The 95893-nt window shown below is 43.1% G+C and carries 80 protein-coding genes and 1 pseudogene; 39 read left to right on the top strand and 42 right to left on the bottom strand.

Annotation, left to right across the window (positions count from 1 at the left end; genetic code table 11):
• Nucleotides 1–162: 162 nt before the first annotated feature.
• On the bottom strand, nt 163–984 hold the full coding sequence (locus A6D97_RS19525) for a formate dehydrogenase accessory sulfurtransferase FdhD (RefSeq protein ID WP_017068189.1): 822 nt from the start codon (nt 982–984) through the stop codon (nt 163–165).
• Nucleotides 985–1381: 397 nt separating this feature from the next.
• Here A6D97_RS19525 and A6D97_RS19520 point away from each other — a divergent pair, with 397 nt between their 5' ends.
• From A6D97_RS19520 to cobB, 11 genes are all read left to right on the top strand, one after another.
• On the top strand, nt 1382–1843 hold the full coding sequence (locus A6D97_RS19520) for a DUF3305 domain-containing protein (RefSeq protein WP_065585069.1): 462 nt from the start codon (nt 1382–1384) through the stop codon (nt 1841–1843).
• Entirely contained in the window at nt 1833–2516 is a 684-nt protein-coding gene (locus A6D97_RS19515) for a DUF3306 domain-containing protein (protein WP_065585068.1), read from the top strand. The genes A6D97_RS19520 and A6D97_RS19515 overlap by 11 nt, the downstream gene beginning before the upstream one ends.
• A gap of 299 nt (nt 2517–2815) precedes the next feature.
• Nucleotides 2816–4477, top strand: coding sequence for a 4Fe-4S dicluster domain-containing protein (locus A6D97_RS19510; RefSeq protein ID WP_017059620.1), 1662 nt, complete (start codon nt 2816–2818; stop codon nt 4475–4477).
• A gap of 9 nt (nt 4478–4486) precedes the next feature.
• Nucleotides 4487–5125, top strand: coding sequence for a molecular chaperone TorD family protein (locus A6D97_RS19505; protein WP_017059621.1), 639 nt, complete (start codon nt 4487–4489; stop codon nt 5123–5125).
• Between the two features lie 78 nt (nt 5126–5203).
• The gene (locus A6D97_RS19500; RefSeq protein WP_008217926.1) at nt 5204–5404 is read left to right on the top strand and encodes a twin-arginine translocation signal domain-containing protein; all 201 of its coding nucleotides are present in this window, start codon (nt 5204–5206) and stop codon (nt 5402–5404) included.
• A gap of 10 nt (nt 5405–5414) precedes the next feature.
• On the top strand, nt 5415–8270 hold the full coding sequence (locus tag A6D97_RS19495; protein ID WP_017063869.1) for a formate dehydrogenase subunit alpha: 2856 nt from the start codon (nt 5415–5417) through the stop codon (nt 8268–8270).
• A gap of 11 nt (nt 8271–8281) precedes the next feature.
• Complete coding sequence (gene fdh3B / locus A6D97_RS19490; protein WP_004733723.1) at nt 8282–8890, top strand: formate dehydrogenase FDH3 subunit beta; 609 nt, start codon at nt 8282–8284, stop codon at nt 8888–8890.
• A 13-nt stretch (nt 8891–8903) separates the two neighbouring features.
• Nucleotides 8904–9977 (top strand): formate dehydrogenase subunit gamma, encoded by a 1074-nt coding sequence (locus tag A6D97_RS19485; protein WP_065585067.1) that lies wholly within the window; start codon nt 8904–8906, stop codon nt 9975–9977.
• The gene (locus A6D97_RS19480; protein ID WP_065585066.1) at nt 9961–10377 is read left to right on the top strand and encodes a hypothetical protein; all 417 of its coding nucleotides are present in this window, start codon (nt 9961–9963) and stop codon (nt 10375–10377) included. Before A6D97_RS19485 ends, A6D97_RS19480 begins: the two co-directional genes overlap by 17 nt.
• Before the next feature lie 376 nt (nt 10378–10753).
• Complete coding sequence (locus A6D97_RS19475; RefSeq protein WP_065585065.1) at nt 10754–11974, top strand: ammonium transporter; 1221 nt, start codon at nt 10754–10756, stop codon at nt 11972–11974.
• A 256-nt stretch (nt 11975–12230) separates the two neighbouring features.
• Complete coding sequence (cobB, locus tag A6D97_RS19470) at nt 12231–12965, top strand: Sir2 family NAD+-dependent deacetylase (RefSeq protein WP_017063867.1); 735 nt, start codon at nt 12231–12233, stop codon at nt 12963–12965.
• Nucleotides 12966–13059: 94 nt separating this feature from the next.
• Here the strand turns inward: cobB and A6D97_RS19465 are convergent, their stop codons facing one another.
• From A6D97_RS19465 to potA, 5 genes are all read right to left on the bottom strand, one after another.
• Complete coding sequence (locus tag A6D97_RS19465) at nt 13060–14097, bottom strand: extracellular solute-binding protein (RefSeq protein WP_017059627.1); 1038 nt, start codon at nt 14095–14097, stop codon at nt 13060–13062.
• A gap of 210 nt (nt 14098–14307) precedes the next feature.
• On the bottom strand, nt 14308–15342 hold the full coding sequence (locus A6D97_RS19460; RefSeq protein ID WP_017059628.1) for an extracellular solute-binding protein: 1035 nt from the start codon (nt 15340–15342) through the stop codon (nt 14308–14310).
• A 149-nt stretch (nt 15343–15491) separates the two neighbouring features.
• Nucleotides 15492–16262, bottom strand: a complete 771-nt coding sequence (potC, locus tag A6D97_RS19455) for a spermidine/putrescine ABC transporter permease PotC (RefSeq protein WP_017059629.1) — start codon at nt 16260–16262, stop codon at nt 15492–15494.
• Complete coding sequence (potB, locus tag A6D97_RS19450) at nt 16262–17119, bottom strand: spermidine/putrescine ABC transporter permease PotB (protein WP_017059630.1); 858 nt, start codon at nt 17117–17119, stop codon at nt 16262–16264. Before potB ends, potC begins: the two co-directional genes overlap by 1 nt.
• Nucleotides 17103–18218: a spermidine/putrescine ABC transporter ATP-binding protein PotA gene (gene potA / locus A6D97_RS19445; RefSeq protein ID WP_065585064.1), complete on the bottom strand. Its 1116-nt coding sequence runs from the start codon at nt 18216–18218 to the stop codon at nt 17103–17105. Before potA ends, potB begins: the two co-directional genes overlap by 17 nt.
• Before the next feature lie 329 nt (nt 18219–18547).
• Between potA and A6D97_RS19440 the strand changes: the two genes are divergently transcribed.
• The 4 genes from A6D97_RS19440 to ttcA all read left to right on the top strand — a co-directional run bounded on the left by A6D97_RS19440 (nt 18548) and on the right by ttcA (nt 22186).
• The gene (locus A6D97_RS19440) at nt 18548–19375 is read left to right on the top strand and encodes a hypothetical protein (protein WP_017059632.1); all 828 of its coding nucleotides are present in this window, start codon (nt 18548–18550) and stop codon (nt 19373–19375) included.
• Nucleotides 19368–20216, top strand: coding sequence for a glucosaminidase domain-containing protein (locus A6D97_RS19435; RefSeq protein ID WP_065585063.1), 849 nt, complete (start codon nt 19368–19370; stop codon nt 20214–20216). The genes A6D97_RS19440 and A6D97_RS19435 overlap by 8 nt, the downstream gene beginning before the upstream one ends.
• 123 nt (nt 20217–20339) lie before the next feature.
• On the top strand, nt 20340–20990 hold the full coding sequence (locus tag A6D97_RS19430; RefSeq protein WP_017059634.1) for a DUF2987 domain-containing protein: 651 nt from the start codon (nt 20340–20342) through the stop codon (nt 20988–20990).
• A 302-nt stretch (nt 20991–21292) separates the two neighbouring features.
• Nucleotides 21293–22186: a tRNA 2-thiocytidine(32) synthetase TtcA gene (gene ttcA, locus A6D97_RS19425; RefSeq protein ID WP_065585062.1), complete on the top strand. Its 894-nt coding sequence runs from the start codon at nt 21293–21295 to the stop codon at nt 22184–22186.
• Nucleotides 22187–22289: 103 nt separating this feature from the next.
• On the opposite strand, the gene uspE is transcribed toward ttcA, so the two are convergent.
• From uspE to ccoN, 10 genes are all read right to left on the bottom strand, one after another.
• Nucleotides 22290–23240 (bottom strand): universal stress protein UspE, encoded by a 951-nt coding sequence (gene uspE / locus A6D97_RS19420; protein WP_017070547.1) that lies wholly within the window; start codon nt 23238–23240, stop codon nt 22290–22292.
• Nucleotides 23241–23372: 132 nt separating this feature from the next.
• Complete coding sequence (locus A6D97_RS19415; protein ID WP_017059637.1) at nt 23373–24119, bottom strand: FNR family transcription factor; 747 nt, start codon at nt 24117–24119, stop codon at nt 23373–23375.
• 86 nt (nt 24120–24205) lie between these two features.
• The gene (locus A6D97_RS19410) at nt 24206–24880 is read right to left on the bottom strand and encodes a sulfite exporter TauE/SafE family protein (protein WP_065585061.1); all 675 of its coding nucleotides are present in this window, start codon (nt 24878–24880) and stop codon (nt 24206–24208) included.
• The gene (ccoS, locus tag A6D97_RS19405; RefSeq protein WP_048615953.1) at nt 24870–25106 is read right to left on the bottom strand and encodes a cbb3-type cytochrome oxidase assembly protein CcoS; all 237 of its coding nucleotides are present in this window, start codon (nt 25104–25106) and stop codon (nt 24870–24872) included. Before ccoS ends, A6D97_RS19410 begins: the two co-directional genes overlap by 11 nt.
• Nucleotides 25106–27478, bottom strand: coding sequence for a heavy metal translocating P-type ATPase metal-binding domain-containing protein (locus tag A6D97_RS19400; protein ID WP_065585060.1), 2373 nt, complete (start codon nt 27476–27478; stop codon nt 25106–25108). The genes ccoS and A6D97_RS19400 overlap by 1 nt, the downstream gene beginning before the upstream one ends.
• Before the next feature lie 5 nt (nt 27479–27483).
• Nucleotides 27484–27963 (bottom strand): FixH family protein, encoded by a 480-nt coding sequence (locus tag A6D97_RS19395; RefSeq protein ID WP_017059641.1) that lies wholly within the window; start codon nt 27961–27963, stop codon nt 27484–27486.
• A gap of 108 nt (nt 27964–28071) precedes the next feature.
• A complete protein-coding gene (ccoP, locus tag A6D97_RS19390; protein ID WP_017063857.1) occupies nt 28072–29046 on the bottom strand; it encodes a cytochrome-c oxidase, cbb3-type subunit III in 975 nt (324 codons plus the stop codon).
• Nucleotides 29046–29219, bottom strand: a complete 174-nt coding sequence (locus tag A6D97_RS19385; protein ID WP_004733679.1) for a CcoQ/FixQ family Cbb3-type cytochrome c oxidase assembly chaperone — start codon at nt 29217–29219, stop codon at nt 29046–29048. The genes ccoP and A6D97_RS19385 overlap by 1 nt, the downstream gene beginning before the upstream one ends.
• Before the next feature lie 9 nt (nt 29220–29228).
• Nucleotides 29229–29849, bottom strand: coding sequence for a cytochrome-c oxidase, cbb3-type subunit II (gene ccoO, locus A6D97_RS19380; RefSeq protein ID WP_017059643.1), 621 nt, complete (start codon nt 29847–29849; stop codon nt 29229–29231).
• Between the two features lie 11 nt (nt 29850–29860).
• Nucleotides 29861–31294 (bottom strand): cytochrome-c oxidase, cbb3-type subunit I, encoded by a 1434-nt coding sequence (gene ccoN, locus A6D97_RS19375; protein WP_009846707.1) that lies wholly within the window; start codon nt 31292–31294, stop codon nt 29861–29863.
• Between the two features lie 252 nt (nt 31295–31546).
• On the opposite strand from ccoN, the gene A6D97_RS19370 reads away from it, so the two are divergent.
• The 3 genes from A6D97_RS19370 (at nt 31547) to A6D97_RS19360 (ending at nt 34932) form a co-directional block, all read left to right on the top strand.
• Complete coding sequence (locus A6D97_RS19370; RefSeq protein WP_065585059.1) at nt 31547–31912, top strand: hypothetical protein; 366 nt, start codon at nt 31547–31549, stop codon at nt 31910–31912.
• A 114-nt stretch (nt 31913–32026) separates the two neighbouring features.
• Nucleotides 32027–33211 carry an FIST N-terminal domain-containing protein gene (locus tag A6D97_RS19365; RefSeq protein ID WP_017063855.1) on the top strand — a complete coding sequence of 395 codons (1185 nt, stop codon included), beginning with the start codon at nt 32027–32029 and terminating at the stop codon, nt 33209–33211.
• The gene (locus A6D97_RS19360; RefSeq protein ID WP_065585058.1) at nt 33211–34932 is read left to right on the top strand and encodes an ATP-binding protein; all 1722 of its coding nucleotides are present in this window, start codon (nt 33211–33213) and stop codon (nt 34930–34932) included. The genes A6D97_RS19365 and A6D97_RS19360 overlap by 1 nt, the downstream gene beginning before the upstream one ends.
• A 246-nt stretch (nt 34933–35178) precedes the next feature.
• Here A6D97_RS19360 and A6D97_RS19355 read toward each other — a convergent pair whose 3' ends face one another.
• A complete protein-coding gene (locus A6D97_RS19355; RefSeq protein ID WP_065585057.1) occupies nt 35179–35460 on the bottom strand; it encodes a single-stranded DNA-binding protein in 282 nt (93 codons plus the stop codon).
• An 8-nt stretch (nt 35461–35468) separates the two neighbouring features.
• Nucleotides 35469–36611 (bottom strand): phage/plasmid replication protein, II/X family, encoded by a 1143-nt coding sequence (locus tag A6D97_RS19350; protein WP_065585056.1) that lies wholly within the window; start codon nt 36609–36611, stop codon nt 35469–35471.
• A 120-nt stretch (nt 36612–36731) separates the two neighbouring features.
• On the opposite strand from A6D97_RS19350, the gene A6D97_RS19345 reads away from it, so the two are divergent.
• From A6D97_RS19345 to A6D97_RS19330, 4 genes are all read left to right on the top strand, one after another.
• Entirely contained in the window at nt 36732–37121 is a 390-nt protein-coding gene (locus A6D97_RS19345) for a helix-turn-helix transcriptional regulator (RefSeq protein ID WP_065585055.1), read from the top strand.
• 349 nt (nt 37122–37470) lie between these two features.
• Nucleotides 37471–37707 (top strand): hypothetical protein, encoded by a 237-nt coding sequence (locus A6D97_RS19340; RefSeq protein ID WP_017066878.1) that lies wholly within the window; start codon nt 37471–37473, stop codon nt 37705–37707.
• Between the two features lie 945 nt (nt 37708–38652).
• On the top strand, nt 38653–39255 hold the full coding sequence (locus A6D97_RS19335; protein ID WP_065585054.1) for a porin family protein: 603 nt from the start codon (nt 38653–38655) through the stop codon (nt 39253–39255).
• 338 nt (nt 39256–39593) lie between these two features.
• Nucleotides 39594–40196 (top strand): DUF2971 domain-containing protein, encoded by a 603-nt coding sequence (locus tag A6D97_RS19330; RefSeq protein ID WP_017059669.1) that lies wholly within the window; start codon nt 39594–39596, stop codon nt 40194–40196.
• Between the two features lie 100 nt (nt 40197–40296).
• On the opposite strand, the gene A6D97_RS19325 is transcribed toward A6D97_RS19330, so the two are convergent.
• From A6D97_RS19325 to matP, 4 genes are all read right to left on the bottom strand, one after another.
• Nucleotides 40297–41517 (bottom strand): hypothetical protein, encoded by a 1221-nt coding sequence (locus A6D97_RS19325; protein WP_065585053.1) that lies wholly within the window; start codon nt 41515–41517, stop codon nt 40297–40299.
• Between the two features lie 144 nt (nt 41518–41661).
• A complete protein-coding gene (locus A6D97_RS22255) occupies nt 41662–41973 on the bottom strand; it encodes a hypothetical protein (protein WP_017059671.1) in 312 nt (103 codons plus the stop codon).
• Nucleotides 41974–42078: 105 nt separating this feature from the next.
• Entirely contained in the window at nt 42079–42387 is a 309-nt protein-coding gene (locus A6D97_RS19315; RefSeq protein ID WP_017059672.1) for a DUF3634 family protein, read from the bottom strand.
• A gap of 23 nt (nt 42388–42410) precedes the next feature.
• Complete coding sequence (gene matP / locus A6D97_RS19310) at nt 42411–42866, bottom strand: macrodomain Ter protein MatP (RefSeq protein ID WP_065585052.1); 456 nt, start codon at nt 42864–42866, stop codon at nt 42411–42413.
• Between the two features lie 189 nt (nt 42867–43055).
• Here matP and A6D97_RS19305 point away from each other — a divergent pair, with 189 nt between their 5' ends.
• Both A6D97_RS19305 and fabA read left to right on the top strand, forming a co-directional pair.
• Entirely contained in the window at nt 43056–44708 is a 1653-nt protein-coding gene (locus A6D97_RS19305) for a Lon protease family protein (RefSeq protein ID WP_065585051.1), read from the top strand.
• A gap of 70 nt (nt 44709–44778) precedes the next feature.
• Nucleotides 44779–45294 carry a bifunctional 3-hydroxydecanoyl-ACP dehydratase/trans-2-decenoyl-ACP isomerase gene (fabA, locus tag A6D97_RS19300; RefSeq protein WP_017059675.1) on the top strand — a complete coding sequence of 172 codons (516 nt, stop codon included), beginning with the start codon at nt 44779–44781 and terminating at the stop codon, nt 45292–45294.
• A 252-nt stretch (nt 45295–45546) separates the two neighbouring features.
• On the opposite strand, the gene rmf is transcribed toward fabA, so the two are convergent.
• The 14 genes from rmf to A6D97_RS19235 all read right to left on the bottom strand — a co-directional run bounded on the left by rmf (nt 45547) and on the right by A6D97_RS19235 (nt 67056).
• Complete coding sequence (gene rmf, locus A6D97_RS21705) at nt 45547–45720, bottom strand: ribosome modulation factor (RefSeq protein WP_017059676.1); 174 nt, start codon at nt 45718–45720, stop codon at nt 45547–45549.
• Between the two features lie 161 nt (nt 45721–45881).
• On the bottom strand, nt 45882–47609 hold the full coding sequence (locus A6D97_RS19295; RefSeq protein ID WP_065585050.1) for a DUF3466 family protein: 1728 nt from the start codon (nt 47607–47609) through the stop codon (nt 45882–45884).
• Nucleotides 47610–47618: 9 nt separating this feature from the next.
• Nucleotides 47619–49535, bottom strand: a complete 1917-nt coding sequence (locus A6D97_RS19290) for an ABC transporter ATP-binding protein (RefSeq protein ID WP_017068914.1) — start codon at nt 49533–49535, stop codon at nt 47619–47621.
• On the bottom strand, nt 49513–49773 hold the full coding sequence (locus tag A6D97_RS19285; RefSeq protein ID WP_019823251.1) for a glutaredoxin family protein: 261 nt from the start codon (nt 49771–49773) through the stop codon (nt 49513–49515). The genes A6D97_RS19290 and A6D97_RS19285 overlap by 23 nt, the downstream gene beginning before the upstream one ends.
• Nucleotides 49774–49798: 25 nt before the next feature.
• Complete coding sequence (gene rlmKL / locus A6D97_RS19280) at nt 49799–51919, bottom strand: bifunctional 23S rRNA (guanine(2069)-N(7))-methyltransferase RlmK/23S rRNA (guanine(2445)-N(2))-methyltransferase RlmL (RefSeq protein ID WP_017059679.1); 2121 nt, start codon at nt 51917–51919, stop codon at nt 49799–49801.
• A gap of 507 nt (nt 51920–52426) precedes the next feature.
• Entirely contained in the window at nt 52427–52975 is a 549-nt protein-coding gene (locus tag A6D97_RS19275; RefSeq protein WP_017063848.1) for a cell division protein ZapC, read from the bottom strand.
• 206 nt (nt 52976–53181) lie between these two features.
• On the bottom strand, nt 53182–54192 hold the full coding sequence (gene pyrD / locus A6D97_RS19270) for a quinone-dependent dihydroorotate dehydrogenase (RefSeq protein WP_017063847.1): 1011 nt from the start codon (nt 54190–54192) through the stop codon (nt 53182–53184).
• 330 nt (nt 54193–54522) lie between these two features.
• Entirely contained in the window at nt 54523–59364 is a 4842-nt protein-coding gene (locus A6D97_RS19265) for an NAD-glutamate dehydrogenase (RefSeq protein WP_017063846.1), read from the bottom strand.
• A gap of 228 nt (nt 59365–59592) precedes the next feature.
• Entirely contained in the window at nt 59593–59811 is a 219-nt protein-coding gene (locus A6D97_RS19260; RefSeq protein ID WP_004733645.1) for a DUF2835 domain-containing protein, read from the bottom strand.
• 189 nt (nt 59812–60000) lie between these two features.
• Nucleotides 60001–62607, bottom strand: coding sequence for an aminopeptidase N (gene pepN, locus A6D97_RS19255; RefSeq protein ID WP_065585049.1), 2607 nt, complete (start codon nt 62605–62607; stop codon nt 60001–60003).
• A gap of 218 nt (nt 62608–62825) precedes the next feature.
• Nucleotides 62826–63509: a hypothetical protein gene (locus A6D97_RS19250; protein WP_017059686.1), complete on the bottom strand. Its 684-nt coding sequence runs from the start codon at nt 63507–63509 to the stop codon at nt 62826–62828.
• A gap of 322 nt (nt 63510–63831) precedes the next feature.
• On the bottom strand, nt 63832–65826 hold the full coding sequence (gene prc, locus A6D97_RS19245; protein WP_017063843.1) for a carboxy terminal-processing peptidase: 1995 nt from the start codon (nt 65824–65826) through the stop codon (nt 63832–63834).
• Nucleotides 65827–65843: 17 nt separating this feature from the next.
• Nucleotides 65844–66467 (bottom strand): RNA chaperone ProQ, encoded by a 624-nt coding sequence (proQ, locus tag A6D97_RS19240; RefSeq protein ID WP_017057223.1) that lies wholly within the window; start codon nt 66465–66467, stop codon nt 65844–65846.
• Between the two features lie 97 nt (nt 66468–66564).
• Complete coding sequence (locus tag A6D97_RS19235) at nt 66565–67056, bottom strand: GAF domain-containing protein (protein WP_017059689.1); 492 nt, start codon at nt 67054–67056, stop codon at nt 66565–66567.
• Between the two features lie 89 nt (nt 67057–67145).
• On the opposite strand from A6D97_RS19235, the gene A6D97_RS19230 reads away from it, so the two are divergent.
• From A6D97_RS19230 to rsmF, 4 genes are all read left to right on the top strand, one after another.
• Nucleotides 67146–68942, top strand: a complete 1797-nt coding sequence (locus A6D97_RS19230) for an ABC transporter ATP-binding protein (protein WP_017059690.1) — start codon at nt 67146–67148, stop codon at nt 68940–68942.
• A gap of 54 nt (nt 68943–68996) precedes the next feature.
• On the top strand, nt 68997–70280 hold the full coding sequence (locus tag A6D97_RS19225; protein ID WP_065585048.1) for a paraquat-inducible protein A: 1284 nt from the start codon (nt 68997–68999) through the stop codon (nt 70278–70280).
• Nucleotides 70267–72924 carry an MlaD family protein gene (locus tag A6D97_RS19220; RefSeq protein ID WP_065585047.1) on the top strand — a complete coding sequence of 886 codons (2658 nt, stop codon included), beginning with the start codon at nt 70267–70269 and terminating at the stop codon, nt 72922–72924. Before A6D97_RS19225 ends, A6D97_RS19220 begins: the two co-directional genes overlap by 14 nt.
• A gap of 149 nt (nt 72925–73073) precedes the next feature.
• The gene (rsmF, locus tag A6D97_RS19215) at nt 73074–74495 is read left to right on the top strand and encodes a 16S rRNA (cytosine(1407)-C(5))-methyltransferase RsmF (protein ID WP_065585046.1); all 1422 of its coding nucleotides are present in this window, start codon (nt 73074–73076) and stop codon (nt 74493–74495) included.
• A 299-nt stretch (nt 74496–74794) separates the two neighbouring features.
• Here rsmF and A6D97_RS19210 read toward each other — a convergent pair whose 3' ends face one another.
• Nucleotides 74795–75703: a S1-like domain-containing RNA-binding protein gene (locus A6D97_RS19210; RefSeq protein WP_017059694.1), complete on the bottom strand. Its 909-nt coding sequence runs from the start codon at nt 75701–75703 to the stop codon at nt 74795–74797.
• 28 nt (nt 75704–75731) lie between these two features.
• Here A6D97_RS19210 and A6D97_RS19205 point away from each other — a divergent pair, with 28 nt between their 5' ends.
• Nucleotides 75732–77087, top strand: coding sequence for a hypothetical protein (locus A6D97_RS19205; RefSeq protein ID WP_017063834.1), 1356 nt, complete (start codon nt 75732–75734; stop codon nt 77085–77087).
• A gap of 108 nt (nt 77088–77195) precedes the next feature.
• Here the strand turns inward: A6D97_RS19205 and A6D97_RS19200 are convergent, their stop codons facing one another.
• Nucleotides 77196–77681 carry a DUF4442 domain-containing protein gene (locus A6D97_RS19200; protein ID WP_017059696.1) on the bottom strand — a complete coding sequence of 162 codons (486 nt, stop codon included), beginning with the start codon at nt 77679–77681 and terminating at the stop codon, nt 77196–77198.
• A 176-nt stretch (nt 77682–77857) separates the two neighbouring features.
• Nucleotides 77858–78745: a putative PEP-binding protein gene (locus A6D97_RS19195; RefSeq protein WP_017059697.1), complete on the bottom strand. Its 888-nt coding sequence runs from the start codon at nt 78743–78745 to the stop codon at nt 77858–77860.
• A gap of 207 nt (nt 78746–78952) precedes the next feature.
• Between A6D97_RS19195 and A6D97_RS19190 the strand changes: the two genes are divergently transcribed.
• Together A6D97_RS19190 and A6D97_RS19185 are read left to right on the top strand one after the other, a co-directional pair.
• Entirely contained in the window at nt 78953–80011 is a 1059-nt protein-coding gene (locus A6D97_RS19190; RefSeq protein ID WP_017059698.1) for a 3-deoxy-7-phosphoheptulonate synthase, read from the top strand.
• A gap of 12 nt (nt 80012–80023) precedes the next feature.
• The gene (locus A6D97_RS19185) at nt 80024–80506 is read left to right on the top strand and encodes a YajQ family cyclic di-GMP-binding protein (protein WP_065585045.1); all 483 of its coding nucleotides are present in this window, start codon (nt 80024–80026) and stop codon (nt 80504–80506) included.
• A 187-nt stretch (nt 80507–80693) separates the two neighbouring features.
• Here the strand turns inward: A6D97_RS19185 and A6D97_RS19180 are convergent, their stop codons facing one another.
• Nucleotides 80694–81635 carry a bifunctional precorrin-2 dehydrogenase/sirohydrochlorin ferrochelatase gene (locus tag A6D97_RS19180; RefSeq protein WP_017059700.1) on the bottom strand — a complete coding sequence of 314 codons (942 nt, stop codon included), beginning with the start codon at nt 81633–81635 and terminating at the stop codon, nt 80694–80696.
• Between the two features lie 480 nt (nt 81636–82115).
• On the opposite strand from A6D97_RS19180, the gene A6D97_RS19175 reads away from it, so the two are divergent.
• The 6 genes from A6D97_RS19175 (at nt 82116) to A6D97_RS19150 (ending at nt 87745) form a co-directional block, all read left to right on the top strand.
• Nucleotides 82116–83144, top strand: coding sequence for an amino acid ABC transporter substrate-binding protein (locus A6D97_RS19175; protein ID WP_017059701.1), 1029 nt, complete (start codon nt 82116–82118; stop codon nt 83142–83144).
• A gap of 71 nt (nt 83145–83215) precedes the next feature.
• Nucleotides 83216–84421: an amino acid ABC transporter permease gene (locus A6D97_RS19170; protein WP_017066316.1), complete on the top strand. Its 1206-nt coding sequence runs from the start codon at nt 83216–83218 to the stop codon at nt 84419–84421.
• A 1-nt stretch (nt 84422) separates the two neighbouring features.
• Nucleotides 84423–85520, top strand: a complete 1098-nt coding sequence (locus A6D97_RS19165; protein ID WP_017059703.1) for an amino acid ABC transporter permease — start codon at nt 84423–84425, stop codon at nt 85518–85520.
• 22 nt (nt 85521–85542) lie between these two features.
• Nucleotides 85543–86307: an amino acid ABC transporter ATP-binding protein gene (locus A6D97_RS19160; RefSeq protein WP_017059704.1), complete on the top strand. Its 765-nt coding sequence runs from the start codon at nt 85543–85545 to the stop codon at nt 86305–86307.
• Nucleotides 86308–86589: 282 nt separating this feature from the next.
• On the top strand, nt 86590–87255 hold the full coding sequence (locus A6D97_RS19155; RefSeq protein ID WP_017057206.1) for a Bax inhibitor-1/YccA family protein: 666 nt from the start codon (nt 86590–86592) through the stop codon (nt 87253–87255).
• A 160-nt stretch (nt 87256–87415) separates the two neighbouring features.
• Entirely contained in the window at nt 87416–87745 is a 330-nt protein-coding gene (locus tag A6D97_RS19150; protein ID WP_017057205.1) for a TusE/DsrC/DsvC family sulfur relay protein, read from the top strand.
• 59 nt (nt 87746–87804) lie between these two features.
• Here the strand turns inward: A6D97_RS19150 and yccX are convergent, their stop codons facing one another.
• Nucleotides 87805–88092 carry an acylphosphatase gene (gene yccX, locus A6D97_RS19145; RefSeq protein WP_017059706.1) on the bottom strand — a complete coding sequence of 96 codons (288 nt, stop codon included), beginning with the start codon at nt 88090–88092 and terminating at the stop codon, nt 87805–87807.
• Nucleotides 88093–88180: 88 nt separating this feature from the next.
• Here yccX and A6D97_RS19140 point away from each other — a divergent pair.
• Both A6D97_RS19140 and A6D97_RS19135 read left to right on the top strand, forming a co-directional pair.
• A pseudogene (locus A6D97_RS19140) lies at nt 88181–89583 on the top strand (methyl-accepting chemotaxis protein).
• 128 nt (nt 89584–89711) lie between these two features.
• Nucleotides 89712–90905: a class I SAM-dependent methyltransferase gene (locus tag A6D97_RS19135; RefSeq protein ID WP_017059708.1), complete on the top strand. Its 1194-nt coding sequence runs from the start codon at nt 89712–89714 to the stop codon at nt 90903–90905.
• An 85-nt stretch (nt 90906–90990) separates the two neighbouring features.
• On the opposite strand, the gene A6D97_RS19130 is transcribed toward A6D97_RS19135, so the two are convergent.
• Nucleotides 90991–95892: an Ig-like domain-containing protein gene (locus A6D97_RS19130; RefSeq protein WP_276202730.1), complete on the bottom strand. Its 4902-nt coding sequence runs from the start codon at nt 95890–95892 to the stop codon at nt 90991–90993.
• Nucleotide 95893 lies beyond the last annotated feature (1 nt).

The following is a 95893-nucleotide window of genomic DNA, read 5'->3' as shown; positions in this document are numbered from 1 at the left end:
TTAAAAACGCCGTCATACTAAAAAGCATGACGGCGTTTTTGTATCTAGTTAAGTTTCTATGTATTTATCCTTGATGGGTCACTAACTATTTACATCAGAACTTTACAATTAGAAGCGGTTAGTGAATCACCAATCAAACCTACGCTTTTTTCCGACTGCTGATTATTCACCTTTCACATCAAAATCAATCTTGTCTGCACCCGTGAACACTTGGAAGCGTAAACCTTTAGCGCGAGCAATCGTAGTGATGCCGAACTTCTGCGCTAAATCTAAGCCCATTTGTGTAACGCCAGAGCGTGACAGTAGAACAGGGATTCCCATCTGCGCAACCTTAATCACCATCTCAGACGTTAAACGGCCTGTGGTGTAGAAGATCTTATCTTCACCTGTCTCTTTGTTAAGCCACATCTCACCAGCCAATGTATCAACGGCATTGTGTCGGCCAACATCTTCAACAAACGATAGAACCTTGTCGTCTTTGCAAACAGCACAACCATGAACCGCACCCGCTTTCTTGTAGGTGTCGTTATAATGAGTCAGCGCTTCTAGAGCCGTATAGATTTCAGATTGCTTAATCTTGGTTTGAGGCACTTGGTAATCTTCCAATTGCTTCATCACGTTGCCATACATGGTACCTTGGCCACAGCCAGAGGTAACTGTCTTCTTCTTAAGCGCTTGCTCAAGTTGGCTCGTATCTTCTTTGGTGATAACCGCTGCTGAGCTGGTTTCCCAGTCGATGATGATTGATTCAACGGCTTCTGGATCAGAAAGGAAGCTTTGGTTTTTCAAATAACCCAAGACTAATGCTTCCGGGCGTGAACCCAATGTCATTAGAGTTACGATCTCTTTCCAGTTCAACATAACGGTAAGAGGGCGCTCGCACGCAATTTGTTTCGTTAGCTTTTCGCCATATTCATCAAACACTTCAACTTCGATGGTCTGAAGTGGGTTTTCACTGGTTTTTATTATGTTTGGTTTTACCACAGTCACGTCCTACTTAATGAGATAGCGATTATAAGGGATAAGAAGTTAGGCAAGAGTCATCATACGACTCTTTAGAATACATGCGTTCTCTGTCACTTAGTCAGTCTTAGCTTTAACTCAAGCATTTAGCAATTCTCATTCCAAAATAGCGGCTATTCGAGAAAACATGAAGCATTCGATTAAAATAGCGCAAAATATGAGAGTTCACCGAGACTAACTGTCTCAAACCAGCGCGATCGACTAACGTTATAGGGGTAACTTTACGACAAACGCACTAAAGACAGAGCAGGACTTAAAATGTATTGGCGTGTTTATTGCTTTGTAGAGGGTATATGATTATGCGAAGTACAAAATGTCCTACGTACGATCAGAATAAAGAAAATCAATTGGGTGCAGTATGTCTGAGATAAAAGAATTCCAAGAACACTACGAAAAAACAGAATCAGCTTGGCCAATAGGTGTCCGAAGAATAGAGAAAGAGATCAAAACAGGTATTTGGGTAACGACGCAATGGGAATTGACGGGGTTTGAACTGTCGCCAGAAGACGATGCCCAAGACGTATGTTTGCTTCAGTTGCACAAAGACGAACGTACCGACTACCGCTTCAATCTAAGCTCTCAGCAACCTAAGCTATTCTTAGTTATGGATAATGTTGACTCCGGTAAACCTATTATTCAATTACTGACAGCATCACAAACAGTCGCAGGCCAATACATGGACGGAGATAACCAAGTATTGTCTTACGACATGCCATTGCCTGTACAAGCTTGGATGGAAGCATTCATCGGTCGTCATGGCGAGTTATTAGAAGCAAGACGTAAGAAACGTAAAGGCGCGGGTCGATCAAATGGCAACTAACTTTTTTAGCCGTTGGTATCAACGAAAGCTTGATGAATCAACCGACCAACCTTTAGAAGCGCAACAAACGCTTGAGGAAACTGAGCTTACTTCCACTGAGGCTTCGTCTGCTGCTTCATCTATAGACGCAGAAACATCGGAGTCACTAGAACGTGGAACTTTGGAAAAAGAGTCTCCAGAACACGCTGTCGATTCTCAAACTATTGACTCTCAGGAGATAGCATCAGAAACGACTGAAGACTTGTCTGTTGCTCAATTATTGGTGTCAGAAGCTTCAGAAAGCGTAAAAAAAGCGGCATTGCGTAAATTATTCCTCTCAGAAGAATTCAACGTTCGTGATGGTTTAGATGATTACGACGACGATTACAGTAATTTGAAGTCTCTTTCTGAAGGGGTTGCGGAAACCTTGCGTGATTGGGTTAAAGACAAAACGGAAGAAGAAACTGCGCCAGAAGAAGAGCAAATCATTGATAATAAAGACGAAGGTGAAGTTTTAGAAAATTCTGAAAGCGATCTTGAGGTATCTGATAATAAACTTGAAACGTCAGAAAGTGCCGAAATAACCGAACAAGAAAAAGAACTGTATAAAAACACAGTATCGGATAATAACGCTACAATGTCAGACGAAGCAGACCTGAAAGAGGTGGGACAAAATATACCACACAAAGAATAGGTACATTTTGACTAAACACTCAATGAACCGCTTGCGACAAAATGTCCCAAGCGGTTTTTTTATACGCACAATAAACGTTATATAGGATTAAATCACTGAAATATAAGGCATATTAAATTGGCATGGCATTTGCAAAATAACGTTCATTATCAACTTTTTTGTAGATAGATGAGTTCACGGTCTGACGATCGACACACTGGCTAAAGGGTTAGTTGTTAACGGATTACTCAGCAAGTTCTCTCTCGCTTACTACAATAAAGGTTGAACAGATTATCCATGTCCAAAGATGGAACTGAGCAATGCTTAAACAATTATTAGAACAAGCAAATTCAAATAACGCTAAAGCAAGACTGTATGCATTTGAAAATACAGTTGAGTTAACAAATCTGATTCCACCTACTGTTAGCTACGAAAGCGGCGGTAATACACTTGTTATTGGTCCAACTGCGATCATTGAAAGTGCTGCGGCTCAATTACCTCAATTGACGAGCCTAACCTTATTGTCAACAGATGGCGAAAAGGGCACAAACCCAGAACTGTACTTTGCGAATTCGGTTCAAGTATCCGGTTTCCTTGGCACGTTTGAAGTTGTGATCGAAAACAAAGGCACATCAAGCAATCTAGCGAAAGTCGCGATTAATCACGATTGTTTCGATGTTGTTTTAGACCTATGTCTGAATAGCTGCATGACAGAAGAAGTACCTGTACCGGGTTATTACCCAGTAGGTCGTGGCTATCCAAAACTTGCTGAAGCACTGGAAGAGATTCCAACGCTTATGGGCACATTTGATAAGCCTAAGTTCTTCCGTCTCGACACTGACCTTTGCGCGCACAGTTCTCGTGGCGTAAAAGGCTGTGAGCGTTGTGTAGATGCTTGTCCTGCTGGCGCACTATCAAGTGAAGGCTCTGATAAGACGGGTCACAAGATTGAGATTAACCCTTACCTATGTCAAGGCGTTGGTACTTGTGCAACTAGTTGTCCTACAGAAGCGATTACCTATGCGCTGCCAAACCCTGATGACACTCAAAAGTTTATTGAACGTACGCTAGCTAATTATGAGCAAGCGGGCGGTCTGGATCCAATCGTACTTATCTGTAGCTCTCGTCATGAGACTTACAATGTAATGGCGCTAAAAGCACTGCCAGATAACGTGATTCCAATTGTCGTAGAAGAACTGCCATCTATTGGTATCGATACTTGGTTTGCAGCTTTAGTTAATGGCGCAACTCAGGTTCTGTTTGCCGCATCTCGCTTTATGCCAGAAACGATCATTCGTGTTCTAAATAACGAAGTAGGGATTGCTCAAGAACTACTAGATCAAATCGGTATTCCAAAAGAAACCATCGATATTCTGTACTTAGAATCTCTACGTGAATGTCCTCCAACACTTTGTGTGGATTCATTCGACCTTGCACTTGGCGATCTTCAAGGCAACAAGCGCCAACGTCTATTTACAGCACTTGATGCGATGTCTTCAGCTCGTATTCCTGTTGAAAATATTGTTGAGCTTCCGTCAAACGCACCTTACGGCAACGTTTCGTGTGATAGCAAAGATTGTACGTTATGTATGAGCTGTGTGGCTGTGTGTCCGACACGTGCACTTCATACCGACGGGGCTTCTCCATCACTTAAATTTGTAGAACAAGACTGTATTCAATGTGGCTTGTGTGAAAAGGCATGTCCTGAAAATGTTCTGACTCTTACGCCTCGTATGAACTGGGTAAAAGAAGAACGTCAAAAAGCAGTTGTGATTCATGAAGAGAAAGCTGCGGAATGTGTACGTTGCCATAAACCATTCGCACCTCAGTCTATGATTGACATGTTACAGAACAAGTTACGCGGTCACTCTCACTTTTCAGATGAAGCAGCGATTAATCGTATTGCTATGTGTGAAGACTGCCGTGTGGTGGATATGTTCGATTCAATGGCTCAAGACCCATTGAAACAATTGAAATACTAGGAGTTAGCCTTGGAAACGAATTTGGATCAGGCACAAGAACAGACACTAAGAACTGAGATCTATTTGGTTCTATCCGCACTGTTTCGCAGCGCACCTTCTGAAGAGGTGATCGACTTTCTAAAAACACTCGATATTGAAGCGTCTGAAAGCGCAATGCAAAAGGCTTGGATTGCCATTCAACAAGCGGCAACAGAATCAAACCGTGAAGCTCTTGAAGACGAATATCAAGATTTGTTCATCGGTATTGGGCGTGGAGAAGTCGTTCCATTTGGTTCTTGGCATCGCACTGGCGCCATGATGGAAAAACCATTGGCAGAGATTCGTCATGACTTAGAGCTTTTAGGCATTGAGCGTGACGATCAAGTGAAAGAGCCGGAAGATCATATCGCAGCACTGTGTGAAGTGATGGCGATGCTAACGGCTGAAGAAGAAGCACTGCAACAGGCGGTATTCAATAAGCACCTTGGCCCTTGGTTTAACTCTTTCACGCGTCAGCTTGAAGGGGCAGAAAGCGCGAACTTCTACAAATCGGCCGCTCAACTGTGTGAAGCATTCTTAACGTTAGAACAAGTGCGTTTTAGCGTGAATACAAAAAGCAGTAAGCACAAATTAAAGATTGATGTGAAAAACGTCACTGATTACGAGTAATCGAGCAGTACGCGATTATATCGATAGAGGGGCATTAAGCCTCCAAAAAAAGATCTACCGTAAGGTAAGGAAGCAATGATGAAAGATAATAAAGATATAAATACAAGCCGTAGGGATCTACTCAAAGGCTTGACGACTGCAGCCGTTGCTGGTGCCGTTGTCGCTGGTACAACTAAAGTGGCAACCGCTTCAGAAACTGTTGAAATTTCGAAAGAAGACGTGAAGAAGACAGGGTATCGTGAGACGCAACACATTCGCGATTACTACGACACACTTTAGGAGATAACGGATGAAACTTGTCAAACGCTCCGATAGTGTGAGCAAAGAAACCAATCAGCTAGGTGTGTCTCGACGTGCCTTCATGAAAAACACTTCATTAGCTGCTGGTGGCGCAGTGGTAGGCGCAAGTCTATTTGCACCAGGTATGATGAAGAAAGCACAGGCTAAATCAGTCGATCCAGAAGCGAAAACAGAAGTGAAACGTACTATCTGTTCTCACTGTTCTGTGGGTTGTGGTATCTACGCTGAAGTTCAAAATGGCGTATGGACAGGTCAAGAGCCTGCATTCGATCACCCATTCAACGCTGGTGGACACTGTGCGAAAGGTGCAGCACTTCGTGAGCACGGCCACGGTGAACGTCGTCTTAAGTACCCAATGAAATTGGAAGGCGGTAAGTGGAAGAAGCTTTCTTGGGAACAAGCGATTGAAGAGATCGGTAACAAAGCGCTAGAACTTCGTAAAGAGTCTGGCCCTGATTCAGTTTACTTCCTAGGTAGTGCGAAACACAGTAACGAGCAAGCTTATGCATTCCGTAAGATGGCTTCGCTTTGGGGCACCAACAACGTTGACCACCAAGCACGTATTTGTCACTCAACCACAGTAGCCGGTGTTGCGAACACTTGGGGTTACGGTGCAATGACAAACTCGTTCAATGACATGCACAACTGTAAATCGATGCTGTTCATTGGTTCGAACCCAGCAGAAGCTCACCCGGTTGCGATGCAGCACATCTTAATCGCGAAAGAGAAGAACAACTGTAAGATCGTTGTTGCGGATCCTCGTCGTACGCGTACTGCTGCGAAATCTGATCACTATGTTTCTCTTCGCCCAGGTTCAGACGTTGCGTTTATCTGGGGTGTGTTATGGCACGTCTTTGCAAACCAATGGGAAGACAAAGAGTTCATTAAACAACGTGTATTCGGCATGGACGAGATCCGTGAAGAAGTCGCGAAGTGGAACCCAGCAGAAGTTGAACGCGTAACTGGTGTTAGTGAAAAAGACGTATACCACACCGCGAAACTACTTTCTGAAAACCGTCCGGGTTGTATCGTTTGGTGTATGGGTGGTACTCAGCACACGACTGGTAACAACAACACACGCGCTTACTGTGTACTTGAGCTTGCGCTAGGTAACATCGGTAAATCAGGTGGCGGTGCAAACATCTTCCGTGGTCACGATAACGTACAGGGCGCAACTGACCTTGGCGTACTGTCAGACACACTTCCAGGCTACTACGGCTTGTCTGAAGGTTCTTGGCGTCACTGGTCAAAAGTTTGGGATATCGACTTTGACTGGGTGAAAGGCCGTTTCGACGACAACGCATACGGCGGTCAAAAACCAATGAACAGTGCAGGTATTCCTGTATCTCGTTGGGTTGATGGCGTACTTGAAGACAAAGACAAGATTCGCCAACGCGAAAACATCCGTGCCATGTTCTACTGGGGTCACGCGGTGAACTCTCAGACTCGTGGTCCAGAGATGAAAAAAGCAATGCAGAAGCTGGATATGATGGTTATTGTTGACCCATACCCAACGGTTGCAGCGGTAATGAATGATCGTACCGACGGCGTTTACCTGCTACCAGCAACGACTCAGTTTGAAACCTACGGCAGTGTAACGGCGTCAAACCGTTCTCTACAGTGGCGTGACAAGGTTGTTGATCCTCTATTCGAATCTAAACCTGACCACGAAATCATGTACCTGCTTTCTAAGAAGCTTGGTTTCTCTGATCAGCTGTTCAAAAACATCCGTGTTGAGAACAACCAACCACTGATTGAAGATATTACACGTGAATTCAACAAAGGTATGTGGACAATCGGCTACACAGGCCAAAGCCCTGAGCGTTTGAAAGAACACCAACAGAATTGGCACACATTCCACAAAACGTCTCTAGAAGCAGAAGGCGGTCCAGCAAATGGCGAGACTTACGGTCTACCTTGGCCATGTTGGGGCACACCAGAGATGAAACATCCGGGTACACACATCCTTTACGATACGTCTAAGACGGTTGCTGAAGGTGGTGGTAACTTCCGTACTCGTTTTGGTGTTGAGTTTGAAGGTCAAAGCCTACTGGCAGAAGACAGCTACTCGAAAGGCTGTGAGATCAAAGACGGCTACCCAGAGTTCAGTGACAAACTACTGAAACAACTGGGTTGGTGGGATGATCTAACTGCAGAAGAGAAAGCGGCTGCTGAAGGCAAAAACTGGAAGACTGACGTTTCAGGTGGTATCCAACGTGTGGCAATTAAACACGGCTGTATCCCATTTGGTAATGCGAAAGCACGTGCGATTGTTTGGACATTCCCAGACCGTGTACCACTGCACCGTGAGCCACTTTACACGCCACGTCGCGACCTAGTTGCTGATTACCCAACGTGGGACGACAAAGAAGCTATCTTCCGTGTTCCTACGCTTTACAAGTCGATTCAAGAGCAAGACAAATCTGGCGAATACCCGATTATCCTGACCTCTGGTCGTTTGGTTGAGTACGAAGGTGGTGGTGAAGAAACCCGTTCAAACCCATGGCTAGCAGAACTTCAACAAGAGATGTTTGTTGAAGTGAACCCGAAAGACGCAAACGACATTGGCTTTAAAGACGGTGACGATGTTTGGGTTGAGGGTGCAGAGAAGGGCCGTATTAAGGTGAAAGCGATGGTTACACGTCGTGTGAAACCGGGTCTGGCATTCATCCCATTCCACTTCGGTGGTAAGTTCCAAGGCGAAGATTTGCGTTCTAAGTACCCAGAAGGCACTGATCCTTACGTTATTGGTGAAGCTGCTAACACAGCAACCACATACGGTTACGACCCTGTCACGTTGATGCAGGAAACGAAAGTAACCCTTTGTAATATTCGTAAAGCGTAAGGAGTCTTAAAATGGCTAGAATGAAATTTCTTTGTGACACCAAGCGTTGTATCGAATGTAACGGTTGTGTCACTGCATGTAAGAATGAAAATGATGATGCTCTGGAATGGGGTATTCAACGTCGTCGCGTTGTGACACTGAACGATGGCGAACCAGGTGAAAACTCTATCTCAGTAGCGTGTATGCACTGTACTGATGCCCCTTGTATGGCAGTTTGCCCGGCAGACTGTTTTGAACATACGGAAGACGGCATCGTACTTCACAATAAAGATCTGTGTATCGGTTGTGGTTACTGCTTGTTTGCTTGTCCGTTTGGCGCACCTCAATTTCCTAAACAGGAAGCCTTTGGTGAGCGCGGTAAAATGGACAAATGTACCTTCTGTGCTGGCGGCCCAGAAACAGAGCCAGGTTCTGTGGAAGAACGTCAGAAGTACGGTGCGAACCGTATTGCTGAAGGCAAGCTACCAATGTGTGCTTCTTTATGTTCGACCAAAGCACTGCTAGCGGGTGATGCAGAGAAAGTCTCTGATGTATTCCGCCAGCGTGTTGTTGAACGTGGTGCGAAGGGTGCAGGCTGGACAGACGGCAATGACCTTTCTTACGATGCGATGAAGAGCTAGTTAGGAGAGACATATGCTTACAATGTTTAAGCGTCTCTTCCTTGTTGTGCTGCCAATGTTGGCAGCACTAACAATGCTGTCTCCTTTGAGTCATGCATCTGAGACGAACTCATCACAAACTCAATCGAGCTCTGCTGAAAGAGAAATCACACAACTTGCTGGCGCTGATTTTTGGCGACAAGTAAGAAACGGTGAAGAAGGTTACACCACATCTCAATCGGCTGAGCACGGTGTGTTGATCAGTACCCCAGGTCAAGCGTGGTACATATTGAAAGAGAAGTGGATGTCACCAGCCGGTGCTGTCGCTATCTTTGGCAGTATTGCTTTCGTTACTCTAATGTACGTTGTGATTGGCCCGCTAATGCTAAGCGCGCCAAGAACAGGCCGTAAGATCAAACGTTGGTCTCGACTAGACCGTGCCTTGCACTGGAGTATGGCGTTTACCTTCTTAACACTGGCGTTCAGTGGTTTGATGTTGGTTTACGGTAAGCACTTCTTGAAGCCGTACATTCCAACGGATCTGTGGGGCTTCATCGTTCTACTAGCTAAGCAATACCACAACTACATCGGCCCAATTTTCTATGTGCTGTTGATGGCTGTTCTTATCAAGTGGTGGCGCAAGTCTATCTTCAAGATGGTCGATATCCAGTGGTTCATGAAACTAGGTGGTATGGTCGGGAAACATAAAGGTTCTCATCCATCTGCAGAGTTTTCCAACGCGGGTGAGAAAGCGCTGTTCTGGCTATTGATTGTAATGGGTAGTGTGGCTGCGATCAGTGGCTTGGTTTTAGACTTCCCAATCTTCGGTCAAACGCGTCGTGATATGGAGCTTTCAAACCTAGTCCACATGTTGGCTGCTTTGATCCTTATCTGTGGTTTCGTGTTCCACATCTACATCGGCTTGTTCGGTATGGAAGGCGCACTAGAAGGCATGGTAACAGGCGAAGTTGATGAAACTTGGGCAAAAGAGCACCATGACCTTTGGTACAAAGAAGTGATGGAACAAGAGAAAAACGGCGTTGAACAAAGCGCTAACGCAGCAACAGAGAAAAGTGAAGGGGTGAATAAGAATGAACAAACCTCATAAAGGTATTTGGGTTGCTTACATCCTCAGCTGTTTTACACCATTTACTTGTCTTCTCTCTGGTGTAATTGCCATCATCTACGCGGGCTATCGTTTAGATAAAGGTGAAGACGGCGAAGTAGTGGATACCCATTACTACGGCTTGATTCGCTCGTTCTTCTTGAACCTGACGTTCTTTGTTGTGCTTATCGTGACGGTAGCGACCTCTAATGGGGTGTTGATTGGTGTGAACGATTACTGGTATCAAAACCACATTATCGATGACATCGCTTACTACATCCCGTATGTAGGCATGTTGCTTGGTGGTGTTGCGATTGTGGTTTGGTTTATTCGTATGTATCAAGGTATGCAGCGTTTAAGTCAAAACCTACCGCAAAACCCGACAACAGGTCCAAACTTGTAGTCGAGTATCGGCTCACTAGATAGCGAATTATCTAGCACAATAGTCCTTTTGAAAGCCCAATGATTTCGGTCATTGGGCTTTTTGTTTCTAATCAGCAACGAAACTTAATGAAGCATAGTATTGACCGCTTCAATATGGTGCAACTCCCTTAATTGGTGCAATTCCTGTTTCCATTTTCACGCTCATTAAGAACCAAGAAAGTGCACCGATAAATTTATTATCAATTAATCAGTAAGTTAAAAGCAAAAACTGTTGCACGAAAATTACACCACACACTTGGAACGCATCTTGCGTTCACTGTTGAGTCTTTAATTAATTACAACATTGAATCGCACGATATCAGTGCAAATCAGATAAAGCGAAGGAGAATGCTTTAATGAGTGAAACGGTGACTCAAGTTCATAGTGCAGTACAAACCCTTACCCAAAGTTCAGATACTTTATTCCTATTACTCGGCGCCATCATGGTTTTCTTGATGCACGCTGGCTTTGCATTTCTAGAAGTCGGTACCGTTCGAAAGAAGAACCAAGTCAACGCGCTGGTTAAGATCCTTTCCGACTTTGGTGTCTCCGCCATTGCTTACTTCTTTATCGGTTACTGGGTTGCTTACGGTGCACACTTTTTTGCAGACGCAGAAACACTTTCGCAAGGCAACGGATATGAACTGGTTAAGTTCTTCTTCCTAATGACATTCGCAGCGGCAATTCCTGCGATTGTTTCTGGTGGTATCGCAGAGCGTGCTCGTTTCTATCCAATTTTGATTGCGACACTGTTTACGGTTGGTTTCATCTATCCATTTTTTGAAGGCATCATTTGGAACGGCAACTTTGGATTCCAAGATTGGCTAGAAGGTCAGTTTGGTTACGTGTTCCATGACTTCGCAGGCTCGGTAGTGGTTCACGGCGTAGGTGGTTGGATTGCTTTGGTCGCAGTTTACTTCTTAGGGATGCGTAAAGGTCGAATCCGTGCAGGCAAACACACCAACTTCGCACCATCGAATATCCCATTCTTAGCACTAGGCTCTTGGATCTTATGTGTGGGTTGGTTTGGCTTTAACGTGATGTCAGCTCAAGCGATCAATGGCATCAGCGGTCTCGTGGCAATGAACTCTCTCATGGCCATGGTTGGCGGTATTCTTGCGGCTCTAATTGCAGGTAAAAATGACCCGGGCTTCATCCACAATGGTCCTTTGGCTGGTCTCGTCGCTATCTGTGCGGGCTCAGATTTGATGCACCCACTTGGCGCTTTGGTGACGGGCGCTGTGGCAGGTGCGCTGTTTGTTTACCTATTTACTTATATGCAAAACAAAACACAGATCGATGATGTACTGGGTGTATGGCCTCTACACGGCGTATGTGGTGCCTGGGGTGGCGTTGCTGCTGGTATCTTCGGCCAACAAGCTTTCTGGGGTCTAGGCGGCGTGAGCTTTGCTTCTCAGTTGATTGGTACAGTCGCAGGTGTTGCTGTTGCTTTCGTCGGCGCGTTAATCGTATACGGTGTGTTGAGCAAACTAACAGGCCTACGCTTAAGTGAAGAAGATGAATTCAACGGTGCGGATCTTTCTATCCATAAGATCTCTTCTATCAACGAAGACTAACGTTGTTCACTTGGTGGGGTAAAGCACATCAAGTAGACAACTGTTGAACAGAACTAAGCGGCTTCGGTCGCTTTTTTGTTTCTATGGATAGCAAAACAGAGAATTTGAGTAACAACAACCACAACTATCAAGCGAGTTATGTCACAAGTAGCCAATGAATTCAGTTGCCTAAGACTATGGTCTAATCCCCAAAACTATTGTTGGAATTTGAACAGTGCTAAGCTGTTACAAAGTGACATATCTAAAAGGACGTTATATGCATTTCCCATATCGAAATATCGTAATTCTTACTGGCGCTGGCATCTCTGCAGAGTCGGGGATACAAACATTCCGAGCACAAGACGGGCTATGGGAAAACCACAAAATCGAAGATGTAGCGACGCCTGAAGGGTTCGCAAAAGATCCTGACTTGGTACAAGCCTTCTATAACAAGCGTCGTCACGGCCTGCAAAGTGAGAGCATTCAGCCCAATTCAGCCCACAAGGCGCTAGGAGAGCTCGAAGACAAACTTGATGGCAAAGTTACCATCATTACTCAAAACATCGACAATTTGCACGAGAGAGGCGGTAGCAACAACATTATTCACATGCATGGTGAACTTTTAAAAGCGCGTTGCAGTGAATCCAATCAAGTTGTAGAGCACAAAGGCGATATTGAAACGGGTGAACTTTGTCATTGCTGCCAAATCCCTGCACAAATGCGTCCACATATTGTTTGGTTTGGCGAAATGCCACTAAGAATGGGCGACATTTATTCCGCACTGGAAGAAGCGGATCTGTTTATCTCTATCGGAACTTCAGGTGTTGTTTATCCAGCGGCAGGCTTTGTTCACGATGCGAAAATGCATGGTGCACATACTATCGAGATAAACCTCGAACCAAGTGCGGTTGAAAGTGAATTTGAAGAGAAGCGCTACGGCAAGGCGAGTATCGAGGTGCCTAAACTGGTTGGCGAGTTATTATGTACAGAGAAAGGTTCTTTAACGGCCTAAGCCTTGTCTTTAATAACACACATCAGTTTCTGAATCTGAAAAAATAAAGCGGCTTACGCCGCTTTATTTACTTAACTTCTTAACTAACAATAACTTAGTTGTTTACTTTAAGTTTTTGGAAGTACTCGTCATAAATAACGCTCGCTTCACCAACTTCATCTTGCCACACACCGTTATCCATCACTGATTGTGGTGGGAAAACGTTCTTGTCTTCAGCAAATTCTTTAGGAAGAAGAGGGTAAGCGGTTTTAACTGGTGTCGGGTAACCGATCTCTAGAGCAATTTTCGCAGCGTTCTCTGGGCGAAGAAGGAAGTCGATCATCTTATGAGCCGCTTCAGTGTTCTTAGCGCCTGCTGGAATTGCTAGGCTGTCCATCCAGAAGATAGCGCCTTTTTCTGGCCAGATAATGTCAATCGTTGCGCCTTCTTGGCGTGCCATGTAAGCAGAACCATTCCAAAGCATACCAAGAGACACTTCACCTGCTAGGTAAGGGTTCGCTGGGAAATCTGAGTTAAATACCAATACGTTTGGCATTAGCTTACGAAGTTCTTCGTAGGCTTCTTTGATTTCTTCAGGGTTAGTCGTGTTTGGAGAGTAGCCCAGTTTAGATAGAGCGATATGGAAAACCTCACGAGAGTCATCCATCATCATCAGTTGACCTTCCCACTGCGTATCCCACAGATCGCCCCAGTTTTTAACTGAAGACTTGTCTAGCATGTCTGAGTTGATACCAATACCCGTCGCACCCCAGATGTATGGGATTGAGTAGTTGTTATTTGGGTCAAATGGCTTATCTAAGTAATTTGGATCCAAATCTGCAAAGTGGCTTAGCTTGGTTTTATCAAGCTCTTGAAGCATGCCTTCTTTACGCATCTTAGAAACGAAGTAAGTAGAAGGAACCACTAAGTCGTAACCCGTACCTTGAGTTTTTAACTTAGCGTACATGCTTTCGTTAGACTCATAAGTTGAGTAGTAGACTTTAATGCCCGTCTCTTCTGTGAAGTCTTCTAGTACTTCATTTGGAATATATTCAGACCAGTTGTAAAAATACAGTTCTTGGTCAGCTGCGAAAGAGGGTGTAGAAAGTAAAGTAGCAGCACACAATGCGCCGGTATACAGTGTTTTTTTCATTACTGTTCCGTTCATTTGTTTGATTTGGAGCTGGGTAGTGAACCCAAGGTAAAGGATTTCGAAAAATCGCGCTATATTATAGCAGCGATATAATAAAATAGGCAGCCTAAGCTGCCTATTCATTGATATTCTTATTTTTAACTTATTGATTATCTACGTTGACCTGTTAAGTAAACTGGTTACTTAGCCACAGTTAGATAATAAGCTAAATTACTGACCTGCTTTAAGTTTCATGAAGTAATCTTCGTACTTCACTGTCTTATCGCCAACCGCAGCTTGCCATTCAACACGATCAAGGTCTTCTTGCGATGGGAATAGCGCAGGGCTATCTTTGAACTTCTCGTTAGACGCTTTAACGGCCGTTAGGTAGCCTGTGTCACGAGAAATTTGCTCAGCAATTTCAGGGCGAAGTAGGAAATCAATCATCTTATGAGCTGCTTCTACGTTTACCGCACCAGAGCTAATCGCAAAGTTATCAACCCAACCGATACCGCCTTCTTTAGGGAAAACCAGTTTGATTGGTAGACCTTCGTTTTGAGCTGCAGCAGCAGAACCGTTCCACAGCATACCAAGACCGACTTCACCAGACATGTAAGGCGCGCCTGGGTTGTCTGAGTTAAATACTAGAACGTTTGGCATAAGCTTTTGTAGCTCAGCGTACGCTTCGTCGATCTCTTTTTCGTTGGTTGTGTTACCAGAGTAACCTAACTTACGCAGTGCGATGTGGAACACTTCACGAGTGTCGTCCATCATCATCAGTTGACCTTCAAGCTCTGGCTTCCATAGATCAGCCCAGCTTTGGAAATCTTCTGGATCGTACATGTCAGTGTTAACAGCAAGACCTGTGATCGCAACTACGTGTGGAATAGAGTAGTCGTTGCTTGGGTCGTACGGCTTATCTAGATAGTTAGTATCTAGATTCTTGAAGTTGTTCAGCTTAGTTTTGTCGATCTTTTGTAGCATACCTTCGTCACGCATCTTAGATACGAAGTAAGTCGACGGCACAACTAGGTCATAGCCTTTGTTGTGTGTTTTTAGCTTTGCGTACAGGGTTTCGTTCGACTCGTAAGTCGAGTAGATCACCTTGATACCAGTTTCATCAGTGAACTGTTCTAGAATCTCACTGTTGATGTAAGGTCCCCAATTCATGAATACCAATTCTTTGTTATCTTTTGCAAATGATGGTGCAGATAACATTGAAAGCGCACATGCACTACCAGCTAATAGAGTAGCCCATTTTTTCATTGACGTTAGCTCCAAACTAAACGTTGCCCGAAGGCAGTAGATAGAAAAACAGAATGGCAATTTACCATTCTGTTTATGATTAACACTTTTTTTGAACTTGAAGTCTCTTAACTTCTTAATCAAGCCAGTCTCTATATAGAGTAGGAGACTTACTTGATTTTTTCTCTCGCTAATGACTGAGAAATGATCACCAGTATTAACGACACCACTAACATCACTGTTGCTAGGGCGTTTACCTCAGGAGAGATACCCACTTTAACCATTGAGTAAATCTTCAGTGGTAAGATTTCATACGTTGGGCCGGTTACGAAAGAGCTAATGATTACATCGTCCAAAGACAGAGTGAAGCTCAATAACCAACCCGCAGCAACCGCGGGCTTAGCAAGAGGCAGAATGATCTGTTTTAGAATCGTCCATTCACTTGCACCTAAGTCTTTTGCTGCTTCTAGCATCTTCACATCAAAGCCATTCAAGCGACTGTATACCGTTACTACAACAAACGGTAGACAGAAGGTAATGTGAGCAGCAAGTAGGGTAAAGAACCCAAGTTGAACACCCATTACCAAGAATAGCGCAAGAAGCGAAATCGCCATTACGATATCTGGAGACATCATTACGATGAACAGCATGCCATTTACGATGCCTTTACCTTTAAATTGGTAACGGAATAGGGCTACTGCTGTAAGGCTCCCGACAATCGTTGCGGCTGTTGCTGAGAACACCGCTACGTTGATCGAGTGCCACGCAGCCTGCATTAGGCTGTCGTTGTTAATAAGCGCGTCATACCATTTAGTGGTGAAGCCACCCCATTTCATACCAAACTTATTGGCATTAAACGAGTTAGCGATCAATACGATAATAGGTAGGTATAGAAAGGCGTATACCAGCGCCATAAAGCTGAACTTAACTGTGCGCCCCATTAGTCTAGCTCCACTTTCTTGTTCAATAGCTTACCTGCTCGGTAGTAGGCATACAGCATCACAGCCATTGCCATGGTCAGTGCGATACTCGTCGCTGCGCCAAACGGCCAGTCTCGAGCGTTGAGCACTTGGCTCTTAATCACGTTACCAATCAATAGGTTCTTAGCTCCGCCTAATAGGTCAGAGATGTAGAACATACCTAACGCTGGCAGTAGCACTAACAAACAGCCGCCAATAATGCCCGGCATTGTTAGTGGTAGTACCACTTTCAATAGCGTTTGCAGTTTGTTCGCACCTAAATCTTTAGCCGCTTCTAAATACGTATCGTCCAGTTTTTCAATCGCTGAATACAGCGGCAGAATCATAAACGGAAGTAGGATGTACACTAAACCGATCATTACTGCGGTTTCTGAGTACATGATACGTAGCGGTTTATCAATGATATCTAACGCTAACAAGCTTTTGTTCAAGACACCTTGCGTACCCAGTACAATTTTTAATCCGTATGTACGAATCAAAGAGTTCGTCCAGAATGGTACTATCACTAGGAACAACATGATTGGACGCCACTTCGCCGGCATTTTTGCCACGATGTAAGCGAATGGGTAACCAATAATCAAACAAAGTAGGGTTGCGACAATTGCCATATAGAAAGAGTGCATCAACACTTTAAAATACAGCGGGTCAGCCAAACGCACGTAGTTATCGAGAGTGAAGGTCATCTCGATCAAGTTCGCTTCATCACGAGTTAAGAAGCTAGTACCAATGATCATGATGTTTGGAATCATCACGAACAACACTAACCAACCTGTGATTAAAGCAACAATTGCGTTTTGTAAATTAAACTTCTTGCTCATCTTCTAATACCACTTCCCAGCTCTCAACCCAAGTTACTGCAACTTTTTGGCCCAGTGAGTGATCAACATCAGGGTCATCTTCGTTGAAGAATTCGCTAACCATGACACGCATACCAGATTCAAGTTCTACGACTGAATCTAATGTCATGCCTTTATAGGTTCGCTCGACAATGTGGCCAACAATACCGCGTTGCTCTGACTCTTTAATTTCTTCGATTCGAAGATCTTCAGGTCGAAGCAATACTTGCAGTTTTTGACCCGGTGTTACGTCTTTATCGTGATAGATAATGGACTCTTCACCTTCGATTGTCGCAACAATGCGTTTTTCATCTTGACGAGATTTCGCTGTCGCTTCGAATACGTTAATTTCACCAATGAAACGCGCTACAAATAGGTTCTTAGGCTCTTCGTAGATCTCTCTTGGTGTTCCGTCTTGTTCAATCACGCCATCACGCATAACAATAATACGGTCAGACATAGACAGCGCCTCTTCTTGGTCATGCGTTACAAAAATGAACGTGATACCAATTTGGCGTTGTAATTGTTTCAGCTCGATTTGCATCTGTTTACGTAGTTTGTAATCCAGAGCAGATAGAGATTCATCCAACAAAAGAACTTTAGGCTTATTAACGACAGCACGAGCGATTGCGATACGTTGCTGTTGACCACCAGATAGCTGGTGTGGCTTTCGTTGTGCCATTTGTTCTAGGCGCACCATTTTCAAAGCATCCATTACACGAGGTTCAATCTCGCTGTTTGGAACTTTCTGCATGCGTAAGCCAAATGCCACATTGTCGAAAACGGTCATATGCGGGAATAGGGCATAGCTTTGGAATACAGTGTTTACATGCCTTTGTTCAGCAGGAACTTGGGTTACGTTTTGTTCAGCTAATAGTATTTGACCACTATCTGCCGTTTCAAAACCCGCAATCATTCTTAGCACGGTTGTTTTACCACAACCTGATGGGCCTAAAATCGTGAGAAACTCACCATGATTTACGTTTAAATCCAGATTGCCGATGACTTCCTTACCATCGAAACTTTTACTGATGCCAGTTAGCTGTACTACTGGCTTTCCTACTGATTTTTTAGCGTTCAACGTCTGTTTTTCTCCACCTTGGTTCTATTTGAGACCTGTTGCTATACACCTTTAAGGCGCGCATCATAATCACCAAAAACGTGAATTCAAAGCATTTTTTACCTTTCGAAGATAAAAAATTTCGCAGGTAAAAGTAAACATCCTTTACCATACTGTTATTTACTGGGTTTACACCCTAACAAGTGTCTAATTATTAACCATCAAGACGCAAAAGCAAGCCTTGTTACAGATTCATATTTTAGTTTGTATCCGACATATGAGTATAATGAAGGTAATTTTTTATCAATAAGTTAGGTGGCTTCGCTTAATCGGCACACCTAGGTATCAATATGAACAACGACATCGAAAAAGATTTTAATTTGGGCGGTAGTATCAACCGTGCACTTTCTGGCGATTATGAGCTCAAAGCAACGGCTGTATTCCAAGAAGCTTGGAAACATACGATAAGTCACTTTCTTTCGTTTTCCCCAGCGATTATTGCTTTGATGTTTGTGCAGCTCGCTATCTTTTATATCGCACTAAAACTACAGCTTGGTGATCCTGCGGTTATCTTGGATGCGGTTATCGACCCAGAGTCGTTCACGCCACAAATCGTTGAATCGATTTTTATTGCGAACTTTAGCTATGAAGTGATCAGCGCGCCTATCTATGCCGGTATCTGTTTAATGGCAATGAGCCACGCCGCTGGCCTACAAACCAAAGTACGCCACATCGGTAAAGGTTTGCAGTTTACGGTTCCGGTTATTCTAGTGACTTTGTTTAGCCTAATGCTTCAAGGCATCGCAGGTATGATTCTGCCGTTCTTGTCTATCTACTTCTCACTGGCGTTCAGCCATTCGATTCTGCTGATTTGTGATAAGAAAGTGCCGCCAATGCAATCGCTGCTGCTTTCTCTGCGTGCTGTCAACAAAAAAATCTTCACCGTTGCTTCTATCTACCTATTAGTAATGCTGATGTTCATCGTCGCGGCAATGATGTACGGCATTGGCTTAATCTTCGTTCTTCCGTTCTTCTTCCACGTGAAAGGAATCCTTTACCGTGAAATGTTTGGCATCAAGTTGAAACTGATTGCTTCAGATCGTCCAAAGAGCGATGACGATAACAACGATAGCAATAACGACGACAATAACAAAAACCCACAGGTGTTCGATGCATAAAGACACACAGGCAAGCACAAGCAAATCACTTGCGCTTAAAGTGACGGCACTGGCTCTTGTTGGCTCTATTTCAATGATTGGTCCTTATATTTACCAAGAAGAAGAGCGTCGACGTACGACAGAACAGAGCTCCAATTCAGCTGACCAGTTTGGTGACTTGACGGTTTCTTCGAGCACACCGAACTTTGCGGCCATCGAAGATGTGAATGAGAAAAAGGACACCTTCTTTTCGTTCCTACGTCCAAGTATCAATATCGAAAACAAACGTATCACCAAAGAACGCGCGTTTTTAACTAAGCTCTCTGAGTCCGGTTTAAGCAGTATTGATTCTGAAGACGCGTCTTATGCGAAAAGGTTAGGGAAGTTATACAGCTTGCCTGTACCTAGTGAAGGTTTAGATCAAGTATGGCTGACAGAGATGCTTAACCGCGTGAACGTGCTACCTGAAGCGCTTGTGTTAACTCAGGCGGCCAATGAATCAGCTTGGGGTACATCTCGTTTCGCCACTAAAGCAAATAACTATTTTGGACACTGGTGTTACACCAAAGGTTGTGGCCTTGTTCCGCTACAACGTAACGAAGGTAGCTCGCATGAAGTCGCAACATTCTCTTCAAGCCAAGAATCCGTACATCGGTATTTCATGAACCTTAATCGTAATCGTGCTTACGCCGATCTAAGAGTGATTCGTGCAAAACTTGATGCGCAAGGTGATGATCTTTTAACAACCGCAACGGCGACAGAGCTCACCAATGGCTTGTTAAAATATTCTGAGAGAGGTTCCGACTATGTGACTGATTTACAAGCTATGATCCGTCACAACGAGGTATACTGGAAAAAGTAACTCATTTTGATACCAACTTGGTTGCCTTCGATAGTCGGCTTATACCAAGTAATATCACAAAAAGAGCAGCTCATTGGCTGCTCTTTCTATTTATAAACGCTCAACTTCGACAAGATTATAATAATGAAAAAGACAGCACTCGCTTTATTAGCCTCATTAAGCCTTGGGGTTTCTCTTCCTGCTACAGCGCAAGAATACATGTTCACGTATTCTAAGCTTTATACTCAGCTGAAAAACAACACCAAAGAAGGGCATGATGATGTCAAAGTTGCGGTCTTCTTTGTTGATCAACAAGCTCAGCAAACCTGTCACATCAGCAAAGCTTGGATGGAAAAAGAAGAGCACTACGAAGAGCTAAAAGTCTCTCCAGCCAATGAACTGCTTCTACCGGTAGATCAAAACCTTCGTTCAGCAAACCCTCTTATCTTTGTACAAACTCAAGAACAAGAATGTGCGTATTCTTTGGTCGTGATGACTCAAGAGCCTTTAGCTGGCACAGTAGAAGTAACTCAACTAGAAAACCTATTACCACAGATGCAGGCGATGCTTGAAGATGTCAGCGGTATGTTCTCTGGTTGGTTCACGCCTGATATCCAAGGGTTAACGCTGGAATTCGCTAATAAGCTTGAAGGCAACATAGAGCTTTCAAACGGCAAGCAACTACCAATCAAAGAAGGGCGAGCGAAATTCACCTTAGAAGAACTGAATGGAAGTGACAGCATCACGTTACCAGAACCAACAGTTCGCGTATTGCCGTACATTCCCGCGCAATAATTTTTAAAGGAATTATTGTTAGCAGAATCAGTCTCCAAACTTTCATGACATATCTTAAAGCAGCCTGATCGAATTAGAGCAGGCTGCTTTTCTTTATCTATGATACCAACCGAGAGCTTGTGAAGCCGCGTTTCTCTGCCGTTTAGGCGCTTATCGAACAATAAAAGCAGAATCTTTCTATTACTCAGCTTGTTTATCCGGCCGTTACTATTTCAACATCAAATAAAAATCCGTATAATCCACGCCCTAAAACAGTCCCACTAGCAATCTACAGTCGGTAATACGACGGTGTGAGAGTCGCAATGAACCAAAACGATAATAGAAAAGAAACACTTGAATTCAACAAACTTCAGAAACGTCTGAGAAGAAATGTTGGAAATGCCATCATCGACTACAACATGATCGAAGAGAATGACGTAGTAATGGCATGTATTAGTGGCGGTAAAGATTCATTTGCGATGTTAGATATTTTGCTACGTTTACGTGAAGCAGCACCGATCAAATTTGATGTTGTGGCAGTAAACCTAGATCAAAAACAACCTGGGTTCCCTGAACACATTCTTCCTGAGTACTTTGAAACGCTGAACATTCCTTACTACATCGTAGATAAAGACACGTATTCAGTGGTTAAAGAGAAAGTGCCAGAAGGTAAAACAACGTGTGGCCTATGTTCTCGTCTTCGTCGTGGTACTTTGTACTCATTCGCAGAGAAGATTGGTGCAACTAAGATCGCTCTGGGTCACCACCTAGACGACATCGTTGAGACCATGTTCCTAAACATGTTCCACGGTGCGCGCTTAAAGGCTATGCCACCAAAGCTTCGTTCAGATGATGGTCGTAACGTTGTTATTCGTCCACTGACTTACTGTCGTGAAACGGACCTAATCAAATACGCAGAACATAAAGAGTTCCCAATCATTCCTTGTAACCTATGTGGCTCTCAAGAGAATCTACAGCGTCAGAACATTAAAGCGATGCTAATTGATTGGGATAAGAAAACGCCAGGTCGTGTTGAGAAGATCTTCAAGTCAATCCAGAACGTAAGTCCAAGCCAACTGGCTGACCGCGAGCTGTTTGACTTCGTGAACCTTCCACTAGACCGTAGTGAAGACCGCAAAGCGTACGAATTCGAACAAGCTGAAATTTCATCTTCTAACATCGATGAGTCAATGTTCATCGACGTAACGAACGTATAATAAGAATAATCGTTGTAGAGCAATAGATGCGCCTACAACAGACAAACAAAAACGCCTCAAGCAATGCTTGAGGCGTTTTTTTATAAGTTAAACTATCCCTGACCTAACCTTTCGAAAGGTTAGGGTCTAGTGGGCTGACGTAACCAGACGGTTTAAGAGCCAACACATCACAGTTAATCTTGTCGATAACATGTTCCGCTGTATTACCAATAAATACGGCAGACAAGCCAGTACGACCCGTTGTACCCAGAATCACCATCGCAGCGTTATTTTCAGAAGCGACGCGAGGAATAACATCTTCAGGCAAGCCTTGCTCAACCACAGTTTGTTCTTCACACATACCGTGCTTCTGGCGCAATGCTTTCATTGCCGTTAAGTGATGACCACGAACCGCGTCAGTATAAGACGTTGGGTCAAACTCTGGCAGTTCAATGGTAATATTCGCAGGTGTCACAGGGTAGGCATTCACCAAGAACGGTTCCGCATCCAAACGACCGGTGATCTCTAGCAATCTGTCGACCATCGTATCGTTAAGCTCTAAATGAGCTTCTGTTTCAGAACCTACATGAACTGAAGCAAAAATCTTCGCGTGATCTGGCCAGAAATCGTTTTTAACCAATAGCACTGGGCTAGGGCACTTTCTCAATAAATGCCAATCGGTTGGAGTAAAGATGACAGATTCCAAGGTATCGTGCTTACGCGTGCCTTTGATTAAGATGTCGTGCTCACCACTGTAAACCTCGGCAATGATCGCTTCGTATGGGCGGTTGTGCCAAACCACTTGTACATTAAATTCAATAGAATCATCTAGGTAAGGTTCTGCGACTTTATTCATCCAAATTTCGCGTTGATGAATTACGCCTTTGCGCATTGCGTCTCTTTCATCGATAGAGAGCATAGATGTCATTTCATACGAGAAGTCGTATATCGACAAAAAGAAAGTGATGTGGCTTGTTGAGGTGCTTTTCTTAGCAAGTTGGATAGCACGAACTAGAGCAGGTTGCTCATCGTGATTAATGTCTGCGACAACTAAAATTTTGTTATAGATACTCATAACTAAGCCTACTTTTCAGACCGAACATATAAATAATGTAGCGTAGTTATGGAGAGATTAAGAGAAATATAAGAGGTTTTAAGAGAGAAACATGATGTAGCTCATTATTGAACTACATCATTGATATCTAGACTATTCTTTTGAAACGCCAGCAAGTTCCATCAACGCATCGTGATCTTCGATAGTGATATATTTGCCTTTAACGCTCAAGATGTCTGCTTTTTGGAAACGGCCTAGAAGACGGCTAATTGTTTCAACAGTCAAACCAAGGTAGTTACCAATATCGCCACGAGTCATCGTTAGGCGGAACTCACGCGGGCTGAAGCCACGTTGAGAGAAGCGAGTAGAAAGGTTGTAAAGGAATGCAGCGAGGCGCTCTTCCGCGTTCTTCTTAGAAAGAAGCAGAATCATTTCTTGGTCACCTTTAATCTCATTACTCATCAGGCGCATAATTTGCTGACGCAATTTAGGCATTTTTCCTGATAGGTCATCAAGAATCTCATATGGGATTTCACATACCATAGAAGTTTCTAGCGCTTGTGCGAAACTAGGGTGTTGGTCACCAGTAATCGCATCGAAGCCAACAAGATCGCCCGCTAGGTGGAACGCAGTAATCTGCTCATCACCTTGCTCAGTAATCGTGTAGCTCTTGATCGTTCCAGAGCGAATAGCATATAGAGATTTAAGCTCGTCACCAGCTTTAAATAACTCTTGGCCTTTTTGAATAGGCTTTTTTCTCTCAATGATCTGATCAAGTTGATCGAGTTCAGATTCATTCAAAGTAAACGGAATACAGAGCTGGCTAATACTACAATCCTGGCAATGGATCGCACAGCCACCAGACTGAACACGTTTCGTCACAGGCTTTTCAGAAATCATAACAATCTTTCACTATTTGATATACGTCAATATTTTAGCATTCCTTTATCCAGTTGGGTAGTAAAAAAACCGGATTTAAAGGTTACCTATACGGTATAAATAATGAGCTGCAATGCCATATATCCGGTATAGAAACCGTAAAGGAGGATTAAAATTGCGCCTAATTGGCGAAATAAGTCAGCTTGTTGCAGTTTTTTGAGGAAATTAGCGCCCATGCCTACTGTGAGCATTGCTGGAAGCGTACCTAAACCGAAAGCAAGCATGATACCGGCACCGTTGTACCAACTTCCTGATACGGCCGCCCACGTAAGCATTGAGTAAACTAAGCCACATGGTAGCCAACCCCAAATAAAGCCAAACGGCAAAGCATGGCTAGGGTGCTTCAAGGGTAGAAATGATTTACCTAAAGGAGAGATATAGCGCCATAGTTTCTGCCCGGCTTTTTCAAAGAACAACAAGCCGAACCACCATTTACCGATATACAACCCTAAGACGATCATGAAGCCAGCAGCAAATAATCGCAGCCAACCTAGCAGAGCGTTAAAATCGCTTAGCTGACCTATCGAAGAGATTGCACCGCCAATCACACCGCCAATCACGGCATAACTTAGCAAGCGCCCTAGGTTATAAAGTAGGGGAATAACAGGGGAAGGTTTACTGTTGCCAATCGAAAGAAGCGACGCAATACCACCACACATTCCCATGCAGTGACCTGCGCCGATCAATCCAACAACAAAGGCTCCGATCCAATCAGGCGTCATCGTTCTTTTTGTCTACGTTAGTTTGGCTCTCGCCGTTAGCTTTCTCATTCTTGGCAGGTTTACTATCAGAATGGTTGTGAGCCTTTTCGTCTTCATCAAACAGAATGTTGTGACCTTGACGTTCTAGGTCTTCAAACTGTTCGCTCTTCACCGCCCATAGAAAAATACCAACAGCGATGCACACCAGAACAATCGCAATGGGAATCAGGATGTATAAACTTTCCATTATTTACCTTGCTCTTTTAAAAGCCTTAACGAGTTAGACACAACAATAATAGAGCTGGCAGACATGCCAACAACGGCAATGTATGGAGCAACCAAACCCGCGACAGCCAATGGAAGGATAAGTAAGTTATATCCTAATGACCAAGCTAGGTTTTCACGGATTATCTTACGCGTTTTTAATGCCAAAGTACGCGACTTAAGTAATCTATCAAGCTTATCACCTAGTAACACCATATCCGCAGAGGCTTTAGCCACATCGGTTCCGCCGCCCATAGCGACTGAAAGGTGGGCACCCGCAAGAATAGGGGCATCGTTAATACCATCGCCAACCATCATGGTAATGTCACTTGCATCTCGAGAGTTCAGGTAAGCAAGTTTATCTTCAGGTTTCGCGTTAGCAACAATATCGGTAATACCTATCTCTTCAGCAACAGGCTTCGCGTTAATCAAAGAATCGCCAGTAAGCAGAGTTGTTTTGATGCCCGCTTCTTTAAATTGCTTAATAAACTCGATGCTTTCTTTACGGATTGGATCTTCATAAGTAAATGTAGCGATATGACGACCCGCCATCGACAAGTAAATGCCGTTGCTTTCCGATGGTTGAGCTTCACCTAGAATGAATTCACTACTACCAATCGCAACTTCTTGGCCATTCCACTCACCAGTGATACCTGAACCAATCACGTTATTAACTGACTCTACTTCGATATCATCTGAAATATGAGTCTTAAACGCTTTAGCGATAGGGTGGTTAGCGTGTTGTTCCAGGCTCGCCGCTACTTTGAGACAAGTGTCTTTATCAAGTTCAGCGAAGGTTTCAACTTGGCTGATACGAATATCACCCTCAGTCAATGTACCTGTTTTATCGATGATCAAGTGATTCACTTTGCACAAGGTTTCGAATACGTGGCCTTTGCGCAGCAAAATACCGAAGTTACCCATGCGAGACGTTGAACAAGTAATCGCCGTCGGTGTTGCCAGTGACAGAGCACAAGGACACGTTGCTACCAATACCGAAAGCATGATCCAGAAAGCGTCTTCTGGTCGTGTTTGGTGCCAGTAAAACCAAGTACCGAATGAGATGATTAAGATCACCGCAACAAAGTATCGAGCCACAACATCAGCAATTTCTGCAATGCGGGGTTTAGACAATTGCGCTTCGTCTTGCAGGCGAACGATGTTGGAAATCACCGAATCCGCTTTTGACGTCATTACTTCCAATTCAAATGATTCATCACCATTCAATGTGCCAGCGAAGACGGTATCGCCTTCGTTTTTGACCACATGGATAGATTCGCCAGTCAGCATCGATTCATCGATATGAATTCTGCCAGACAATACTTTGCCATCGGCAGGAATGTGTTCACCCGGTAGCACGCGAATTTGGTCGCCAACTTTTAAGGTTTTTACCGGAACTTGTTCGCCATCTAACGTTGTTGCCATAGCAGGAACAAGCTTAAGCAGGTTACCACTAGCGGCGGCTGCTTTACGACGAGCGCGCATTTCAAGGAAACGACCAAGCAGTAGGAAGAAGGTAAACATCGAGATAGATTCGAAGAAGACTTCACCTTTTTCAGTCACCGTTGCGACCAAACTTGCAACGTAAGCAAACAACAGAGCGATCGATACAGGTACATCCATACCCAATGTTCGACCTTTGAGACTACGCCACGCATTGATATAGAAAGGCAATGCAGAGTAGAGCAGAACCGGCGTTGCGAAGATTAAGCTCACCCAACGGAAGTAGCTTTTGAATTCGGGTTCAAGGTTACCAAAGACTTCAAGATAAAGCGCCACAGCCAGCATCATGACCTGCATGGTTGCTAAACCAGCAATACCAAGACGATAGAGATAATTCTTCATCGAACGATGATAGGCGGCTTCTTGTTGATCAGCCTCAAAAGGTGCGGCTTTGTAGCCTAGGGTATGGATTGAAGACAACAGCTCGCTCAGTTTCGTCTGAGTGTTGTCCCAACTGAGCAGGGCGCGGTTAGTCGTGGTATTAACACGAATACTAACAACCCCTAACTTTGAAGAGACTTGCTTCTCAATAAGCCATGCACAAGCAGCACAAGATACACCTTCTAGTGACAATGTCACTTCAGAGGTGTTTTCAGAGTTACGGACGAACTCCAATTGAACATCTTCGTTGTCGTAATGACTGAGTGCCAGAAGTTGCTCTGGCACGAGATCCGCTTTTTCAGCTGGAGCGGTACGATATTGGTAGTAAGAGACCAAACCGCTATCAACGATTGTCTGGGCTACGGTTTCGCAACCCGGACAACACATAGGTCGCACCGATCCTAAGATTTCTACTTTAAAATCCGTTTCCGCTGGTACATCTTCACCGCAGTGATAACAGGATTCACACATAAGCTTTAGTTCGTTAGTTGAGTAGGAGTATCAATAGGGAAGTTCATGCGACCTTGCACTAACCATTCAGAATCATGCGGAGAAAGCTCAATAAACCATGGACCTTGCATTTCATGGTCCAGAGTCAACGTGTAGTTGCCTCTCGCATCAGCGGTCAGTAGCTGAGTAAAATCACGGTCAGGCAGCGTTCGGTGCACGAACATTGCGCTAATAGCAGGGAAGTGGTCTAGCTTGCCTTTGTCTAGGGTAATGATAACTGAGTTACCTTTCTCGCTAACTGAAGCTGACAGGCCAAGCTCTTTAGCAACATTTACTTTCGAAATGTCGACATTAATACCTTTACCTTTTTTATAGTAATCTTCAGTGACAACGTTAACTGAATGGTTGGTAAGTATCGCGACTCGAACCAATGTCAGCATAGAAACGCCAACGGTTAGGAAGATCAAAAACCACGGCCAAAACTGCTTATACCAAGGTTGTTCCATATTATTATTCTCAATATATACAATGAAATAAAACTAATTTTTACAAACACTTAAGGTTATAACTGTAAAAGAAAGACAGCCCCTTAAGAAGGGGCTGTTATTATTATGTTACTCTTTATCTGAGTTGCTGAGGCTCCAGACGTAGGCAGAGACGAGCTGAACCTTATCCTCACCGAGGATGTCCTTCCAAGCCGGCATTACACCAGAACGTCCGTACATGACTGTTTCCGTCACATCAGCGCGAGAATCGCCGAATAGCCAGTCGCGGTCAGTCAGGTCAGGGGCGCCAACAGCAGGGTTACCCTTACCATCAGTACCGTGACACGCTGCACACACTACAAAGCGCGCTTTACCAGCTTCTGCTTCACGTGCGTTTACGCTACGACCTGAAAGGCTAAGCGTGTAGCTAACTACTTCTTTTACGCCTTCTTCGCCAAGAGCGTCTTTCCAACCTGGCATTTGACCGACACGACCATGCATGATGGTAGTAACGATAGCTTGTGGTTCACCACCATATAACCATGCGTCATCAGTTAGGTTCGGGAAACCTTTCTGACCACGTGCATCAGAGCCGTGACACTGAGAACAGTTTTGTAGGAACAAACGTTGGCCCACTTTGATTGCATCAGCATCTGATGCAATGTCAGGGACGGAACGTAGACCATTTTCGTCGTGAGCTAGCTTTCTGAATGCTTCACCAAAGTAGGTGTCTGCATCATCAAGCTCTTTCGCGTATGCGTCTAACTGTTTGTTTGCTTGCGCAGCAGCGATTGCAGAGCGAGACTCTTCTACGCTACGAACTGTTTGGTTTGAACTCGTCCAACCTAGTAGACCTTTAAAGTTGCCAAGGCCTGGGTATAGAGCTAGATAAACAGCTGCAAACACAATTGTGCTAACGAAAAGGTATGTCCACCATTTAGGTAGCGGGTTATTAAGCTCACGAATACCATCGTATTCATGGCCCATATCCTGACCTTCTTCTACACCTGTTTTATCGTTGGAACACCAACGAAGTAAGGCTGCACAGCCAATCAATGTACCGATTGTGATTACTGTTACCCAAATACTCCAGAATGTACTCATTACTTCGTCACTCCTTGATTTTTATCTTTCGCAGGTGCTTCATCAGCGAACACTAGGTTTGCATCTTCGTCGAAGCGCGACTTACGATTTTTACCGAAAGCCCACCAAACGATGCCGATGAAACAAGCAAAAACAGTAACAGTCCAAACACTTTGAAATGTAATAATGTCCATAATTATTCCTTATTTCATTGCGTGGCCAAGCGATTGAAGGTAAGCGATGATTGCATCCATCTCTGTTTTTCCTTCAACATCTTGTTTAGCGTTAGCAATTTGTTCGTCTGTGTAAGGAACACCAAATTGATTACGGAAGATTTCAAGCTTCTGTTTAGTCAATTTGCCATCAAGTACATTCTCAGCAAGCCATGGGAAACCAGGCATGTTTGATTCAGGAACAAGTTCGCGAGGGTCGATAAGGTGAACGCGGTGCCACTCATCAGAGTAACGATCACCAACACGCGCTAAATCAGGACCAGTACGCTTAGAACCCCATAGGAATGGGTGTTCCCAAACGCTTTCGCCAGCTACAGAGTAGTGACCGTAACGTTCAGTTTCAGAGCGGAAAGGACGAATCATTTGGCTGTGACATACGTTACAACCTTCGCGAATGTAGATATCACGACCTTCCATTTCCAGAGCAGAGTAAACACGTAGATTTTCTACCGGTTCAGTAGTCTGCTTTTGGAAAATAAGTGGGGTAATTTCTACTAAAGCACCAAAACTGATAGCAATAACGATAAGAATCGCTAGTAGGCCAACATTCTTCTCTACCAACTCATGGCGATTATTTGAATTTGAGCTCATTCTAAATCTCCTTAAGCCGGTTGAGGGATAGCTTTAAGGCTATCTTTAGGTGCAGAAACAGTTTTGTACGTGTTGTATGCCATTAAGAACATACCAGATAGGAAGATGAAACCACCTAAGAAACGTACAAAGTAGAACGGGTAAGACGCTTCTACAGATTCAACGAAGCTGTAAGTTAATGTACCGTCAGAGTTAACTGCACGCCACATCAGACCTTGCATCACGCCAGAGATCCACATTGCTACAATGTAGAAAACCGTACCAATCGTTGCTAACCAGAAGTGAACATTGATTAGGGATACAGAGTACATACGCTCTTGACCAAATAGTTTAGGAACTAAGTGGTAAACCGAACCGATAGAAACCATTGCAACCCAACCTAACGCACCAGAGTGAACGTGACCGATAGTCCAGTCCGTGTAGTGAGATAGTGCGTTAACCGTTTTGATTGCCATCATTGGGCCTTCGAAAGTCGACATGCCGTAGAATGATAGAGAAACGATTAGGAAACGTAGGATTGGGTCGTAGCGAAGCTTATGCCACGCACCAGATAGAGTCATAATACCGTTGATCATGCCACCCCAAGATGGAGCAAACAGAACCAAAGACATAACCATACCTAGAGATTGAGTCCAGTCAGGAAGTGCAGTGTAGTGTAGGTGGTGAGGACCAGCCCAGATATACAGAGACACGAGAGCCCAGAAGTGAACAATCGACAAACGGTAAGAGTAAACAGGGCGACCAGCTTGTTTAGGAACGAAGTAGTACATCATGCCTAGGAAACCAGCTGTCAATAGGAAGCCTACCGCATTGTGTCCGTACCACCATTGCACCATTGCATCGATCGCTCCGGAATAAATCGAGTACGATTTAAACGCAGAGACAGGAACAGCTAGGCTGTTAACGATGTGCAACACGGCAACCGTGATAATGAAGGCTCCGAAGAACCAGTTTGCTACGTAAATGTGCGATGTCTTACGTTTAATCATGGTTCCGAAGAACACGACCGCATAAGCTACCCACACAAGAGTAATAGCAATATCGATTGGCCATTCAAGTTCTGCGTATTCTTTACCAGAGGTTAAACCTAACGGTAAAGTAATTGCAGCGGACAGGATAATCGCTTGCCAACCCCAAAAGGTAAAGGCTACGAGAGGGCCACCAAAGAGACGCGTCTGACAGGTACGTTGTACAACATAATATGATGTTGCAAACAGCGCACTTGTACCGAACGCAAAAATAACCGCATTAGTATGCAGGGGACGTAAACGACTGTACGTCAACCACGGCGTATCAAAGTTTAGCTGTGGCCAAACTAATTGAGCGGCAATCAAAACACCAACGCCCATACCGACAATACCCCACAAAATTGTAACTAGGGTAAATTGACGGACGACCGTATAGTTGTAGTTTTGTTCAAGCTGCTTTTCTTGGCTCATTTGCATGCTTCCAATTTCTTATTTACTACACTTTACTTCCAACACGACTCACGTCGTAATGCCACCCAAATTAGAAAAGGAAATTCAGCCTATTCAGGGCTTTATTTCCACTTGCTGATTTTAAAAAAAAGTGGCATTTTCAACGCGACACTATACTTGAATTAACAAATCAATGACAGAGTAGTAACCTTACGCTTGGTCTGGAATTGGATTTTTATTTAAAAACTTTGAACTTTGTAACAAGGAGTAAAGATTATAATGGCGGCACAAAAGCTAACAAAAGGCAGGCTTGTTCAAATTATCGTCATGTTGGTTGTTTTAATAGCTGCATTTACTTGGAGAACAGTAACATACGATAATAACGAAACAGTAAACTGTATAGTTTCAAAACCTTGTAAATTTGATATTGATAATCATAATATTTCAGTTTCAAGCAATAACCTAGGGTATTCGATCGAAACATCTAAAACTGGCAAATTTATCATTAGCTATAATGAAAGCGGAATTCTGGAAGAAAAAGGACCATCAAATTGGCTGTTACAAACTAGTGATAAGACCTCCTCAATAACGGTTACATTTCCACAACAGGTGAGCACGTTTTCTGTAAACCTTTCTAAGGAGTAACTGAGAGAAACTGGGGCACACCTCGGTTCTTTTGATAGAAACATGTACCAAATCAGTGAAACACAATGCATTAAAGTGTTATAAAGAGAGCATTAATAAAGTTACCCAGAATCTATGAAATTTCTATCAAAAGTCTCTTACTCCCTAGACGATAAAATCGCAGTAGATGAGTTGCTCAGCGGGGTGGAAAACCCTGACGATATTGCTTGTCTTATTTGCTACTGCACAGAAGAGTATTCGACACTCGCTGTGCAGAGATATTTCGTAGATGCTCTCCCGAACACTCCCATACATGGCTGTACTACTTGTCACGGCATTATGACCGAAACTGGTTTTCATTCTGGTCCAGTCATTGGCGTCCTCATTATTCATGACTCGGGGATCAACGCCTATGGTACGGGAATCGAACATTTCAGCGACTCCATAGACCGCAGTACCTTCAGCGCGATAGACAAAGCACTCAAGAACGCCAACCGAGAAGGTGAAATTCCTGATCTTATCTTGCTGCATTCCACACCGGGTAACGAAGAAAAGGTGATGGCGGCTATCGATAAGAAATTTGGTACTGAAGTGCCAATTATTGGTGGCAGTGCTGCAGACAACCAGGTTTCCGGAAATTGGAGTATCTTCACCGAAGAGTCGCTGTCTATAAATGGTGTGTCTTTAACGGTAGTGTTTGCGTCTCAGTCCATCTATTCCTCTTTCAGCGCGGGTCATACGCCTACGCGGTATTCAGGCACCGTGACCAAAGTAAGAAACCGAATTTTGTTGGAGATAGACCACAGGCCAGCCGTCACCGTTTACAACGAATGGACTAATTTCCACTTAGATGGCAGTGATGATGGCTACATATTCGAAAAGTCGTCAGTCTACCCATTAGGCAGGAAAGTCGGCTCTTCTTACGATTACCCATATTTCAAATTGTCTCATTCGATCAGAGAGACGGAGTGTAATGGGATTGAGCTGTTCACAGACATCAGTGAAGGCGACACCATCTACCTGATGCAAGGGTCTAAGCAGCAGTTGATTAGCCGCGCCGCGAATATCATTCACTCCTCATACTACAACGACATGGATCTTGAAGAGAAACTAGGGGCGATCAATATCTTTTGTGCAGGCCCAATGTTGAACCTTAAACAAGATATGGATGAGGTTTGTGACCAAATAAATCAAGCACTTAATGGGCTCCCATACATATGTCCATTTACGTTTGGTGAACAAGGCAGGCTCTCTGGTGGCGAGAATGCACACGGGAATTTAATGGTATCGTCTGCAACGTTTTATAGGTTGAAAAAGTAATGGGTTCTGAAGGTCAAGAAGCGCTGCAAGAAGCACGTATTGAACTGCAAAAACTAAAAGCCCGTGAGCGAAAGCTGGCTGAAGAGAACAGGGTGATCTTATCAACCATCTCTGCGATCAGTAAGGCAAGTAACATATATAAGATATTCTCCAGTCTCGAGTTCGTGCTCAAAAAATACATTAAGTTTGATGACTTTATCGTGGTATCAAGGGTAGGGAACGAAGGCAGTTTCAAAACCCTGCTAAGCAATAACAAAGTCTTCGAACAGATGAATTGGAGTGATTGTGGCAAGTTATCTCGAGTGATCAATGGAGAATGCGCCATCCTTTTTGAACCCAAGTCTCTGGGTGAATTCAATTCCTTACATCCCATTATCCTCGATCAAATCAACTCTGTTCTAATTACTGGTATCGATAGCGGACTAACACAATCCGTCATCATCTTTATCCACTCGAATACCAAGCACTTTAGTATTGAAACTAAGGCCACACTAAACCGTTTTCGACCGTTGATAGAGCGTGCTGTTTTCGATATTGAGAACAAAGAAAAGCTTGAAGCAACCGTTCGAGAGCGCACAGCAGAGCTTGTCACAGCAAGAAAAGACGCGGAAAGAGCCAACAAGGCCAAGTCTGAATTCTTAGCAATGATGAGTCATGAATTAAGAACACCACTAAATGCCATCATTGGCTTGATAGACGCCCTAAAATCCACATCACTGAACGAAGAGCAACAGTCTATACTGCTTAATATGAGCACATCATCTGAGCTTTTATTGGCAATTATCAGTGACGTATTGGATTTTTCTAAGATTGAATCTGGATGTTTCTCACTAGCACCTCAATGGAGCAACGTAAGAGACACTGTAACTTTTGTATTATCTGAACAAAAGAAGACAGCTGACGATAAAGGTTTGGCGCTAACAGTAACTAGCGATATCCCTGAAGGTGAACTTCATTACATCGACCCAAGTCGCTTGGCACAGATCCTATTTAATTTGATCGGTAACGCGATTAAGTTCACTGAGCGTGGGCATGTCCATGTTTCTATAAAGTACCAGCAGAGATCTTTCTATATAACGGTGGAAGACACAGGGATTGGCATTAGCTCGCAACAACTTTCGTCGCTGTTCAGTCCATTTGTGCAAGCTGATAGCACAATCACACGTAGATTTGGTGGCACAGGTTTAGGCTTGGCCATCACTAAAAGACTGGTTGAACTGATGCGCGGGCGCATATCGGTAGAGAGTGAGCCTGGAAAAGGCTCCAAATTCGAAGTACAGTTGCCAGTGCTTACTAGAGTTACGAATAATCTGGCTAACAAAGAAGACGAATCTTCACGAGAGTTAAGAAGCCGTTATTCCGTGTTAGTTGTCGAAGACAATCCAACGAATCAAATGGTGATAAAGTTAATCCTTACAAGACAAGGCCACGAGGTTTTCATCGCAAGTAATGGTGAAGAAGCGATTGGCTTTATTGAAAGAGGCAACGAATCAATAGACATTATCTTAATGGATGTGTCGATGCCGGTCATGGATGGATTAACCACAACCAAATACATGAGAGACGCAAACATCAAAACACCAATCGTTGCGCTAACAGCACACACATCAGTAGAAGACAAATGTTCGTGCTTAGATGTCGGCATGAATGATTTCGTGACCAAGCCAGTAAGAACTAAAGAGATCACAGAAGCAATTGATCGATTAATGCTTGAAGTCTAATAAACGTATTCTTAATCGAAGATTAGGAAATATGTTTATTAGGTATTTTATGGTAAATAGCCTTACTGTTAAATAGAACATCGATTTGGTAGATAAACAAGAGGCAGGGCATCGCACAAAGATACCTGCCTTATAAATACCAAACACCATTTAACATAATATACATAATACGCACTTAAGCTATTTTGTTTTTGAGGGGCTTTCTGGGCTCATACAGAGCTTCTGAGCGTTAGTTTTGTGTGTATTCTATAATTCGACTTCTAGCGGTACGATGACTTTTCCATACTTTTTAAGCTCAACACTATTAAAGTTATTCACTACGTAAGATGAACTGTGGAATGTATAAAGCCCAGCTTCGTAAGGCTCTTGGCCTTCGTCTAACTGAACTTTGGTTAACGTTGGGAATCGACCTTCCAAAAACACATAGGCGTCCTGCTCATAAATAGTTCTAGATGGTTTTCCATCTCTGCCTGGCATAACTCTAGATGTGGTTTTCACATCTTCTTTAAACACTTCGATTTTCAACATACAGATTCCTAAGCGTAAGCACTGAACGGTAAAATATTGGTTTCTGCAACAACTGGCATTTTGTACCAAGACGGAACTTCAAGCGGTTTTACTTCTATCACGTCAGAGCGTTTTAATGTCGGACACATACGGCTCACATCGAACTTCTGACCGATATCGATACCAATCGTTTTTAAGCGTGCTTTGTGTTGGTAGAACTGTGATTGCTTCATTACTTCTCGTAAATCAGTACCGTGTTGCCACATCGAGAAGTAACTCATTGTTGTGTTAGCTTGGCGTAAAGTTTCGACCGCTCCAGCCGCAAGAAGTTGATGAGCGACCGACTGATGTTCATCGTGCGATATCTGTATCGTATTCATAGCATTCTCAATATCTTTCAAGTGATGGTAAAAATCATTTTCTGTAGTGCATCCGTAGAACTGTAAGTTATGCCGTTTCAATAACGTTTGCCTTAAACTGTGTTCTTCACGTACTACGCCGTATGTTTCGCAATATTCTATTAAGTCAGTGATATATCGGTGAGTTTCTGGTGATACTTCGTCATTTTTCTTTGTTGATTTCAGTAGATTACGCTTAAGTTCAATAGCTTTTCGATAGAGTTTATCCATTTGCCATGTTGAGCCTTCAGCCCAGTTACATGTATTTCCGTCAGGATAAAGTTTAGGTTTTCGACCTCGACCAATTTGCATTGAAGATAGGCCACGTATAAATGATTGCTCCCTGCCCTTACCTACAGCGTGATTTCGAGTCCAGTCGATTAAAGTAATTTCAGCGCCATTGCCGATAAGCGAAGATGGCTTTCCATCAGCCGATTGGCGATGAGAAAAGCGAGTGTTTGGGGTAAATGGTGGAAGATCATAAGTAGCTAAAACATGGTTATAAACTGCAACACATTCATCCAATGTTTGAAGGCCAAAAAGATTATCAATGCGTTGCCAACGCGATGGATTCCCCTCAACACGAACGCGAGTCCCATCACAGCGGATCGTCAATTTCGTACTAAAAGATCCCTCCAGTATTTTTTGATTTACGGACGGTGGCAGCCTTTCACCTGTTTCTAATTCGACTCTTTCAATCACATGACGACCCACCAAAGGTAAATTCCCTTCGTGATGGTCTTGTTGCATGAAAAGTTGGTCGATAAAGAACAATGGAAAACCCTGTCAAGTACGTTTTATTATAACCTACAGGACAGCAAAGCGTATTTCAACACAGTAGTACGAAATGAGGGTGGTATACTTACAAAAAAGCGTACTCATAAGGATATTTTGATGTTGAAAGATGTAATTAAGTCGGCTCGCATAGACTGTGGCTATACGCAGGAAGAAATCGCCAAGCGTGTAAAAGTAGCAAAGCAAACCTACTTGAAATGGGAAAATGGAGAGACTGAACCTAAAGCAACTCAGATCAAATTACTCGCTGAGCACCTGAAGATCACGCCTAACGAAATTTGCTCTGGAACTCTCAATAAGAAAATGGACTTGGAAGAGTTCATCATCCAAATGGCTCTTTCTAGAGTGCCTCATGAAGTCGTAACGATGTATACGTGGAAAACGATTCCTGATCATGAAGCGTTTTTTGAAGATATGAAAAATCTAAGCCGAGATGAGCACGAAGAGAGCTTAGTTAGAGTTGGTAATACCGAGGACTTATTTCGATAAATTCCGGAATTCCGGAGTTAGTTGGGGTGTTACAGGAACCCCAACCTCTTTTCGTTCAACCTGCTTCTCATTTCTCCTCGCTCAGTATCGCTCATCGAAATTCGTCACAGGTTTCAATTTTGAGGAGAAACGGAAAATATTTTTCCAAGAGTACACTATTAAAGATAGTGTACCTTGACGCCTATGAGCCCCCTCTGACGCACTACGTTTGTCGGCTTATTTGATCTCTACAAGCAAGCTTGTAGCAGCTAAAACAAGCTTTGTTTTTAAAAAATGCTACGAGCACCTTGGTGATAGATGCACTTAAGTGCATTATCTAAGTAACTTTAAAACAAGGGATTCATATAGCATGAAAGTAAAAGAACTGATCAATGCGCTAACAGAACTAGACCCAGAAATGGAAGTTATTGGGTTTACTGAAGATGGGGATAAATTTAATGATGCGAAACGCGTATACCAGCTTAAAAAACTAAGTGTTGAACATGCATACCGAGAGAAAGAGCATTTAAAAAATATAGATGCAACTCTAAATTTCTCACCAGATGGTAAAAAAGAAGCAGTGTTATTTATCACTAGTGATTTTTGATTCTAATACATACGTATTATGCAAATTATATTACGGGCTTCAATCGTAAAACGATTCTCACGATGAGCATTAAAAAAGGTCAGCAAGCTGACCTTTCTAATTGAGCATATCCCTCGCCCACGTTTGATTTCATTCAGGCTTTCAGCAAACCTCTCAACATAATTTAGACCCATAATACGCACCAAAAAGGAGATTGAAATCTGAGAGGTTTCAGGGCCTGTTACTCGCGTAATTTTACGTACAGCGCCGCATGAATCTATCTATTTAATTACTGGCTGGCTTTGACTCCGCGTTAATTGGATTAAATCGTGATGGCTTTATCACATGTCTGCTCAAACTTAATTAAGACTTCTAATTACGGATGCCTCTCCAAAGTTAGTCCAGAGTCTCTGCTGGTTGAGTGTTAAAAGCTATTACCCTGATTTTGCTTACCAAAAGAACCTAGATGATTAACGCTTCCACTAACTCTCGGTCTATTGTCCGTACTACCAATAAACTGAAAAGACTTGGTTACTCTTGTTCGCTAGATTTAACGGTCCCAAAAGACCAAGCGAACTCCCGAATCATCTAGTCTTGTTTACCTATGTTGGCTTGTTCTTCACCAAATTGAATCAACTATCAACGTCTTCAGTAACATCCGTACTCGTTTTTCAAACCACTAACTTTGAATTTTCTGATGCCCAACGGTCATTGTTACCAAACTGCGTTGCCATCCAAAACGAACTTCTATAAACGACTTGGCTAATCGTAAGTTACAGTGCAACATAAATTCTATTAACCTCTGTCTGGACTATATTAACTTGTCTCATAACTGCGATAATGACACTTCTATTACCAACAAGTCTTTAAAATCAGATCTTTAGGCTAGTTCTCAATTAGTTAGAGTATCTTTTGTTTGTTAACATATTCTGGAACAGAATAACTTATTATCTTAGAAGGCTTTACATGAAAATCAGTACAATCGCCCTATCGCTATTCACCGCTTTTTTTGGCATCAGCTCGCAGGCGCTTGCTAGTGAAAACGAAAACTCACCTAGAGAGCATGGTCATTTTTATGCTGGTGTTGATATCGGCTTTTATAATGAAACTGAATTAGAATATCGTGGCAGCGCCATTGAAGATTCATCTGATCTATCAGACTTTAGCTATAACTTGGTTGGAGGCTACGAATTCAATACACATGATGTCGTCAAACTGGGGCTAGAAGCCGAGTACCGAAAAATCGGAAAAGTTAGCTATAACGACTTAATGGATATTGAAGGCCATGCTTTCTTCGTAAACATTAAACCACAGTTTATTGTTGAAGGTGACGTATTAGATCTGTATGTATCTTTATTAGCCGGTGTTGGCTCTATGGATATGGAAGCGAAAGCTTTTGGAGTATCAGACTCTAAGTCTGAAGCAGCCTACCAAGTTGGTGCTGAGCTTGGTGCGATGGTAACAGACAACATCGATATCCATATTGGTTACCGCTATGCAAACGTTGAAATTGAATCCATCGATGTGTCACCTCAAACCGCTTACCTAGGTGCAAGGTACCACTTCTAAACTTGATTCACTCGTAGGCTCAATACTACTAAAGCCGTCCTTTTAAAGCTCGGCTTTAATTTTGATCACCTATTTCCCTACTCGACCTCTACTTTGACAAGACAATTCAACCATAAATAAAGTTACGTTGTATCTTCTGTAAAAAGTTACAACTTGAAAGCTTTGCCCTAACGCAAAATAAACCACTTTAACAGGCTACTATTTCGTGTTTAAATTTTGATCTATCAAACAGTTATACGAATAAATTTGGTGATTAAGCAATCAAATGCTATGCATTCAATCCTTAAAAATAAATTAAAGTGTTAACATCAGGCAATTTTGTAAACTAGGTGTTTGATATGTTGCCTAAACTTTATAAGTTCAGATCGCTCCACGACAGAAACATACAATCTATTTCCGAGTGTTCGTTGTGGTTTGATTACGCTAAAACTTTTAATAACCCTTTTGAATCTAACCACGCATTCAACAAAGAGCTTCAACAAAACTTTAAGATCATGTGTTTCTCTCAGTCGAACGACCACCCAATACTATGGTCGCAGTATGGTGACAACTTTAAAGGCATGTGTATCGAGTATGATCTCAACTGCTATAACGGCGAGGCCAATCTCAACTGTTTTGAAGTCCAGTATGAAGACGAACCGAATATGTTCCGCCCGGCATCGCTAAGAGGTTTACAAACATCAAGACTGGGAGCTGAGATATTCAAAATTAAGCATTCTAATTGGCGTTATGAAAAGGAATACCGCTGGGTATTACCTGATGACGAGATGATCGGAAATAAACTCTACCTTAATAGAGAGTGCCTAAGCTCGGTGATTCTGTCAGAGCACGCTCCTGCCGACAGGAAATTGAAAGTTCTGATGACTTGCCAGCGCCTTGGTATCCCTGTTAAACACGCAATAGCAAAGCAAGAGTCGTTTACCTTCGAAGTGGTCAGTTAAGTAGAGTGTAATCCTACTGTTTAGCGCCAAAACAAGACATTCACATAAAGTTACAGCGCAACAAAAAAGAGAGCGACATTAATGAGACTCTCTCTTTTTATTACATGTTCACCGTAAGCTTTCCCAGTACTTTATCTTGCATCTGCTCAATCGTCGCGATAGACATTTGAACAGTTGAAAACCAATAAGGTCGGTGCTTAACGTTAAATAGTTCACTATTATCTAACGCCTCGAAAACAGAATATTTTCTACCTTGAGCCAAAGCTGCACCATAAACCGTTCGCTCAAGTACTGGAATGTCATTCACTTCCTCTAGAAGTGCCCTCTTGATGAACTGATTTCCAGGGCTCCAATCTATAAATTCAACGAGGTTTTTTAGTAGCTTAAGCTCTAGCTGCTCGACCATTGATTCAAGAAACTGTGTGTTTGGCATCACCTCAGTACAAGCATAATATTCGTCATGCTTGTCACTTGCTTCACGATAACCAAGCATCGTTTTTACCAATGCGTCTTCAAACGTTGAAGAAAAGTGGTTACAAATTAAAAACAAAGGCAGAACTCTCAACACACCAAGTAAAATGCCTACGTTAGGATCTTTAACCGACGTTTCTTGAAGTCGAATTCGAGTCGCATTTGACGTCACGACCAAGTGTTGCCAAACCTTAGGTGTGATGTGTTTAATGTTGCCATCATTCCACTTAATCAGCTGTTGACTCATTAACAATGGGAACAATAAACGACAATTTTCTATTCCTATTTGTCGTGCTGCAACTTTTGGATCGAGAATTACCTTAGATTTCTTTCCATATTTATCTGCAAACTCTTGATTGGAAACAAACTCGATTAAACTTGAGCTCAATGGCCTACTTTTCGCGGATATTTCATGGAGTTTGGAAAAGTTTAAAGATGGCGAATACGCAACACTAGCGAACTGATTGTAATCGGGTAAGTCTGAAAACAACGAACTTATTAAGGTACCTTGAAGCTTCTCAAGCATTAGCGCAGAAGCGGCATTGCTGACATCATCGATAACGTATCGTAAGGTTTGTTGCTTCGCGTCGACTTTTTCACGATGAGCATTGACTCTATCCTGCTCGCAGCGCAATAAAATACGTTGATTGTGAGATATGCGGTCAGATTCATCAAATATGACACTATCACAATACCTATTTTCCAAACTTAGTAACGTGTCTACTGTAGATTGTGCGAGCTTATATTCAGGTGAGATTAACCATCGATTAAAGCGAGCTTCAACATTGATTGAGACCTTCCTTGAGATCTCAACTACTTCAGGGGTATAACTTTTATTTGCTAACAACAACCGTGACTTTCCTTTGCCGTAAATGCTCTTGTATCGGCATATCCTGCCTTTATAACAAAACTAATATTAATAGAAATTAGAGATTGGTTCACGAAATTGTTTCAATAAAATTAAGGATATTTAGTTATAGTGCGTTGAGAGTGGCTAGTGTGTGATATGTAGCCGGATATACTTTTCTGGAAAGCTGTATTTGAACCTTTTCTTCGTCGGTAGGTGTTTTTTCGCCTGCTTGCAAACTTTACTATCTCCAGACGTTCTCACCTTTTTGATTCTTGCATAACCTTTAGAGTGCTTCATCTCAATCATCAGATCGCAATAACCCTCGAAATCAACATTACTCTTGTTGAGCCCTTTCATGACGGTGACTTTTATCTTTTTAGCTACAGGATTAACCAATGCATCGTCGGGAAAAGCGACTGGGGATAAAAAACATAATAGTAATACTAGATATCTCATACTGCTCTCTCTTTGTTGAGGGTGAGAACAGTATGCGGAGATTTAAGAGAAATGAAGGATTAACTTAGTATGAGGATTGACCAGCTAACGCGTAACTCCCAACGATTACGCTTTCTTTGAGCCTTTAGACTTAAAACCATTATGCGGGAACACGTTACGAATACGTTGCTGTACGTTTTTAGGAACATCTTTAGTGAACTTGAGATTGTAACCAGAACGTTTTGCATACACTTTTAGCTCGCCTTTAAAGGTATTGTTATGACCAATCTCTTGAAGGTTGTGCTTAAAGCTCGGTGGAAGATGCCCTTTAACTTGTTCGATCGCCCCGTCGCTAAATTTAATTTTCAATACCGGTCGGTCGACTGCTACTAACCAAAAAACTAATACCGCACCGATTAAGATTACGTACATCATAATGTCACCACTACTGTTGATGGTTATTTATCGTCAGAAAGGAGCTTGCTTAAGTCTTCTTTGAGGCTAGTCACCGTCTTGCTGGCCTTCTCACTACGAGACGCTTCGCTAACCAAATACTCGATGGCATCTGAGAGCGTACAACCTAGCTCGTTCGCACGTTGAGATAGCTTTTCCCATACACGGTAATCAAGGTCGATTGATTTCTTCTTTGTATGAACTTGTTCAGCATTGAAGTGGCGTTTTCGCTTAGCTCTGATCGCTTGTTTAAGCTTGTTATCGAGCTCAGGAGACATGTTGTTAGATATCCACTCAGGGACACCTGTAGGTTGGTGTTCAAGCTTCAATAAGGCTTTAACAGCAACGTCAGCTTCACTTGAATCTATGTGGCAGGTGATCGACTCGCCTTCTTTCCATTTTTTGACCAGATAGTTCCATTTCCAACCACATTCCAAGTTTTCAAGTTGCTGATATTTCATGTCTAATCTCGAGAGTTAATCCTAGTGACAGCGTAACCCAAAATAGGCTATTTAACAATTATGATCTTGAAAGAATAGACCAAGATCATACTTATATTAGCTTAGTGATTAGTAACTACAACATAGAGCTACAAGCGAGATCGGTTTTTCTATATACTCCCTACCTCATTATCATAATCAGAAACTTAAATGACTCAAGTAGATTGGCGACATGTTACGCCTCAGTACGACGAATATAGCGCTCAATTAGAGCAATTCCCTGACATCTCGCCTTTCCCGTTTTCAGATATTCAACATAGATTCAAAGATGCGCTAACCCGCTTTGTCCGTTTGTCTAACCTTTCGCGTGTTTTACTTGTAAACGCTCCAGACAATTCGATCTATCGTCAAATGATTGTTGAATCTCTAGTCACTGCTTTAGATGATCACACTCTACCGGTTATAAAAACTGAGTCTTTAAATGCTGTCTCTCTGTTTGACCAAGTTCAGTCAAAAGACGGTAAGGTTGTAGCGACAAAGCCCGGCCTACTGGCTAGAGCAAACAACGGCTATCTGATCGTTTCAGCAAACTTGATCTTGGCCAACCCAGGAAGCTGGTTACTGCTTAAATCAGCACTGCTTGGTGAAGTCGTAGAACCAATCAGCAGTAATCCAGAGCACTTGAACCAATCCCCGACTTTGCCTTTGACTTACAACATTAAGTTGATTGTGGTTGGAGACAGAGCTCAACTAGGTGACCTTGATTACCTGGACAGCGATATTCAAACCGGTTTTTGCCTATTTAGCGAAATTGAACAAGATATCAAGCTCTCTGAAGAGACTTTGACTCAATATCTTGGTTACCTTAAGTGGCTTCAACAACGTTATGAATTGGCAACCATCACGCAACAAGCGTTGACGGGCATTCTTACTGCCGGAGCAAGAGAAACGGAAGATCAAAGCTATATTCCATTATGCCCTATTTGGCACAATGCATTATTGAACGAAGCTCTGATTGAAGCCGACAATGGTGAGATTGATATTCACCATATCCAACAAGCTCAACAGCACAAATATAACCGCGAATCTTACCTACCAGAACGCGCCCTTGATGATATTCGAGATGGCCAAGTCATTATCGAAACCGAGGGCGAACAAGTTGGTCAAGTTAATGGTCTGACGGTTATCGATGTTCCAGGACACCCGATCTCTTATGGTGAACCTGCACGAATTTCCTGCGTTATTCACTTTGGTGATGGGGATATTGCCGACGTTGAGCGCAAAGCCGAGTTGGGTGGTAATCTTCATGCTAAAGGTATGATGATCATGCAAGCATTTGTGAGCAGCGCACTAAACCTTGAAGATCCGTTGCCATACGCTGCTTCTGTTGTGTTTGAGCAATCGTATTGCGAAGTAGACGGCGATAGTGCTTCTCTTGCTGAGCTTTGTTCTCTGGTGAGTGCTTTGTCTGAATACCCTATCAATCAACAAATTGCGGTTACAGGTGCAGTTGACCAATTTGGACGTGTGCAAGCTGTTGGCGGGCTAAACGAGAAAATCGAAGGCTTCTACCATGTGTGTAAGCACAACGGCTTAACAGGCGAACAAGGTGTGATCCTTCCAAGATCTAACTTAAGGCATCTTGCACTAAAGCCTGACCTTATTGAAAGCATTAAGAATGAAGAATTCCATATTTGGTCTGTGTCTAATGTAGACGAAGCAATTCCTCTCATTATGAACAAGCCATTTAGAGACGATGAACAAGAAAGCGTTCTGAGTAAAATCGCGGAACGTATTGAAAACTTTGAAAGACATGAGCACCCTATTGGAATCGTTGGACGCATTAAAAACTGGTTTGTCTAGTACTGATCGGACTTGTTTAGCGTACACCTGTTCACTAATATGCACCTATCAAAAATCGGAGTAATTGATAATGCAAAACAAACGTGATTCTTACACTCGCGAAGAGCTTCTAGCATCAAGCCAAGGCGAACTATGGCCACAAGGCCCTCAACTACCAGCACCGAACATGCTAATGATGGATCGCATCACTAAGATGTCTGAAACTGAAGGTGATTACGGTAAAGGTTTAGTTCTTGCTGAGCTGGATATTACTCCTGACCTATGGTTCTTCGATTGTCACTTCCCGGGTGACCCAGTAATGCCTGGTTGTCTAGGTCTTGACGCAATGTGGCAGCTTGTTGGCTTCTACCTTGGTTGGGTTGGCGGCGAAGGTAAAGGCCGTGCTCTAGGTGTTGGCGAAGTGAAATTCACTGGTCAAATTCTACCTACTGCGAAAAAAGTAACTTACGAGATCCACATGAAGCGTGTTGTTAACCGTCGTCTAGTTATGGGCCTTGCGGATGGTCGCGTACTTGTTGATGGTAAAGAGATCTACGTTGCTAAAGATTTGAAAGTTGGCCTTTTCCAAGATACGTCAGCATTCTAATCTAATAGTTAGATTTTTAGTAAAGCAGCCCATGGCTGCTTTATTTTCGTTCCAATAAATTTAGTTATAGTGCATTAAAGTATCCCGTATTAAGCTTGAAACAGGATAAATCCACCAGCGATACGCTTATGATAGCGAAACTAGAATGCTACATAGCTCTGGGAGTCTTTGTGTTGTTCTGAAACTAACAAGGCTCCAGCCGTTGTAATCAACAGACAATGGAGCCCTGACCTTGAATTCTTTACGCCCTATCTACTTATAGAGACCTGATTGCTTGTCATCTTTGGCGTCACGCCATCCACCTAACCAATAAGACCGAGAATCCATTTGGCTATATGGGCAAGCTTCTTGCGACCGTCCATTTAAACCAGCCTTGTAGCCTTGAGATTGTGCTCGTTCTAGTCGATCACGCTTTTGTCTCTTCATAGTGCAGTCCTCATACGGGTGTTACATTTACTAACATACAATGATTACAACTTTACGGAGTTTTTGTGACTCCAACTTTAAGAATCGAACAATTTTTTACTTTTCTCAAGGCGAAAAAAAGCCCGAATTCAGAAATGTGAACTCGGGCTCAAGATATAAAATTATTTAAATTTTCTACGGAACCCTAATAGACCAAGAACAGTCAAAGTTAACCAACCTAGACTACCGCCTTGACGATCAACTTTTTCTGAGTCGGCACTACGAGTTTGAATATCATCTTTAGTCGCACCTGCAATTGGAACCAGTTTAACCGCAACAACCTCTTCTACCGCATTAGATGACGCACCGGCACAGTATGAGTTATGAGACGTTGTATCGTAGGCTTGTTCCTTATCTCCTCTACCATCTCCATCTGTATCAAGCATGCATTTAATAGCTGTCGCAGAAATCACACCGGCATCATTAATATCTGTCGCATCAATGATACGGAAATAGTTATTAGCGTCAGAGTAATCTTGCCCATCTGCGTTTGCACCGTTTGTTAGATCATCTATCCACCAAGCTTGGCCATTAAAGATGTCTACACGACGCTCATCTTTCGAGGAGTCGACATTGTATGGGTAGATAAAGCCTCTATGTCTACGCTCACTGCCATCAACCTCACGAGTGGTTTCTGCATCTATTTGACCGACAAACTCATTGAAGTTGTTAACGGCTTTAGCTTCACCACTTGAGCCACCAAAGAAGATACCACCAGACAAGTACGTTGCTGTTGGGTTTTTGGCATCGGTTACAACGAAAGGCTTATTACCTGCACTACCACTCTCTGGTACATAACCATTACGCTTAGAATAACCAACAGCGAACAAATTATCGTTGATGTCAGTCGCTACAGAGTTACTGTATCTAGCATCGTCATTCGATGAACCAGATTTTACCTCTGCGCCGCTGATAATTTTAGTTTCCCAAGTAGCACCGGTAATGTCTAATGAGTCACTTACAAAGACACTTGCATTCATGTCTTGTAGATCACCATTACCATTCACTGTATCGAAACCTACGCCGTATAACTTTCCTGAGTTTTCCGCAAGGCCACGCATGCTTCCCTGAGCAAAGTAGTCTCCAGTTTTGGGGATATCACCTTGCTTCCAAATAAATTGATGAACTTCTCCGTCTTTCCAGATAGCAGCTTTAGAACTGAATGTCGTATCAGAAGTATCCGTTTTAGGTCCCTGTACCGAAATGCTACCAAAATTGTAAACGATGTCTGTAGTACCATCATTAACGGTTAGAGCGCCCCAAGCACGTGATTCAGATGAGGCTGTAAGAGGCACTGTTGTAACCGCATTATAACGAATATCGTTACCGTTTGACTTAATACCAAGTGGTGCACCTGATTCATCCAGAGCAGTAATTGCTACATTATAAGGACTTATAGAGCTACCGTTATCAATAAAAGCTTTCGCGTTTACATAACTAAGGTCGCTTTCTTTACTCCAAGTAGCCCAACGATTGCCGGCCCAACTTTCACAAGTAGAATATCTAAGCTCGCGGTAGCAGTAGTTTTCAAAGTCATCACGTTCTTGAATGTATTGGAACGGTGCATCCATAGCAAACGGAACTTCTTCGCGATAACCGATTCCATCAACTGCATTGCGAGTTTCACCAGCCAATTTAAAGCTATCACATGCAACTCCGCCAACGGTACCAGTCGTAAAACAACTTTCAGTGTCTGTAACTGTTGCTGGCTGAATCGCTACACCAAAGATTTCAGATGCACCTGTAATCGAAGGCGTTACTTCAACTACTTTGTAAAGTGCAGCGTTGGCATTGGTTGCAGCCAAAACTAGCGCTGCAACTGTTGTTAATTTAAATTTAGTACAAGTCATTATTACTTCTTAACTTTCCTGTTGTAGTGCCTCGAGCTCTTCCCAGCGCTCAAAAGCAACTTCAAGCTCCTGCTCTGCTGCAGATAGCTTATCTAAAACTGGTTGTGTCTGCTCTACAGATTTTGAAAAGAAGCTTGGATCGTTGACTTCTTCCTGAAGAGTTTCAATTTGAGTTTCCAATTCTTCCAAACGCATTGGTAGCGCTTCTAGTTCTCGTTGTAGCTTATACGATAACTTCTTAGGTTTAGCCTTAACTGGCGCAGTTTTGGGAGTTTCCTCAACTACTTTCTCAGGCTTTGATGGCTTTTCAACCTGTCGGTACTCTAATGCTTGCTTTCTTTGCTGCTGAGCATCGTGGTAACCACCAACAAATTCTTCAATAACGCCATTACCCTCAAAGATCCAACTTGTCATCACTGTGTTATCAACAAACTGACGATCGTGACTCACTAAAAGCAGCGTACCCTGATAGTTGGCAAGCAAATCTTCTAAAAGTTCCAAAGTTTCGATATCTAGATCGTTGGTTGGCTCATCGAGAATCAACAAGTTGTTCGACTTAAGGAAAATACGCGCCAATAACAGACGGTTTTTCTCACCACCAGATAGTGCTTTAACAGGAGTGCGAGCACGTTTTGGAGAGAATAAGAAATCTTGTAAGTAGCTTAGAGCATGACGCTCACGGCCACCTACGGTCACTTCTTGCTTACCATCCGCGAGGTTATCAATTACAGACTTCTCAGGGTCTAGAATTTCGCGGTATTGGTCAAAGTAAGCGACTTCAAGCTTAGTACCACAATGCAAACGACCTGAATCAGGCTTAAGCTGGTCAAGAAGCAGCTTAAGTACCGTACTCTTACCACAACCGTTAGGACCAATCAGAGCGATACGATCGCCACGCATGATGTTGAAGCTGAAGTCCTTAACAATTTCTTTGCCTTCAAAGCCAAAGTTAAGATTCTCAGCTTCAAATACAATCTTGCCTGAACGCTGGCCATCGTCGATTTGGATAATCGCTTTGCCCTGCACTTCACGACGGTTCAAACGTTCTTCACGTAGCTTCTTAAGCGCACGAACACGGCCTTCGTTACGAGTACGACGAGCTTTGATGCCCTGACGAATCCAAACTTCCTCTTGAGCAAGCTTCTTATCGAATTCAGCGTTTTGCATTTCTTCAACACGAAGCGCCTCTTCTTTCTCAACAAGGTAATTTTCGTAATCGCCCGGGAAAGAGCTCAATTTACCGCGATCAAGATCGACAATACGTGTTGCCATCGATTTAATGAACGCACGGTCATGCGAGATAAAGATGATTGAACCGCGGAAGTCTTTCAGGAAGCCCTCTAACCATTCAATGGTTGCAACATCCAAGTGGTTAGTCGGTTCGTCGAGTAGAAGCACGTCAGGGTCACATACAAGCGCACGAGCAAGTGCCGCTTTACGTTGCCAACCACCAGACAAATCTGTCAGTTTGGTTTCAGCAGTCAGCTTAAGTGCTGCCAATACGTTACTTACACGATCTTCAAAACGCCATGCATTAGCATGATCCAGTTGTTCTTGAACGCGAGTAAGGCGGTTTAGATTCTTTTCACTTGGGTCTGTCGCGATGAGATCCAGAAGATCATGATAGATCTTCAGCTGTTCGCCGATTTCAGCAAGGCCACCAGCAACATAGTCATAAACTGTACCTTGTTCATTACGCGGTGGATCTTGTTCTAAACGAGACACAACCACATCTTGCGTGATTTGCATCTTACCGTCGTCCATGATGATGTTTCCAGATAGGATTTTCATCAATGTCGACTTACCAGCGCCATTGCGCCCTACTAAACATACACGTTCGTTTTCTTGCAGCACGAAGTCCGCACGATCTAATAATGGGTGATCACCAAACGCTAATTGCCCATTATGAATTGTAAGTAATGCCATTCTTCTTTAACCAATCATTAAGTTCTAACAAGCCAAATGGCCAGTTAAGCTCTGAGCTTTGAGAAAGGTCAGAGCTTTCAAATTTGAGCACCGGAATAGTGACCCCGTAACGGGAAAAGAGCTCATCATCAAATGCAATGTCAACAACGTTGACGTGATGGCTAATGTTTAACTGTTCCGTGAGTTGGAATGCCATCTCACATAGATGGCACCCTTCTGTACTGTAGAGAGTCAGCACTCTATATCCTTATACGATCTCTTAACTACTTATGTGTAATCAACCAGCAGTTATGAATGTGCTTATTGCGAGAGAAGTCCAATGGAAGTGTCTTCGCTGAGATATTCTGAGCCTTAAGACCTAACTCATCTAGAGCTTCCAAGTCCATTTTGAAGTGACGCTTGTTGTTAGAGAACACAATCGTGCCTTCTTCACGAAGAAGACGTTTAAGGTTTTCCATCAGCTGAATGTGATCACGTTGAACATCGAAAGATTGATCCATACGCTTTGAGTTAGAGAACGTAGGTGGATCGATAAAGATCAGATCATAAGAACCCTGCTCTTTAGCTAGCCATTGTAGACAGTCAGCTTGAACAAACTGATGTTGACGACCAACACGACCGTTAAGCTCCATGTTCTCTTTCGCCCACTCTAGGTAGGTATTAGACATATCAACAGTAGTTGTAGAACGAGCACCACCCACAGCAGCATGAACAGATGCACTTCCTGTATAAGCAAACAAGTTTAGGAAATCCTTACCTGCGGCCATCTCACCGATACGACGACGAGTGATCTTATGATCTAGGAACAACCCGGTATCTAGGTAATCATGAAGATTAACAATCAGCTTAACGCCATACTCGTTCACTTCTAAGTTCGATGAGTCTTGAGCCAATTTCTGGTATTGAGAACGGCCTTTCTGTTTCTGACGAACTTTAAGCACAACGTTGTTTGCTTCTACGCCTGTTACTTGAATAGAAGCACGGATGATATCGGTTAAGCGACGTTTTGCCTTCTCTTCCGGTACATCTTTAGGCGCTGCGTATTCTTGAATCACAAGGTGACCTGGGTATACATCAATCGCTACATTGTATTCTGGTAGGTCAGCGTCGTAGATACGGTAGCAATCTAATTGCTCTTTCTTAGCCCACTTGCCAATTTTACCGATGTTCTTTTTAAGACGGTTCGCGAAATCAGGTGCAATCAATTGTTCTTGCTCGCCTGATGGACGCTCTGACATCGGACGATCTGAAATTGAGTAGTTCTTTTGGTGACACGGTAACGCACCGTTGTTCAACTTGAACTGTTTATCTGCACGCATGCGTAAGCAGCTTAGTAGCTCGTCTGAGCTAGAGAAGATAGATGCGTTACAGCCACCAAATTCAGCTTTGAGCTGTGCACCGAATGCTGTGTAAAGTGCAATAAGACCCGGCTCGGTACCAAGACGTTCACCGTAAGGCGGGTTAGAAACAATCACACCATCAGTAAACTCTGTAGGACGCTTAAGCTTTGCAGCATCGCCTACTTCGAATTCAATCAACTCTTCAACACCGGCACGACGAGCATTGTCACGCGCTGTTTTGATCATACGTTCATCATTGTCGTAGCCATAGAACTTACATTCCACTTTCTTAACACCACGACGACCTTGAACGTTCGCTTCAGCTTTCACTTCAGCCCATAGCTCTGGTTCGAAATCTTCTAGTGATTCAAAACACCACTTCTGACGTTTAACACCTGGAGCCATGTTTGCAGCCATCATCGCCGCTTCAATCACTAACGTACCTGAACCACACATTGGATCTAGGAAAGGCTTAGTTGCGTCCCAACCACTACGAAGAAGAATCGCGGCAGCAAGAGTTTCACGTAGTGGTGCTCGACCTGATTCAGGACGGTAACCACGTTGGTGAAGACCGCTACCTACCATATCAACACCAAGAATCGCTTTATCACGGTGTAAACGAACGTGGATACGAATGTCTGGGTTCTCTTTGCTAATAGAAGGACGAGGTAAAGACTTCTTCTCAAAGCAATCAACAACGGCATCTTTTACTTTCATCGCACCGTATTGGCTATTACGGATTTCGTTGTTCGTACCATTGAAGTCAACAACAAAACGCTTAGAGCTATGGAATTGATTTACCCAGTTAACCGCAGTGGTTGATAGGTACAAATCCATGTCGTCCATACAAGTGAATTCAGAAAGGACACGTACAAATCGAGAAGCCAAACGGCTCCACAAACAACAACGATAAATTTGCTCATTGGTCGCTTTGAATTTAACACCTGCTTGAACAGGTTTTGCGTTTGTAATCCCTAGTTGGGTTAGTTCTTCAACTAATAAATTCTCAAGGCCGTTTGAGGTAACCGCTAGATATTGATTCATAGTGTTCTTTTATTGATAAAAATGAGTTCGATTATACCTGAATTTGTAACTAGAGCATCACACTAAACACGTCTTTTCATTGAATCTTTCGACTAACTGGCTAGCAAATGCACAGTCTTGAAGCGATCGCTTACCCACATCCCCTTAGAACATAAGACCTATCAAACCAACTTCATTTCTGACCACTTATTAACCAAAGTAGCAACGTGAATTTATATTCACCTCAAAACTGGTATATACCAAGGGAGATTTATGGATGAAATTTAGCTACAAAAGACCAAAAACAGGGAATAAAGACGGTAGATTTACTCTTCTGGCGATGAAAACGGGCAGAAATTAAGGTGAAAAAATAGTCGTAAGTTCACTATTTAAATGGTTAAGCCGTGATGTATTTATCAGGATGAGGTTTTTTAGGCACAAAAAAATCGGCTAATGAGCCGATTCTGAGGAAGGTTTATACGTTTGTGTGCTGCGATGCGTGGTTGAAATGATGTGCTAGATTAGAGGTTAACCTACCATCGCTATGTGTGTCTGATGAAGGATAGCGTTCGCGTCTACCATTCTATCGTGCATCACCTTGATTGAGTCTCCAAATCGCAGTCCTTTTGAAGGCGTTAACAGGAACTCTTCTAGGTCAACAAATGCACATAGGCTCGCACACTCTCCCACTTCTAATACAATGAAATACCCTAAGCTATGCTCGTTATTCATTTGTACAATATCCCCTTCTTGAGGATATTCATGGCCAGTACCTTGTGAGTCGAAGAACCAACTCTTAGGCTGTACAGGCTTATGGAAACGCTTTGCTGCCACACAATAGAGTGCTAATTCAGCTTGACGAGGCTCAGACAGTTCTAAGCCAGAAATTTGTTCTTTGAAGGTTTGGTATGAAGATGCGTCATCAACGGTGAATTCATTATCTCGAAACGCGCAGTCCACCAGCTTATTGCGGACCAGATTCGTTTTGAAAATCATATCCTCTCCGAGGTTTAGCATTAATGAACATTGCTGCTCATCGTAATACCAACTCCATGTATCGCTAGGTTTAAGCATCATTTCGTCTCACACTGTTGAACCATTCCATTAGGTAAAACGCAAAATTACCTTCAATTACAGTAATTTTACTGAGCAATAGGCAAAAAAAAAGAGGAAATGAATTCCTCTTTCTTATCGCTTTTCTCTACAACTCAGTGAGTTACAGTGTCTCTTTTAGTAAGACGATGCCAGATTGTCGCTTTTCAAAAATAAAAGCAATTTTCAGCTTATAGATTTTTAACGATGTCGCCAACTAGGCCTGGGCCTTTGTAGATGAAACCAGAGTAAACCTGTACAAGCTTCGCGCCCGCCATCATTTTCTCTTTTGCAGCAACATACGAGTCAACACCACCTACTCCAATGATCGGCAGTTTGTCACCCAGCTCTTCGTGAAGTTTACGAACTACTTCAGTACTACGAGATTGAACAGGACGTCCACTTAGGCCACCCGCTTCATCACAATGTTTCATACCTTCAACGATTGAACGATCCAATGTTGTGTTTGTTGCGATCACACCATCGATCTTATTTTTGATCAATGATTCACAAATTTGGCGAATTTCGTCGTCGCTTAGATCCGGAGCAATCTTAAGAGCAAGAGGAACATATTTACCATGCTTCTCTTCCAGTTCAGATTGTTTCGTTTTAAGTTCAGACAATAGATCGTCTAGAGCTTCGCCGTATTGTAGAGAACGAAGTCCTGGAGTGTTTGGTGAAGAGATGTTCACAGCAATGTAACCAGCGTATTGATATACCTTCTCCATACAGATCAAGTAATCTTCAGCGCCCTTTTCAATTGGTGTGTCTTTATTCTTACCAATGTTAATGCCTAAGATGCCATCGTAGTTCGACTTCTTAACATTCTCAACAAGGTTGTCGACGCCTAGGTTGTTAAAACCCATGCGGTTGATGATACCTTCAGCTTCAACAAGACGGAATAAACGAGGTTTGTCGTTACCCGCTTGCGGACGCGGAGTCACTGTTCCTACTTCTACGAAACCAAAACCCATTGCGCCAAATGCATCAATACATTCGCCGTTTTTATCTAGGCCAGCAGCAAGGCCAACTGGGTTTTTAAAAGTAAGACCCATGCACTCTACAGGTCGGTGAGGTAATTGTTGGCGATACAAAAGATCAATAGGTGTGCCTGTGAAGCGCTTGAAATTTTGAATTGCAAGATCATGTGCCTTTTCGGCATCAAGTTGGAAAAAGCCAGTTCTGGCTAGACGGTAAAGCATTGTGCCTCCGATAGAAAAAAGCCCCGTGTAAACGGGGCGCTATTATTTACTTATTTACCCAACTATTCAATCTATTACTGTCTGTAAGGGTAAGATAATCAAGTTTGCTAACGAATGAGGTTCATTATTAAGCAAACGTTATCGTTTCTTCAAGTTATTAAGCCATTTCTAATCTCAACCTTAGTACAGCCATCAGGTCACTTAACAACAAACAACGTTTGCGTCGAAGTTTGTTCTTCAAAAGTCGTTAGGCCTATTGTTTCCACTTTACCGAAACGAAAAAGGCAGACCTTTTGGCCTGCCCTTATACTTTTTCGTCTTATCTAGTAACTAGTCTTTTGACATGCAGTTTAGATTCAACAGCATCAATTCACGCAGTGCTACTGAGAACTTAGCAAACTCATGAACAGAACCTACTTTGAATTCGTTTAGGATGCTTTCCCAACGATGTAGAGAAACAGAGTTACTTTCCATCCAGTCATCAAGCGCTTTAATCACATCGATATCTGAAGCACAACCACAGTTAAGTACTTGACCAGTTAACTGGCGTTGCTGCCAATCCAGATCTTCTCTGAATGCTGCACGCGCCAGTGCTTGCCAGTTGTTGTCTATAGCTTGGCCATTGATTTGCTTCAAGAACCAGTGCAGTGACAAACGGTCGCCTAGGTTGAAGTAAAGCTTAGACGCTTGCTGTACTGTTTTACCTGTTTCACGAGCCACTGTAGATATATCCAGTGCTGAGTACAGGCTAGACAAACGAGCCACTGAATTAGCCAGCTCAGCGTTTACACCTTGGTCAATCCATACTTGAGCCATTGCTTGATGCTCTTCTACTTCTGAAGCCACTAGGTTTTCATCCAGCTTCTCAGTAATTGCGACGACATCACCTTGGTAAAGCTCAATCAATGCATTCACTGACTGTTTACCGGTACGGTTTCTTAGCAACCAGCGTGCTAGACGACGAAGCGTACGACGTACATGGTAAAGCAATTCGTATTGAGCTTCAGAACTTGAGATGTTGTCCAGTTCACGGATGCTCTTCAATACCTTACCCAGGCCGTAGATTTCACGTGATGCCGCGTAAGCATTCGCAATATCAACAATGTTCGCGCCCGTCTCTTCTTGCAAGCGAGTCACGAAGTTACAGCCCATCTCGTTAACCATTTGGTTAGCAAGCGCAGTCGCAATGATCTCTGCACGAAGTGGATGGTTATCCATGTGCTGAGAGTAGTTACGGCGTAACTCTGTTGGGAAGTATTGCATCAGTTGTTGAGCATGGAACTCATCATTCGCAATGTCATCACTCACAAGATCTTCTTTTAGAACCATTTTACCGTAAGCGATCAATACTGATAGCTCTGGTCTTGTTAGTGCTTGGCCCTGCTTCTCACGTTCTAGCAGCGTTTCGTCATCTGGGATGTATTCCAAACCACGGTCTAAGTACCCGGCTTTTTCCATTGTGTGGATAAAGCGGATTTGCTCTTTCACTAAGCCTACACCTTGATGCTCAGTAACAGAGATAGACTCAGCTTGGCAGTAAGCGTCGTCTAGTACGATTTCACCTACTTCATCTTCCATAGATTCAAGAACTTGGTTACGTTGCTTAACGGTAAGATCACCATTAGACACCAAGCCATTCAAGAAGATCTTAATGTTAACTTCGTTATCCGAGCAATCTACACCACCAACGTTATCGACAAAGTCAGTATTAACTCGACCGCCCGTTAGAGCGTATTCAATACGACCCAATTGAGTCATACCCAAGTTACCGCCTTCACCAACAACCTTAGCTTTCAGGTCACGGCCATCGATACGTAGCACGTCATTTGCACGGTCACCCACATCGGTATGAGTCTCACTAGAAGACTTAACGTAAGTACCAATACCGCCGTTCCAAAGTAGATCAACTTTCATAGACAAGATCGCTTTGATCAAGTCGTTTGGTGCCATTGATGCTTTCTTGGTACCCAGCATTTTCTGAATTTCAGGTGTCAAAGAGATAGACTTCGCTCGGCGAGAGAAGATGCCACCACCTTGAGAAATCAGGTCTTTATTGTAATCTTCCCAACTTGAACGAGGCAGATTAAACAGACGGTCACGCTCTACCCAGCTTGATGCTGATTCTGGATTCGGGTCAATGAAGATGTGCATGTGGTTAAACGCAGCTTGCAAGCGAATGTGCTTAGATAGCAGCATACCGTTACCAAATACGTCACCCGCCATATCACCCACACCAATGGCAGTGAAGTCTGTGCTTTGACAGTTAATACCCATTTCGCGGAAGTGACGTTTAACCGATTCCCAGCCACCTTTCGCCGTGATACCCATGGCTTTGTGGTCGTAACCGTTAGAGCCACCCGATGCAAACGCATCACCTAGCCAGAAGTTGTACTCTTCAGCTACTGAGTTCGCTAGATCTGAGAATGTCGCGGTGCCTTTATCGGCTGCAACAACCAAGTATGGGTCATCTTCATCGTGACGAACAACGCTCTTAGGTGGGATAACCTCACCTTCAATGATGTTGTCTGAAACGTCTAGCAATGCACGGATGAAGCGCTTGTAACAACGTTGACCTTCAGCAAAGATCTCGTCTCGGCCAGACATCATGTGTTGACGCTTACAAACGAAACCACCTTTAGCACCAACCGGTACGATAACCGTGTTCTTAACTTGTTGCGCTTTAACTAGGCCTAGAATCTCAGTACGGAAGTCCTCTTGACGGTCTGACCAACGTAAACCACCGCGTGCTACTTTACCGCCACGTAAATGCACACCTTCAATGTCTGGTGCGTAAACGAAGATCTCAAACGCAGGAACCGGTGCAGGGATATCTGGAATCTCGCTTGGTCTCATTTTCAGAGCCAACCAAGGTTTAGACTGCTTATTCTCGTCTACTTGGTAGTAGTTAGTACGAAGCGTTGCAGTGATCATTTCCATGTAGCGACGAATGATACGATCATCATCCAAGCTTTCTACATGATCCAACTGTTCAGTGATCTTCTTAATAAGATCTTGTTGGCCTTTTACGCTGCCCTTCAGTTTCGGGTCAAAACGCTTGCCGAATAGGCTCACTAGCCCTTTCGCTAATTCTGGGTAATGAGACAATGTGTCTTCAATGTATTGTTGGCTGAATGGGAAACCAACTTGACGCATGTAACGAGCATAAGCACGTAAGATTGAGATTTCACGGCCAGAAAGACCAGCGCCAAGTACTAAGCGGTTGAAACCATCGCTGTCTAACTCACCCGCCCAGATTGCCGCAAAGGCTTGTTGGAAAAGATCGCGAGCTTCACGAAGATCAATGGTCTTATCGCTCTTGTGCAGCATAGAGAAATCAAGGATCCAATAGGTCACACCGTTGGTTTTACGCACTTCATATGGAGATTCACCGATAACGCGTAGGCCAAAGTTTTCAAGCATTGGCATAACATCAGAAAGGTGAATTGGCTCATCGCTGTGGTAGAACAACTTCAAACGAACGGCTTTTGAATCTGCCGCTTCTTCTTGAGGACGGTAGAAAAGCATACCCAGTTTGTTGTCTTCACTTAGCGCTTCTAAACGTTCAATGTCCGCAACAGCAGAACCTGGCATCATGTCTTCTTTGTACGAACGTGGGAATGCACGCATGTACTCTTTCGACAATGGAAGACCTTTGCTTTCACCGAAGTTTGCAATGATAGATTCAGACAGACGGTCATCCCACGTAGACGATACTTCCATTAAATTTTGCTCAATTGTTTTCACGTCCACATCCATGTTGTTGTTATCAACACGAACAATATAGTGCGTTCTTGCTAGCGGACTTTCAGAGAAGTACGTTGTAAATTCAACCTCTTCTTCACAACCAAAGTACTGTTTCAAGATGCGCTGTGTTTGGCGACGAAGCTCAGTGTTGTAACGATCTTTTGTTACGTAAACCATGCAGCTAAAGAAACGACCAAACGGGTCTTTGCGAACAAACAAACGCAGGAGATCGCGATCTTGCATTTGTACTACGCCCGTACCGACTTCTAGTAGCTCTTCTTCTCGAGCTTGCAGCAGTTCATCACGTGGGTAGTTTTCAAGAATGTTGTGCAGCGCTTTGTAAGAGTATGAACCTTCACGGTAACCACTCGCATCCAAAATACGTTCTACTTTCTCGCGAACAAGAGGAATCGTTTCAACGGTTTGGTTATAAACGGCAGATGTGTAAAGACCAGTAAAGCGGTGCTCACCAATGACCTTACCGTTCTTATCGAACTTCTTAATACCAATGTAATCGTTGTAAGCTGGGCGGTGAATGCGTGAAGCCGTGTTGCCCTTGGTTACGATAAGCACATAAGGCTTTTTCGCTTCAAGACGTGCCGAATCAGAAAACTCAGATAGCTTAACGTTACGTACACGATCTGAGTTCGCAAACAAACCAAGACCTTGCTCCTTGGTCGGTTGCAGTTCAGTGTCGCCGTTAACTGAAACTAGGTCATATTCCTTATAACCCATGAATGTAAAGTTGTGTTCACCTAACCAACGAAGAAACGCCAACGTTTCATCAAAACGTTGGCCATCTACAGGAATGCTCTCTTTCTGCTTTTCTACTTGATTGGTTACTTCTTCAAGTCGTTCTACCATCTTCAACCAATCGTTCACAACTAAGCTAGTATCGGTAAAGATATCCAGTAGCTCCGTTTTAAGAGCTGTCATTTCAGCTTTACTGCTAAGACGGTCAACCTCAATATGGAAAAGCGATTGGAATGCACCTTCGTTATTGCTTACACCGACAACACTGCCCTTATCTGAGCGAGAGATTTGTGTTGGGTTATGAAGCATAAGGTGAGAAGAAAGGTCTAGGCGAGTAAGTGCCATTTTTACGGAATCAACAAGGAATGGGCTGTCTGGAACGACTATCTCAACGATAGTATGAGTAGACTGCCAGCCTTGACGACTTACCGTCGGGTTGAAAACGCGTACAGAGATTTCGTCGGCTTTCTTTTCATTGATGTGATGCCATAAGCTAACTACAGCACCATATAAATCGGATTCGTTTCTCTGAGTCAGATCGTCGTGAGAAACGTTACTAAACAAGTGTTGAGCAAGTTGAGTTACGAGAGGTCGATGAGCAAGGTCAAGTTTGTCTTGAATCAGCTTGTAAACTTTTTCAAGTAAAACTGGAACCACAGTTTCACGTGCGGTCATAGTCACACTCCACAATTAGAATTATATTTTATTATTAGGGGGATCACTTAATCTGGTGTTTGAAACGTGCCGTTGAGCTCTTTTCTACTAACGAGTTAAGCAAAGGTAATGCATTCATTTATTGTAAAAGCATTATTGAAAAATAGTTAATTGTTTTGGAGGTGGTAAGAGGTGAAATGTTTGATTATGTGATTAAGATTCCTTTTAACTCACTAGGCACGCCAAGGTTTACAGAGCTTCTAACTTAATAAACTTATTTTTTTGGTCAGTTGTCAGCCTAAACTGCCCTCTAACCCCTATTTGTGTAAGAAATGGTCTGAACCGAGTTGCAGGTAACTGTAAGCGTAAACCTGTTGTTGTTATCACTTGAACTTTACTTGCGGCGCCAGAATAGCTGGCCAAAAACTGCTGATACGAGATGTTAAGTTGGAAAATATAGCGATTCATACGATACCTGTATAAATATACAGTGCCAGTGTTTTTTGGCACTTTTAGATGTCTGACGGTGAAACTGAACTTGAAGCTGCTCTAGCTTATCGAAAATTCGATGAACCAGAAACAAAAAATCAGTGGCAGATATTCTCTACCACTGATGACCTTTCGTTGTAGCAAACAGTTACCTGAATGCGCGCTGACTTAAGCCTCTAGTGCTTTCGTCACTTTCTCAAACAAGTCTTTTGCTAGGTTGTCCATGTTCTTTAACGTCTCTAGTTCTTTTTTGATCAGAGCTTGGCGTTCATCGTCGTACTTACGGAATTTAAGAAGTGGATCAATCAGACGTGAAGCCACTTGCGGGTTGCTGCTGTTCAGTTCACGTAAGATCTCGCCTGCAAATGCATAGCCTTGACCAGACTTGTCGTGGAATTGAACCGGGTTCATGTTTAAGAATGAACCGACCAAGTTACGGGTACGGTTCGGGTTCTTCAAACTGAACGCCTGGTGCGACATCGACGCTTTGATCACTTCAAGTGCGTTTGAACTTGGGTTTGTACCTTGCAATGCAAACCACTTATCCATAACAAGACCATCGTGTTTCCACTTGTCACTGTAATCCACCATCAAGGTTTCACGACATGGTAGTTGTGCACTGTTTGCCGCGCCCATTGCTGCCATCGTATCTGTCATGTTGTTTGCTTGCTGGTACATCGCAACAACCAAGTCATTACCCTGCTCTGTATGTGCTAAGTAACTTAGGCAAACTTTACGTAGAGTACGCTTACCAATCGAATCGTGATCGACCGTGTATTCTGTTAGTGCGTGGCTGTGATAAACCGCCGCTAACTCGTCTTCAAGTTCTGCAGCTAGTGTGACTTTCATTGAGTTAAGAACCGATGCGACCGCATCAATATCAACGCGCTCGTACCAACCCGATACTTCATTGTGGCTTGGTAGAGAAAGCATTTCTGCAATAAACGCAGGCTCTAGTGAATCACTCAGCAGTACGCCACGGAATGCATCAACAACAGAATCAGAAAGCTCAAACGCTTGACCCTGCTGAACTTTCTCCACGTTACTGCGGATGTACTTCGCTAATAGCATTTGACCCGCATCCCAACGAGAGAATTCATTGCGTGCATTTACCATTAGGAAGATCAGTTCTTCATCTGAATAGTTGTACTCCAGTTTCACTGGCGCAGAAAATTCACGAAGTAATGATGGGATCGGTTGCTCAGAAACGTTTTCAAACACGAACGTTTGCTCTGCTTCTTTCACATCTAATACATTATGAACTGGCTTACCGTTACATTGTAACTCAACAACTTCACCCGCAGCTGTGTACAGCTCGATATCAAGAGGAATATGCAGAGCCTGCTTTTCCGTTTGCTCATGAGTTGGCGCTGTTACTTGGCGAGTTGTTAACGTGTACTGTTTCTTCTCTGCGTCGTACTTACTTTCAACAGACAGCGTCGGCGTACCAGATTGGCTGTACCATAAACGGAACTGAGATAGGTCGATGCCCGACGCATCTTCCATTGCCGCGACGAAGTCTTCACATGTTGCAGCCGTACCATCGTGACGTTCGAAGTACAGCTTCATGCCTTTTTGGAAACCATCTTCGCCCAACAATGTGTGGATCATACGGATCACTTCACTGCCCTTTTCGTACACGGTCAAAGTATAGAAGTTATTCATTTCTATCACTTTTTCTGGACGAATTGGATGAGACATTGGGCTAGCATCTTCTGCAAATTGTGGACCGCGAATGATACGTACATTGTTAATACGGTTTACTGCGCGAGAACCAAGATCAGATGAGAATTCTTGGTCACGGAATACCGTTAAGCCTTCTTTCAGACTTAACTGGAACCAATCGCGACACGTCACTCGGTTACCTGTCCAGTTGTGGAAATATTCATGGCCGATTACTGCTTCAATACCTAGGTAATCTGTATCCGTTGCAGTTTGGTCGTTTGCTAGAACGAACTTCGAATTGAATACGTTCAAGCCTTTGTTTTCCATCGCACCCATGTTGAAGAAATCAACGGCTACGATCATGTAGATGTCTAAGTCGTATTCAAGATTGAAACGTTCTTCGTCCCACTTCATTGAGTTAATCAAAGAAACCATCGCGTGGCTCGCACGGTCTAGATTGCCTTTATCAACAAAGATTTCTAGGTCAACTTTACGACCCGATTGTGTAGTGTATGCGTCACGAAGTACATCAAAGTCACCCGCTACTAAAGCAAACAAGTACGCTGGTTTTGGATGTGGGTCTTGCCACTTCACCCAATGACGACCGTTTTCAGCTTCACCTTCATCTACACGGTTACCATTACTTAATAAGAATGGGTTCTCTGCTTTGTCTGCAATTACCGTTGTAGTGAATTTCGCCAACACATCTGGGCGATCCATGTAGTAAGTGATACGGCGGAAACCTTCAGCTTCACATTGAGTACAGAACGCGCCACCCGACTTGTACAAGCCTTCAAGTGCACTGTTCCCTTCAGGGTTAACTTCGGTAACGATGGTTAGAGTAAATTCTTTTGGAAGGTCATTCAGCGTAAGTTGAGTTTCAGACTGTTCATATTGAGTCCACTCTTTACCTTCTACCAAAACAGAAACCAACTTCAAGCCTTCACCATCAAGTACTAATGTCGTGCTGTCTTTCTCCTGCTTAACACTAGAAACAGCCGTAACAATGGATGCTGAGTCGTACAAATCGAAAGTAAGATCGATTTCAGAAATCGTGTGAGATGGTGATTGATAATCTTTACGATACTTGGCTTGAGGTGTATGTGCCATGACGGGTTCCTTTTGATCGTTATACGTAATTATTTTTTAACTGTATATATCTAAAGGTTGAGCGCCAATAAAACAAGGGGAATATTAAAAAAAGGAGGCATTGTAAGAAAATGCCTCCATGTTTTGCTATTTTATCAATCAAATCAGACAGGAACGCCTAAGAAATGAACTGTGCACAATATTATCAACGAGTACGCCGTTACTGCTAAAACTCACGATTATCGAATGCGATTGAGTACCGCAAACATATCTCCCTCTTCACCTTGCAGCGTTAACACATCGCTGTTCAGTGTATATCGAGTGCCGTGTTCACCGTTCTCATAAAGTAACACTAGTTGATCGCCTTCTGTGTAATACACCCCGCGACGAATGACTTCACCACCTTCTTCATCTGATACTCGGAACATGAATATAAAGTCCGGCTGAAGGACTAAATCCATTTTTTGAATGTTACTCGCACGTAGATCGCTTCCAGACAGTTGGGCACTTGACCAGATTCCCGCCAATGCATTTGGCAAGGCCTTGGTGAACATAACACCGTTAAGATTCAGCATGTTGTGATTACTGCTGTACGCGTAAACCTGAGGTTCTGAGGTATTCAAACCCAAAATAATCGTGTCTTCATTGGCGTTATACAAACCTTCCCAATGATCGACACTGTAGTCTTTCTTTTGGATATCGATAGTGAATGAGTAGTTTGAATCAAGAGTGAGCTTGATCGCTCTAAAGTTTTCAGTGCCTTGCTCAGGATCAGGATTCATCAAATACCAATCACCAAGCAGCAAAGGAAGGTCAAAATGAGATAGATTACTATCACTTTTTGATTGTTGGCTACTCGAAGCGACCTCGCTCCCAAAAGCCACAAAACTTAAACAAGATAAAAATAGTAGAATCCATTTCATAAGCGTCCCCTCGTTTTCTTTAAGCTTAGGCACGTAATGAATAGAAAGCGAAAAAATATGATCTAAGTCACTAAATTTTAAGTGCGAAGTAACTTAAATGTCATTATCACTCGAAAAATAATACTTAAGTTTAGTTATTTTTACAGTGTACTTCACAGCCGAAAATCAAATAACAGTGGTTCTGCAGCAAGTTAAAAAGCGAGGAAGCATGCCGTTAACATGACATTATTCGAGGCAAGAACACAGGTACAAAAAAAGCGAGCCTAAGCTCGCTTTTCAAATAGTACGTCTTTAAACAATCACCTTATAACAGGTATTTTGTTTATTTCTTGATCATATCCAGCATGATAGCAACTGATTCATCAAGATAAGCATCCGGGGCTTCGTAGTCTTTTGGAATATCATCCAACGTTTTAAATGCCTCTAACTTAGCGGCTTTTTGACGTTGGTTAATACGCTCTAGACGAAGCGCATCCGCATCATCACTCTCTTGTTGACGAACCTTTTCATTCAGAGAAAGGTCATTGTCGTCTTTATCTGCCTTATATTTTTCAATATCTTGCGCGATAAAGCCAAATTCCATGTCTGTTGCGATACGAGCTTCGTGTTTAGCCGTCAACGCTGCGATCTGCTCATCGTTACGCTGTAACACTGAGTACTTCGCTTTGTCGATGCTGTCCCAAGGAAGAGCGTTGTCTTCAACACTTTCACCAGTATCTGCAGGATCAATTGGCGTTGGGTAAGCAATATCAGGTACTACACCCTTGTTTTGCGTACTACCACCATTGATTCGGTAGAATTTTTGGATTGTGTATTGAACGTAGCCTAACTCTTTATCGAACAAATCATAAATATGATTCAAAGAGCGATGCTGTTGCACCGTACCTTTACCGAAAGAGTTTTCACCCAAGATAATTGCACGGCCATAATCTTGCATCGCTGCTGCAAAGATTTCAGACGCTGAAGCACTGTAGCGATTCACCAATACCGTTAACGGGCCTTGGTAACTGATTTGACCATCAGTATCGCTGTTCACTTTGACACGACCGTAGCTATCACGAACCTGAACAACAGGTCCTTCTTTGATAAACAAACCAGAGAGTTCAGTTGCTTCAGTCAGTGCACCACCACCGTTGTTTCGGAGGTCAACAATAATACCTTCAACACCTTGCTCTTTAAGCTCGGTGATCAGTTTATCGGTATCTTTAGAAAGGCCAACGTAGAAACTTGGTACTTCTAATACACCAATTTTCTTGCCGTCTTTCTCGATCACTTCTGATTTAACAGCGCGGTCTTCTAAACGAATCTTATCGCGAACAATTGTGACAACGTGACTTTTTGCATCTTTACCATCTGGCAAGATCTGTAGCTTAACTTTGGTCCCTTTAGGGCCTTTAATAAGTTGTACTACATCGTCTAAACGCCAGCCGATAACATCAACAATTTCTTCGCCATCTTGACCAACACCAACAATGCGGTCTCCATCACTCAATTGTTTGCTGTTTGACGCAGGGCCACCAGCAACTAAAGAGCGAATAACGGTGTAGTCGTCTGTCATCTGAAGCACAGCACCAATACCTTCTAGAGATAGGTTCATCTCAGATTGGAATTGTTCTGCATTTCTTGGAGAAAGGTAACTGGTGTGCGGATCAACTTCACGCGCAAATGCGTTCATGTAGATCTGGAAAGCATCTTCATTATGCGATTGCGTAATACGCTTCATCGCATTGTTGTAACGCTTTTCCAAAACTTCTTGAATCTCTGGCCACTCTTTACCAGTAAGTTTTAGATTCAACGCATCATATTTAACGCGTTTTCTCCAAAGCTCATTCACTTCAGCGATATCTTTTGGCCATTCCGCTTCACTACGATTGAGCTCAATACTTTCATCGGTATCAAACTTAATCTCTGTATCTAGCAAAGACAATGCATATTGAAAACGTTCAAAACGCTTCTGCATAGACAGATTATAAACATCGAATGCAATCTGGTTATTGCCCGATTTCAGCTGATCATCAATTTGTTTAGATGACGCAGAGAAAGAGTCAATATCAGCTTGAGTGAAGATATTACGATTATAATCCAGCATCTCTAAGTAACGATTAAAGATAGCTTGAGAGAAATCATCGTTGAGATTGAAGTGTTTATAGTGAGAACGAGTAAATCGAGAAGTAACACGTTTACTAGCAGTTTCGTGTTGGACCCCAGGAGCGAGTAGAGGTAAATCGTCCTGATCTAATTTGGCTTCAAGAGCCTGAGCTGAAGCTGCTAGCCAAAAGCTAGCAGCAATCAGTGTCAATTTTGAACGGCATTTCATGCGTAGGAGTATCTCCTTTAAGCGCGCAAGTGCTCCGCTTTAACAACCATTTGTAGGCCGTTTGCTAACTGAACACGCACATCTTCCTTATTGATTTCAACAATGGTCGCAGCCATGTTTCCTTTACCCATGTTCACATTTACTTCTTTGCCAGCGATGAATTCGTCAGCATTCAAAGCGCGTGTTTCTACAGGCTTTTCTACTTTTGGTGCTTTAGGCGCTTGACGACGAGGCTGTTGAGCTTTCTTCGCCTTAGGTTTCGCTTTGCCTTCTTCACGAGCTTTTTGTGCTTGTTCTTTACGACGAGCCTGAACTTTCGCTTTGCTTTCTGCAAGTGTAGCTTTAGCGTGTTCAACGTGCTCTTCTTCTAGTGTGCCACACGCGTTGCCGTCTAGGTCAACACGTTCTGCGCCAGCTTTTACGCCGTGCAGGTAACGCCATGATGATGTGTACTGTCTTAACGCTGCACGAAGCTGAGTCTTACTTACTTTTTCGTCTTCATTTAGACGTTCAGCAAGATCTTGAAAAATACCAATTTTAAGTGGCTTCGCTTCACCTTCTAGAGTAAAGCATTTAGGGAAACATTCAGCAATATATGCGATAACTTCTTTGCTGTTTTTTAACTTTTCAGTGTTTTCCATGTGGGTTCCTGGTTTTTGCGGTTTTCCGCGAGCATTAAGAAAATATTTTTACGTATTATAGAGAGATGCTTGGGAAAAACCACAGTAAGAGAATAATTTATGCCTTGTTCGCGTGCGAATTAAGCAGCTTTTCCACTTCTGCCATGAAAAATGTCAATCCGTCCTCGTCAATTTGAGAAAAACGACCAACATTTGGGCTATCAATATCAAGAACGCCCGCGATTTTTCCGCCAATCGAGAACGGAATAACGATTTCTGAGTTACTTGCAGCGTCACAAGCGATGTGACCTTCGAACTCATGAACATCATGAATGCGCTGAACTGTATTCGTCGCAACCGCAGTTCCACACACACCACGCCCGACCGGAATTCGCACACAAGCAGGTTGACCTTGGAAAGGGCCCAGTACAAGTTCGTCTTTTTCCTTAGCTAAATCCTGCTTCATTAAATAGAAACCCGCCCAATTCAAGTCATCCAATTCCATGAATAATAATGAACTGATATTAGCAAGATTAGCAGTTAGATCGGTTTCTGATTCAATTAATGCAACGGCTTGTTTGGTTAAGCGTTGGTAATGTTCTATTTTCATATTAACTTCCAATTAAATTGAGACTTCCATTATCAAGAGAACGCAGTAGAATGCGGCCATCAAACTAAATAGGACTTATTCTCATTACAATGAACAATTCAGAAGACACTATTAGCCGTTCTTGGTTAATAACTCAAGTAAAAAAACACAAGTCCAAATTACTGTTTGCTAACATTATTGCCATATTTGCAACTCTCATTAGTGTCCCTATCCCGTTGCTCATGCCATTAATGGTTGATGAAGTATTACTCGATAAGCCCGCTTCAGGCTTAGAGATGATGAACCACCTACTTCCATCTTCATTACAAACACCGACTGGCTATATAGCACTAACTTTGTTGTTAGTGATTATCATGCGCTCCGTTAGCCAAGCGTTGAACATTCTGCAAGGGCGTCAGTTTACGCTTGTGTCCAAAACAATTACCTATCAAATGCGCAGCAAGATGATAGATAAGCTTGGTCGTATCAGTATTAGACAATACGAAACCAAAGGCAGCGGCGGTATCAACGCCCACCTAATAACAGACATAGAGACAATAGATAAGTTCATTGGCTCGACTCTTTCTAAATTTATCATCAGCTTCCTGACCGTGTTCGGTACAGCGATCGTGCTGTTGTGGCTAGAGTGGCGTTTAGGGTTGTTCATTTTACTGGTCAATCCTGTTGTGATTTATTTCTCCCGTAAACTAGGCAGCAGGGTCAAACACCTTAAGAAATACGAAAACCAATCTTTTGAGCGCTTTCAAAACCGTTTGGTGGAAACCTTAGATGGCATTTACCAACTGCGCGCGGCGAATAAAGAGCGTATCTTTCTCGATGAGCTTAAGGTTCAAGCAAACCAAGTAAGAATCGATGCCGACAAATACGCTTGGCAATCTGAAGCTGCTGGCCGTGTTTCGTTTCTACTCTTCTTATTAGGTTTCGAGCTTTTCCGTGCCGTCGCGATGCTAATGGTGTTATTCAGTGACTTAACCATTGGTCAGATTTTCGCGGTATTTGGCTACTTGTGGTTCATGTTAGGCCCAGTTCAAGAGCTACTAGGGATTCAATTCTCTTGGTATAGCGCGAAAGCGGCACTACAACGCATCAACGATCTTCTTCAGTTAGAAGAAGAGAAGCGCCCTATCAGTAAAGTGAACCCATTTACTGAAGATCAAGAAGTGACAGTTGACATCGAAGACGTTACATTCTCTTACACATTAGAAAACACTGTTTTGAATAGGCTATCGCTGCACATCCCTGCAGGTAAAAAAGTCGCTTTGGTCGGTGCGAGTGGAGGGGGTAAATCTACGTTAATCCAGTTGCTGATTGGGGTTTACCAAGCAGACTCAGGTTGCATTCGCTATAACGGTGAAACAACCGATGACATCAGCTTTGATGTAATACGCAATCAAATTGCCGTTGTTTTACAACAACCTATACTCTTTAACGATACATTAAGGCATAATCTGACCCTTGGTGCTGAATACGACGAAATGTCGTTGTGGCGTGCGCTTGAAGTCGCTCAAATGCAAGATGTCATCAAGCAACTGAGCAATGGCTTAGATACACAAATTGGTAGGAATGGCGTTCGACTGTCTGGTGGTCAACGACAACGCTTAGCAATAGCTCGTATGGTGCTGAGCAATCCTAAGTTTGTTATTCTTGATGAAGCGACATCTGCACTCGATACAGCAACAGAGTCAGCACTGCATAAAGCGTTGAGCGAGTTTTTGAAAGATCGCACAACTTTGATAGTGGCTCATCGATTATCAGCGGTGAAACAAGCCGATCTAATCTATGTTTTAGAAGATGGACAAGTCACACAGACGGGAACACATGGTGAATTGGTTGAACAACAAGGACTCTATCAAACACTCTACGGCAGTGTGCAATCGCACGCCTGATGTTTGTGGCTCTGAGTCTTTAAGTCGGGTTGCTAACCTAACTTACGTTTCAACTTGGGAGGTCGCGTGACCTCCCCATCCGTAACCAACCCTTTATCAACAAAACACCAATGCGACAGCAGCTCAGTGCGTCTTTGCCAGGGCTGCGAACTTCCCGTAGATAAAATGGACATCCCTTTAGGGAAATCAGCTTACTGCCCAAGATGCGGAACTCAGCTTTATAGAGGCGGGACCCCTAGCCTCTCTGGAAACCTAGCAATTGCGATTACCTGCTTATTGCTGTTTATCCCCTCGCACTTTTTTGAATTCATCAGTATTCGCCTGATTGGTGTCATGATACCTGCAACATTACCATCCGGCGTCTTTACTTTAATGGGTGAAGGCTTCCCTCTGCTTGGCTTACTGATCCTGTTCTGCAGTTCGATCGCTCCGTTGCTCGTGTGTACATCGGTACTCATTACCCATTTATCATTGCGCTTCAAATTTTTTACACCATTTAGGTATGCGCTAGCCATCATCCAGACATTAAAACATTGGATGATGTTGGATGTGTTTCTGGTAAGTTTGGCGGTCTCATGTTTCAAACTGCAAGATTACTCAGATATTTTTGTCGGCCCTGGATTGGTTGGCCTCATTCTTCTGCAGCTTTTCAGTGTATTGTTGGTAAGCCGCATCAGCGTGCGTCGCTACTGGGAAGCTTGGACAAAAGAATCTGACTACTCATTTACTGAAAGTAAGAACGTACACTGTCACAACTGCCACCTATCTCAACCGGATGGGCATACTTGCGTGCGTTGTCACCATGACTTATACCACCGCAAGCCCTACTCTATACAGAAGACATGGGCACTGTTGTTTGCCGCATCAGTGGCTATTGTGCCAGCCAACGTCATCCCGATTTCTATCCTTATCACCAACGGACAAAGGCTAGAAGACACAATAATTTCCGGTGTCGCGTCGCTAATAAATAGCGATATGTATGGCATTGCAGCGATCATTTTCATTGCCAGTATCGTCGTTCCCGTCGCGAAAATACTGGGCCTCGCGTACATCTTAATCTGTATCAAGATGAAACGTACGATTTACCACAGACAACGTATGACCATCTATTTCATCGTGAAATGGGTGGGAAAATGGTCGGTTATGGATCTATTCGTTATTTCGATCATGATGACCTTGGTCGACCGCGGACAAATTTTAAACTTTACACCAGGTTATGGTGCAGTCGCTTTTGGCGTCGTGGTTGTTCTCACGATGCTAGCAGCGGAAAGCTTAGATCCTAGGCTAATTTGGGATAACTACACCTCTAAAGATGAGTCAGTGAATGAACAACGATAACCAATCACAAACGTCATATTCACCAGAAGTAAGGAAAAACAAAGGCATCTCACCTTTGTGGATTCTGCCGATATTAACCGTCGCATTAGCCGGTTGGTTGGTCATGAAATCGATCCACGATGCAGGCCAACGTGTGCAGATATACTTTTCAGATGCCGCAGGTTTAGTCGCAGGTCGAACAACGATTCGTTACCAAGGCTTAGAGGTGGGTATGGTGCGCGACATCACCTTATCCAAAGATCTATCGAGCATCTATGTCGATGCTGACATCTACCCAGAAGCGAAGAAACTACTATCAAAAGGCACACGTTTTTGGCTCGTAAAGCCAACGGCCAGTTTGTCTGGTATCTCTGGGTTAGATGCACTTGTTTCAGGTAACTATATCGCTATACATCCTAGCGAAACTAAAGAAGAGCCAGAAACCGTTTTTCAGGCTTTAGAGTCGTCCCCTTCTGATTTGCTGGCTTCTGAAGGTCTAAACATCTCATTGACGACCAAAGATCTGGGCGGCGTGTCTGTTGGCTCTCAAATCGTTTACCGTAAAATCCCAATTGGTGAGGTTTACAACTACCAGCTAAACGACAACGCTAAATCCGTAACCATTCAAGCGTCAATTAAAGATGAATACAGCCATATCATTACCGATCAAAGCCGTTTTTGGAATGTCAGTGGCTTAGGTGCCAGTATTGGATTTTCAGGTGTTGACGTGCGCTTAGAAAGCCTCAGTGCGCTACTTGGCGGTTCAATTGCGGTCGACTCTCCGGGAGAAGGCCAACCCGTAGAGATGAATACCAAGTTCAAGCTCTACCCAGATTTGAAGACAGCGGGTCGAGGTATCTCTATCAAGATCGCCGTTCCCGATGATAATAAAATCAGTGCAACGGGTGCTCCGATCATGTATCGCGGCATTGAAATCGGTCAAATCACTGATTTATCGCTAAGTGAAGGGCGTGAAAACGTCGTTGCATCTGCCGCTATCCAACCGGCATTCAGTGACTTTTTAAACAGCGGCAGTAAATTCGTTCTAGAAGAGGCTGAACTGTCGCTTACTGGCATGAAAAACATTGCCAATTTAGTGACAGGTAACTTTTTAACCTTGGTACCGGGTGAAGGTGAAAAGGCGCGTCGATTTACTGCAATCCGCAAAAATGAATTCAGTCAGGAACAAGAGAAATCCGTTGCGATTCGCTTAACGTCGAACAATTCGTTCGGGTTAGATGTCGGTACACAACTTCTCTACAAAGGCATTGCCGTTGGCTCTATCATCCATGTGGGATTAGTTGATGGTGTTGGTACGGGCTCTGAAAAACACGAAGTCTTCATGGATGCACTTATCGATAATGAGTATGCGCACCTTATCAAAAGCCACAACCGTTTCTTTGTGACAGGTAGTGCGACTGCAGAGCTAACCGAATCAGGCTTGAGTGTTACGGTCCCACCAGCAAAACAGCTTCTTACCGGCTCGATTAGCTTTGTGAGTGAAGGTAAATCTGAAGCTCGAACGGACTACCAACTTTTCCAAAGTAAGTCGTTAGCAGAAATTGCTAAGTTTAATCAGTCTGGTTCAAAGACACTTTCTTTGTTTGCCAGTGAGTTACCTTCAATTTCTAAAGGCAGTCCACTCCTCTACCGCAACCTACAAGTGGGTAGTATTTCTGATTTTCAGCTTGCCGACGGTGGCGTAAGAATCAAAGTCACAATCGAAAATCGTTACACACACTTACTCAACAAGCACACTGTTTTCTGGAACCGATCAGGCGTTGAGGTTGATGCGTCGCTATCGGGTATCAGCATTAAAGCGGCACCAGTTAAAACCCTTATCCAAGGCGGTATTGCTTTTGACTCTCTGCCGGGAATCGACAACAAACTTGGTGACGTGTGGAAGCTTTACAAAGATTCAAAATCTGCTCGAAAATTTGGCCGCGCGATTACTATCACCTCTTCTGGCGATCAAGAAGTCAACAAGGGCATGGCGATCAAATATCAAGGTGTCACTGTTGGTGAGGTTACTTTGGTGATTCCGAACTTCAACAAGGGCGGCATTGAAATTACTGCGCGTATTTTACCTGAGTACGTCGACAAGATTGCCGTGACGAACAGTCACTTCTGGTTGGCAGAACCTGAGATTGGCCTTAATGGCATCAAAAACGTCTCTGCGCTGCTCTCTAAACACATCAACGTAGACCCGGGCAAAGGTGAAAGAAACACGAAATTTGAGCTTAGCAAAGGACCTGTGCAGCCTGAAGGCAAGATATTCCAACTGCAAAGCGAAACGCGCGGCTCAGTATCTGAAGGTACACCTATCCTATTCCGTGAACTAGAAATTGGCAGTGTTATAGATGTTCAGCTGGGCGAGTTTGCTGATCGCATCATATCTACGATTCAAATAGAACCTGACTACGCGTATCTAATCCGCGCAAACACCGTGTTCTGGAACGTGTCGGGCGTCGATGTCTCTATCGGCCTGTCAGGCGCAAACATCAAAGCCGGAACGGTAGACAGCTTGTTAAGAGGTGGTATTACATTCTCAACGCCACCGACAAATGAACTTCAACCAGTAGCAAGCGAAGATCAGTCTTTCTACCTCTATCCTCAAGCCGAAGATGAGTGGAAATCATGGAGAACCGCAATTCCTCGTCCATAGAGTGAACTCTCTGACGTTTCTGGAAGATTAATTCTTCATCAAAATGCAGCCATTAGGCTGCATTTTTGTTGTTTGCTGCAAATATGGTTTAGGACGGCCTCATTTTGCTTTAAACTCCCCGCATTAATGCAATAAATCGAGATACTCTTTTGCACGCTAACGTATATATTCCTGAAGAATTCCTAACGCACATCGAAGCAATCATGCCTAGTCATCTAGATATGACTTCTTTTGTCGCGTCATGCCAAAAACCACTTCGTAAAAGTATTCGAATCAACACATTGAAAATCAGTGTTGAAGACTTCCTAGTACGAGCAAAAGAGAAAGGCTGGGAACTGGAACCTGTACCTTGGTGTGAAACGGGCTTTTGGATTACAGCTGATGAAAGTGAAGCGCCACTAGGTAATACGGCAGAACACATGTCTGGTCTTTTCTACATCCAAGAAGCCAGCTCGATGATGCCACCTTCGGCACTTTTCCAAGGTGAAGCTGATTACCAAGCGGTGTTAGACACTGCGGCTGCACCCGGCTCTAAAACAACGCAAATCGCTGCGCTAATGAATAATCGCGGTGTATTGGTTGCCAATGAGTACGCAGCAAGCCGTGTGAAAGTCCTTCACGCTAACATAGAACGTTGTGGTGTTCGTAATGCCGCTCTAAGTAACTTTGACGGTCGAGTTTTCGGTGGTTGGTTACCAGAACAGTTTGATGCTGTGTTGCTAGACGCCCCCTGCTCTGGCGAAGGTACCATTCGTAAAGACGCCGATGCGATGAAGAACTGGACGTATCAATCTGTGGTCGACATTGCCGACACGCAAAAAGATCTGATTGAAAGTGCATTCCATGCTCTTAAACCTAATGGTGTTTTGGTTTACTCAACGTGTACGCTTAGCACCGAAGAGAACCAACAAGTGTGTCATCACCTAAAAGAAACCTTTGGTGATGCGGTTGAATTCGAATCTCTGGAATCACTATTCGACAACGCAAAAGCAACCACGACAGAAGAAGGCTTTCTTCACATCTTCCCACAGGTCTATGACTCTGAAGGTTTCTTTGTTGCACGTATCCGTAAACTAGCGTCTGTTACTCCACCAGAAGTTAAAAAACGTATGGGTAAATTCCCATTTGAAAAAGCATCAAAGAAAACTCAGCAAGAAGTCGCTGAACAACTAATGAGTACTCTCGATATCGAATTGCCAAGCGATACTCAGGTTTGGATTCGCGACAAATACGTTTGGCTATTCCCAGAAGCGCTAGAGCCGATGATCGGTGAGTTCCGTTTTTCTCGCATGGGAATCAAGATCGCTGAAACCCATAAAAAAGGTTACCGCTGGCAGCACCAAGTAGCGACAACGCTCGCAACAAGTAATGAAGCTAATGTTGTAGAGCTTAGTATTGAAGATGCTCGTGAATGGTTCATGGGCCGCGATGTTCGCCCTGAAAACTTGTCAGGAAAAGGTGAAGTACTAGTGAAGTACAATGGTGCAATCATCGGCCTTGGTAAGTGGGTTGGCAACCGAGTGAAGAACGGTTTACCACGCGAACTCGTGCGCGATAAGAACCTTTTCTAAAAGCGTTCGCACTGAATACACCTTAATAAACAAAAAGCCCAAACAACGTTAATTGTTTGGGCTTTTTCTATTCTATCGGCCATATAAGTCAGTGTGCGAGCGCTTGTAAATCAACAGCTAATTATATAAATATCAATTCAAGTCACTATTTCCAAAAAGAAAAATCGCACTTTAGAGAATCTAAACTATACTTCAATCTAACAGTCAAAAGATTAAAACGATTAGCGTAGGCTCTTCGGAGCCCTTTCCCCTAAGCCCAAACAGGAAGGTTTGGGCTTTTTTTTGACCGAAAGGACCGCTTACTTAACTAAGCTGATACCTTCTTTGTCGATAGTGATCTTGCCAGATTTGTATAGACCACCAATTGTCTTCTTGAACGTACCTTTGCTGGTTCTGAATGCAGAGAAAATAACTTCAGGAGAAGACTTATCATTCAAAGGCAGGTAACCGCCTTTCTTCTCAAGCAGGTCAAGAACCTTAGTGCTTAGGTCATCCATCTTAGCCACACCAACCTTCTGAAGAGACAAATCAATCTTACCGTCTTCTTCACGAACGTTTTTAATGTAGCCTTTTAGTGTTTTACCAATGAACAGCTTACCGATGATGTCAGATGGGAAAATCATACCCCAGTGTTCACCGTTCACGATCGCTTTGTAACCTAACTGGCTGCGCTCAGCGATAATGAGATCGACTTGCTCATTTTGCTTATAAGTCGCAGGCGTGTTGTCTAACCATTTGTTGAACTTCGTTGTACCAACGATACGGCTCGATGCTTTATCGATATACACATATACTAAGATTGACTGACCTTCGTTTAAACGGCCACGCTGCTCGCTGAAAGGAACAAGAAGGTCTTTACCTTTCACGCCCCAGCTCATGAATGCACCAGTGCTGTTAACACCTTCAACCGTCATCAAACCAAACTGGCCTACTTGAGCTATTGGTTTTTCAGTCGTTGCAGCGATCTGGTTGTCAGAATCTATGTATAAGAAAACATCTAGCTTTTGACCAATTTCAACACCTTCAGGAGTAAATCGTTTCGGCAGCAACACGGTTCCATAGTCGCTCGCGTCAAGGAATACACCGAAGTCTGCTTGTTTTACTACTTCTAAGTTGTTTATTTGACCAATATTAATCATCAAGGTTGTCTCTACTTTAAATTTGGCGGAGATTATACGTGATCTCTGATATGCTTTCGCTAGTTTCATTCATATTTTTACATTCTAGGAGACATCGTTGATCACCGTTGATAAACAAGATGCGATAACACTTAAAATTAACCATGCCATGGCTAAGACCAAAAAGCTCGACATGGACGTTTATCTATTCATTCCCGGTGAACTTGGACTGACTCCTGAAGTGCTTTCTGAAAGTGCCTTTTTCTACAGCTCAATCACTCAAAAACGTGCCTACTATAGTGACAAAACACTTTTACCTTTGGTACACAGTCGCTTGGCAAAACGTGGACGCTTATCTACAACACAGTATCGTGTCAGTTTGAGTCTGTTTGCCTACCAATATGTTATCGCGTTAGATAAAGCAGTCAGCAGCTTAAATAAAACTGATAGTGACGACGTAACGGCTGATGAAGTAGATGAAGTCATTGAATTGGCTTTAGATATCTTGAAGAAGCTACGCCGAAGCATCCCTTACGAAGAAAATCTCAAGCGCTACTACGCTAATATCGATAACTACCTATCTTGGTATACCGAGCAAAAGTTCCTATCGCTAGTTTCACACATGCCACGAGGTAGTGAGTATTCAACGATTAAAGAACGACTCTTAACGCTTTGTGATAAAGAGACCGCGCACCGTAAACTGAACCGCTACAACTCAGCAAGAGTTCGAGAGGACGTTACCCGCTTGAGTAACAAGATGCGTTTGCTGCGTCGTTTGATTGAACACCCTATCGTGCTTAAAGAAAAGACAACGTCGATGGGTAAGAACGTTAAGCGTGCCGTGAAAGGCATCGCGACCGGTTTGGTGATGGTTGTCGTGACCACTACTGTGATCTTGGCTCGTGACTTTCTTGGTGAGATTACCGCCTCTTTCATCGTGGCAATGTCTTTCATTTACGCACTGCGTGAGATCTTTAAAGATGACTTGAGAGACATCCTTTGGCGCTGGCTGCGTAAAGGCAAGCCAAAATGGAAGCGTCGTTACTATGATCCAACGACCAACAAGTCAGTAGGCCATAAACTGGAATGGTTGGACTACGCAAATTTTTCTAAGCTTGCAGATCGCATTCAGTCGATCCGTAAAAAGCGTGTGGTACAACGTGAAGAGCAAATCTTGCATTACCGCTCTCATACTGAGATGTCGACATCGACCTTTATGAGTGGTTATGAGGAGACTCGTGAAACGTTATCGATCAGCCTCAGAGCGCTGACACGGTTGATGGATAAAGGCTCAAACAAGATCTACCGCTTGAATGAAGGACAAGTGAGCCGCGAATCAGTAGAAAAGCGTCATCTTCTCAACCTGATCATTAAAGAGAACAACCATGATAACGAACCAACCTACTACCGTTGGAAGATCGTTATGAACCGTTCAAAAATAGTTGATATTGAGCAGATCACTCAAGAGTCATAGAGCCGTTATAAAGTTCTCTATAACGGTATGTGGAAACCATTCACATACCGTTGTTTTATCTCTTCAACGTTACCCATGACTTCTAAACCAAAATCTATTATTTAATCGCTATTTTCTTGAAGGGACTTTCTTAATTGAAAGCGTAAGCGTGAACTCCGCCATCGGCTCGTCACCATGTAAAGATGGGCAAGTCGCGATAATGGTTACGGGTTGATTGACCCGTTCTCCGGTCGACATGGTTTCTGCCAGCATAGTGTTGATCAGCTCACCGTCGTTACAAGTGAAATGCACATCACCTTCAGGGCGCTTCAAAAAGTTACCCGTCACCTCTTTAAAAGCCAACGAGATCTTTTCACCTTGCTGCTGAGATTTGCTCATCGCAAGAAACCCACCCGCGACATCCGCACCTACAGCCAAAACGCCAAAGTACATACTGTTAAGGTGATTCTTAGTACGCCTTCTAAGCGGGATTTTCACTTCAACATGTTGGTTGTCCAACGCGAGTAGTTTTGGTCGGCACAACCAGATAAGTGGGACTTTGAAAAAGCCAAACATGCTTAAGTAGAAATTTGCTTTTTGTAGAGGGGTCAACATTCGGATTACCTAGTCAAATCAGTCATCAGACCAGTTAATCGATTAGCGATAGAGATGTCAAAAAAATGTTACAAAAAAGAGATATCATCGCATAATGATATCTCTTTCATTCTCAAAGCTTTAGCGCTTCAAATAAACGGATAGAGCCAGTTGACTTACTAAGACAACAAACCGATTTATGCAGTCACGACCGTTTCTACGCCTTCAAGATCAGCTATGTAACCTTGTAGACGTGGGTAATCCACTAAGCCTTGAGTTACTAGCAGCACTGGCTTCTTCGCGTTCAGGGTTGCTTTAACAATCATATCCAACAAAGTAATGACCGCCTCATTTTGTGGATCAAAAGCGTGTTGCTGAGCTTCATTGTGTTTGTCTACGCCTAAAGTGAAAGACGCTAAGCTATCAACGTTTACCACTACACCATCGAAGTAATGCAGTAAACGTTCGCTCAGTAGCACTGCAGACGGCACATCGCACGAGAACAGTACTTTCAAACCGTTAAGGCCGCGTGGTAGCCCTTGCTCGGCAAGCAGGTCAATAATCTTAGCGGCATCGCTTAACGCACGAACGTAAGGCACAACTACTTCAACGTTGATGCCCTGCTCACGTAATGCCTTAATAACCTGACATTCTAAAGCGAAAGCCTTGCTGTATTCTGGTGTCGCGTAACGAGCAACGCCACGAACACCTAGTGCAGGGTTAATCTCTTCTGCTTCACAGTTCCCGCCAAGCAGCGAACGGAATCCATAGCTGTCTGCACTGCTTAATGCGATACGAACAGAAGTGTGATTTGGCTGAACGGCAGCTTGAATGGCAATCACTAAGGTCGAAACAAAATGCTCATCGACTGTTTTATCGCCAAGGATCGCTTCTAAAGACGTTTTTTCAATATCAGTCAAAGTATCTAAGTGACTCTCGATACTTGGGTGGTAGAAGACACGATCCATCACTAATTCTGATAATGAAACGTATAAGTGGTTAGAATTATTATTATCGTTGTAAGAAGGCAGCACATCACCTAAGACGAGTTCTGGGTGCAAAGTGCTTTGATTTTCTTGAGTCATTGCTGCTCCAGCATTTTTATGTTGTGTTCAAACGAAAATACCGATAGCTGCCTGTTAATACAAGTGAAAATCCCTTATTTGACGCTGGCCTGCTGATAAAAATAAGAATATTAGCAATAACTGAGATAACTTTGACTCAATAGAGTTTATTCCTCTGTTCAATTCCGTTATCTTAACCACTTCGCAATAGAATAAAAAAGCTATCACATGCCATTAAAAACTGATGAGTTGAGAACCCAAGCTCTGGGTCCTATGCCAACTCCTGCCGAACTAGGCAATGCACACCCTATTACTGACGACGTTGCTGAGCGCATTAAAAATTCTCGCCGCCAAATCGAAGATATCCTAACTGGTCGTGATAACCGCCTATTAGTCATCGTAGGCCCTTGCTCTGTTCACGATACAGATGCGGCACTTGATTACGCTGAGCGCCTAAGCAAAATTCAAGACCAGTACAAAGATGAACTGTTCGTTGTAATGAGAACCTACTTCGAGAAGCCTCGTACTGTTGTAGGTTGGAAGGGTTTGATTACAGATCCTAACCTTGATGGTTCATACGCACTTGAAACAGGCTTGAACAAAGCTCGTAAGCTTCTGCTAGATATCAACAAGCTTGGCCTAGCTACCGCGACTGAATTCCTTGATATGATCACAGGTCAATACATTGCAGACCTTATCACTTGGGGTGCGATTGGCGCTCGTACAACTGAATCTCAGATTCACCGTGAAATGGCTTCTGCACTGTCTTGCCCTGTTGGCTTCAAGAACGCGACCAACGGCAACATCAAGATTGCTATCGATGCAATTCGTGCAGCACATGCTTCACACTACTTCTACTCTCCAGATAAGAACGGCCGCATGACGGTTTACCGTACTTCTGGCAACCCATACGGTCACGTTATTCTACGTGGTGGTGATAAAGGCCCTAACTTCGACGCTGAATCTGTAGATACTGCATGTAAGCAACTGGCTGAATTCGATCTACCTCAACGTTTGGTTGTAGACTTTAGCCACGCTAACTGTCAGAAGCAACACCGTAAGCAGTTAGAAGTTGCACAAGACATTTGTGAGCAAATTAAATCTAACAAGAACCAAATTGCAGGCATTATGGCAGAGAGCTTCATTATTGAAGGCAACCAGCCAATGACAGACATTAACAACCTAGAATATGGCAAGTCGATTACTGACCCATGCCTAAGCTGGGAAGATACTGCAACAATGCTAGACATGCTTGCAACAGCAATTAAAGATAGAAACTTAGCTTAAGGAAACAACACAATGCCATCATTTGACATTATCTCTGAAGTAGAAGCAGTAGAACTGCGTAACGCAGTAGACAACGCAAACCGTGAACTATCGACTCGTTTCGATTTCCGCGGCATTGACGCAAGCTTTGATTACAAAGATGAATCAGTAAAATTGACTGCTCAAGACGATTTTCAACTGAAGCAAATGCGCGATATCCTTCGCAGCAACCTAACGAAGCGTAATGTTGATCCTAACGCGATGGAAGCGAAAGCGGCAGACCAAACAGGTCGCACTTGGCACCAAACGGTTATCTTTAAGCAAGGCATTGAAACTGATGTCGCTAAGAAGATCGTTAAGCTAATCAAAGACAACAAAGTTAAAGTTCAAGCTTCTATCCAAGGCGACAAAGTTCGTGTTACTGGTAAGAAGCGTGATGACCTACAAGCTGTTATGGCTCTAGTTCGCGGCGGTGAACTTGGTCAACCTTTCCAGTTTGACAACTTCCGCGACTAATTTTTGAGTTTGAGTGACCGCCTATTTGGGTTGCTCATTCATCAGCACAATGTCGTGTTTGAAATAGCAAAAAGCCACTTCTTTTGAAGTGGCTTTTTATTTATCTGGTCCAGCTTTAGTTTTATTCCGAGCCTCTAGCCGATTTTAAACAACCAGAAAGCTCTCATTTCAACTAGAAGCAATTACCTCAACTGAGTACTTGGGCTGCTGACAATTTTAGGTCTTTGCCGACCAACAGATTAAACTCTACGCTTGCTGGTGGAATAAACACACACACTCGTAATTTCTCTGCTCTTGCTTGCTCAAGCTTTGTTGATAGCTCTCCGCTGTTGGCGTAGCTCTCTCTTTCTGCATCTCGGCGGCACAGGTCGATAAATTCAAATGGACAATCACTCGGTGAAAGTACGAGCTCTGCCTCCTGCATCAAACGTAAAGCCTTCATAGACAGCAGCTCGACATCTTGCTCGAATTCAATCCAAGTGACCTGCCCTTCGCTATCAATGCCTTCGGTTAGCGCTTGCTGGTAGTAAGACTCTAACTGCTCTCTGTCATTCACCTGCTCGATAAAGCTGGATGACAAGAAACGCTCCCAAAATTTACGACGCTCGTCGACGGTTGGGAATGACTCTTTGATTGAATTGCGTTTTGATGCACCGAAGTCTGCTATCAAACCTATGTTTTGTGGCAATACCGTTTCGAGTTTTTCTCTGATATTTCTTACTAAAACAGGTGATGCCCCGCCACTAGAGATGGCAATTTGGATTCTGCCGCGATTTATCATCGAAGGTGTGATGAAATCGCAGTAAGGAAGATCGTCAACCACATTGACTAAAATGCCCAGTTTTTTCGCATCATTATACACTTGGTGATTCAAGCTTGGGTTGTCTGTTGTGGCCCAAACCTGCAAGTAATTTTTCGATATGATCTGTGACGAGTAAAAGTTTTGAACCCAGTGAAGCTTGTTCTCGTCCACAAGCTGCTTTAAGTAAGGCGCTACCTTGGGAGACACCAAAGTCACATCCGCTCCCGCTCGTAGTAAGCTATCGACTTTACGGCAAGCAACCTCACCCCCACCAACCACTAAGATTGGCTTATTTTCTACATCCAAAAACATTGGGAAATAACGCATGTTCTTCCTTGAGACTACTTCAATAACTATTCAGCCATGCTACCAAATTTGGAGCATATTCATAACTATCGAAGTGTAATAAAAATATTTATTGACCAAATTTCAACATTTCTTAAGTTTAATATTTCATCATTATGATGTTTATTCAGAATATTTATCTAGTCGATTATCAATATAAAAATCTAAATCTCGTTGCACCAACAGTGTGAACCGTTGCACTATTTACATTCACTTAACATTTGGTCATTCTAATTGTGTTCGGATTTGTGATTTCATTCAAAATTCTTTTTAAATTATACATTTGTGAAACTACGGATCCTTTCCTAACCTTATAAACAGTTGTTTAAATCGCACACAGTTTCATTTGCAAAATGCAACTCGTTTAATTTGAACAACAAGGTCATAGAAAACGCAACACATAAGAGAAACTCAAACGAGCACGAGTATCAGGTGTCACCTGGTTAACAAGGAAGGATACAAATGACAAATAAACTAACACTTCTTGCTTCAGTAGTAGCTGCATCAACTGCGATGATGGCAACATCGGCATCAGCGGCAGAAAGCACTCTGGACAAAGTCACATCTCAAGGTTTTCTAACTTGTGGTGTAAGTACCGGTCTTCCAGGGTTCTCTAACCCTAACTCAAAAGGTGAATGGGAAGGAATTGATGTTGAGTATTGTCAAGCTCTTGCAGCGGCTGTACTCGGTGACAAGACTAAAGTTAAATATGTACCTCTAACAGCAAAAGAGCGTTTTACTGCGCTTCAATCTGGCGAAATCGACGTACTATCTCGTAACACAACATGGACATTACATCGTGACACTGCTCTAGGTCTGAACTTCGTAGGCGTTAACTACTACGATGGTCAAGGCTTCATGGTTAAGAAAGAACTTGGCCTAACAAGTGCTCAAGAGCTTGATGGCGCTTCTGTATGTGTTCAATCAGGTACAACAACTGAACTTAACCTAGCCGATTACTTCCGTAACAGTGGCATGTCTTACAAGCCAGTGGTATTCGATACGGCAGCACAAACATCGAAAGGTTTCGACGCAGGTCGTTGTGACGTACTAACAACTGACCAATCTGGTCTATACGCACTTCGCCTAAACCTAGCTGATCCTAAATCTGCAGAAGTACTTCCTGAAATCATCTCTAAAGAGCCTCTAGGCCCTGTTGTTCGTCAAGATGATGATCAATGGTTTAACGTTGCTAAGTGGACACTTTCAGCAATGATTAACGCGGAAGAATACGGCATCTCCTCTAAAAATGCAGACGAAATGCTTAAGTCAAAAGATCCAAACATCAAACGTATTCTTGGTGTAGACGGTCCTAAAGGTAAAGGCCTTGGCATTCGCGACGACTGGGGTTACCAAGTAATTAAGCAAGTTGGTAACTACGGTGAGAGTTTTGAGCGTACTGTTGGTACAGGTTCTCCACTTCAAATCTCTCGTGGTGTAAATGCATTATGGAATGCGGGCGGCTTTATGTACGCTCCACCAATCCGTTAATAAATTTTCAAGCATCAATTAGGGCGGAGTTTTCCGCCCTATTTATTAAATGGATTTGAGGTTATAGTAGTATGAAACCTAATGAAACTATTTCTCCAGCTCAGGCAAAGCCACAGCCCAAAAGTGCCAACTTATTTTACAACCCCACTTTTCGCTCCATCATTTTCCAAATTATCGCCGTCGGGGCGCTTTGTGCTTTCTTTTACACGATTGTAAATAATGCACTCACAAACTTAGATTCCCGTGGTATCACCACTGGTTTTGATTTTCTCTCCCAAGAAGCTGGTTTTGGTATCGGCTTAACACTGATTGAATACGACGAGACCTTCTCATACGGTCGTACATTCTTTATCGGTCTTCTCAATACCGCTTTGGTTTCAGTACTCGGCATCATGCTAGCGACAGTGCTGGGCTTTAGTATGGGTATCGCTAGACTCTCTTCAAACTGGCTAGTTAGCCGATTTGCAGCTGTCTACATTGAGATATTCCGAAATATCCCTCTGCTATTACAAATCTTTTTCTGGTATTTCGCCGTTCTACAAGCCTTGCCTTCTGCTCGTCAAAGTATGAGTCTAGGTGAAGCAATTTTCTTGAACGTACGCGGGTTGTACTTCCCTGCTCCAGTCTTTGAGCAAGGCAGTAGCATTGTCATCGCATCATTGATTGTCGGTATTATCGCTACGTTTATTATCAACATCTGGGCTAAGAACAGACAGAAACTGACCGGCCAACAAACACCGATGTTGCGAATTGCCGCTGCGTTGATTTTAGGCTTACCGTTGATAACTTACTTTGTTATGGGCATGCCTATCTCTGCAGATTACCCTGTGTTGAAAGGGTTTAACTTCAAGGGTGGTGTTACGATAATCCCTGAGCTTGCTGCATTGATGCTCGCTTTAAGTATCTATACAGCAGCGTTCATTGCTGAGATTGTTCGTTCAGGTATTAACGCGGTAAACCATGGGCAAACTGAGGCTGCGATGTCTCTAGGCATCCCACGTTCTAGAACTCTAAAGCTTGTCATTATTCCACAAGCATTAAGAATCATTATCCCACCACTAACCAGTCAGTATCTAAACCTGACCAAAAACTCATCACTTGCGATGGCCATTGGTTATCCTGATCTTGTCTCTGTATTTGCAGGAACAACACTTAACCAAACTGGACAAGCTATCGAAGTAATCGCGATGACAATGGGCGTCTACCTAACCTTGAGCCTATTAACATCCGCTCTAATGAACATATACAACCGCAAAGTAGCGTTGGTGGAGAGATAAGATGAGTACACATCAATTTCAACCTGATCTTCCGCCTCCAGCGAATACCGTTGGGCCAGTCGGTTGGTTAAGAAAAAATCTATTTAATGGACCTATTAACAGCGTCGTCACTGTGATTCTTGCTTACTTTGCTTTCACCCTATTATGGGCAATAGCGGATTGGGCATTCATCAGTGCCGACTGGATAGGAACCACACGCGATGCCTGTACTAGCGAAGGCGCTTGTTGGGTTTTTATCAGCGTTCGTTGGGACCAATTCATGTATGGCTTCTACCCAGAAGCTGAACTGTGGCGACCTCGCCTCTTCTACGCAACGTTGGCCATTTTTGTAGCCTTACTGGCTTATGAAAAAACACCTAAACGTACGTGGATTTGGTTGTTCTTCGTCAACATCTACCCATTTATCATTGCCGGCTTGCTATACGGTGGCGTCTTTGGGTTAGAAGTTGTTGATACCCATAAATGGGGCGGCCTATTGGTTACACTGGTCATCGCACTTGTTGGTATTGTAGTGTCACTCCCTATTGGTGTTGCACTTGCTCTTGGGCGTCGCTCAGAGATGCCGATCATTCGCAGTATGTGTACCGTATACATCGAAATTTGGCGTGGCGTACCGCTCATTACAGTTCTATTCATGGCTTCAGTAATGCTGCCACTCTTTTTATCAGAAGGGACAGAAACCGATAAGCTCATTCGAGCACTTGTAGGGGTAGTTCTATTCAGTGCAGCCTACATGGCCGAAGTAATTCGAGGTGGTCTACAAGCAATACCAAAAGGCCAATACGAAGCAGCTGATGCTCTGGGGTTAAGCTACTGGAAAAAGACTGGGCTTATCATTCTACCTCAAGCTCTTAAAATCACGATTCCTTCAATTGTGAACACCTTCATTGGTTTGTTTAAAGATACCAGTCTTGTTTTGATTATTGGTATGTTTGATGTACTAGGAATTGGCCAAGCCGCGAATACCGACCCTGAATGGCTTGGGTATTCAACAGAAAGTTATGTATTTGTCGCGTTAGTGTTCTGGGTGTTTTGTTTTGGCATGTCGAGATATTCGATATGGCTAGAAAACAGACTTCACACCGGTCACAAACGATAATTAACAAGATCAAGGACGTATTATGACGCAGCAGACAGAAAACAACTCTCAAGGTCTTATGATCGAGTTGAAAGACATGAACAAGTGGTACGGTGAATTCCACGTACTTAAGAACATCAATTTAGAAGTTAAAAAAGGCGAGAAAATCGTTATCTGTGGCCCTTCAGGCTCTGGTAAATCAACGATGATCCGCTGCATCAACCGATTAGAAGAGCACCAAAAAGGTCATATCTTCGTTTCAGGTAATGAATTAACGGAAGACCTAAAGAACATCGAAGCCGTGCGTAGAGATGTCGGCATGTGTTTCCAACACTTCAATCTGTTTCCACATCTGACGGTATTAGAGAACTGTACTCTGGCTCCAATCTGGGTCAAAAAGATGCCAAAAGAAGAAGCCGAAGCGATTGCAATGAAGTACCTAGAGCGCGTAAAAATCCCTGAGCAAGCGGACAAGTTCCCAGGTCAGCTTTCAGGTGGTCAACAGCAGCGTGTAGCTATCGCTCGCTCTTTGTGTATGAACCCTCAAGTGATGCTGTTTGATGAGCCAACGTCGGCGCTCGATCCAGAAATGGTTCGTGAGGTGTTAGACGTAATGGTTGAGCTTGCAGAAGAAGGCATGACGATGCTTTGTGTAACGCACGAGATGGGCTTTGCTAAAGAGGTCGCGGATCGCGTTATCTTCATGGATGCCGGTGAAATCATAGAAGAGAACAACCCTGTCGATTTCTTTGAAAACCCACAATCAGACAGAACGCAGAACTTCTTAAGCCAAATCTTACACCACTAATGTGTTATGATGCATAAACTACAGAGGCGGCTTAGGTCGCCTCTTTGTTTTCAGTGTTATAATTAGTTTTTCAAGATTATAAACAGCGATTCAGTGCGATTAAAATTGAACAACGAACCTTAACTGCACTTTAAGAAATACTTTGTTACACCTTCAGAAACACTTAACCGACTATTTTGATTATTATTTTACGTATACAAGAGGAATGAGAGACTTGATTTTTCGAACTTTCACCCCCATAAATGTACTAATAACTATTGAAGTCACCTTACGAGGAAGATTATGAACAGCCCTATGTTTTCACGCACAGCATCTCAAGAAAGTGCTCTGCAAACCAATAAAGTGTTGCGTAACACCTACGCATTACTGTCTATGACACTACTTTGGTCTGCTGTTGTAGCAGGCGTATCCATGGCGATGAACCTTCCTCGCCCGGGTCTTATTATCATGCTAGTTGGCTTCTACGGCCTACTTTTCCTAACAGAAAAGAACCGTGACAACAGCATGGGTCTAGTCTTCACATTCCTATTTACAGGTTTCTTAGGCTACACCATCGGTCCAATCTTAAACATGTACGTTGGCGCAGGTATGGGTGATGTCATCCTAACTGCACTTGGCGGTACAGCACTGGCGTTTATGGGCGCATCAGCTTACGCACTAACAACTAAGCGTGACCTGTCGTTCCTTAATGGCATGCTATTAGCGGGTTTCGTAGTACTACTTGTAGGTATGGTTGCAAACATCTTCCTACAAATGCCTCTACTATCATTGGCAATGAGCGGTATGTTCATCCTGTTCTCGACTGGTGTTATCTTGCTTACAACGCAAAACATCATTCGTGGCGGTGAAACAAACTACATCTCTGCAACGATCAGCTTGTACGTATCGATCTACAACATCTTCATCAGCCTACTAAGCATCCTAGGCATCATGGGCAGCGACGACTAATCGTTCCCATCATTGAAGAATATCTAGCCCAAGAGCCTACCTCTTGGGCTTTTTTGTATCTATAAGTACGATATTTCATTGGATAGCTACAATTTCTGTTGAGAAAGACAAACTTGGTCATGTACCCTATCCGTATAGTTAATTGGATTCTGGATTAAACATGTTTGAATATAACGGCAAGCAAATCGAAACCGACGCTCAAGGCTACCTATTGGATTACACGCAATGGGAAGAAGGCATGATTGAAATTCTTGCTCAAGACGAGGCGATTGAACTTACAGATGCACACTTAGAAGTCGTACATTTTGTAAGGAGCTTTTACGAAGAGTTCAACACCTCACCAGCGGTTCGCATGCTCGTTAAAGCAATGGAAAAAGCTCACGGCCCAGAAAAAGGCAATAGTAAGTACCTTTTCAAGTTATTCAAAAAAGGCCCTGCAAAACAAGCGACCAAGCTCGCCGGTTTACCTAAACCAGCAAAGTGCTTGTAAAACCTAACCCGCTTTAGGTCATTAAGTTACGTTCAATATAAAATACTGTAGTGCTACAACTACAGTATTTTAAACGCCCCTATGCGTACGTCTTGGCGCTCACTATCTTTAACTTGATGCATCACAACGTTGTCGACTGTTGCGCTCGAAGGGCCAATATAGAGCCAAGCATGTAACTTCTCAATTTGCTGACTCTCTCCGACAACTAACACTTCAACTCGACCATCATTTAAGTTCTTTGCATAACCTGAGAGACCCATAGCTTGCGCCTGCCTACTGGTGTGGTAACGGAACCCAACACATTGAACTACGCCTGACACGACAAAAATATATTGTGAACTTTCCATAACGTTGCCTCATAAATTATATGAATGATATAGTCGAGTTTCTATTCATTCACCGCTTATTGGTGGACTTACTTCGAGTATAACGATTATGAAAGAAATCCCATTTCGTTGGATTGACAAATATCTCATTCACCTAAAAATCCAAGAAAAGTTCTATCTACTCTTCTTATTGCCTCTTCTCGCCCTGGTTATATTAACTCTCGTTTTAGATAGTGCCGCGGACTCTTTACTTGCTCACCTTTATCAAGAAGAAATGCTCTTGATGAAAGGGCTTATCGAAGCGGGTCAACTCACTAAAGATCAAGTAGCTCAGCTTGTCAGCAGCTCTGAAACCATCTCTTTAGGCTACGGTGCTGGTTCTGTTTCAATGATGAATGGAGCGTTCAGCCTAGTTGCTAACCATGACCAAAACCTTTGGTCTGCTCTATCGACGACTCAGGTTTCTATCATCGCTGTAACCCTAACGCTTATCGCACTAGGTGTTTACTACATCATGACCTTTATTGGCGGCGCGATGTTCTCTATGAACAAAGCTCTGAACACGCTTGCGAATGGCGACTTAACTTGCCGCATGAACTACTTCTTAGTTCGTGACGAGTTCAGTGAAATCGCGATTACAATCGATAAAGTTGCGGAGCGTGAACAAAACATGGTTCTATCAATCCAAGAGTCTGTCGCTCTCATGCAGCAGATCAGCTCGGACTTGAACCAGTCAACACAACAAAGTTCAGACATCTCAGGTAACCAACAAGAACACCTGAATAGCTTAGCAAGTGCAACGGAACAAATGGCGGCTACCATTCGCGAAGTCGCTACCCTTGCTCATGCGTCTAGCTCACAAACGATGGACGCTCGCGGCGTTGCTCAGAGCGGTCAAGTCAAGGTTTCAAATACACTGGAGTCTATCTCTAGCCTATCTCAAGAGATCCAGTCCGCTTCACAAGCAGTAGAAGAACTGGATGCCAACGCGGCGCAGATCGATGAAGTAGTCACAACCATCAACGGTATTTCTGAACAGACTAACCTGTTAGCGTTGAACGCAGCTATCGAAGCCGCACGTGCTGGCGAGCAAGGTCGTGGATTTGCTGTTGTTGCCGATGAAGTTCGTGCCCTTGCCCGTCGTACTCAGCAAGCAACGGTTGAAATCCAAAGCATGATTGAATCATTACAACGTAACAGTCAATCACTGACCAAGCTGATGGAAGTCACGGTGAACAATGCTAACGAAGGCCAAACACTGATGTCAGAAGTGAACGTCGAGATCGGTTCATTAGCGGAAAAAACCAGTCTATTTCAGATAGCAGCACTCAAATTGCTACCGCGGCTGAAGAACAAGGCGTAGTCGCTGACAACATTGCACAGAGTGTTGAAGAGATTCGTCATCAGTCAGACAGTATCTGCGAGATGATCAGTAAGAGTAATTCCAATGTTGACCAACTTCGTAAACAAAGCGATACGATGGAAGGTTTGCTGACAGGTCTTAAAGCTTAATACTGATATCCACCACAATGTGTTGATTAATCATTACTAGGGCTGCTTCTGCAGCCCTTTCTTATTTGCTTTTCACCTGCACTTCCCCGACAATACCCCTCCTTCAAATTCAACAAACAGAGTAAATTATGACTCCTTCAATTCATCTAGCTAAAGGCCGAGATAAATCACTACGCCGCAAACACCCTTGGGTATTTTCACGCGGTATCGATAAGGTCGAAGGCGAACCAAAACAAGGTGAAACTGTAGACGTATATGCTCAAAATGGTCAGTGGCTTGCAAAAGCGGCTTACTCACCAGAATCTCAAATTCGAGCTCGTGTTTGGACATTTGAAAAAGAAGAGATCAACAAGGCGTTCTTCGTAAAACGAATTCAAGACGCACAGTCTTTACGAGAAGACATTATCGAACGTGATGGTCTAACGGGCTACCGCCTAACGGCCGCAGAGTCTGATGGCTTACCAGGTATCACAATCGACAAATACCAAGACTTTCTTGTTTGCCAACTGCTAAGTGCTGGCGCTGAGTTTAACAAAAGCGTATTGGTTGAAGCGTTAATCGAGTGCTTCCCTGACTGCAACATCTACGAGCGTTCAGACGTGGCAGTTCGTAAGAAAGAAGGCCTAGAACAAGTTGTCGGCGTTCTTCATGGTGAAGAGCCACCAAAATCTATCGTGATTGAAGAAAATGGCGTTAAAATCAGCGTGAACATTATGGAAGGCCACAAAACAGGCTTCTACATGGACCAACGTGATAGCCGCAAAGAATCGATGAAGTACGTTAAAGGCAAAGATGTCCTTAACTGTTTCTCATATACAGGTGGCTTTGGCCTTTACGCACTTAAAGGCGACGCGAAGCGTGTTATCAACGCTGACGTATCTCAACTTGCTCTTGATACCGCTAAATTCAACGCTGAACTTAATGAGTTTGATATCTCGAAAAAGCGCGCTGTATTCCTAAACGCTGACGTTTTCAAACTGCTTCGTGAGTACCGTGATCAAGGCACTAAGTTTGACGTAGTGATCATGGACCCACCAAAGTTTGTTTCAAGCAAGAATAACCTAACTTCAGGCGCTAACGGCTACAAAGACGTTAACATGCTTGCGATGCAAATCCTGAAACCAGGTGGCACTCTACTCACCTACTCTTGCTCTGGCTTAATGGGTACTGATTTGTTCCAAAAAATCATTGCTGATGCAGCATTAGATGCAGGCCGCACTGTTAAATTCGTAGAACGCTTCGAACAAGCAGCCGACCACCTAACAGACACTGCCTACCCAGAAGGTTTCTACCTGAAAGGTTTCGCTTGTAAGGTTCTCTAATCCTTGAGCTTTTGACTCTATTATTTTATATGACGAAACAGACATATTAAAAAAGGGCCTTTCGGCCCTTTTTGTTATTCATGAATTAAGAGTTTGGTAGGTTAGTCATTAGTGAATTTACTAAATTCGTCAATTCATCACCGGAATAAACACCAGAAGAATCGACGTCAAAACCACTAAGATTACTTGCTTGGCCCTGCAATACTATAGTTTGAGAACCTTGATCATTAGTAATGGTTAACTCTAGGTCTTGGTTGTTATCGCTAATCTTAGCTGACAAATGTTCAAGAACATCATCCATTGTATTTTCATCATGAAGGAGTTCAGACAAATCAATACGGTCACTGCCCACTTCAAAGTCAGTAATAACGTCTCGATAGTTGTTCAAAGGTTCATCAACCCACTTGAAGATATCATCACCGTCGCCACCAGTTAGAATGTCATCACCTAAGCCACCGATTAAGATATCGCTACCGTCGCCACCGAGTAAGATATCATCGCCCGCAGCCCCTAGTAGTACATCATTACCAGCATGACCTAAGATAATGTCATCTTGTTCAGTACCCTGGAACTGATCATCACCTGTCGATGCGTTAAACGAAGAAGTAGGTGCAACATTCACCTCACCGCTAGGGCTTAGATTTAATGTAATAAGTTGCTGTGACTGAGCGCCTTGACTGTCTTCTACAGTTACAAGGATTTCAAATGCAACCGCTTTACCGGTGTCACTTGCTGTGCTGTCACTTGATGGTTGGAAATAGTATGAACCATCTTGTGCAACTCGAAATTCTCCGTAACCAATATCAACAACCAGTTCATTCCCAACACTGTCTTTGGTAAATGTTAGACCTGTTGGCAGGTTAATGGTGTTTCCATCAGTATCGACTTTCTGAATCACTGACGCTTTGCTCTCATCAATCATTACTGCTACTGCATCTAGGCCAGATAGAGATAGCAACAACGAACCAGCAATACCGATTGTTGGACGAAGTTTTGGTAATTCCGTTGTGATTAGAGAGTCTGGTATATAAACAACTTTACCATTGTTACCAGCGACTTCTTTAAGACCACTCTCAGACACATTATCTGAGCTACCGACTCCAACGGCAGTCACATCTTTATCGGCAATAAAGCTGTCCCAATCGCTGTTGGTATCACTGTCCCAATCGCCATTGTCTCGACCGTCACTTAAGAAGTAAACAACGTCATTGGTATCGTCAGATGACAAATTTGAAACTGGGTTAGTATTGTAACCAGCGATTGCTGCCTCTACGCCATCTTCATAATCCGTTCCGCCTTGCGCATCGAAGATACCGTTATAATTTCTCTCATCTACTTTTTCTTGAGCGGTGGTAAGAATAGCTATAGCTTCAGCTACTGTCTTCCAACCAGTATTCGTCGCTCCAGAATCAAAGTCTATTAACTGTACCAGAACATCTTCACTGCCTTCTTGATCAGCCACGTTTTGCAAGAGATTAATTGACGCTTGCAATACGTACTCAATTCTCATATCGCTTAGACCACTCGGAGTACTTGCCATACTTCCAGAAGAATCAATAATCAGAGTAATGACTGTTGTTGGTACGCTCCCGCCTTGATCTGCCATGATATCGTTAGTTTCAGCAACATTAACACTAGTACTCGCTGTTGAAACATTTTCATTCACATCTACAGCAACGACTTCAACATCAACATCTAACTGTTCACCTGAACTATCTCTTACTGCAAGATTGTCATAGCTAATATGCTGTGTAGTGTCACCTTCAATATCAATGACCCAGACAGATTCATCACCAACGGTTACGAAACCACCAAGAACATTACCAGTATCTTTATCAATAATTTCTGCAGAATCTGGTAACCCGGAAATTCTAACTTCGTCTAGGTACTCACTTCCGTCTGTATCTGCTACCGAAGCTGTTACTGTAAAGCCAGCATCTTGAAGCACATTGAATGTTCCGTCTTCATTAAGTTCAACAATAGCATCTGCAAAAATTAAACGTTCAATTTGATACAGTTTATCACCAGTACTACCCCATTCAGGAGTATCACGGTTCAAACTATCCACGATAGTCCAATCATGTTGTGTCGTCGTGTCACCAACAAAAGTTAAATTGTATTCAGAAAAATCACCTTCATATACTGCAGTATCAATAGCACTTTCAGCATCCAATGAACCAGTACCACCAGAAAGATGATCATCACCATCACGGCCAACAAAAATATCAGAACCTGTACCTCCTGGGTTTGTATTAGCATCTCCAATCAAACTATCACCAGAGCTTACATCAGAACCAACGATTAAATCATTTCCTACAGTCCCCGTTGTTTGACCATACTGATTCATTACAGTATGACCAAGTTCAGCATAATCACTTTCAGTAAAACTGGTGTTAGCATCAGCATTAACAAGCTTAGTATGCAATGCATCACTAATCACAACATTTGAAGTATCACCAAATACCGCAGTAACATTAGGCTTATCAGCCACGGCATTCACAACAAGTGTTGCTGTACCTTCGCTCGACTTAGCTCCATCAGAAACAGTCACAGTAAACGGTACGCTATCGAAATGTTTATCCGAAGCTGGTGTAAACTCTGCAGAGGTCACTTTCCCTTCTGAATCTGTTACAAGCTGAACCGAACCATATGATGGGTCAACCTTGACATCTGTAATAAATGTCTGGTCTCCATCAGCATCAGTAATATTGAGCTTATCCAGAGACAAACTAACCACCTGATCTTCATTAGAAGCATCAAGCTGAGAGTCATTCAAGACTGGTGCTTTATTTGTTGAATCCTGTGTACTTGAAGTTGAAATGGTTATAACACCAGTATCGGTTCCTTTGTCACTATCTGTAGCTTCATAGGTGATTTTTTCAGAAACAATCGTATCTACAACTTCAACACCTTGCAATGTGATATTAGAGTTCGATCCATTTGATTGGTCCCCATTAACTGTGTATACACGAATCTCATCAAACCCACCATCAAGCTGGATATTTGCAGTGAATTCACCGCTTCCATCATAAACGGCAGAATTAGTATCATCATCAAAGATGTAAGGGTCATTGCCTACCTGAACACCATCTTTAAATAAGATAACTTGTATCTCAGCATCAGCAGAATTGTTATCGGCATAGTGAGCCCAGACACTACCAAAATCGATATTAACCTCAGTTACTGTTACCTCAGTGGCGTTAGAATCACCAACCTTAGTAAAGTCTATCGAGATAAAATCTTTAGTTGAAACATCAAGTTCTTTATCACCTACACCTAATCCTGACTCATTTTCCTCACTATCATAATGCAATGTTTCAGCTGTTAAATTGCTAGATGAGTCTGGTCTATCTCCATCGAAAAGACCACCAGAAATGATTACACCACTATCTAATGTATAAGATGTTTCTGAACCATTTATATTGTTAAAATCTTCTGATGCATCAAAAGACAGGTCTGAGTTTATAGTCTCATCAAGTACATATTCGATTTGGGTGTCTTCAGTTAGAACTGTATTTTCATCAACTAATGTACGAGTATCACCATCAACCACATATAAAGAACCAAGCTCAGGAAGATCAATAATCGAAAGTTGAACATCTTTATTATCAGTACTGCTTAAATCGTCTTCAGCGTCACTTACGTGAGAATCGAACGTGAACTGTGCTGTCTGCTCTGTACCTAAGTCAATACTAAAACTAGATGCACTAGGGTCGATATTGGTAGATAACGCATCAGTCCCAATAAATTGCGTGCCTGCAGGCTGATTTTGATATGTTAACTCTGCATCAATATTCAGCTCACCGTCTACAACCGTATCCATATCAACATCAAAGGATAAGGAGCCAGAATCTATATCAGATTGAGTAAGAACTTTAGTTTCAGTAAGTTGACCTTCAACTTCTATCGACAGCGTGGCACCGACTGCAGCACCAGCTGGCAGTGTTACATTATATGAAACCACAGGTCTATCACTGTTAATGAATTCGTCTTCATCCCTTACAATAGTAACTGAAGGGGCAAAGAGTTCTTCAACAGTTTTACCACCATCAGTGAAGTTGAAGTTTTCAAACTCGATGAAAGTGTTCACATCACTATTGCTTTCAGTGATAGTCACTGAACCATCAGCGTTTAACTGTACTAAAGCTGAATCCAAAGAGAAATCAAACACAGCGGTATCTGTACCAGAGCCACCATCTACAACTAATCTGTTATCTATGTCGTCTACTGTGGCATTAAATTGATCATCTCCCCCACCAAGTAAGACGAAGTCATCTGTAGTTTCTTGCTGTGCTGGGTCAAAATCACCATGGTAGTAATGTACGGTATTCGATGATTCACTAGTGTTACCGTAATTATCAACTTGTTTGGCTGTAAAGAATTCGTTGTCATTAACTGACGTAGAAACCAGGTTCGATATATCAGTGGTCCAGTTACCATTACTGTCGACTGTAATCGGAGCTACATTCACCTGATTACTGTCTTCATCGAATAGTAATATTGTTAAGCCAGGCTCACCAGTACCACTCAATGTAACTTCAGAATAATCACTAGCTGCAGAATCATCTGAGATATTTGTAATTACAGGAGATTCAGGAATATCTGTGAACACAAAGTAACGCTCTGTATTAGAAGCAACAAAATCGTTACCAGCATCATCACTTCCAGTCACAGTAGCGGTAAGATCTGCAGGGTTACCCATAATAAGATTCGAACCATGTGTGACTAACTTGAACGTATTGTCAGCTAGAACTACCGTCGAACCGATAAGAACTTTGCTATCTCCAACCCCCAAGTAAATATGTACAGTATCTCCTTCACTTGCATCACCAGAAACTTTACCTGTTATCTCTTGATCAGATGAAGCTTCTTCAGCATTAACAATCCCATCACCAGTAACTTGATCGATATCTATACCGGCTCCTGCAGTGGTGTCCAACGTCGCGTTTTCGCTGTCTGTCGCCGCGTTGCCCGCTGTATCCGTCACG

It is taken from the genome of Vibrio sp. ZF57 (assembly GCF_001691235.1).
In the GTDB taxonomy this organism is placed as follows: Bacteria; Pseudomonadota; Gammaproteobacteria; order Enterobacterales; family Vibrionaceae; genus Vibrio; species Vibrio crassostreae_C.
This window is presented reverse-complemented; position numbering and strand designations above follow the sequence as displayed.

Coding starts and splice junctions, on each gene's coding strand:
- A6D97_RS19520 (WP_065585069.1), top strand. CDS start 1,382: ATGTCTGAGATAAAAGAATTCCAAGAACACTACGAAAAAACAGAATCA.
- A6D97_RS19515 (WP_065585068.1), top strand. CDS start 1,833: ATGGCAACTAACTTTTTTAGCCGTTGGTATCAACGAAAGCTTGATGAA.
- A6D97_RS19510 (WP_017059620.1), top strand. CDS start 2,816: ATGCTTAAACAATTATTAGAACAAGCAAATTCAAATAACGCTAAAGCA.
- A6D97_RS19500 (WP_008217926.1), top strand. CDS start 5,204: ATGAAAGATAATAAAGATATAAATACAAGCCGTAGGGATCTACTCAAA.
- A6D97_RS19495 (WP_017063869.1), top strand. CDS start 5,415: ATGAAACTTGTCAAACGCTCCGATAGTGTGAGCAAAGAAACCAATCAG.
- fdh3B (WP_004733723.1), top strand. CDS start 8,282: ATGGCTAGAATGAAATTTCTTTGTGACACCAAGCGTTGTATCGAATGT.
- A6D97_RS19485 (WP_065585067.1), top strand. CDS start 8,904: ATGCTTACAATGTTTAAGCGTCTCTTCCTTGTTGTGCTGCCAATGTTG.
- A6D97_RS19480 (WP_065585066.1), top strand. CDS start 9,961: ATGAACAAACCTCATAAAGGTATTTGGGTTGCTTACATCCTCAGCTGT.
- A6D97_RS19475 (WP_065585065.1), top strand. CDS start 10,754: ATGAGTGAAACGGTGACTCAAGTTCATAGTGCAGTACAAACCCTTACC.
- cobB (WP_017063867.1), top strand. CDS start 12,231: ATGCATTTCCCATATCGAAATATCGTAATTCTTACTGGCGCTGGCATC.
- A6D97_RS19465 (WP_017059627.1), bottom strand. CDS start 14,097: ATGAAAAAAACACTGTATACCGGCGCATTGTGTGCTGCTACTTTACTT.
- A6D97_RS19460 (WP_017059628.1), bottom strand. CDS start 15,342: ATGAAAAAATGGGCTACTCTATTAGCTGGTAGTGCATGTGCGCTTTCA.
- potC (WP_017059629.1), bottom strand. CDS start 16,262: ATGGGGCGCACAGTTAAGTTCAGCTTTATGGCGCTGGTATACGCCTTT.
- potB (WP_017059630.1), bottom strand. CDS start 17,119: ATGAGCAAGAAGTTTAATTTACAAAACGCAATTGTTGCTTTAATCACA.
- A6D97_RS19440 (WP_017059632.1), top strand. CDS start 18,548: ATGAACAACGACATCGAAAAAGATTTTAATTTGGGCGGTAGTATCAAC.
- A6D97_RS19435 (WP_065585063.1), top strand. CDS start 19,368: ATGCATAAAGACACACAGGCAAGCACAAGCAAATCACTTGCGCTTAAA.
- A6D97_RS19430 (WP_017059634.1), top strand. CDS start 20,340: ATGAAAAAGACAGCACTCGCTTTATTAGCCTCATTAAGCCTTGGGGTT.
- ttcA (WP_065585062.1), top strand. CDS start 21,293: ATGAACCAAAACGATAATAGAAAAGAAACACTTGAATTCAACAAACTT.
- uspE (WP_017070547.1), bottom strand. CDS start 23,240: ATGAGTATCTATAACAAAATTTTAGTTGTCGCAGACATTAATCACGAT.
- A6D97_RS19415 (WP_017059637.1), bottom strand. CDS start 24,119: ATGATTTCTGAAAAGCCTGTGACGAAACGTGTTCAGTCTGGTGGCTGT.
- A6D97_RS19410 (WP_065585061.1), bottom strand. CDS start 24,880: ATGACGCCTGATTGGATCGGAGCCTTTGTTGTTGGATTGATCGGCGCA.
- ccoS (WP_048615953.1), bottom strand. CDS start 25,106: ATGGAAAGTTTATACATCCTGATTCCCATTGCGATTGTTCTGGTGTGC.
- A6D97_RS19400 (WP_065585060.1), bottom strand. CDS start 27,478: ATGTGTGAATCCTGTTATCACTGCGGTGAAGATGTACCAGCGGAAACG.
- A6D97_RS19395 (WP_017059641.1), bottom strand. CDS start 27,963: ATGGAACAACCTTGGTATAAGCAGTTTTGGCCGTGGTTTTTGATCTTC.
- ccoP (WP_017063857.1), bottom strand. CDS start 29,046: ATGAGTACATTCTGGAGTATTTGGGTAACAGTAATCACAATCGGTACA.
- A6D97_RS19385 (WP_004733679.1), bottom strand. CDS start 29,219: ATGGACATTATTACATTTCAAAGTGTTTGGACTGTTACTGTTTTTGCT.
- ccoO (WP_017059643.1), bottom strand. CDS start 29,849: ATGAGCTCAAATTCAAATAATCGCCATGAGTTGGTAGAGAAGAATGTT.
- ccoN (WP_009846707.1), bottom strand. CDS start 31,294: ATGCAAATGAGCCAAGAAAAGCAGCTTGAACAAAACTACAACTATACG.
- A6D97_RS19370 (WP_065585059.1), top strand. CDS start 31,547: ATGGCGGCACAAAAGCTAACAAAAGGCAGGCTTGTTCAAATTATCGTC.
- A6D97_RS19365 (WP_017063855.1), top strand. CDS start 32,027: ATGAAATTTCTATCAAAAGTCTCTTACTCCCTAGACGATAAAATCGCA.
- A6D97_RS19360 (WP_065585058.1), top strand. CDS start 33,211: ATGGGTTCTGAAGGTCAAGAAGCGCTGCAAGAAGCACGTATTGAACTG.
- A6D97_RS19355 (WP_065585057.1), bottom strand. CDS start 35,460: ATGTTGAAAATCGAAGTGTTTAAAGAAGATGTGAAAACCACATCTAGA.
- A6D97_RS19345 (WP_065585055.1), top strand. CDS start 36,732: ATGTTGAAAGATGTAATTAAGTCGGCTCGCATAGACTGTGGCTATACG.
- A6D97_RS19340 (WP_017066878.1), top strand. CDS start 37,471: ATGAAAGTAAAAGAACTGATCAATGCGCTAACAGAACTAGACCCAGAA.
- A6D97_RS19335 (WP_065585054.1), top strand. CDS start 38,653: ATGAAAATCAGTACAATCGCCCTATCGCTATTCACCGCTTTTTTTGGC.
- A6D97_RS19330 (WP_017059669.1), top strand. CDS start 39,594: ATGTTGCCTAAACTTTATAAGTTCAGATCGCTCCACGACAGAAACATA.
- A6D97_RS22255 (WP_017059671.1), bottom strand. CDS start 41,973: ATGAGATATCTAGTATTACTATTATGTTTTTTATCCCCAGTCGCTTTT.
- A6D97_RS19315 (WP_017059672.1), bottom strand. CDS start 42,387: ATGATGTACGTAATCTTAATCGGTGCGGTATTAGTTTTTTGGTTAGTA.
- matP (WP_065585052.1), bottom strand. CDS start 42,866: ATGAAATATCAGCAACTTGAAAACTTGGAATGTGGTTGGAAATGGAAC.
- A6D97_RS19305 (WP_065585051.1), top strand. CDS start 43,056: ATGACTCAAGTAGATTGGCGACATGTTACGCCTCAGTACGACGAATAT.
- fabA (WP_017059675.1), top strand. CDS start 44,779: ATGCAAAACAAACGTGATTCTTACACTCGCGAAGAGCTTCTAGCATCA.
- rmf (WP_017059676.1), bottom strand. CDS start 45,720: ATGAAGAGACAAAAGCGTGATCGACTAGAACGAGCACAATCTCAAGGC.
- A6D97_RS19295 (WP_065585050.1), bottom strand. CDS start 47,609: ATGACTTGTACTAAATTTAAATTAACAACAGTTGCAGCGCTAGTTTTG.
- A6D97_RS19290 (WP_017068914.1), bottom strand. CDS start 49,535: ATGGCATTACTTACAATTCATAATGGGCAATTAGCGTTTGGTGATCAC.
- rlmKL (WP_017059679.1), bottom strand. CDS start 51,919: ATGAATCAATATCTAGCGGTTACCTCAAACGGCCTTGAGAATTTATTA.
- A6D97_RS19275 (WP_017063848.1), bottom strand. CDS start 52,975: ATGATGCTTAAACCTAGCGATACATGGAGTTGGTATTACGATGAGCAG.
- pyrD (WP_017063847.1), bottom strand. CDS start 54,192: ATGCTTTACCGTCTAGCCAGAACTGGCTTTTTCCAACTTGATGCCGAA.
- A6D97_RS19265 (WP_017063846.1), bottom strand. CDS start 59,364: ATGACCGCACGTGAAACTGTGGTTCCAGTTTTACTTGAAAAAGTTTAC.
- A6D97_RS19260 (WP_004733645.1), bottom strand. CDS start 59,811: ATGAATCGCTATATTTTCCAACTTAACATCTCGTATCAGCAGTTTTTG.
- pepN (WP_065585049.1), bottom strand. CDS start 62,607: ATGGCACATACACCTCAAGCCAAGTATCGTAAAGATTATCAATCACCA.
- A6D97_RS19250 (WP_017059686.1), bottom strand. CDS start 63,509: ATGAAATGGATTCTACTATTTTTATCTTGTTTAAGTTTTGTGGCTTTT.
- prc (WP_017063843.1), bottom strand. CDS start 65,826: ATGAAATGCCGTTCAAAATTGACACTGATTGCTGCTAGCTTTTGGCTA.
- proQ (WP_017057223.1), bottom strand. CDS start 66,467: ATGGAAAACACTGAAAAGTTAAAAAACAGCAAAGAAGTTATCGCATAT.
- A6D97_RS19235 (WP_017059689.1), bottom strand. CDS start 67,056: ATGAAAATAGAACATTACCAACGCTTAACCAAACAAGCCGTTGCATTA.
- A6D97_RS19230 (WP_017059690.1), top strand. CDS start 67,146: ATGAACAATTCAGAAGACACTATTAGCCGTTCTTGGTTAATAACTCAA.
- A6D97_RS19220 (WP_065585047.1), top strand. CDS start 70,267: ATGAACAACGATAACCAATCACAAACGTCATATTCACCAGAAGTAAGG.
- A6D97_RS19210 (WP_017059694.1), bottom strand. CDS start 75,703: ATGAAACTAGCGAAAGCATATCAGAGATCACGTATAATCTCCGCCAAA.
- A6D97_RS19200 (WP_017059696.1), bottom strand. CDS start 77,681: ATGTTGACCCCTCTACAAAAAGCAAATTTCTACTTAAGCATGTTTGGC.
- A6D97_RS19195 (WP_017059697.1), bottom strand. CDS start 78,745: ATGACTCAAGAAAATCAAAGCACTTTGCACCCAGAACTCGTCTTAGGT.
- A6D97_RS19190 (WP_017059698.1), top strand. CDS start 78,953: ATGCCATTAAAAACTGATGAGTTGAGAACCCAAGCTCTGGGTCCTATG.
- A6D97_RS19185 (WP_065585045.1), top strand. CDS start 80,024: ATGCCATCATTTGACATTATCTCTGAAGTAGAAGCAGTAGAACTGCGT.
- A6D97_RS19180 (WP_017059700.1), bottom strand. CDS start 81,635: ATGCGTTATTTCCCAATGTTTTTGGATGTAGAAAATAAGCCAATCTTA.
- A6D97_RS19175 (WP_017059701.1), top strand. CDS start 82,116: ATGACAAATAAACTAACACTTCTTGCTTCAGTAGTAGCTGCATCAACT.
- A6D97_RS19170 (WP_017066316.1), top strand. CDS start 83,216: ATGAAACCTAATGAAACTATTTCTCCAGCTCAGGCAAAGCCACAGCCC.
- A6D97_RS19165 (WP_017059703.1), top strand. CDS start 84,423: ATGAGTACACATCAATTTCAACCTGATCTTCCGCCTCCAGCGAATACC.
- A6D97_RS19160 (WP_017059704.1), top strand. CDS start 85,543: ATGACGCAGCAGACAGAAAACAACTCTCAAGGTCTTATGATCGAGTTG.
- A6D97_RS19155 (WP_017057206.1), top strand. CDS start 86,590: ATGAACAGCCCTATGTTTTCACGCACAGCATCTCAAGAAAGTGCTCTG.
- A6D97_RS19150 (WP_017057205.1), top strand. CDS start 87,416: ATGTTTGAATATAACGGCAAGCAAATCGAAACCGACGCTCAAGGCTAC.
- yccX (WP_017059706.1), bottom strand. CDS start 88,092: ATGGAAAGTTCACAATATATTTTTGTCGTGTCAGGCGTAGTTCAATGT.
- A6D97_RS19135 (WP_017059708.1), top strand. CDS start 89,712: ATGACTCCTTCAATTCATCTAGCTAAAGGCCGAGATAAATCACTACGC.